This window comes from Arthrobacter sp. SAFR-023, from assembly GCF_051965295.1.
GTDB lineage: Bacteria > Actinomycetota > Actinomycetes > Actinomycetales > Micrococcaceae > Arthrobacter.
The window spans coordinates 111,839-200,587 of the sequence record NZ_JBQCMF010000009.1 but is presented as its reverse complement, the minus strand read 5'-3'; the positions used below and the strand labels follow the sequence as shown (position 1 = coordinate 200,587).

The window sequence follows — 88,749 nt, the reverse complement described above, 5'->3', positions numbered from 1 at the left end:
CGGTTTGCGTTCCACCGGGGTGGCCGCATTGCGCTGCTCGATCCGCAGCATTTTCCGGCCTTCTGGTGCCAGTGTCACAGGAGTGCTCCTTTGGGGGTTGCAACTAGGGCGTCTTCATTGTTGCGCAGTTCCTCGGTGATCCGCGAAACGAGATCGGCGGGAGATATGTCGCGGCCCGTTTCCTGGGCGATGGTGGTCACGCCGGCATCGGTGATTCCGCAGGCGATGATCTGGCCGTAGGGAGCGAGGTCGTTGTTGCAGTTGATGGCGAAGCCGTGCATGGTCACGCCCTGGCTGACCCGGATGCCGATCGCGGCGATCTTGCGGGCAGGACCCTTGGCATCCTCCTCGATCCAGACACCGGCGCGCCCCTTGATCCGGACTGCCGTGATGCCGTAGTCCGCGAGCACGGTGATGATCACGGCTTCCAGACGTTCCACGTAGTCGCGGATGCCGGCCTTGTTCTTCAGCTTGATAATCGGGTATCCGATGAGCTGGCCCGGCCCATGCCAGGTGAGCTTGCCGCCGCGGTCCACCGGAACGACGGGGGTGCCGTCGAAGGGCCGCTCGTGATCCTCGGTCAGCTTTCCGGCCGTGTAGACGGCGGCGTGTTCCAGGAGGAGTACCGTGCTGGGGGCCTTGCCGGCCAGGACATTTTCATGGATTTCGCGCTGGAGGTCCCAGGCGTGGCTGTAATCGACGAAATCCGGGGCAAGACCGAGCTTTGTGAACTCAAGAGTCATGCGTTCCAGCTTAGACCTCAGGCGGTGTCCTGCCCGAGAGTGTGCCCAAGCTCTCATGCCTCCCCGGTCACATTCCGCGCCGTTCCTGCAGACGGCCAAGCGCCCGGGCCTGCCTGTGGATAACTTCTGCAGAAATTGCAGCTTTCCGGTATTCCTTAAGCCATGGACCAGTACAGCTTGGAAAACCACAGCCTGGAAAGTCACAGCCTGGAAAACCACAACGGGAACATGCGCGGCCCCGCGGGAGCGGCACCTGCCGTCCAGGGCTACTCCGTATGCCGCTGGCTGGGCCGTGGCGGCAGTGCTGAAGTGTGGCTGGTTTCGCAGGACGCCACCGGCGTGAAGCTTGCGCTGAAGTGCTTCGGCCGGCCGTCAGGCACTGTTGAATCCGGTGCTGTCGCAGCAGGCGCTCTTGAATCCGGCACCGTTGAATCCGGCGGTGTTGAATCCGCCGCTGCTGGATCCGGCGCTGCTGACTCACGGCCTGCTCTGACGCGGGAGGAGGATGTCCGCCGGGAACTCCTGGTCATGTCCCTGCTTGACCACGAGCACCTGGTCAAGGCCTATGGCGTGGTCACGGTTGATGAACCCGGCAGAACTGATCAACCCGGCCGGACGGATGAACCCGGAGAGGGCAGCTTCGGCCTGCTAATGGATTACGCGGCCGGTGGCTCGCTCCAGCAGCTGGTCACGGCGAGGGGCACCCTGAGTGTGGGCGAGACGGTAACCGTCCTGACGCCGATCGCGCAGGTCTTGGGCTATCTGCACGGAAAGGGCTTCACGCACTCGGACGTCGCACCCGGCAATGTACTCTTCACCGCCCATGGAAAGCCTCTCCTGGCAGACCTCGGGGTGGCCCGGATGGTGGGGGACTCATCGGGCGTTCCGGATCGGCGCACCTACGGCTTTGCTGATCCGGCACCGGTGGACGCGGTCCGGGCCGGACTGCAGCCGGAGCGTGACGTCTATGCAGCCGCCGCTCTGGGCTGGTACTGCCTGACCGGACAGCCTCCTCCGCCATCCGCGGCCAGACCACCCCTATCCCTGCTTGTTCCCGACGTCCCGGCCGAGCTGGCAGCGGCGCTTGAAGCGGGGCTCAGCGATGACCGGCGGCAACGCCCGGCGGCCGCCGACCTTGCCACGGCGGTGTACCGCAGCGCGGCGGCGGCACCTGTGGACCTGTCCCGCTCAGTGGATGGCACGGTCCTACCCGAGTTGCTGACACGCAGGCCTGTCCCGCCATCCGGCGGACGGTTGAGGAAGCGCCTGCTCGCCTGGCGAAGGCGGTTGAAGACCACGGGCTGGGGGAGAGCCCTGGGCCGGCTGTCACCGCGTGGAGCGCCGGCGGGAACGGTCCACGCTCTCTCGCTCCCGCACGCGGCTGTCAGGCATGCCGGAGCCGGGAATGCTGTCAGGCACGCGGCTGTCAGGCATGCCGGAGTCAGGAATGGTGTCAGGCGCGGGGCGCTCCGGCAAGCTGCTGCCAGCCACGCGGCGGGCAGGCACAGGACAGCCACGCACGGCAGCCGCCGCCTGGCAGTAGCTGGCAGCGTGCTCGCTGCGGCAGTGCTCGCCGGCGCCGGCCTTCTGGGGCGGCCCGGAGCGGCGCAGGAGTCGGGCCCGGTGGCGCAGGAGTCGGTGCGGGAAGCGGGCCTCCCGGCGTCCGGTTCCGGATCCCCGCAGGGTGCCGGCCTACTGGGTGATGTCCTGCCCGGTGATGTCCTTCCTGAAGATGCCCTGCCGGATGATGTCCGGCGGCGGCTCACGGCGAAGGATCCGGCGGAAGCGGTGCTCGGCCTGGCGCAGCTGCGTTCCCTGGCTCTGCGGGAGGGCAGGCTGCACTTGCTCGATGACGTGAACGCCCCGAACACCCCGGCGCAGGCTGCCGACAGACGGATCCGCGCAGGGCTGCAGGAAAACGGGACAGTGCTGGCCGGGTTCACCACGAGCGTGTCCGGGGCGCGCCGCCTGCCCGAAAGCACGCCTGCGCGGGCGGTGGTGGCGGTGACGTCGTCGGCCTCGGCCTACGAGGAGCGAACCGCTGAAGGCACTATTGTGGCCACCGGAGCACGGCAGCGGGATATGAGGCTGCGGCTGGTCCTTGTCCCGGTGGAGGGGTGCTGGCGCATCGCGGACATCCTGCCGGGGGACTGAATCACCAACTGAACCGGACAGCTAGTCTTCGCTGGCCACCCACCCGGCGGCCAGCGCCACCGACGGATGGTCCCACGTGAACCCGCTGTCCCGGAGCAGTGTCGGCTCGATCCGCTGGCTCGCGAGCAGGAGTTCGCGGGCCAGTTTGCCCATGACGAGGCGCAGCACAGGAGCCGGCGCGCGCAGCAGCGCAGGTCGGTGAAGCGCCTTTGCGAGCCCGGCCACGAGGGTGTTCACGTCGGCGGCTTCCGGTGCCGCAACGTTCACGGGGCCCGAATTCCCGGATGTAAGGAGGAACCCGAACGCTGAGGTGAGGTCGGGGAGGGTGATCCAGGGCCAGAACTGCCGGCCGTTGCCCAGCGGACCGCCAATGCCTGCCCGCAGCAGGGGCAGCAGGCGTCCCATGGCACCTCCTGACCTGCTCAGCACCACTGCGGTCCGCGGGGTCACAACCCGGACCCCGGACGGGGCCTCGTGGGCTGCCGTTTCCCACTCAACGCAGATGCGCGCCATGATGCCCTGCCCGGCGGGGGAGTTCTCCGTCAGCAGGGAGTGCCCGGCGTCGCCGTAGTAGCCTGCGCCGGACTGGCTGATGAAGGTTCGGGGTGGCGAGTCGAGGCGGCGCATCGCTGAGGTAAGAGTCCGGGTGGGGTCGAGGCGCGACCGGAACAGCTCATCGATCCGATGCGGTGTCCACGGCCGGGCGCCGATGTTCGCGCCGGAAAGATTGATGACGGCGTCGGCTCCCTCAAGGGAGGCCGGGTCGAGGGTTCCCGTGGCGGGATCCCAGCGGATTTCCGACGGGGACGACGGCGGCCGCCTCACCAGCCGGACGACGTCGTGCCCGCCGGAGGTGAGGCGGGAGGAGAGTGCGGTTCCGATGAGCCCTGAGGCGCCGGCCATGACGATGCGCATGATCCATCTCACCATGCCCGGCACGGCAAGGCACCTCCCCGCTGGCTCATGTCACGTTGACTATGATCGAACGATGACCTCTTCGAGTTACCTCCGGTTCCCTCATGTTCACGGCGATCTGGTCACGTTTGTGGCCGAGGACGACGTCTGGATTGCCCCCCTCACCGGCGGCCGCGCCTGGCGTGTGTCCTCGCTCCAGCTGCCGGCCCGCAATCCGCGCTTTACGCCGGACGGAACGAAGCTGGTCTGGACGGTCGTGCAGGGGACGGCCCCCGAGGTTGTCATCGCCGATGTCGACGGCGGGGGGTACCGCCAGCTGACTTTCTTCGGGCACAGCACCACTCGGGTTAAAGGCTTCACCCCCGCGGGGGACATCGTGGTCACCAGCGCGTTCCGCCAGGCCGAGAGCCGCCACACGCACGCTTACCGGCTGTCCACGGACGGCGGCTGGGCCGAGGAGCTCCCGCTGGGACCGGTCGAGTCCGTGGCGTTCGGGCCGGAACTCGGGGACGAAAAGCCGGTGGTGGTGGGCAGCGTGCTGTCCCGCGAACCGGCCTGGTGGAAGCGCTACCGCGGCGGCACCGCCGGCAAGCTCTGGATCGACGGCGACGGAAACGGCGAGTTTGAGCGGCTGCTGCCGGAGCTGGACGGCAATTTGGCCGATCCCATGTGGGTCGACGGACGCATTGCCTTCCTCTCAGACCACGAAGGCTATGGCAACCTGTACTCGGTCCTGCCCGGTGGCGGGGACCTGCGGCGCCACACCGATCACGAGGACTTCTACGTCCGCCACGCCTCCACGGATGGCAAGCGCGTGATCTTCGAATCGGCCGGTGAGCTCTGGTTCCTGCATGACCTTGGGTCCGAGGCCGTCCGGCTGGAAATAACTCTTGGATCGGCGTCCCAGGGCCGCCGTCCCTCGCTCCTCAAGGTCTCCAAGCACCTCGGCGACGTCCGGCCGGACACCGCAGGGGAAGCCAGTGCTGTGGAGGCCCACGGAACCATCCACTGGCTCCGGCACAAGGACGGACCGTCCCGCGTGGTCGAAGCAACCGCCGGCGTGCGCGCCCGCCTGCCCCGTCCGCTGCCCGACGGCCGCATCGCCTACGTGGCGGACCACGACGGCGACGAGGCCCTGTTCATCAGGGAAATCGCCCCGCAGGTCCCGGCGCACGACGCCGCAGTCCATGCGGCCGCAAAGGCCTCAGCGGCGGCCAAGACCGGCGCTGCCCCGGAGAGCGCACCCGCCGGCGATCAGCCGGAAGCTGCGGCACCGGCAGTTCCCCTGCCCAGCCCTGTTTCCGCCGCCGGCGTCGCGGGGCCCCGTGTTACAGCTGCCGGCGCCACCCACCCGGTGGCCGATGACGCGGCGGCCGACCTCGCCCCGGCGGAGGCAGCAGCCGGGGGTGCGGGCGGAACAACTGCCGGCCAGGCAACTGGCACCGTTGCGGCAGCATCAAACCCGCTCACGGTCCGGTTCCCCAGGCCTTCACGCGCCAGCGCCATCGAAGCCAGCCCCGACGGCCGCTGGATTGCGATCGGAACCGCTTTCGGCGACCTGTATATCGCCGACACCAAGGACGGCACGCTGACCGCGGTAACCAGCATCGGCGAGGGCAGCATTGAGGACCTCGCCTGGTCGCCGGACTCCGCCTGGCTCGCCTGGTCTGAACCGGTGACGTCCTTCGGGTCACGCAGCCGCCTGCGCCTGGTCCGCGCCGGGGCCCCGGAGGCCAAGGCCGGGGAAGCAGCCATTGTGGAGGTGACGGACGGGCGCTTCCGCGACGAATCGCCGTCGTTCTCCCCGGACGGCAAGTTCCTGGCCTTCCTTTCCAACCGCAGTTTCGATCCGGTCTATGACGGCCATTCCTTTGACCTTTCCTTCCCCAGCCCGATCAAGCCCTACCTCGTGGCACTCGCAGCGGACACTGCTTCGCCTTTCGGGCCGAGCGTCGCCTTGGCGGATGGCTTCAACGGGCAGGGCGAAGCAGCACAGTCAGGTGCAGCAAAGTCAGATGCAGCAAAGTCAGATGCAGCCAAGTCCGGCGCAGCCGCCGAAGGCGAGACGGCCCCGGCCGCCGTGAAGGTGAACGCCGAAGGCCTCGCCCACCGTGTTATCAGCGTCCCGGTTCCGCAGGGCAACTACTCGGCCCTGACCGCAGCCGACGGAGCGCTGCTGTGGCTCGACAGCGCCCTGGCCGGCGTCACGGGGGAGGGCAGGGCGAGCCTGGAGGACAAGAACGCCGCCCCGAGCCTGATCCGTTTTGACCTGACCAAGCGCAAGAGCACCACCCTCGTGGACTCCCTGGACAGCTACGGCCTGTCCGGCGACGGCAAGAAGGTGGTCCTGGTCCACGACAAGCAGGTCCGGGTGGTGCCGTCCGACGCCAAAGCCGACGAGGACTCCGGCCAGCTGGTCAAGGTGGACCTCACCCGCATCCGCGTCCTGATGGATCCGCTGAGCGTCTGGGGCCAGGCGTTCGACGAGGCATGGCGGCTGCAGCGTGACTTCTTCTGGACCGAGGACATGGCGGGCCAGGACTGGGAATCCATTCACGCCCGCTACCGTCCGCTGGTGGAGCGGCTCGGATCGCATGACGACCTGGTGGACCTGCTGTGGGAGCTGCACGGGGAGCTCGGCACGTCCCATGCCTACGTGCGCCCGGCGGCAGCCACCGAAAACGGCAGCAACGGCCAGGGCCGGCTCGGTGCCGACCTCGCGTTCAACGGCGAGGGCTGGGAAATCGAGCGCATCCTGGCCGGCGAATCGTCGGACCCGCTGGCCACCTCGCCGCTGACCCGGCCGGGCGCCGACGCCAAGGCCGGGGACGTCCTGCTGGCAATCGACGGCGTGCGCCTCACAGAGTCGCTGACCCCGGCCATGCAGCTGGTGGGCGCGGCGGGACGTGCGGTGGAACTGACCATCCGCAACGGCGCTGGCCACGGCCCGGCAGCCGGAGCCCAGCGCCGGATCGCGGTGGTCCCCATCAAGGATGAGGAACGGCTGCGGTACCAGGACTGGGTAAATGCCAACCGCCGCACAGTACGCGAAGCGTCGGACGGCAAGTTCGGCTACCTGCATATCCCGGACATGCTGGCCAACGGCTGGGCGCAGCTCCACCGCGACCTGGACACCGAGACTGCGCTGGATGGCCTGATCGTGGATGTGCGCCGCAACCGCGGCGGGCACACCTCCCAGCTCGTGGCCGAACTGATCGGGCGGAAGGTGACGGGCTGGAGCATGCCCCGCGGCGAAAAGCCCCGGACCTATCCGCACCACGCGCCGCGCGGTCCGGTCATCATCCTGGCCGACGAATTTGCCGGTTCGGACGGCGACATCATCACCCAGGTCTCAAAGCTGCGAGGCATCGGCCCGGTGATCGGCACCCGCACCTGGGGCGGCGTCGTCGGCATCGACAACCGCTTCACGCTGGCCGACGGGACCGGCGTGACCCAGCCCCGCTACGCCACGTGGTTCGGCGGCGGCGTGGGCTGGAGCGTCGAAAACCACGGCGTGGCTCCGGACATCGAGGTGACGTTCCCGCCGCACGCGTATGCTGCCCGCCGGGACCCGCAGCTGGAGTCCGGCATCACGGCGCTGAAGGAGATGGTGCAGGAGCTGCCCACGGACCGGCCGCCGGCCCGCGAGGGCTACCGCCGGCTGCGCCCGGAGCCGCTGCCGGCCCGCCGGCACAGCCAGGCATAGCCAGGCATAGCCGAAAAGCATAAGGGCCCTGTTCCCGACTGGATTTACCAGGGGGAACAGGGCCCTTTCTGATCCTAAATGACCAGGGCTTTAAGATCAGGAGGCCAGCGTGGCGTCCAGGGTGATCTCGATGCCGGTCAGGGCCTGCGATACCGGGCAGCCCTTCTTGGCGGATTCTGCGATGCGCTGGAAGTCCTCCTCGGAGATGCCGGGGATGCGGGCGTTCAGCGTCAGGTGGCTGCCGGTGATGCCGGTGCCGGGCTGGAAGCCGACCTCTGCCTTGGTGTTTACTTCGTCCGGGGTGAAGCCGGCCTGGCTCAGCTCGTGGCTGAACGCCATGGAGAAACACGCGGAGTGTGCCGCGGCAATGAGTTCCTCGGGGCTGGTCTTGCCGCCTGCCGCTTCGGTGCGGGCCTTCCAGGTGACGTCGAACGTGCCGAGGCCCGAGCTGTCCAGCGTGGTGTTGCCTGAACCCTCCGTCAGGCTGCCGGTCCATACAGTGTGCGCGTTGCGTGTTGTAGCCATGTCACTCCTCAACGTTGATTCGATCCGGGGGTCCGGCGCCTGCCAGAGCCCCGCCGCTACCAATCCTATGGATTAGGTGCCCCCCGTGCACGGGTTGTCCGCTGTCAGAGGATTATGACCGTAAGCGCCCAAACGACGACGGCGACGCCCCCACGGGAGGGGGCGTCGCCGTCGTCGTTGGCATGGCAGGGAGGGGTTACCGCCAGAGCGTCGCGATAGCCACGTTCAGCAGAGCCAGCCCGCCGACGCTGTGGGCCAGACCGGTGGAGATCGGCTCGCCCTTCTTGTACTTGCGGCGGCCGATGAAGGCCAGCACGCCGACGACCAGGGCGACGGCGAACTTGATGCCCAGCTTGGCGTAGTTGGCATCCATGTCGAGCACGGGGATCAGGCCCATCATGACGATGCCGGTGAGGAGCTGGAGTGCCGCGCCGTCGAACTGCCGGGGATGGACGGTCGGCTTCTTCATGTTGCCGATCCAGATGCCGACGATCATGGCGGCGCCGACGATGTGCAGGAAGACCATGACGTTATAGACGATGTTCATGGCACCAGTCTAGCCAGATCCTTCTACACGCCGTAGTAGGACACAGCCGCATGCAAAAGCAGCGGCGGCCGCCCGGCATTCCGGTGGTTTCCCACCGGGAGCCGGACGGCCGCCGCCGTCGAAAGGCTGGAGCCTAGAGTCCCAGGTCCGCTTCGAACGCGCCCTCTTCGAGGCGGGCCTTCAGCGTCTGCAGGAAGCGACCGGCGTCCGCACCGTCCACCAGGCGGTGGTCGTAGGTGAGGGACAGGTACATCATGGAGCGGATGGCGATCGAGTCGTCACCGTTCTCGTCCTGGACCACTACGGGGCGCTTGACGATCGCACCGGTGCCCAGGATGCCGACCTGCGGCTGGTTGATGATCGGGGTGTCGAACAGCGCACCGACGGAGCCGATGTTGGTGATGCTGAACGTACCGCCGGACAGTTCGTCCGGGCCGATCTTGCCGTTGCGGGTGCGGTCCGCCACATCGGCGATCTTGCCGGCCAGGCCGGCGAGGTTCAGGCTCCCGGCATCCGAGATGACCGGAACCAGCAGGCCCTTGTCCGTGTCGACGGCGATCGCCAGGTGCTCGGCGTTGTGGTAGGTGATTTCCTGCTTGTCCTCGTCGTACGCAGCGTTGAGCGTGGCGTGCTGCTTGAGGGCCTCGGCCACGGCCTTGGCGATGAAGGGCAGGAAGGTGAGCTTGACGCCGTTCTGGGCCTGGAACGAGTTCTTGGCCTTGAGGCGGAGCTTGGCCACCTTGGTCATGTCCACTTCGTGCACCTGGGTCAGCTGGGTGGAAACATCCAGCGACTCACGCATGCGGCGGGCGATGACCTGGCGGATCCGCGGCGCCTTCTTCACGGTGCCGCGCAGCGAGGACGCTGCGGCCGACGGAGCTGCGGAGGCGGCAGGGGCTGCCTGTGCTGCGGCTGCCGGAGCAGCCTTGGATTCAGCAGCGGCCAGGACGTCCTGCTTGCGGATGCGGCCGCCAACGCCCGTGCCGGAGACGGAAGCGATGTCCACGCCGTGCTGGTTGGCGAGCTTGCGGACCAGGGGTGTGACGTAGCCGGACTCGCCGCCTGCGGCCGGAGCGGCCTGCGGTGCCGGTGCTGCCTGGGGAGCCGGTGCTGCCTGGGGAGCCGGTGCTGCCTGGGGAGCCGGTGCTGCCTGGGGAGCCGGTGCGGGCGCTGCAGCCTGGGCGGGAGCAGGGGCTTCGGCGGGCTTCTCAGCTGCCGGGGCAGGCTGTTCCGCTGCGGGGGCGGCGGGAGCCTCGGCGGGCTTTTCGGGAGCCGCAGCAGGAGCAGCGGCGCCGGATCCGATGACGGCGAGGACGGAGCCAACCTCGGCGGTCTCGTCCTCGTTGACGCGGATTTCCTGCAGCGTGCCGGCTACGGGGGACGGGATCTCGGTGTCCACCTTGTCGGTGGAGACCTCGAGCAGCGGCTCATCAACTGCAACGGTGTCGCCAATGGCCTTCAGCCAGCGGGTGACGGTGCCTTCGGTGACGCTCTCGCCGAGTGCCGGCAGGGTGACCTCGTGGCCTTCGCCGGAGGAGGCGGGTGCTGCTTCCGCGGCAGGTGCTTCCTGGGCGGGTGCTGCAGCGGGTGCCTCTTCGGCGGGTGCTGCGGGTGCTGCTGCAGGTGCCTCTTCGGCGGGGGCTGCTGCGGGCGCCTCTTCGGCAGCGCCCCCGCCCGAGCCGTCACCGATGCGCACCAGCGGGGCGCCAACTTCAGCGGTCTCATCTTCGGCGACGAGGATTTCCTCGATGACGCCGGCGATCGGAGAGGGGATTTCAGTGTCTACTTTGTCGGTGGAAACCTCGAGCAGCGGTTCGTCCACCTCTACCCGGTCACCTACCTGCTTGAGCCAGCGGGTGACAGTTCCTTCGGTGACGCTCTCACCGAGGGCGGGCAAGTTAACGGATTCAGACATGTCGTCCCCGTTCTCCTTTATTGATCTAAAGTGCGGATGAATTGCTGCATTGTTCGGGCCCGGTGCACCCTGCTGTTCGAGCCGGTGCACCAGGCCCTTAGTGTCTTGCGGAACGAATTAGCCGTGGAGGGGCTTGCCGGCCAGCGCCAGGTGCGCCTCGCCCAGGGCTTCGTTCTGGGTCGGGTGGGCGTGGACCAGCTGGGCCACGTCCTCGGGGTACGCTTCCCAGTTCACGATCAGCTGGGCCTCGCCGATCTGCTCGCCCATGCGGGCACCGATCATGTGGACGCCGACGACGGGGCCATCCTTCTGGCGGACCAGCTTGACGATGCCGCTGGTGCCCAGGATGGAGCTCTTGCCGTTTCCGGCCAGGTTGTACTCCTGGGTTTCCACCTGGTCGTCACCGAACTTGGCCTTGGCGGCCTTCTCGGTGTAGCCGACCGTCGCAATTTCCGGCTCGGAGTAGGTGACCTTGGGGATGTTGACGTCTTCGACGATGACGGGCTTGAGGCCGGCAATCTCTTCGGCGACGAAGATGCCCTGCTGGTAGCCGCGGTGGGCGAGCTGGACGCCGGGGACAATGTCGCCGACGGCGTAGATGTTGCCGACGCCGGTGTGCAGGCGCTCGTTGGTGATGACGAAGCCGCGGTCGATGTTCAGGCCGGCCTCTTCGTAGCCGAGGTTGGCCGTGACAGGTCCGCGGCCGACGGCCACGAGCAGGAGGTCGGCTTCGAAGGTCTTGCCGTCCACAAGAGTGACCTTGACGCCGTCGTTGTTCTGTTCGACGCCCTGGAAGAAGACGCCGGTGGAGAACTTGATGCCGCGCTTCTTGAAGGCACGCTCAAAGTTCTTGACAATGGTGGCGTCCTCGTTCGGGACGAGGGAGGGCAGGCCTTCAACGATGGTGACGTCGACGCCGAAGGACTTCCAGACCGAGGCGAACTCGACGCCGATCACGCCGCCGCCCAGGATGATTGCGCTCTTGGGGATGTAGTCCATGGTGAGGGCTTCGTCGGAGGTGATGACCTTGCCGCCGATTTCCAGGCCCGGCAGGGAGCGCGAGTAGGAGCCCGTGGCGAGAACGATGTTCTTGCCCTTGTAGGCCGTGCCGTTCACGACGACGGTGTCGGTGCCCTGCAGCTTGCCTTCACCTTCGATGACGGTGATGCCCTTGGACTTGATCAGGCCCTGCAGGCCCTTGAACTTGCCGGCGATGATGCCGTCTTTGTAGGCGTTGACAGCGGTGATGTCGATGCTGTCCAGGGTGACGTTCACGCCGTACTTGGCGGAGTCGCGGGCGTGGTCTGCCAGTTCGGCCGAGTGCAGCAGCGCCTTGGTGGGGATGCAGCCGTTGTGGAGGCAGGTACCGCCGAGCTTGCCCTTCTCCACGAGGCCAACGGTGAAGCCAAGCTGAACGGCCCGGAGAGCCGTGGCGTACCCGCCGCTGCCACCACCGAGTACCAGGATGTCGAATTCTTGCGCAGTTGCCTGATCGGCCACTTAGACGCTCCCTCGCGTGAACGATGACACGAGAGTACGCATCATCTGGTCTTGGAAATTGCTCTGCCGTGATTATGCCAGCAGGCCATTTCCCTTTCATTTGTGACTACCGTGGTTCACCTTAGCGAACCACTTATCCATGCTCCACCTTGCCGGTGGTTTTGTGGAGCGCTTGTGTCCAGTGTCACGCGGCTGTGTGGCGAGCGGATCACGCTGCCACACAGCCGCGGCGCTCAGGCCTGTGTGGGTTATAGACCTAGGCCAGGAGATCCTCGACGTAGGCCACGAGCGTGCGCACGGTGCAGCCGGTGCCCTGCTTCGGCGTGTAGCCGTAGGGCGCCCCGTTGTTGAACGACGGTCCGGCGATGTCGATGTGCGCCCAGGGGATGGTTTGGCCGCCCTTGTCCTTGCCCACGAACTCGCGCAGGAAAACGGCTGCCGTCATCATGCCGCCGTGGCGCTCACCGATGTTGGCGATGTCCGCCACCTGGGAGTCGAGGCTCGGCCGCAGCTCCTCCGGCAGGGGCATGGGCCACACGAGTTCGCCGGCCCTGTCCGCGGCGGCTTTCAGCGGGCCGGTCACGCTCTCCGCGCCCATGATGCCGGCGGTGCGGTTCCCGAGCGCGATCAGCTGGGCGCCGGTCAGGGTGGCAACATCGATGATGGCGTCCGGGTATTCCTGGCTTGCCGCGACGATGCCGTCGGCCATCACCAGCCGGCCTTCGGCGTCGGTGTTCAGCACTTCCACCGTCTTGCCGCCGAACATGGTCAGCACGTCGGCGGGACGGGAGGCAGCGCCGGAGGGCATGTTCTCGGCAATGCACAGCCAGGCGGTTGCCTTGACGGGCAGCCCCAGGCCCGCGATGGCCAGCACCGTATTAAGAACGACGGCGGCTCCCGCCATGTCGCTCTTCATGTCACCCATGCCGAGGGCCGGCTTGATGGAAATGCCGCCGGTGTCGAAGGTGATGCCCTTGCCGACCAGTGCGATTTTCCGGGTGGCCTTGGCGGGGGAGTACTCCACCTTGACGAGCCGGGGCTGCCGGGCGGAGCCCTTGCCGACGCCCATGATGCCGCCGAAGCCTTCCTTCTCCAGGCGCTTTTCGTCCCAGACCGTGACCTTGACGGGCAGTCCCTTGGAAAGGTCCTTGGCGGCGTCGGCGAACGACTCGGGGTAGAGGTGGCTCGGCGGCTGGTTCACGAGCGAGCGGGTGGCGTTGACGGCCTTGCCCAGCAGGCGGGCACGGTCAAGTGCGGCGTTCAGGTCCTTATCGCCGGCCAGTTCAGTGAAGATGGCGACGTTGGCCACGGGGTCCTTGAGGCCGTCCCTGGACGAACGGAACTCGGTGAAGGAGTACGCGCCCAGCGCGGCACCCTCGGCGATGGCGGCAACATCGGCGATGGTCGCCGTCGGGAAGGCCAGCGTGACGGAGGACAAGCCGGCAAGCTGGCGGACTGCAGAGCCGGCGGCGCGGCGCAGCGCCTCGCCCGAGACCTTTCCTCCGGCGTCGACCTTGCCGACGCCTGCCAGGACCAGGATGCCGGAGCCCGTCTCCGGAAGGCCGGGAAGGCGAACCGCCTGGTCAGGAGCGCCGGTGATGCCGAGGACCTTCAGGGAGTCGGCCAATGCCTCGACGGACTTCGCAGTCAACGGGTTCTCCAGCAGGAACGGGCCGTCCGTGCTCTGTCCGACGCCGATGACCACTGCGTCGCTTGCCGCCTTCTTCACGTCCCTTGCAATGGCACTAAGGTTGACTTCAGTATTCTTGACCACGAGGATCGGTCCTCAATTCTCTGTGATTGTTCGGGCAGGGAGCGCAGGCAAAAAGAGCCAATTCCGATCGTAGTCTCTCGTGCCGCAACTGCGGGAAAGCGCCGGGAGCCGGGCCGGTTGAGAGCCGCGCCACAGCGCGCCGAGGAATGACGCCGCTCTGCCGGGCGTTATGCAGATTAACTCCCTGACCACGAAAGGAACTCACCGTGTTTGAAAGGATTTCCGGCTCGCTGCTGGACCCCGACGCGCTCTATGCCAAGAACATTGGGCTGTTCCATAACCCTGAGCTCCGCGGGCTGAACCTGGTGATGGGCTTCACCGGTTTCGCCGATGCCGGCCACGTGGTCCGGCAGATCACGGACGAATTGCTGGACACGCTCGACTCCGAACGTGTGGCCGTATTCGACGCGGACCAGCTGATGGATTACCGGTCCCGGCGCCCGCATGTGAGCTTTGTCGAGGACCATCTGCAGGACTACCAGCCGCCCACCCTGGCCCTGTACAGGCTGGTTGACGGGCTGGGCAAGCCCTTCCTGTTCCTCGCCGGTTTCGAGCCGGATCTGCAGTGGGAACGCTTTGCCCGCGCCGTGGTGCAGATCGTCGAGGCACTGGACGTCAACCTGGTGACCTGGATCCACTCGATTCCCATGCCCGTGCCCCACACCCGTCCGGTGGGGGTGACAGTGCATGGCAACCGGCCTGAACTCATTGAAGGCATCTCCTCCTGGAAGCCGACCGTTGAAGTGCCGGCCGCCGTCGGGCATGTCCTGGAACTCCGCCTGACCGACGCCGGCCGCAATGTTGCGGGGTACGTCATCCACGTGCCGCACTATCTGGCCGAGGCGGAGTACCCCACCGCTGCTGTGGCCGGGCTGGAATACCTGGGGGCCGCCACCTCGCTGATGCTGCCGACGGACAGGCTGCGCGAGTCCGGCCGTGAAGTGGGCCGGCAGATTGCCGAGCAGATCGAGGCCTCGGAGGAAGTCCAGCAGGTGGTGGCCCGGCTCGAGGCCCGCTACGACGAAAAGGCCGAGGGCACGGTGCGCCGGTCCCTGCTCGCCAACGAGAACGATGAACTGCCCGACGGCGATGCCTTGGGCGCGGCCGTGGAGGCCTACCTCGCCCGGGAGAATCCCGGGACGTAAGCCCCGTCACGGGTAGGCATAAGACTCATCACTGCAGGGCTGAAACCGGGCGAATTAAATAGTATTTTTGATCCCGCTGAGGATAATAAAAGGGTGACTGCACCCCGCGCCTGGCTCATCTGGTCCATTGGCATCTTCTCGTACCTCGTGGCTGTGACGCAGCGTACGTCGTTCGGTGTGGTTGGGCTGGAGGCCACGGAGAGGTTCCATGCCAGTGCCTCGGCCATCTCCTTTTTCACGGTGCTGCAGCTGCTGGTGTACGCCGGACTTCAGATTCCGGTGGGCGTGCTGGTGGACAGGTTCGGCTCCCGCGCCATGATCGCCGGGGGCGCCCTGCTGATGGGTCTCGGCCAGCTGCAGCTGGCGTTTGCGGACAGCGTCCCGGCAGGTGTGCTGGGCCGGGTGCTCGTGGGTGCGGGCGACGCCATGACCTTCATCTCCGTCATCCGGCTGATTCCGCTGTGGTTCGCGCCAGCCCGGGTTCCGCTGCTGACCCAGCTGACCGGCATGTCCGGACAGCTCGGCCAGCTGCTGAGCGTGGTGCCGTTCGCCTTCATCCTGCACGCCGCCGGCTGGACCCCGGCGTTCCTTGCGCTGGCCGGATTCTCCGGTGTCGCCGTCGTGCTGGTGGTCCTGATGCTGCAGGATGTCCCGCCCGGCACGCCCAGGCAGGACGCAGCCAAGGGGCTGCGCGCCACTGGCGTTTCCCTGTCCCGTGCGTGGAAGCAGCCGGGGACGCGGCTGGGAATGTGGAGCCACTTCACGATCCAGTTCAGCGGTACCGTGTTCGCGATGACCTGGGGCTACCCGTTCCTGATTTCGGCGCAGGGGCTCGACGCCGGCACCGTCGCCTCGCTCATGTCCCTCTACGTGGCCGGCGCCATCGGGGCCGGGCCGCTGATCGGACGCTTTGTTGCGCGGCACCCCCTCCGGCGCTCCACCATGGTGCTCCTCCTCGTCGCTGCCACCGCGGCGGCCTGGGCAGCCGTGCTGCTGTATCCCGGCCGCTCACCGCTGTGGCTGCTGGCGGTCCTCGTCGTGGTGCTGGCCATCGGCGGCCCGGGTTCCATGATCGGCTTCGACTTCGCCCGCACCTTTAACCCGGCCCACCGGATCGGGACCGCCACGGGCATTGTCAACGTCGGCGGCTTCTTTGCAGCGCTCATGGCCATCTACCTGATCGGCGCCGTGCTGGACATCCTCAACTCGACGGGCTTTTCCCGCGGGGAGCTCTACGGCCTGGAGCCGTTCCGCATCGCGCTCTGCGTCCACTTCCTGATCCTCGGCGTTGGCTCCGTCGCCATGCTGGTGGTCCGGCGCAAGGTCCGCCGGCAGATGGCGGCGCAGGGCGTGGTGGTGCCTCCGCTGTTGCAGGCAATGGCCCAGCAGCGCAGGGCGCGGATTGCCCGCCGTAAGACTCCTTCCCGCGACTAGGGGTTTCATCCCTGCTGATTCCGTTGTCCACATAGGAAATCTTTCTGTCGCACCGACGGTAACCGCCGTCGGAAGCTGTTTTCATGACAGCACCCGAGCATCTCATTATCAGCGGACCCGAAGACATCCTCGGCTACATCCCGCACAGTCTTGGCTACTGGCCGTCGCAGAGCCTCGTAGCCATGACCATGCAGGGCAAGCGCCTCGGAGCGACACTTCGGGTAGACCTCCCGGAGGGCGGCGGACGCCGCGGCCGGGAGGCATTCGCCAGGACCGTGGCGGAGTACCTTCTGGCAGACAAGGAAGCCGACGGCACGCTGCTGGTCTTCTTTGCCGATGGCGGTTATAGCGACAGCCTCAACGACGACGGCCTTTATGACGACGGCCTTTACGACGACGGTTTTTACGACGACGGCAGGGAAGGTGCGGCGGCATTCTCCTTTCGGCCCCTACTCGCCGATCTGGAATGCGCGCTCGGCCTGGCCGGCATGCCGGTGCGGGATGCCTGGCGCGTCGGCGGCGAGTACTGGCGCAACGTTTACTGCACTGACAGCAGCTGCTGCCCGCCGCCAGGGCGGCCCATCGCCGAGATCCGGGACAGCAGGCTCAATGCCGAAATGGTGTATCTGGGCAGCAGCGTCGGCGCTCCTCCCGGTACTCCTTCACCCGGCGCCGCGGACAGTCCGGCAGCGGATAATGCGGTTGTCATGGCAGCTGAACGTGAATGGACTCTGGCCTTGGCCGGTAAGGGGACTCTTCGGGCGCAGTTCGACGCGGTCCTCGATGCCTGGGCAGCTGCACTGGAAGCCGTTTCGCCTGAGGCCGTTCCCGGGGGAAGCGTCCCCGGGGGATCGGCGCTGCTTGCGGCCCCTTCGCTCTCAGGCCTTCCTGACGGCCTTGAACCTGAACTCGCCGGCTTCCTGCGCGCGTCCCTCCGTGTTCCAGCCTGGCGCGACGCGGTCCTCGTGATGGCCGCCGCAGGGCGCGCCGCAGCGGCCGCAGGTGCGGAAGCCTTTGGGATTTTCTCCGCGGGGGAGCGATTGCCCGTGTCCTACCCGCCGCTGCCTGAACGGCATGTGTCCCCGAGCTGTTCTGAACAAGGGCAGGCGCCAATCAACCCCAACCTCCTGCCGGTCTCCGGCTGCGACGCCGATGCCCTGCCCGGCTATGGCGAAGTCCTGTTGGGCCTGAGTCCACCGGTGCCGGACTGGGACACGCTGAACCGCCTGGAAGGCCTGATGGAGGAGCTCTCGTGCGGCGGGGGTGAGGCGCAGGCCGCGGCGCTAACGGCGGCTGGCTGGATCGAATGGTGCCGCGGGAGGGGCTCCTTCGCGCACGCATCATTGACCCGGGCCCTCGAAGCCAGCCCGGGGTACCGGTTGGCCGAGCTGCTGTCCGAGGTGGTCCGGCGTGGAACGATCTGCGGGTGGGCGGGGCGCCGTGAAGCCGCATGGCAGAGATTCGGATCGGACGCTGCGTAGACCCGGGCCTCCCGTAGCCTGCCGGTGGGGTGTATTACGGCCCGGTCGGCCCCTGGCGCGGAAATCCGTGAGACAATGGAGGCCGAGACCCGGTTGGGTCCGTGAATCAATGCTTGCAGTGGATCCCATTCGGGAACATTGCGGCCGCCCCGGCAGTTCTACTTAGTGGCCCTGTCGGTCGGATGCATCTGATGTGAATCACGGACTTGACAGGGTCATAGTGGTGTTGCCCGAAGGTGACTCCACAGACCGCCGCTAGAAAGGTTTTCTGTGACCCCGTCTTCCGCGAAGAAGGAACCCGCCGCCCTGGCCGTTGAAACTGCCGAGGAGAAGCCGGCGGCATCCAGCGCCAAGCGTGGCGCCACCCGTGCCGCTGGGAAGCCCGAGCCCAAGAAGCGCGGACCCAAGCCCGGAGCCAAGGCTGCGGCCGAAGCTGCCGGAAGCCGCTCAACCGATGACGACGCTGAAGTCGAGGAGGACCTCGACGACGCGCAGCCCGACACCGCTGATCTGGTCGATGAACCCGACGAGGCCGGCAAGGAAGCCGCAGCGCCTACGGGTTCGGGATTCGTTTACTCTGACGCCGATGACGACGACGCACCTGTCCAGCAGGTCATGTCGGCAGGCGCCACCGCCGACCCCGTCAAGGACTACCTGAAGCAGATCGGCAAGGTAGCCCTCCTGAACGCCGAACAGGAAGTTGACCTCGCGCTCCGCATTGAGGCCGGCCTGTTCGCCGAAGAGAAGATCGCCGCCGACGACGGCTCCATGGACCCGAAGTACAAGCGGGAGCTTGAGTTCATCATCCATGACGGCAAGCGCGCCAAGAACCACCTTCTCGAGGCCAACCTCCGCCTCGTGGTGTCACTGGCCAAGCGCTACACCGGTCGCGGCATGCTGTTCCTGGACCTCATCCAGGAAGGCAACCTCGGCCTTATCCGTGCCGTCGAGAAGTTCGACTACACCAAGGGCTTCAAGTTCTCCACCTACGCCACTTGGTGGATCCGCCAGGCCATCACCCGCGCCATGGCGGACCAGGCCCGCACCATCCGTATCCCGGTGCACATGGTGGAAGTCATCAACAAGCTGGCTCGTGTCCAGCGCCAGATGCTGCAGGACCTGGGCCGCGAACCCACGCCCGAAGAGCTGGCGCTCGAGCTCGACATGACCCCCGAGAAGGTCGTCGAGGTCCAGAAGTACGGCCGCGAGCCTATCTCGCTGCACACCCCGCTTGGCGAGGACGGCGACTCCGAGTTCGGCGACCTGATCGAGGACTCCGAAGCCGTGGTACCGGCCGACGCCGTGAGCTTCACCCTGCTGCAGGAGCAGCTGCACTCCGTGCTGGACACCCTGTCCGAGCGCGAAGCCGGTGTTGTTGCCATGCGGTTCGGCCTCACCGATGGCCAGCCGAAGACTTTAGACGAAATCGGCAAGGTCTACGGCGTTACCCGTGAGCGCATCCGTCAGATCGAATCCAAGACCATGTCCAAGCTCCGCCACCCGTCCCGGTCGCAGGTCCTTCGGGACTACCTGGACTAGGAAACGCTGGGCTAGTACACGCGAACAAAGGCCAGGCCTTCCGCCGGAAATCGGCGGCAGGCCTGGCCTTTGTCGTACCCGGGTGTCCCATTGTTGGAACGCGGGACCAGAGACGCGATGAACATGGGCGTACGTCGGCGGTCGTGTTGCGGCACACCAGCCCCCGGTGCGGGTGGGCGCTGGCCCCCGGACCTCGTCTACGATGAGACCGTGCCCGCGGCTTAGCTCTTGCCTGAGTCGCTTATCGGCAGCTCTCGATAAAGTACCCAGTCACCGTAAAGTACCCAGTCACCGTAAAAATTTCCGGTCGCCCGCCAGTTGGCCACCGGTCACCGTCCACCGGTCTCCTGGCCAGCCGGCCGGGGCGGCGCACCCCGACCGTTCCGGCTAACTGCTTCAAGGATCGCTGGACCCATGGTGACTGATTCCATCCGGACAGCTTCCCGATAGTCCGCTTCCAGGTAACCGGGTACCCGGCAGCGGAGGCGCGGTGGAGCGGTAGGTGTGACCCGTGGGTGTGGTGATTTCGTGGTGTGCGTCGGGCCCGGTCTGGGTTGGCTTTCCAGCCGGGGAGTTCTTTGGTGTGGTTGCAGGCTTCGCATAGTCCCGCGCCGTTACTCAACGATGTGGGGCCGTCGTCGTGCCAGGGGATGATGTGGTCGTTGTGGCGGATTGGGGCGTCGCAGTAGGGGGTGCGGCAGGTGTCGTCGCGGAGTTGGATGAAGCGGCGCAGTGGTGCCGGGAACAGACGCCGCCGCGAGTCCATGGCCACCAGGTCACCGGTACCGGGTGCGGTGTAGAGCCGCCGGACCCAGGTCTTCAGCTCCTCAACTCCCTTGGCCTGTTCGGTGGTCACCAGGTTCCGGGCCCAGTCTCCGGGAACGGTGCCGTAGCCGGGAATCCGGGCGGGTTCGCTGTCGCCCTGCAAGAGGGTGCGGCCGGTCATGACGACGTTAAGCTCGATGCCGGCGATGCCTCCGGGCGTGCCGGTGGTCCACTCAACCAGGGTGTCGGCCATGGCCTGGTCGCGGGAGCGCGGATCCCCGCCGGCCCGGAGCGAGTCGGCGTGCCGGGTCAGCGCCGCGAGGACCGCGACGCCCTCGTGGACCGGCAGCAGCGCCGTCAGATACGTCATGCAGTCCGGGGCCGGGCGCAGGCTGACCCTGCGCTCCGAGGCGGCATGGCTTGCCCGTTGGGCCACGGAGCGGGGGTCCCTGCGGATGGCGGCCGCGCGGACAGCGGCGATGACGGTCCGAGTGCCGGCACCAACGAAAGTGCCGGTGTCGGCGGCTATTTCTTCGTCGACGGCAGACCGGTCCGCCGGACTCAGACAGGCGGTCTCTTTCACGACGTGCACGACCCGCTCTTCGTTCAGCTGCCCGGTGTCCAGCGCGGCCAGGGTGTGGGGCATCTGCACTAGGGCTTTGGCTGTGCCGAGGAGCCGGTGCCCGCGGTTTGGGGATTCGCTCCGGGCCAGCGCGATCTGCTCGGCCGCGCCCAGGCCCTGGTCTTTGCCGCGGTCCTTGCCCAGGTCCTCCGGAGCGAGGGGCGCACTGTCAATGGATTCCTGGCGGAGCCGGGCCTCGAAGGTCACAGAAAGCCGTGCCTGTTGCCCGGCGGCCCAGCACTTGACGTTCTCATAAGCTCCGACTTGGTCGATCAGCCCTGCGTTGTCGGCGGTGAGGTCAGCTGCCGGGAGAACCCAGCCCGAGGGTGCAGCGGCGCTCGAGGAAACGCTGTCCCTGAAAACGCCGTCGTCCAAAAAGCTGTCGTCAAGGAGCCCCTCGTCGAAAGGACGGTCGGCATACAGAACCTCCGGAAACGGGTCCTCCGGAAAGGACGCCGGAAACGCGGCGTCGAGATCATCGTCGTATGGCAACCCGTTGTACGGGTCGGCGTGGAGAACCGCGGCGCCAGGGAACGCGGCAGCCAGCAGAGTGCCGGCGCCGGTAACGGCCGCCAGAGCCTGCTCCGATTCCCCAAATCCATTCATAGATACAGTCTGATGAGGGGGACTGACATTCAAGTGCTCCGGGCCGCGGAAGAATAATCGGGCAGCGCCAGGCAAAGAAAAAGCCAGGACCCCCGCGCGGGGGCCCTGGCTTTGAGCTTTGTTGTCTAGTCGACCGGAACCGGTGCCTTTTCGTGCAGCCGGTCCGTCTCATCGTGCCAGTCGGAGCTCAGCGGCCTAAGGGTCGCTTCGACGGCGCGTGAATGGTGGGCGCAGAAGAGCAGCTCACCTCCGGAGGACTCGAGTACAACCCGGACGTATGCCTGCGCTCCGCAACGGTCACACCGGTCAGCTGCGGTTAGCGTGCGGTCGGCAACTGCTGTTGTCATGTCGGCCTCCTTAGTAGATCTGTACATCTATATAACCAGCATTCGCAGCCATTCCATGGCAAGGATGGGTCACTTTCGCTGTCCGCGTATCACGTGTGCGTAACGAACCCCCGCAGTTCGGCCCCGTGTCGGGAGTGGCAGTCAGGCGTTTGGCGGCAGCGGGACTAGGCTAGAGGGAGCTTTTTAACGCCGATCCGGCCTGTTCCTCAAAGGAGTTCACTACCTGTGGCACCGAGTTCTGATTACACCGCCCGCCACCTTTCGGTGCTGGAGGGGCTGGAGGCCGTGCGCAAACGCCCCGGCATGTACATCGGATCCACGGACTCCCGCGGCCTCATGCACTGCCTTTGGGAAATCATTGACAACTCCGTCGACGAGGCGCTGGCCGGCTTCGGCCACGACATCAGAATCATCCTGCACGCGGACAACTCCGTAGAGATCCACGACGACGGCCGCGGCATTCCCGTCGACGTCGAACCAAAGACCGGCCTCACCGGCGTCGAGGTGGTCTTCACCAAACTGCACGCGGGCGGCAAGTTCGGCGGCGGCTCCTACACCGCCTCCGGCGGCCTGCACGGCGTCGGGGCCTCCGTCGTCAACGCGCTCTCCGCACGTCTCGACGCGGAGGTGGACCGCGGCGGCAAGACCTACAGGATGTCGTTCCGTCGGGGGGAGCCCGGCCGCTTCAACGACAACGGCCGGCCCAACCCCACTGCCACCTTCGCTCCGTTCGTCGAAGACTCTGTCCTCGACGTCGTCGGCAAGGCGAAGCGCGGCGTCACCGGAACGCGTATCCGCTACTGGGCGGACACACAGATCTTCACCGCGGACGCCCGGTTCTCCTACGAGGAACTCACCGCCCGGGCCCGTCAAACCTCCTTCCTGGTGCCCGGCCTGAAGATCACCGTCCGGGATGAGCGCAAGCTCCCCGGCACGCCCGGTGAACTGGGAGCGCACGAGGAAGTGTTCCACCACGACGGCGGCATCTCCGAGTTCGTGGAATTCCTCGCCGCAGACTCCGGGGTCACGGACGTCTGGCGCCTGCACGGCGCAGGCAAGTTCAAGGAAACAGTCCCCGTGCTGGATGAGAAGGGCCACAGCAAGATTGCGGAAGTGGAACGCGACTGCGAAGTGGACGTCGCACTGCGCTGGGGGATCGGCTACGACACCACTGTCCGCAGCTTCGTCAACATCATCTCCACGCCGAAGGGCGGCACCCACCAGGCCGGCTTCGAGCAGGCCCTCGTGAAGACCTTTCGGAAGACCGTGGAAGCCAACGCGCGGAAACTGAAGGCCGGCAACGACAAGATCGAGAAAGACGACATCTTCGCCGGGCTCACGGCGGTCCTGACCGTACGCCTCGCCGAGCCGCAGTTCGAGGGCCAGACAAAGGAAATCCTCGGCACCTCTGCGGTCAAGGCCATCGTGTCCCGGGTGGTGGAGAAGGAGATCGCGGCCAAGCTCAACTCCTCCAACCGCAACGACAAGGCCCAGTCGGCGCTGCTGTTGGAAAAGATCGTCAGCGAGATGAAGTCGCGCATCTCCGCCCGCGTGCACAAAGAAACGCAGCGCCGGAAGACCGCGCTCGAGACGTCGTCGATGCCCACCAAGCTGGCTGACTGCCGCACCGACGACGTCGCCCGCTCCGAACTGTTCATCGTGGAGGGCGACTCGGCCCTCGGCACCGCCAAACTGGCGCGCTCCTCCGACTTCCAGGCACTGCTGCCGATCCGCGGCAAGATCCTCAACGTCCAGAAGGCTTCCGTGGGCGACATGCTCTCCAACGCAGAGTGCGCTGCCCTCATCCAGGTGGTCGGGGCCGGCTCCGGGCGCAGCTTCGCGATCGAGGCAGCGCGCTACGGGAAGGTCATCCTGATGACCGACGCCGACGTCGACGGCGCACACATCCGCACGCTGCTGCTCACCCTGTTCTTCCGCTACATGCGGCCCATGGTGGAGGAGGGGCGGGTCTTCGCGGCCGTCCCGCCGCTGCACCGGGTGGAGGTCATCAACGCCGGCCAAAAGGCCAACGAGATGGTCTACACGTATTCCGAGGCTGAACTGCACACCCTGCTGGCGAAGCTCGCTGCCGAGGGCAGGAAGTACAAGGAACCCATCCAGCGCTACAAGGGCCTTGGCGAGATGGACGCCGAGCAGTTGGCGGAGACCACCATGGACCCCCGGCACCGCATGCTCCGCAAGGTGAACATCGAGAACGCCCAACAGGCGGAAGCCACCTTCGACCTCCTGATGGGATCGGATGTCGCGCCGCGCAAGGACTTCATCATCGCTGGCGCGTCCAGCCTGGACCGCGAACGCATCGACGCCTGAGACTCGGCGCCCAGCGCCGGTTCAGCCAGAGGCCGGCTCAGCCAGCGGCAGCTCAGCCGAGCAGGCCGGGAACGATCAGCAGGGCGGTGGGCATCGCCAGCAGCAGCGCGCACACGGCAAGAACGGCTGCGCGGAGGCCGCCGGCCAGCGGCGGCCGGGGTGAGAGAAGGCGGCTGACGCGTGTCGCCGTCGTACTTGCCGGGCCGGCGCCGCCGGCACCATCCGGCAGTTGCAGGCTTGCCGCCGCAAAGCCAGCTGGTTCGACGACGGCGGCCCCCTGGGGTGCCGCCGAACCGCTGGCCACGATGGCTATCGCCTTGATCAGCGTCGCCTTGCTCTCCGTCTTGAGGGCAACGTCGTCCGCGAGCATTTCGATCAGGGAGTTCACGGCTTCCTGGGCGAGGCGTGTGGTGGGCAGCCATGGCAGCGCCTGGCGCCAGGCAGCGAACGCCCACAGCAGCAGGTGGTGGCGCTGGGTCAGGTGCGCGTTTTCATGGATCAGGACGGCACGCAGCTCCGCCGGTTCAAGGGCCGCCATAAGCCCGTCAGAGAGCACCGTCACGGAGCGGGCGCCACCTGGCAGGCAGTAGGCCACCGGGGAATCGTGGTTGATGACCACCGTGCCGGGCCCGTCGTCGGACGGCGATGCCAGGAGGGCCAGCAGCTCGCGGTGGCGCCTGCGCTGGCGCTCAATCTTGTAATAGGTCAGCAGCAGCGTGAAGACGAGGTGCGCTGTCAGTAGCGCCGCCGCGGAAAGCGCGAAGAGATGCCAGAATCCCAGCGCGGTGGTGGGCGCTGCAAACAGCACCATGCCTGCCAGTGCGCGCAGGCCCGCAACGAGGTTGTCGCCGACGGGTTCGAGACCGTACACCAGCATGGCGCCGATCATGGAAAGCCCGCCGGCGAGGCCGATGGCCTGCCACAGCACCATGGCCGTGAAAGGGTCGCGCGCCGGCCAGTGGGCGCGCGAAAGAAGGATAGGTACCGGCCAAGCCAGTACTATCGCCAGGACCGCCAGGAAATATGAGGCCCAGAACATCAGGTGTTAGCTGTGGCCAAGCAGTTTGCGCAGCGTCTCGGCTTCACTTTCCGTCACGGATCCGATGAACCGGGCCAGCACGGCCTCGCGGTCCGGGGCGGATCCCAGCACTTCGTGCATGAGTTCGGCGGTGTGGTCTTCGCGGCTGGACACAGCCTGGTAGCGGTGTGGCCGGGTGCCGCGTTCGCGTTCCACGAGGCCCTTCTTTTCGAGACGCGAGAGGACCGTCAGTACGGTGGTTACCGCCAGGTCCTTGCCCTCGTGCCCAGCTGCTCCGCCATGCGCTGCCGTGCTCTGCGCAAGCAGATCCCGCAGCGTGTTGGCCGTGGCTGCTTCATGGCCCGCCCAGAGCAGGTCCATGACTGCGCGTTCGAGTTCCCCAAGACTTGCCATCTGTACATCCTTTTGACAACGCACTGGCAGGGGCCGGCAGCCCGGCCCGTGCCGTGATTCCAATACTGCAACTTCAAATCTATCGCGTTTGGCCGTTTCTTTCTACATGAGGTAGAAAGATCGGCGCGTCGAGGGCGAGTGCGTTCCTCCGATGTGCATGCAACCGTGTTTACAGTGTTCGCGCCTTGTTCTACACTCTGTAGAAGTTGAAGTTCTACGTTGCGTAGAAAACAACGCTGGAGAGCTAGACCCAACCGTAAGTAGGGACCGCCTTGGACGCCTTGGAAATCGCACGCTGGCAATTCGGAATCACCACCGTCTACCACTTCATGATGGTGCCGCTGACAATCGGCCTGGGCCTGGTGGTCGCAGTGATGCAGACGATCTGGCACCGCACCGGGAATCCGGCCTATCTGCGCATGACCAAGTTCTGGGGGAAGCTCTTCCTCATCAATTTCATCATGGGCGTGGCCACGGGCATCGTCCAGGAGTTCCAATTCGGCATGGCCTGGAGCGAGTACAGCCGGTTCGTGGGCGACGTCTTCGGTGCCCCACTGGCCCTTGAGGCACTCCTCGCCTTCTTCGTCGAGTCGACCTTCTTGGGCCTGTGGATCTTCGGCTGGAAACAGCTCAAGCAGGGCGTCCACCTCGCGTGCCTCTGGATCGCCGTGGTGGGCTCGTTCTTCTCCGCGTACTTCATCATCGTGGCCAACAGCTGGATGCAGCACCCCGTCGGCGTCACGATGATTGACGGCCGCCCGGTCATGACCGACGCCTGGGCCGTCTTCACCAACAACACCGCGCTGGTGGCCGTGCCGCACACGCTCTTCGGTGCCCTTGCCGTGGCCGGCGGATTCCTGCTGGGCATCGCCTGGTACCACCTCTGGCGCCGGCGCCGCGACGGCATCGACACCGTCGGGGCCGACGGCAAGGTCATTGCCGGTGAGGCCGCGATCCCGGGCCGCGACCGCACCGACTACACGGTGTGGATCAAGTCCCTGCGGATCGGCGCCGTGGTCGCCATGATCTCCTTTGCCGGAACTGCCCTCACCGGAGACCTGCAGGGCAAGCTGATGTTCGAGCAGCAGCCCATGAAGATGGCCGCCGCCGAGGCCGCCTGCCACGACGGTACGGGATTCTCCGTCCTGAGCGTCGGCAACGTCGGCTCCCGCAACTGCGATGACATCGTGGCGCTGATCGAGGTGCCGGGCATCCTCTCCTACCTCGCCAAGGGCGACTTCACCACCGAGGTCAAAGGCGTCAACAGCCTGCTGGACCAGTACAAGTCCGACTACGGCACGCACCTTCCTGACAACCCCATCTACGGCGACCGCGCCGGCCAGGAGATCGAGTACGTGCCGGTCATGGAGGTCACCTACTGGGGCTTCCGGGCCATGATCGGGTTCGGCGGCCTGGCTGCCCTCGCCGCCCTGGTGGCACTCTGGCTGACCCGCAAGGGGACCGTTCCCGAGTCGCGCTGGCTGATGCGGCTGGCCGTGTTCGGCATCCTGGCTCCCTTCGGTGCCAACGCGGCGGGCTGGATCTTCACGGAAATGGGCCGCCAGCCCTTCGTGGTGGCCCCCAACCCCGACCTCAACGGCATCGACCAAGTGTTCATGTTCACGGCCGCGGCTGTTTCGCCAGGGGTTTCCGCCGGCGAAATCCTGACGTCCCTCATTGTCCTCACCCTGATCTACGCGGTGCTCCTCGTGGTGGAGGTGAAGCTCCTCGTGAAGTACGTCCGGGGCGGCGTGGCCTCGGCTATGCCCGAACTGGTCCACGCGCCGGTGGACGAGAACGAGGACGCCACACCCGGCGACGGCGGACCGGACAAGCCCGGAACCTCCGACGACGTCCTGGCCTTCGCCTACTAAGACCCGAGCCTATTTAGACCGAGGATACAAAGCATGGAACTGCTGCCAACCATCTGGTTCATTGCCATCGCCGTCCTGTGGACCGGCTACCTTTTCCTGGAGGGGTTCGACCTGGGCGTCGGGATGCTGATGAAGATCTTTGCCCGCAACAACACCGAACGCCGGGTGCTCCTCAACACCATCGGCCCGGTCTGGGACGGAAACGAAGTCTGGCTTCTTACCGCCGCCGGCGCCACCTTCGCGGCCTTCCCATTCTGGTATGCCTCCCTGTTCTCCGCCCTGTATTTGCCGCTGCTGCTGGTCCTGGTCGCGCTGATCTTCCGCGCGGTGGCGTTCGAGTACCGCGGGAAGGTGGACACGGACCGCTGGCGGAACACCTGGGACTGGGCGATCGCCGTCGGGTCCTTCCTGGCCGCCTTCGGCGTTGGCGCCGCGCTGGGCCTGACCACCACCGGACTGCCGCTGGACGCCAACGGCGACCGCGACGGCGGCCCGTTCGCCTGGTTTAGCTGGTACGCCGTGCTGGGAGGCCTCGCGGTGGTCTGCTTCGCCCTGCTGCACGCCCTGGCGTTCCTGGCACTGAAGACCGACGGCGACGTGCGGCACCGCGCCCGGCAGTGGTTTGTGCGGCTGCTTCCTGTCCTGCTCCTTCCGATGGCGGGCTGGGCCATCGGCGTGCAGGTCCTCCGCGGTGAAGCCTGGACGCTGGTTGTCCTCGCGGTGGCCGTGATTGCCGCGGCTGTGGCCTGGGCCCAGGCCCGGAAGGGAAACGAAGGCCGGGCCTTCCTGGCGACGGGTGTGTTCCTGCTGGGCGGCTCCGCTTCCATCTTCGGGGCTGTGTTCCCGGTGGTCCTCCCGTCCACCATCGACCCCGCGTTCAACCTCACCATCGCCAACGCCGCGTCCTCGGACTACACCCTCGGTCTGATGAGCATCGTGGCGTGCGTCGGGCTCCCGCTGGTGATCGCCTACCAGGCGTGGACGTACTGGGTGTTCCGCCGCCGCGTCAGCGCCGCCCACATCCCGGAGGCGCACAGCTTCCTGCCCGCGGTCGCCGCCAAAGCATTCATCAGGAAAGACTGACCCGCAGTGAAACCCCAGTTCCCGTCCGGACCCTCCACCCGCCGTGCCCTGTACGGACTGGGCCTGCTGGCTGCTCTGAAGGCCCTGTCCTTGGTGCTCCTGGGCCAGGCCGTCGCCTCGGTGCTGGCCGGCCTCATGACGCAGGACGCCGCGTGGACTGACCAGCTGGGCTGGGGCGCGGCCGGCGTGGTACTGCGGTCTGTGACGGTCTGGGCCCAGGGCGTCGCCGCACGGCGCGCCGCCCTGGGCGTCAAGGAGGAACTGCGCGCGGAACTCCTGGAGACGGCACTGCGCAACGGCGTCCGGTCCGCCGGCCCTGCCGACGGCGGCCTGGCGGTGCTGGCGACGCGCGGCCTGGACGCCCTGGACAGCTACTACACGCAGTACCTCCCGGCGCTGGTGAACTGCGCGGCCATACCGCTGCTGCTCGGCGCCCGGATCCTGTTCGCCGACTGGGTCAGCGCAGTGGTGATCGTGCTGACGGTGCCCCTGGTCCCCGTGTTCATGGTGCTGATCGGCCGCTACACGGAGGATAGGGTGCGGGATGCGCAGGCCGCCCTGTCACGGCTCAGCGGGCACATGCTCGAACTCGCCAAGGGGCTGCCAGTGCTGGTGGGACTGGGCCGCGCCGCCGCCCAGCGCCGCGCCCTGGAAGACATTTCCGAGGACTACCGGCACCGGACCATGGGGACCCTCAGGACGGCGTTCCTCTCCGCGCTCGCCCTGGAACTGATCGCCACCATCTCCGTTGCCGTGGTGGCGGTGTTCATCGGCGTCCGGCTCGTCCACGGCGACATGGCGCTCGAGGCCGGGCTGCTTGCCCTCATCCTCGCCCCCGACTGCTACCTTCCCCTGCGGGAGCTGGGAACCGCACACCACGCGAGCGACGACGGCCGGGCCGCCCTTGCCGAAACTACGGCGGTGCTGGAAGCACCGGAGCCCCGGCGGCTCGTGCCCGTCCTGGCCCCGGCAGAACCCGGCGCCCTGGAGGCCGCAGGTGCGGCGGGCCCTAGCAGCCTGGCAGTCCGGGACCTCACGGTCAGCTATCCGGGAAGGCAGGGTCCCGCCGTCGGCCCTCTCAGCTTTACGGCGCCGGCCGGAGTGGTCACCGCGCTGGACGGCCCCAGCGGGGCGGGCAAGAGCACGGTGCTGGCCGTTCTCGCGGGTACGGTCGGAACCGGAGGCGGTATCGCAGTCTCCGGAACTGTTGAAGGATTCGCGGCAGGGCATGTGGCCTGGGTGCCGCAGCACCCGGTGCTGGTGGCGGACACCGTCCGCGGTGAAGTCCTGCTGTACCTGACGGCCGGGACTGTTACGGCCGGCACAGCAGCGACCAGTTCAGCAGCGACCAGTTCAGCGGCGACCAGTTCAGCGGCCGCCGCCGAGGAAGCACAGGCCAGGGGAGTGCTCCGCTGCCTGGCGGCCGTCGGTGCGGACCACCTGGCGGACAAGCATCCGGCCGAACTGAGCCCGGGCGAGCTGCGACGCGTGGCCCTGGCCCGCGGCCTGGCCCGCATCGAGGCGGGAGCCACGGTATTGCTTCTGGATGAGCCCACGGCCCACCTCGACCGGGAATTAGCCAACCGCGTCCACGACGCAATCCGTTCGCTGCGCGGCCGGGCCACCGTCATCCTGGTGGCCCACGACCGCCAGACGAGGGAACTCGCAGACCATATCGTGCCGCTGTCCGGCCGAGGAGCGGCGGCGCCTGCTGCCCCGGCCGTTGAAATCCTGGCCAGCGCCCATGGTTCGGCCGGCGCCGGCGTTCCCGGTGCCGGCGTTTCCAGCGCCGCCGTTCCCAGTGATTCGGCCGACGGCGGGGGCGGCGCCCGGGTGGAGGCCGGAACTGCGGCGCCCGGCGTACCTGCGGCCGGGGCACAACCCGGCTCCGGCCACGTGGCCGGGATGCTCGCCCGGCTGCTCGCGCCCGTCCGCGGACGGTTCGCTGCCTCCGGGTTCGTCGGCGCCCTGGCAGCCCTTTTCGCCGTCGCGCTTTCCGGACTGTCAGGATGGCTCATCCTGCGCGCCAGTGAGCAGCCGCCCATCATGTACCTCCTGACCGCCATCGTGGGTGTCCGCTTCTTCGGGATCGGCCGCGCCGTTCTGCGCTACTGCGAGCGGCTCCTCCTGCATGAAGCCGTGTTTGCCTCACTGACGAAACTCCGCGGCGGACTCTGGGCATCCCTCAGCCAGCGCGCACTGTCCCTGCGCCGGCTGCTGCAGGGCGGCAACGTGCTGGGCGCCGTCATCGAGGACGTCGACACCGTTCGGGACCTGCTCCCGCGGGTGGTGCTGCCGCCGGTTACCGCAGTGGCGGTGGCCGCAGCTGCTGCCGGCACGGTGGGCTGGCTGCTTCCCGCGGCGCTGCCGGCAGTACTCGCCGCCGCCCTGGTGAGCCTGGTGGCCGCCCCGGCCGCGGCACTGCTCGCCGACCGGATGTCGGCACAGGCCGAACAGCGGCTGCGCGCCGGGGTCCTGCGGCGGGTGGCCGCGGCACTCGATGCCAAGGCAGAACTGCACGCGAACGGCGCGAAGCGGCCGGTTCTGGACGGCATCCGTGCGCTGGACCGGGACGCTACCGGTGCAGCCCGGCGTTCCGCGTGGGCTGAAGGCCTCGGCCAGGCACTGACCGTGGCCGCGTGCGGCGCAGCCGCCCTGTACAGCGCGGTGCTGGCGGCTCCCCAGGTGCTGTCGGGTTCCCTTCCGGCGACCACTGTTGGCGTCGTCGTCCTTCTGCAGTTGGCGCTCGCCGAACCCTTTGGGGCCATGACGACGGCGGTGCGGCAGTTTCCGGCACTGCGTGCGGTCCTGCGCCGCATCGGAGAGTCGGGCGTGCTGCAGCCGGGAGACCCCGGCGCTGGCAAGGATGCCGCTTATGGCAACAACACCGGGCAGCCTTCCCGGCCCGGCTCCCGGAAATTCGGGCAGCCGGGCGTTGAACTGGATGCATTGTCGGCCGCGTGGCCCGGGGGCGGGACTGTCTTCAGTGGCCTGTCCGCCGTGGCTGAGCCCGGCCGCTGGCTGGCGGTGACTGGCCCGTCCGGTGCCGGCAAGTCCACGCTACTGGCAGTGATGCTGGGCTTTCTCCCTGCCCGGGCAGGCCGCATCGCGGTGACGGGTACCGCGGCGTGGTGCCCGCAGGAGGCGCACCTCTTCGACTCCACGGTCCGCGGGAACCTGCTGCTCGGCAATCCGCGGCAGGAGCCCGGCGCCGGGTCCGCTGCGGAGACCGAACAGGCGATGCGCGAAGCGCTCGCGGCGGTTGGGCTTGCGCCCCTGCTGGCGCGGCTGGAAGACGGACTGGATACCCGCATCGGCCCGGGCGGGGCATTCCTCAGCGGCGGGGAACGGCAGCGTTTGGCGGTCGCGCGCACGCTCATGACACAGGCCGACGTGATCCTCCTGGACGAGCCAACGGCACACCTCGACGCCGAATCCGGCCGGGCGCTCATTGCGGACCTGCGTGCCGGACTTGCGTCGCGCACCGTGGTGCTGGTGACCCACAACCCGGCCGACATCAGCCCCGACGACGCGCTCCTGGACCTTCGCCCCGAACACCGGCTCGCCGCCGCGGCGATGGCGTCAGGCGGGTCCGTTTGACCTTGCGATTGCAACGGCTTCTTCGATTCCCCCGGCCCAGGGCTCGCCGTGTCCCGGCAGCACCAGGGATGCCCCGGTCTGGGCGAGTTGGCTGAGGGTTTCAAGGTTCTGGGCGCTGTTGGCGGTGGCAGCTCCTGCCACGATGCGCGGCCCCTTCCGGCCCGTGTAGGGATCCAGGGTTACCAGGGCGTCACCGCTGAAGAGAAGGTTGCGGTCCCGCAGAAAGAGGCCGCAGTGCCCGCTGGTGTGGCCGGGGGAGAACACCACTTCGGGGGCACCCGGAACGGGAAGAGCGCCGGTGACGGGCATGGGCGTCAGGTTGCTGACACCGTGCACACGCAAAGCGCCAGCCCTGACCATGCTGAAAAGTACCGGCAGGCCCGTAGGGTGCGTGAGGGAAAAGATAAAACGCGATTTCTCGTGCCGGTACCGGTAGGGATGACGGGCGATGTATGAGTCCCCGGTGTGCACCCACACCGGAACCTGATACTCGGCATTGAGGCGGCTGGCCAGTCCGAGGTGGTCGAAATGGGCGTGGGTCAGCACCAGCGCCCTGATATCGCCAAGGTTATGCCCCATTGCCTGGACCGAGCTCCGAAGCGTGTCCCACATGGCAGGCAGACCCGAGTCCACCACTGTGAGCCCGTCCTCGCCCTCAACGACGTAAAAGTTGACGAATGCTTCCGAGATGCGATGCACGCCGGCCGCCACGGTTGTCAGTACCATTCCGGATTCCTCCCTAGCCCACCAGTGCCTGTTTCTGCCGGCTGTTGACCACGGACGTGGCGCCACAGTTCGAGCAGGTGACCCGGTACGAGCGGGACGTCGTGAAAACCGGGATGAAGAACAGCGTGAATTTCGTGGCGCGCTCCTCCAGATGCTGGTGGGCGAACACGCCGCAGTACCGGCAGGACGCTGTACGGCCGGGGAGCAGCTTCTGGACCGTCTTGAACCCGAAGAGTAGAAGCATGCTGTGCCTTTCAGGGAACGCTGGCCGGTGATTCGGTGATTCGGTGATTCGGTGATTGCCCCAGCCTAAGCCTTCCCGTGGCGCAGCGTCAGGAATGCCAGGCAGCGTCAGGCAATGATGGCGCGGCCTCTTCCCGGCGGCTAGCCTGATCCCATGACGCACACCGACGACTCTGGCCTGACAGCGGACGGTTCAGCCGGGCTGCCCGCGGTCGACTTTCCGGCACTGCACTGGCGCAGCGCCGGCCCCGCGGATTTGGACGCGTGGGCTGCGCTGATCGCCCGCACCGCGGCTATCGAGGAGCCGGTGTGGTTTGAACGGCGGGCGGACCTGGAACAGATCATGGAGTCCAAAAACAACCCGGTGGGCACGAACACGGTACTGGGCCTGGACTCCGGCGGCGTCCCCCGGGCCTACGCCCGCCTTACCAAGAACAAGGACGGGGCCAAGGCGCACGGATTCTGTGCCGTGGATCCGCAGTGGCAGCGCCGCGGTGTGGGCTCAGCCCTGCTGTCCTGGCTGGAGGCCCGGACAAGGCAGCGGTTCGCGGAAGATGCCGTTGCGGTCCAGGACAGTCCAGGGCCGGCGCCACGGCTGCGGCTTTTCACCGAGCAGAAGCAGCAGCACCAGTGCGTGCTTCTGCAGGAGTGCGGGTATGAGGTGGTCCGCTACTACAACGAGATGCACCGGCCGCTGTCGGTTCCACTGCCCGAAGCACCCCTGGAGCACGGGCTGGAACTGGTGCCCATGCAGCCCGGGCTGAGCGAAGCCCTGCGCTTGGCGCACAACCAGGTCTTCGCCGATCACTGGGGCAGCGAACCACGGGACGAGGAGTCATGGGGCTTCGTGGTCAACGACCCCCTGGCCCGGCCCGACCTCAGCGCCGTCGTGCTGGAGAGCCGCACGGGTGAGATCGCCGGCTACCAGCTGGCCAGCTATGACCCGGACAACACGGCGGCGCGCGGGTTCAGCGAGGGCTACACGGACCTGCTCGGTGTCCGCCGGGAGTTCCGCGGGCGCGGCATAGCCCAGGCGCTTCTGGCTGACGCCATGCGGCGCTTCGCCGCCGCCGGCCTCGACAAGGCGTCGCTGGACGTGGACTCCGAGAACCCCACCGGTGCCATGGCGCTGTACCGCAAGATGGGCTACGCCCCGGTCAACACCAGCCTCGCGTGGGACAAGGTCCTTTAGCAGGACTGACTCGGGTCAGCCGTCCACGTCCGCAAGGTGATGGACGACGTCGTGCAGGAAATACTGTGCGAGCGTCAGGACGGTGAACTCCGAGCCGTTGCTGCGCAGCCCTGTCCGGCCCCACTGCGACTCCTGCACCCTGGCGAAGGAAGCCGCAACCTGCTGGCCCTCCGTGGTGAGCTCGGCGCTCACCACGGCCGGGTCTGCATTCGCGTAGTCGCCCTCCACAGCGGTCCGGTCCTGGTCCCAATTCTCAAACTGGGCGTCGTCTTCGGTGAGCATCAGGTTGAGGCGGCGGTCGAAGAGGCTGAACACGTCCCTGACGTGGCAGGCGTACTCCAGCACGGACCAGGTGCTGCTGTCCGGGCGCTCGCTGACGTCCGGCCGGCGGAGCACCGCCCGCCAGCGCGGCAGCATGTTTTCGACGCTGCCGGGAACCGTTGACGGCGTGACGGTGGATGCGTCGAAGCCGCACTGGCTGCAGGGGCGGGACAGGACCCAGGTCCAGTCCTTTTCATCCGGGACGATAGGCATGGCAGTAGTCTAGGCGGATTCCGGCCAGGCCATACTCGGACCGATCACATCCACCGCCTGCGAGAGCGGGATGCCCGAACCGTCGCGCCGGCCGTGCTCCTGGGGCAGCGAGCGGGCTACGCCTGCCGACGAAGATGCCTTCGCCGGGCCGTGGCCGGCCCACGCCAGCAGCAGTGTGTCCTCACCCTTCAGGAACCGGTGTGCCCGGACGCCGGCGGTAGCGCGGCCCTTGGCCGGGTATTCGTCAAAGGCCGTCACCTTGGCGGCCCCGGGGGCGGTGCCCGGCAGGGCGCCTTCCGTGCCGGAAATGGTGACGACGACGGCGGCCTCATCGCCGGGGGCGACCGCACCGAAGAACATCACCTGGTCGCCGGGGGCAAGCTTGATGCCCGCCATGCCCCCGGCCGTCCTGCCCTGTGGGCGGACGACGGCGGCGCTGAACCGCAGCAGCTGTGCCTGCCGCGTCAGGAACACCAGGTCGTCGTCGTCGGACCCGGCCGGCGCCACGCCCACCACGGTGTCCTTGTCCCTCAGCGTGATAACTTCCCAGTCCTCGCGGTTCAGGGGGTAATCCGGCTGCACCCGCTTCACGACGCCCTGCGCCGTGCCGATCGCCAGCACCACATCAAGCGGGGCGAACGCCACGAGGGTCTCACCCTTCAGCAGGGTAATGAAGTCCTTGGCCGGAACACCTCCGGCGAGGTTCGGCAGGCCCGAGACCGGCGGCAGGACGGGCATGTCCATCACCTGGATCCGCAGCATGCGCCCCTGGGACGTGATGGCGGCGATCTCGCCCCGGGCGGAGGTCTTGACCACCGAGCGGAACACGTCGTGCTTGGAGCGCGGTCCGGTCTCGGCCAAGCTGTCCTGGTTGGCGGTCCGGGCAATCTGCCCGGAGGCCGTGAGGATAGCCCAGCACGGGTCGTCCGCGATCTCGAGGGCCAGGGGAGCGGGTTTGCCCTTCGCCCCTGCCTTTCCCTCGACGGCGGCGGCGCTGGCCACAGTCGGGGACACGGCCTCGGATTCGAGGAGCACCGTCCGCCGCGGGGTGCCGTACTTCTCCGCGATCTCCGCGAGTTCGCCGGACACCAGTTCCCGCAGCAGCTGATCGGATTCGAGGATGGCCTCCAGTTCGGCGATCTCCTTGCGAAGCTGGTCCTGTTCCTTTTCGAGCTCGATCCGGCTGTACTTGGTCAGCTGGCGGAGGCGGAGCTCGAGGATGTAGTTCGCCTGGATTTCGGAGAGGTCGTAGATGGACATCAGCCGTTCGCGCGCCGCGGAGGCCTCGTCCGAGGACCGGATGATCTGGATGACCTCGTCGATGTCCACGATGGCGATGAGGAGGCCCTCCACCAGGTGGAGGCGGTCCTTCTTTTTGCCGAGCCGGAACACCGTGCGGCGGCGCACCACCGAGATGCGGTGGTCCACGTAGACGGTGAGCAACTGGAGCAGTCCCAGCGTCTGCGGCTGCCCGTCCACCAGGGTGACGTTGTTGATGCCGAAGGAATCCTCCATCGGCGAGTAGCGGTAGAGCTGCTGGAGCACGGCGTTGGGGTTGAAACCGTTCTTCAGCTCGATGACCAGCCGCAGGCCGTGCTTGCGGTCGGTCAGGTCCACGACGTCGCTGATGCCCGCGAGCTTCTTGCTGTTGACCGCGTCCTTGATCTTCTCGATCACCTTTTCCGGGCCCACCATGTACGGCAGTTCGGTGACCACGAGGCCGGTCCGGCGCGCCGAGAGCTGCTCCACCTCCACCTTGGCGCGGGTCTTGAAGGAGCCGCGGCCCGTGGCGTAGGCGTCCCGGATTCCGTCCAGGCCCACGATGCGGCCGCCGGTGGGCAGGTCGGGGCCGGGGACGAAGCGCATGATGTCTTCCAGCGTGGCGTCCGGTTCGGCGATGAGGTGCCGGGCGGCGGCGATGACTTCCACGAGGTTGTGCGGTGCCATGTTCGTGGCCATGCCCACCGCGATGCCGGTGGTGCCGTTCACCAGCAGGTTGGGGAACGCTGCCGGGAGGACCTCCGGCTGGGTGAGCTGGTTGTCGTAGTTGGGGACGAAGTCCACCACGTCCTCGTCGAGGTGGTCCGTCATGGTGAGCGCTGCCGCCGCCAGGCGGGCCTCCGTGTACCGCGGGGCCGCCGGGCCGTCGTCGAGCGAGCCGAAGTTCCCATGGCCGTCGATCAGGGGCAGCCGGAGCGAGAAGTCCTGGGCCATGCGCACCATGGCGTCATAGATGGCGGTGTCGCCGTGCGGGTGGAGCTTGCCCATGACCTCACCCACCACGCGGGCGCTCTTGACGTGGCCGCGGTCAGGACGGAGGCCCATGTCGCTCATCATGTAAAGGATGCGGCGCTGGACGGGTTTGAGGCCGTCCCGGGCGTCGGGCAGGGCCCGGGAGTAGATGACCGAGTACGCGTACTCCAGGAAGGAGCCTTCCATCTCGGAAGTCACGTCGATATCAACGATGTTTTCAGTGTAGTCCTGGACTGTTTCCCCTGCGGGGGTGCGTGTTTGGCGGCGTGCCATGGGGCTGGTGGATCCTTTTTGGGGTGCACTTCGGGAGGTTTAGCTAGGCTAAGCCTATGGTGGATCAGCCCGGGGACGGCGAATATCCGGAATATTGGGAGGCCGATGTCGTTCTGAGGGACGGCGGCACAGCGCATTTGCGCCCCATCCATCCCACCGACGCAGACGCCGTGCAGACCTTCCACACGCGGCAGTCGCAGAACTCCATCTACATGCGCTTCTTCGCCTTCAAGGAGCGGCTCTCCAGCCGCGAGCTCAAGCGCTTCACCGAGGTGGATTACCGGGACCGGGTGGCCTTCGTGATCACCATCGGCGGGGACATCATCGGCATCGGCCGGTACGACCGGCTGGACGACCCCGCGGAGGCCGAAGTGGCCTTCAACATCGCAGATGCGCACCAGGGCCGGGGCATCGGCTCGATCCTGCTGGAGCACCTCGCGGCGGCGGCCCGCGAAAACGGGATCCGCCGGTTCAGCGCCGAGGTCCTGCCCGAGAACCGCAAGATGCTCATGGTCTTCTCCGACGCCGGGTACGACGTCAAACGCCACTTCGACGACGGGGTGGTGAGCCTGGAGTTCAACATCGACCCCACGGACAAATCACGGGCCGTGATGGAAGCCCGGGAACACCGTGCGGAGGCGAGGAGCGTCCAGGACCTGCTGGCGCCGTCGTCGGTGGCGGTGATCGGTGCGAGCCGGCGGTGGGGGACCGTGGGGTACCAGCTCCTGGAACACATCATCGAAGGCGGCTTTACCGGCCCCGTCTACGCCATCAACCCCGAAGCCTTCGAGCTTGCCGGCATGCTGTCCTTCGGCAAGCTCGCCGAGGTGCCCGGTCCGGTGCAGCTGGCGATCGTCGCGGTGCCCTACGAGGAAGTCCCCAAGGTGGTGGATGAATGCGCGGCCGCCGGTGTGAAGGGGGTCCTGGTGGCCTCCGCGGGTTTCACCGAGGACGGGGAGCGGGGCCTTGCCCGGCAGCGTGAGCTGGTGCGGCAGGCGCGGGCCAACGGGATGCGGGTTATTGGGCCGGCCTCGCTCGGCATCGTGAACACCAACTCCGCGGTGTCGCTGAACGCCTCCATGGCGCCGAGCCTGGCCCTCGGCGGCGGCCTGGGGCTGTTCAGCCAGTCCGCAGCGATCGGGGTGGCGCTGTACGCGGCGTCCAGCCGGCGCCGCGCCGGCATCTCAACGTTCCTGTCGGCCGGAAACCGGGCCGATGTGTCCGGCAACGACATGATGCAGTTCTGGGAGGACGACGCCGACACCACCGCCGTGGGCCTCTACCTGGAGTCGATCGGCAACCCGCGCAAGTTCTCCCGCATCGCCCGGCGGCTGGCACGGTCCAAGCCCGTGATTGTGGCCAAGTCAACCTCCATGGGGCTGCAGCTGCCGCCCGGCCATGCCGTGCGAACCACCCAGGCGCCCGCCGATGCGCTGGACTCGATGATGCGCCAGTCCGGCGTGATCCGGGTGGAGACCATCGAACAGCTCATGGACGTGGCGCAGATCGTGTCCGCCCAGCCGCTCCCCAAGGGGGCCGGGGTGGCGGTTTTCAGCAACTCCGGGGCGCTGGGGAAAGTAGTGGCGGACAGCGCCGGGTCCCACGGCCTGGGCGTCGAGGAGCTCGTGACGGAGCTGGATCTGGACGCCGGCATGTCCCGTGCCCTGCCCGCCCTGCGGGACCGGCTCCGGGAAGTCCTGGCCAAAGACGCGGTCCACGCCGCAGTGGTTGCCTTCCTTCCGGCGCGCGGCCTGACCGTGGAGAAGATTGCCGGGGCGCTCGCAGAATCCTCCGCCGAAGCCGGAAAGCCGGTGGTGGCGGCGTTCACCGGCATCCTCGATCCGTCGGTGTACGTGGAAGGCATGGTGGGGGATGGCGCCGGCGCCGCACCGGTGCCGTGCTACTCGAATCCGGGGGCGGCGGTGGCCGCCCTGTCTGCCGTGGTGCGGTACGCCGAATGGGCGGAGCGGGACCAGGGCCTTTTTGTGGATCCTGACGGGTGCGATCCTGACGCCGCGCACGCCGACCTCGAAAACCTGCTGGCCGATGTCCGCGGCGAGCAACTCAAGAAACTCAGTCCGGACGACGCGGCCCGCCTACTGGCGCATTACGGGATCAGGGTCATGCCCTCGGAAGGCTTCGAAACGGACGATGAAGCCGTGGAGGCGGCCGGCAGGCTGGGCTGGCCGGTGGCACTGAAGACCACCGATCCGACGCTGCGCCACCGGCTGGACCTGGGTGGGGTGCGGCTGGATATCCAGGATGCGGACTCCCTCCGGCTGAACATCCTCCAGATGCGCCGGGCGCTGGAGCCCTACGGCTCGGCGTCGCTGGAGGTCCAGACCATGGTGCCGGTGGGCCAGGCCTGTACCCTGCGCGCCATCGAGGACCCGCTGCTGGGGCCCATGGTGTCCTTCGGGCTGGCCGGCGACGCCGTGAACCTGCTGGATGACTGGGCGCACCGGGCCCCGCCGCTGTCTGCCGGGGACCTGCGCGACCTCATCCGCAGCCCGCGCGCGTCCCGGAAGCTGTTCGGTTACCAGGGCCTGCCCGCCGTGGACGTTTCCGCGCTGGAGGATGTGGCGGCCAGGCTGACACGGCTCAAGGACGCGCATCCGGAGATAGCACTTGTGGAGTTCAACCCGGTCCTGGCCACGCCGCAGGGGGCGTTCATCCTTGCCGCAGACGTGCGGATCGGCAACGCTGCGCAGCGTACCGACAGCGCGCGGCGGGCGATGCGCAGCTAGCTGCCTGGTTAGCATGTGCCACACCGATCTGTGAAAATGGGGAAATGAGCTCCCAGCCTCCCACCTCGAAGCCTCAAGCGCCCGACCACAGCCCGCAGGCTTTCCACCACAGCTCACACAACCACAGCGCGCAGGGCCAGAGCCTCGACGGCGCCCTGCAGCAGGCCGGCTTTTACCCGCTGCTGGTAGCCGACGTGGTGGATGACGCCCTGGACGGCCGGGACTGCCTCGCACACCTTGTCCACCTCGAGACCCATTTTGACCGCGCAGAGGTCCGCCGGCACATCACCGTCCTGGTCCTGACCGAGGACATGCTGGTGATCACGCACGTGGACGACCAGCAGCTCGACGAGGCGGGCGAGCAGATCGTGGCACAGATTTCCACGGAGTCCGTGCCGGTGGCGCAGATCCGTTCGGTGGTCCTGAGCTACATGTACGCCCAGCCGCAGAACTACAAGCCTTCGGACCCCGTCCGCGAGGTCACCCTGTCCATCGCCTGGTCCGGCGGCCAGCGACTGGACATGGGTCCGGCGAGCTGCGGCGACCCGCAGTGCGAGGCCGACCACGGCTACAGCGGCACCATCGCCCAGGAGGACATCGTCCTGCGCATCAGCGCCGAGGCGGACGGCCTGCAGGCGGTCCAGGATGCCAAGCTTTTTGCCCGTGCCCTTCGCGCCGTGAACACCGGATCTCCCGCCCCGGTGCGGCATGCGCCGTCTGCCACCCACCCGCGTCCCCGCATGGGCGTTTTTGCGAACCGGCTCAGCCGCGGGCACAAGCGCTGAGATGCGGGGACAGGACAACCCTTCCTCAGGCTCTGCGACACGAACCACGGAATCCGGGCCTGCCGTAAGCGGCCTGCCGGCCGCCCCGGCCTACGGCCGCCGCTCCGTGGCCGAGGTGCTGGGCAGCGCGGCCGCCAGCCTCGGGGTGCCGGGTTTCGAGAACGCGCTGGGCCTCCCGCAGGCCAAGCGCGTGTGCGTGGTCCTTGCCGACGGGCTGGGACGCAGCCTGCTCAAGCAGAAGAGCGCGCACACCCCGTTCCTCCGGGGCGTCCTGCAGCAGGGCCAGGGTGCCGTGCCCGTCTGGCTGGATGCCGCCTTCCCTTCCACCACCGCAGCCTCCCTCGCCAGCCTGGGCACGGGACTCGCCCCCGGCCAGCATGGACTGGTGGGCTATGACGTCCTGGACCCGGACCAGGACAAGGTGGTCAACATGCTGGGCAACTGGGATGCCGGCGTGGACCCGCAGCAGTGGCAGCCGTTCCCCACCGTCTTCGAACGCGCCTCCGAGCACCTTGCCGTCACCACGGTAAGCCTGCCGCAGTTCGGCGGCTCGCCCATGACCCAGGCGGCGCTGCGCGGCGGCACCTTCGTCTCCGGCACCACCTCCCACGCCCGCACCGCGGCGGCGGCCGAGGCCATGGCTGATGCGGACTCCGCCCTCATGTACTTCTACGTGAACGACCTCGACAAGGCCGGGCACCGGTACGGCGCGCAGTCGCCGCAGTGGGAACACCAGCTTGAAGAGCTGGACGCGACGGTCAGGCGGCTGGATGCGACCCTCCCGGCCGGAACCACAGTGCTGGTCACGGCAGACCACGGCATGTTGGACGTCGCGGAGTCACAGCGCCTCGACTACGCCGCCGATCCCGCCCTCGTGGACGGCGTCCGGCACACTGCCGGGGAACCGCGGATGGTGCACCTGTACCTGGAGGACGACGCCGGCGATGCCGCACGCGAGCGTCTCCTGGCGGCCTGGCGGGCCCGCTTCGGCGACAGGATCTGGGCCTTCACCAGGGCGGAAGCCGTGGCTGCAGGGCTCTTCGGAACGGTCCGGCCCGAGGTCACGGGTCGGCTGGGCGATGTGATGGTGGCAGCCAGGGACGCTCTGGCGTTCTACGACACGCGCCGGGTGCGGCCAACGGCCATGGAAGTGGTGGGCCAGCATGGTTCCCTGACCAAGGCCGAACGCGAAGTCCCGCTGCTCAGTTTCCGCGCTTCGGGCAAGACAGCCCCGGCCAGAACAGGTTCCGGCAAGGCAGGCGGCCGCCGGGGATCCCGTGGCTGAGCTCGTCTTTTTCTCCGGAACCATGGACTCCGGCAAGTCCACCCTTGCGCTGCAGATGGACTACAACCACCGCGCCCGCGGCCGAGGCGGGGTGCGGTTCAGCCGCAACGACCGCGCCGGCGACTCCAAAATCTCCAGCCGCCTGGGGCTGCAGACCGAGGCCGTGGAAGTCGTCGATTCCACGGACTTCTGGGACGAGGTGGTGCTCCGGCGCACCCAGGGGATCCGCGTGGACTACCTCATCTGCGACGAGGCACAGTTCTATTCAGCTGCCCAGGTGGAGCAGCTGGCACGCGTGGTGGACGAGATCGAGGTGGACGTCTTTGCCTTCGGCATCACCGCGGACTTCCGGACCCGCCTCTTCCCGGGTTCGCAGCGACTGATTGAACTCGCGGACCGGGTGCAGGTCCTCCAGGTTGAAGCGTTGTGCTGGTGCGGCCGGCGCGCCACCCATAACGCCAGGACGGTCGACGGCGTGATGGTCACCGAAGGTGCCCAGGTGGTGGTCGGCGACGTGGACATGGCGGTCGATGCTGCAGCCGTTGAGGCTGCGGCCGGCGATCCCGGCAGTGATGCTGGCCATGCGCCAGTGGTGGGCTACGAAACGCTGTGCCGGAGGCACTTCATGCGCCGCGTCACCGCTCATGGCGCCAGCATCATTGCGCAGCAGGACCAGCTGCTCCCGTTCGAGGTGGACGCCTGCCTGTGGCACGGTGCTGGTAGCTAGTGGCTACTGGCTAGTCGCCGCGGGTGCCGAAGACGATTTCGTCCCAGCTGGGAACACTGGAGCGCTTCGGCCGGGACGGCTGGCGTTCGGGTTCATCCCGGTCCTGATCGGCGCGGGGAGCTCCCTGGCCAGGCTGTGGCCGTGCCCCGTCCATCCGGCTCCCCTCCATGCGGCGCCTGGCGTTGCCGCGGCCCAGGAGTTCATCCAGTCCCGGGTTGGCAGGCGCCGGACGGCCGGTAACCGGGCCGGTGGCCTGCGCCGCCGGTGATCCAGGCTCGTCAGGCTTGGCCGGACTGTCTTGTCCGGCTGCCGGGTGACCCGGGACGATGGTGATTTCGCGCGTGTGGGTGCTGACGCCGTCGTGCAGCTTCAGCGACTCGTCCTCGGCGTCCTCCTCATGCCGGGGCACCAGGTTGAGGCGGGAGACCATCGATGGCCTGCCGTCACGGCGCCGTGCCAGCGTGAATTCCGCCGCCGGAGCCTCGGCGGCGCCGCCGTCGTCGTTCCCCTCCGGTTCCTGTTCCGCGCCGTCCTGCTGCCCAGCGTCATCGGGATCCACCGAATCTTCTGACTGCCAGGAACCATCGAGTGATGCGGCCTCTGTGCCTGCAGGTTCTTCCTCGGCCCGCGGGTGGGCGGCCGGGACGCCGTTTGCCAGCAGCAGCGCCAGGGCGTCGTCGCTGTCCTCATCCACCCCGAGCCGCTGGCCGCGCCGCGAACGCAGCATGTCCAGCAGGCCGTCCGGGTCTTTCTGCTGCTCGGTGCCAGTTCCAGCGCCGGCCCCCATGCCGGTCCGCGCCGCGGCTTCCGCGTCGGTCTCGAAGTCGAAGGGCCTGTCGGACACGGCTGACAGCCGGCGGGCCGGCACAGGTCCGTCCAGGGGCTCCAGTTCGCTGAGTTGCTGGGCCCAGCGGTTCGCGTTCTGCAAAGATTTGCGGGTGGGATTGAAAGTCCACATGGCGGGGGGTTCTTCGCCGATGCTCGCGTGGCCGCCGGGGGCAGCTTCAAACTTGGCCACCACGGTCCAGGTACCGTCCGGCCGGCGCCATGAATCCCACTCCAGAGTGGAGGACTGGATGCCGTGGGCGGTGAGCCGGTGGGCCACCATGTCGCTGAGCGTGGCGGGGGTGTCGCCGAAAGCCGAACGGTAGACGTCGTGCCCCGGGGCAGGGGAGGCAACTTCCACCTTCTGGGCCTGCTGGGCAATGTACGCGCGTTCGGCCAGGACTGGCCCTTCGTACCGCTCGACCTTTTCCTGCGGCATGCCGCAGGCGGCTGCAACCTCGGCAGCAGTGGAACCGCTGCGGATTTTCGCCTGGATGTCGCGGGGGGACATGGCGACCGGGGCCACGGCGGACGAGCGCGCAGCGGGCCGGCTGGCGGCCAGCCTGAGCGCCTCGTTGATGGGCAGCCGGAACATTGCGCCGCCGGTGCCGCTTAACAGGAGATGCTCCCCGTCGTCGTGGACGCCTACAAGCCGTAGATCCTGCATACAATCCTCCACCCTGGCATTACTATCATTCGAAACTCTGCCACCCCGCACTGTCTTTTCCCGTTAGGGCAGAGGGCGCGCCGCGAAATTCCGGGTGTTTTGGGGGGCTATCGCAACTCTGGCAGGCGTTGGTTCCGGGTGTGGCTTTTCCGCAAGGCAGAGAGGACAATGTGCGCGTGCCGACTGATTATGATGCGCCGCGGAAGTCCGAAGAGGACCTCAGCGAGGACTCGATTGAGGAGCTGAAGACCCGCCGTGTGGAGAAACCGACGGCGGTGGTGGAGGAGGACGAGACCGACCTCGCGGAAGGCTTCGAGCTTCCCGGAGCGGACCTGTCCGGCGAGGAGCTGACGGTGCGCGTGATGCCTGCCCAGGCCGACGAATTTACGTGTGCCTCGTGCTTCCTGGTCCGGCACCGCTCCCAGATCGCGCGCGAAAGGAACGGACTGCTTTACTGCCGTGATTGTGAAGGTTAGGCGCGACTGAGATGGCCAGGGGCCTGTGAGAGCTAGGGGCCTGTGAGCGCTAGCGGCCTTTGAGCGCTGGGGGCCTGTGAGAGCTATGGGCCGGTGAGGGCCGGGCGCCTGTCTACTTCCCGTTGATGGCGGCCGCGAGTTCCTCGGGGCGGCGGGTCGACGTCAGCCAGTACGGCGTGGGGTCCGACGGGTCGGTGATCTCGATCCTGACCACAGGGTCGATCCACCCCCGGATGCACATGTAGGCGAGGCCGTTCAGGCGTGTGCCGCGCTCCGCCGTCGCCTCTTTGCCGCGGTGCGCCGCAGCCCCGCCGATCAGGCTGCGTTCGATGCTGGCCCGGCCCACCTGGACGGTGCGGGTGGTCACAGACACCGACGGCGTGGACAGGACCAGCAATACGGCTTCAATGGCGAACAGAACAGCAGCCGCCGTGAAGCCGGCCACCATGCTGATGGGGGCGAAGACCAGGATGCCGGCCGATGCAATGCCCAAGGCAACAACCCAAATCCAGGCGCCGGGCCACAGCTTCTCGGAGAAAAGCACGGTTTCGTCCGGTGAAGACGGGTTGCGGGAAGGGACGGCGGCGCTTGATTCGGGCATGCCCCCAGCTTAGTGGCCAGTCGTGCGGGCCTTCTGCAGTAGGAGGAGTCAGAGGAGTAGTAGGACTCACGGCGCGATAGAGTGTGGGACTGTGACTGACGAATCAACGGCCATGACATCCCTCGCACAGCAGGCTCCAGCACAGCAGGCTCCAGTGCAGCAGGCCTCCGCGGCTGCAGCGCAGCCCCCTAGGGCGGAATTCGGAGCACCCACGGTGCAGGTGCAGCTGAAAATGCTCGACGACGGCCTGGAAGCGCCGTCGTACGCCCACCCCGGTGACGCCGGGGCGGATCTGCGGGCCCGCGAGGACGTGGTGCTCGAACCGGGCGAACGGCGCCTCGTTCCCACCGGAGTATCGATCGCACTGCCGGATGGCTTTGTAGCCCTCATCCACCCCCGCTCGGGTCTCGCCACCAAGCACGGCCTGACAGTCGTTAACGCACCGGGGACTGTCGACGCCGGGTACCGCGGAGAGATCGCGGTGACGCTGCTCAACACCGACCGGGACCAGGCCATAGAACTGCGGCGCGGCGATAGAATTGCACAGATGGTGATCCAGCGCGTGGAGCACGCGCAGTTCGTCGCCGTGGGGGAGCTGAACGACTCTGTCCGCGGTGCCGGCGGGTTCGGCTCCACGGGCGGGTTTGCCGTTCCGGGCACGTAGCGGCACAACACCGGCTTAGCTGCACACCCGCGATTCGGGGCGCGCGACACGATCACAACTAAGGAGACAACGCATGGTTTTTGGGCGGGGCAAGAAAGCCAAGAAGCAGGAATCGGCAGAACCGGAGGACGTCCAGGATGACGCCACCCCGGATGCGGCCGGCAATGCCGCGGACGACCGCAGGGCCAATGGCCCATTCGACGTCTCCGAGATCAGCAGCCGCGACGGCTATGTGGACCTCGGCGCCCTGCTCATTGCCCCGCGCGACGGACTCCAGCTCCGGCTCGAAGTTGAGGAAGCAACCCAGCGCGTCGTTGCCGTGACCATGGACCTTGAGGGGTCGAGCCTGCAGCTGCAGGCATTTGCCGCGCCCCGGTCCGAAGGGCTCTGGGACGAGATCCGGGAGCAGCTCGGGCAGTCTGTCGGCGGCCAGGGCGGCCAGGTTGAGGAGATCCCGGGAGAGTACGGCGTCGAACTCGTGGCCAAGCTGCCGGCGGGCGCCCCGGACGGCAGCCAAGGTTACCGCGCAGCCCGCTTCATCGGCGTCGACGGCCCCCGCTGGTTCCTTCGCGGCGTTTTCGGCGGCGAGGCCGCGCTGGACCGGGAAGCAGCTGCAGGCCTCGAGGACCTGTTCCGGAAAATCGTCGTCATCAGGGGCGAGAACCCCATGCCGCCCCGCGAACTGTTGCAGCTGCGCCTGCCCAAGGACGCCGCCGGACCCGTGCCCCCTGCAGAGCCGGACTTCGAGCAGCCCGAGCGCGGGCCGGAGATCACCCAGATTGGTTGATGCAGGCGGCCCGCAGGACCAGGCGGTACCCATCCGCGGGCTGCCGGAGCGCGGGCGCGTCCTGTGCCACGGATTTATCGAGTCGGTAACCTACGCGCCCCCGTCGCAGGTGGCAGCCTTCATGGCCATTGTCTCGGACCACGACACCCCGGTCACGGAACGCCGCGGGCGGCTGCGGGTCATCTGGCTGGGCCGCCGCCGCATTCCAGGGATTGATGCGGGGACGGAACTCAAACTCGAAGGCATGCTGACCGTAAAAGAAGGCATGCGCACCATGTTCAACCCCCGCTACGAGATACTGTCCCGCCAGGAGAACCAATGACTTTGCCTGAGAACCCCGATTCGGGGCCGGGCCGCGAAGAGCCCAAGCCCGCGCCCGAGAACCCGGGTTTTGCAGGGCTGGCCGAGGACTACGCGTCCAAGGCAGGGCTGCACCGCACCCACGACGGCCGCATCGACGTGCTCAAGAGCGCCGGCGGGTACCAGGGGATCGCCGAGAGCATCCTGCCCGGCCTGGTCTTCCTGGTCGCCTTCACCGCCAGCAGTGCCCTGACGCCGTCGCTCATTGCTGCGTTGGGCACCGCCGCCGTCTTCACGGTGGTCCGGCTCGTGCAGCGCCGTCCGCTGACCCAGGCACTGGCCGGCGTCGTCGGTGTGGGCATCTCCGCGTGGTTCGCCAACACCACCGGCAAGGCCGAAAACTTTTATCTTCCCGGATTCCTGACCAACGCGGCCTACATCGTGGCGATGGTCATCTCCATCGCCGTCCGCTGGCCGATCGCGGGCCTGCTGTTCGGGTTCATCCGGAACGAAGGCCTGGACTGGCGCAAGGACCCGGCCCGGGTCCGCGCCTACCGGCTGGGCACATGGATCATCGTCGGCGTGCTGCTGCTTCGCCTGGTGGTGCAGGTTCCCCTGTACCTGATGGGTACGGACGGGCTGGCGGCATTGGCCACCACCAGGCTCATCATGGGAGCGCCGCTGTACATCCTCGGTGTGTGGCTCGCCTGGCTCATCACCCGGCCCGCGGCAACGCCTGACGGTCAGCCGTCGAAGCCGTCATCATCCAGCTGATCTGACCGGCCCAGCTGATCCGCGGTTGCCGGGGCCGCTGCTGCGCCGCCCTGCCCCTCGCCTGAACCGTTCCCCTCGCCTGAACCGTTCCCCTCGCCTGAACCGTTCCCCTCACTGGGCGAGTTCCCTTCACCGGAGCCGGGTGAGAGGAGCTCGCGCAACTGGTTTTCGGCCGCGATGGTGGTGACGAAAAACAGCTCGTCGCCGCCGTCAATGACATCGTCCCGGCTGGGCGTGATCGGTGCCTGGTCCCGCAGGATAGCCACCAGCGTGGAGTCCTCGGGCCAGTCGATGTCGCCCACCGTCAGCCCGATGGCGTGGGAGTCATGCGGCACGGTGAACTCGACGAGTGATGACACACCTGTTTGCAGGGTCAGCAGCCGGACGAGGTCGCCGATCTCAACAGCTTCCTCGACCAGGGCCGTCATGAGCTGCGGCGTGTTCACGGCAACGTCCACGCCCCAGGAGTCATTGAACATCCAGTCGTTCTTCGGGTTGTTCACGCGTCCCACGGTTCGTCCGATGCCGAACTCGGTCTTGGCCAGCAGCGAGACGACGAGGTTCACCTTGTCATCGCCCGTGGCGGAAACCACCACGTCCGCGTCTTCGAGCTTGGCGTCCTGCAGGGTGCTGAGCTCACAGGCGTCGCCCACCAGCCAGTGCGCGCCGCGCAGGCCGCTGCGCCCGATCACTTCGGGCTTCAGGTCGATCAGCAGGATCTCGTGTTTGTGGGCCAGCAGCTCACGGGCAATCGAGGAGCCGACGCTTCCGGCCCCGACGATGACGACTTTCACTTAGGACTCCTTGGCGGGGGCTTTGGCGAGGATGTGGGCGACTTCGGACGTGCGGTCCGCCCGCAGCATGGCGTGCACGCTATCGCCGTCCTGGTAAGAAGTGCCCGCGGCGGGCAGCATCCCCTCGCCGAACCTGGTCAGGTACGCGACCCGGACGTCGGCCACCTTTTCGATGGAGGAAACGGGATGGCCCACCCATTCCGGGTGGAGGTCGAGTTCGGCCAGCACGAGGCGGCCGGAGGGGTCGCGGAAGTCTCCGGCGAGGTGCTGTTCGGGAAGGATGCGGCGCAGGACCTGGTCGGCGCTCCAGCGCACCGCGGCCACCGTGGGGATGCCCAGGCGCTGGTAAATTTCGGCGCGGCCGGGATCGTAGATGCGGGCCACGACGTGCGGCACGTGGAATGTCTCGCGCGCCACCCTGGTCGCCAGGATATTGGAGTTGTCGCCGCTGGAGACCGCCGCAAAGGCATAGGCGTCGGCAACGCCTGCCTGCTTCAGCGTGTCGCGGTCAAAGCCGACGCCGGTGACTTTCCTGCCGGTGAAGCCCGAGCGGAGGCGGCGGAAGGCGCGATCGTCCTGGTCGATGATGGCCACCGAATGGCCGGCATCCTCGAGCGTGTGCGCCAAGGTGGCCCCGACGCGTCCACAACCCATGATCACGAAGTGCGCCACGCGTTCTCTCCTCAACTCTCGCCGACTGCTCCGTAAGACTCTACCGCCGGAAACCTGCCATGACATCGCGTGCGAATCAGACTAACTTTGTGTGGTGCTGACAATTCTGAATGCCGCGAAGCGCGTGCTGGTGGGGAGGCCCTTCCGGAACGACAGAATGGCCCACACGCTCCTGCCGAAGAGGATCGCGCTGCCCATCTTCGCCTCGGATGCACTGTCCTCCGTTGCCTACGCTCCCGATGAGATTCTCCTCACGCTGGCTTTGGCCGGCGTGAGCGCCGTGGCCTTCTCCCCGATCGTGGGCCTGGCTGTCATGGTGGTCCTGCTGACCGTGGTGGCGTCCTACCGCCAGAACGTCCATGCGTACCCCTCAGGCGGAGGCGACTACGAGATCGCCAACGAGAACCTGGGCAAGTACGCCGGACTGACCGTGGCGTCAGCGCTGCTCGTGGACTACGTGCTCACGGTTGCCGTGTCCATGTCATCCGCGGCCGCCTACCTCACCACCGCCATCCCGTCACTCCATGGCCAGCAGGCAATAATCGCCACTATCGGCGTGGTGATCCTGGCGCTGGTCAACCTGCGCGGCATCAAGGAAGCCGGCAGCGTCTTCGCGGTGCCGACGTACATCTTCATGGCATCCATCCTGGGCATGACCGCCGTCGGCATCTTCCAGGCCGCTACCGGCCAGCTGGGCCGGGCGCCGTCGGCTGCCTTCGAAATTGTGCCCGCCGCCGGTTTCGACGAGGGCCTCGTCGGACTCGCGGGCGCATTCCTGCTGCTCCGGGCTTTCTCGTCCGGTGCCGCCGCCCTGACAGGTGTGGAAGCCATCAGTAATGGGGTGCCGAACTTCCAGAAGCCCAAGAGCAAGAACGCGGCCACCACGCTGCTGCTGCTCGGGATCATCGCCTCGGCCATGCTGGCAGGAATCATTTACCTGGCCAACGCCACCAAAGTGCACATCGTGCTGGACCCGGCCACCGAATTCCTGCTTAACGGGCAGCCGTTGCCCGAGGGCTACATCCAGAACCCGGCCATCAGCCAGATCGCGCAGACCATCTTCGGTGCCGGCTCCATTCCGTTCTACATCGTGGTCGCGGCTACGGGCGTCATCCTCGTCTTTGCCTCCAACACGGCCTTCAACGGCTTCCCGGTGCTGGGCTCCATCCTCGCCCAGGACGGATACCTGCCGCGGCAGCTGCGTACCCGCGGCGACAGGCTCGCCTTCAGCAACGGCGTGCTTGCCCTGGCGGCCGGCGCCCTGGTCCTGATCCTGTCCTTCAATGCGGACGTCACCAAGCTCATCCAGCTGTACATCGTCGGCGTTTTCATCTCGTTTACGGCTAGCCAGCTGGGCATGGTCCGGCACTGGGGCCGCGAGCTGAAGCTGGCCAAGGACAAGGCCGTCCGGCGCAGGATGATCAAGTCGCGAACCATCAACATGATCGGCTTCGGTATGACAGCGCTGGTGCTGGTGATCGTGCTGATCACCAAGTTCGAACAAGGTGCCTGGATTGCCCTGCTCGCCATGTTCGTCCTGTTCCTCATCATGTGGAGCATCCGCGCCCACTACGACAACGTGGCCAAGGAGCTGGCGGTCGACGAGGATTCGTCGCCGCGGGCGCTGCCCACCCGCGTGCACGCAGTGCTGCTGGTGTCCCACGTGCGCAAGCCCGTGCTCCGCGCCCTTGCTTATGCCCGGGCTTCCCGGCCGTCGCGGCTGGACGCCATCACGGTGGACATCAACGCCGAGGAAACAGCGCACACCCTTGCCGACTGGGAGAAACTGGAGATCCCGGTTCCGCTGACCATCCTGGCCAGCCCCTACCGCGAGACGGTCACGCCGATCATGGACTACATCAAGAACATGCGCCGGGACTCGCCCCGCGACCTGATCGTGGTCTACATCCCCGAGTACGTGGTAGGCAAATGGTGGGAGCAGCTGGTGCACAACCAGACAGCCCTCCGCATCAAGACCCGGCTCCACTTCGAGCCGGGCGTCATGGTTGCCAGCGTCCCCTGGCAGCTCAAATCATCCGAAGAAGCCAAGAGACTGCAGGACATTCAATGAGCCCGGACACCCAGACCACCTCCACCGGACTCGAACTGGTGGTCGACGTCGGCCCCGTCGCCCACGGCGGGCACTGCGTTGCCCGCCATGAGGGCCGCGTGGTCTTCGTCCGCCACGGCATCCCGGGGGAGCGGGTGCGGGTCCGGCTCACCGACGCCGAAGAGAAGGCCAAGTTCTGGCGGGCGGACGTTGTGGAAGTCCTCGATGCCTCGCCGGACCGGGTGCCGCACTTCTGGCGGACCGCCGATTCCGCAAGCTCCTGGGCGCGCGGGCGCCCGCCGGTCGGCGGGGCCGAGCTTGGCCACGTATCGCTGCCGCGCCAGCGGAGCCTCAAGTCCGAGGTGCTGGCCGAACAGCTTAACCGGCTGGCCGGCGTCGAACTCTCCCCGGACGTGGAAGCGGTCGGACAAGCTGCAAAGACAGCCGGCGCCGGAAACACGGACGACGGCGGGGCCGGCCTTGCGTGGCGCACGCGCGCCAGCTTCGGCGTCACCCAGAACGGCCGGCTTGGCATGCACGCCCACCGCTCCGATCAGGTGATCCCCGTACAGGAAATGCCGCTGGCCGTCGACGGCATCAACGCCCTGCGGCTGTGGGATGTGGACCTTCAGGGCATCGAGCGGGTGGAGGTGGCCGCCCCTGCCAACGGCTCGCGGCCGCTCGTGCTGCTCGCCCCCGCCCCCGGGACCCGCGCCAAACGGCTGAACTCCATCCTGGCCCAGCTTCCGGCGGACGTGTCCGTGGCCAGTTACGATCCGCTCAAAAATGAGACCCTGCAGCTCCGCGGCCGGACCTGGGTGCAGGAATCTGCGGCCGGTCACGACTACCGGGTCACGGGTGCAGGGTTCTGGCAGATCCACCGCGACGCGCCGGAAACCCTGGTGGGGGCCGTCACTGGATTCCTGCACGAAGGCGGGTTCCTCGAACCCGGTGCCGCGGTGGCGGACCTTTACGCCGGAGCGGGGCTGTTCACGGCGCCGCTGGCAGACGCGGTGGGGGAGACCGGATCCGTCCTGTCGGTGGAGGGCGCCCCGGGCACCAGCCGGGACGCGCGGAAGAACCTGCACGGTGCACCGCAGGTGGAGATCGTGCAGGGCAAGGTGGAACGGGTGCTCCGCCAGCGGCCCCGCCAGTTCGACGCCCTCATTCTCGACCCGCCGCGCGCCGGTGCAGGCAAGGCCGTGGTCAGCCAGCTGATTGCCTCAAGCCCCCGCGCCATTGCCTATGTGTCCTGCGACCCGTCGTCGTTCGCACGAGACATTGGTTACTTCCAGGCGGGCGGTTGGCAACTGTCCGGGCTGCGGGCCTTCGACCTGTACCCGCATACGCACCACCTGGAGACAGTCGCACTGCTGACTCCCCGCGGCTGATGTGGCTAGGATGGGCCTAGTAGTCCCACGTCGCGCGCCGTATTCCCGGCTGACCCCATGCTCTTGTGTATGACCTTGTACTAGTTAGGACCACCTAACTAGCAAGCGGTCTACCGCGCGACAAAGATGAAACTGTTGCGAGAGGAGTCCTGCGATGAGCACTGTGGACAGCTTCGGTTCAAAAGGCAAACTTAATGTAGCCGGAACCGAATACGAAATTTTCCGGTTGAACTCCGTTGAAGGTGCAGAAAACCTTCCGTTCAGCCTCAAGGTATTGCTTGAAAACCTGTTGAGGACCGAGGACGGCGCGAACATCACCGCCGATCACGTCCGCGCCCTGGCAGGATGGGATCCTAATGCCCAGCCCGACACCGAAATCCAGTTCACGCCTGCCCGCGTGATCATGCAGGACTTCACTGGCGTTCCCTGCGTGGTGGACCTTGCCACCATGCGCGAGGCAGTGAAGGAGCTTGGCGGCGATCCAAAGAGGGTGAACCCGCTTGCTCCGGCCGAGATGGTCATTGACCACTCCGTCCAGATCGATGTCTTCGGTAACTCCGGCGCACTGGAGCGCAACATGGAGATCGAATACCAGCGCAATGGTGAGCGCTACCAGTTCCTGCGCTGGGGCCAGACCGCGTTCGACGACTTCAAGGTTGTCCCGCCGGGAACCGGCATCGTGCACCAGGTCAACATCGAGTACCTGGCCCGCACCATCATGACCCGCGAAGTGGATGGCGCGCTGCGCGCGTACCCCGACACCTGCGTCGGTACCGACTCGCACACCACCATGGTCAACGGCCTGGGTGTGCTGGGCTGGGGCGTCGGCGGCATCGAGGCCGAGGCTGCCATGCTGGGCCAGCCGGTCTCCATGCTGATCCCGCGCGTGGTGGGCTTCAAGCTCAGCGGCAGCATCCCTGCCGGCGCCACCGCCACCGACGTGGTGCTCACCATCACCGAGATGCTGCGCAAGCACGGTGTTGTTGGCAAGTTCGTGGAGTTCTACGGCGAAGGCGTGGCGGCGGTGCCGCTGGCCAACCGCGCCACCATCGGCAACATGAGCCCGGAGTTCGGTTCCACGGCCGCCATGTTCCCGATCGACGACGTCACCCTCGACTACCTGCGCCTCACCGGCCGCTCCGAGGAAAACGTTGCCCTGGTTGAGTCCTACGCGAAGGAACAGGGCCTCTGGCACGATCCTTCCCGAGAGATCAAGTTCTCCGAGTACCTCGAGCTGGACCTCTCCACCGTTGTTCCGTCGATCGCCGGCCCGAAGCGTCCGCAGGACCGCATCGAGCTGACCGAGGCCAAGGACGAGTTCCGCCACGACCTCAAGAACTACGTCACCCACGACGCCGACGCCGGCTCGCTGGATGAGTCGCTGGAGGAATCCTTCCCGGCTTCCGACCCGCCCTCCTTCACCACCGGCGCCACGCACGTGACCGACAGCGACCGCGTTCCGCCGAAGTACTCGGCCGCGCACGGTGCCGAAGGCCGCACCTCCAGCCCTGTCGCCGTAAAGATGGAAGACGGCCGCGAGTTCGACCTGGACCACGGAGCGGTGACCATCGCGTCGATCACCTCGTGCACCAACACGTCCAACCCCTCGGTCATGCTTGCCGCCGCCGTGCTGGCACGCAACGCCGTGAACAAGGGCCTCACCGCCAAGCCGTGGGTCAAGACCTCTGTCGCCCCCGGTTCCAAGGTGGTCACCGACTACTACGAGAAGTCCGGCCTCACCCCGTACCTGGAGAAGCTCGGCTTCTACATCGTGGGCTACGGCTGCGCCACCTGCATCGGCAACTCCGGTCCGCTGGAAGCCGAGATCTCCGAGGCCATCCAGGCCAACGACCTCGCCGTCAGCGCCGTGCTCTCGGGCAACCGCAACTTCGAAGGCCGCATCAACCCGGACGTCAAGATGAACTACCTGGCCTCCCCGCCGCTGGTCATCGCCTACGCCTTGGCCGGTTCCATGGACTTCGACTTCGAAACCGACGCCCTGGGAAAGGACGAAGCAGGCAACGACGTCTTCCTCAAGGACATCTGGCCCAACCCGGTTGAGGTCCAGGAAGTCATCGACTCCTCCATCGACAAGGAGATGTTCGCCAAGGGCTACGAAGGCGTCTTCGAGGGCGACGACCGCTGGAAGGCGCTCGACACCCCTGCCGGTGACACCTTCGCCTGGGACGAGAAGTCCACGTACGTCCGGAAGCCCCCGTACTTCGAGGGCATGAAGGCCCAGCCGGAGCCCGTGCAGGACATCACCGGTGCCCGCGTGCTGCTCAAGCTCGGCGACTCCGTCACCACGGACCACATCTCCCCGGCCGGTTCGTTCAAGTCCGACACCCCCGCCGGCCAGTACCTGCTGGCCAACGGTGTGGAGCGCAAGGACTTCAACTCCTACGGCTCGCGCCGTGGCAACCACGAGGTCATGATCCGCGGCACGTTCGCGAACATCCGCATCAAGAACCAGCTCCTGGACGGCGTGGAGGGCGGCTTCACCCGCGACTTCACCCAGGCTGACGGCCCGCAGGCCTACGTCTACGACGCCGCTCAGAACTACCAGGCAGCCGGCACCCCGCTGGTGGTTCTGGCCGGCAAGGAGTACGGCTCCGGTTCGTCCCGTGACTGGGCAGCCAAGGGCACGGCACTGCTGGGCGTCAAGGCCGTCGTCGCCGAGAGCTACGAGCGCATCCACCGCTCCAACCTCATCGGCATGGGCGTCCTGCCTCTGCAGTTCCCGGCCGGCGAGTCCGCTGCCACGCTGGGCCTGACGGGCACGGAAACCTTCGCTGTGGAGGGCGTCACCGCCCTGAACGAAGGCACCACGCCCAAGACCCTCAAGGTCACCGCCACCGCCGAGGACGGCTCCGCCAAGTCCTTCGACGCAGTGCTCCGCATCGACACCCCGGGTGAAGCGGACTACTACCGCAACGGCGGCATCCTGCAGTACGTTCTGCGCCAGATCTCCGCTAACTAGCGGGATGTAGCCGGGCCAGCCCCGGTAAGCAGCGCGATGAGGCTCCGGCCGGTCAGCAGACCGGCCGGGGCCTCTTGCGTTGGTGAAGGCGCTGCCACACGCGCTGGCCCTGCCCGAGTGTCAGCGCGGAGGCGCTACAGTTAATAGGCATGTCTACCAGCCGAAGGAGGGGCCGTTGGGAATCTTGGAGACCATCCGGAATCCGCAGGACCTGAGCAAGTTGTCCGCGGCGCAGCTGGATCAGCTGGCCGCCGAGGTCAGGGAATTCCTGATCGGCAACGTCTCCCAGACGGGAGGGCACCTTGGTCCCAACCTCGGCGTCGTTGAACTGACCATGGCGGTGCACCGGATCTTCGATTCGCCCCGCGACAGCATTGTCTTCGACACCGGCCATCAGTCATACGTGCACAAGCTCCTCACCGGACGGCACGACTTCAGCACCCTCCGCCAGCAGGGCGGCCTGTCCGGTTACCCGGACCGCGGCGAGTCGGAGCACGACATCGTCGAAAGCTCCCACGCCTCATCCTCGCTGTCCTGGGCCGACGGCATTTCCCGGGCCCGGCAGCTGACCGGTGACGGCGACCGTTACGTCGTCGCCATCGTCGGGGACGGCGCGCTTACCGGCGGCATGGCCTGGGAGGCCATCAACAACATCGCGGCGGACAAAAAACGCCGGGTCGTGATTGTCGTGAACGACAACGGCCGCTCCTACGCCCCGACCGTCGGCGGCTTTGCCGACTACCTGGCGTCCCTGCGCCCCACCATCGACTCCCTTCGCGCGGCCCCCGCCTACGAGGTCGCCCTGGACTGGTGGAAGAAAAAGCTCCAGAACGGCGGCCCCGTCGGCCAGTTCACTTACAAGAGCCTGCATGCCATGAAAAAGGGCATCAAGGACTGGTGGGCGCCGCAGGGCATGTTCGAGGACCTCGGCATGAAGTACATCGGCCCGGTGGACGGCCACAACCTGCAGGCCATGGAACACGCACTGTCCACCGCCAAGAACTACGCCGGCCCGGTCATCGTGCACGCCATGACCGAAAAGGGCCACGGTTACGCGCCGGCCCGCGCGCATGAAGCGGACCAGTTCCACGCCGTCGGGATCATCGACCCCGAGACGGGCGAGCCCGCCCAGGCCGGGGGCGCCAAGTCCTGGACGTCGGTGTTCGCCGATGAAATCGCGGACATCGCCGACGAACGCAAGGACATTGTCGGCATCACCGGCGCCATGCTCATCCCGGTGGGGCTGCACAAATTTGCGGCACGGCACCCGGAACGCGTGTTCGACGTCGGCATCGCGGAGCAGCACGCGCTCACCTCCGCAGCGGGCATGGCTTTCGGCGGGCTGCACCCGGTGGTGGCCGTCTACGCCACCTTCCTCAACCGCGCCTTCGACCAGCTGCTGATGGACGTCGCCCTGCACAAGGCCGGCGTGACAGTTGTCCTGGACCGCGCCGGCGTCACCGGTCCGGACGGCGCAAGCCACCACGGCATGTGGGATATGGCCATGGTCCAGATTGTTCCGGGGCTCCACCTGGCTGCGCCGCGTGACGCCTCGCGGCTGCGCGAAGAGCTCCGCGAGGCCGTCGCCATCGAGGACGCCCCCACTGTCATCCGCTATTCCAAGGGAACGGTCGGGGCCGAGGTCGAGGCCATCGAACGGCTGGCCGACGGCGTGGACGTGCTGTCCCGCCGCCCGGCCGGCTCCACGGAGAACGATGTCCTGATCGTCAGCGTGGGCGCCATGTCCGAGCTGGCCCTGAACGTCGCCAACCGGCTGGGCGCGCAGGGCATCAGCTCCACCGTCGTCGACCCTCGCTGGGTCCTGCCGGTGCGGAAGTCGATCATCGCCCTGGCCGCCAGGCACCGTTTGGTCATCTGCATCGAAGACGGCGTCCGGGCCGGGGGAGTCGGGTCCCGGATTCGCCAGGAGATGCGCGCCGCCGGTGTGGACACTGCGCTGAACGAGGTTGGCCTTCCGGTCGAATTCCTGGACCACGGGACCAGGAGCCAGGTGATGGAGCGCGTGGGCCTCACCGCCCAGCAGATCACCCACGACGTCGTTGCCCAGGTCCTCGGGACCAAGGTTCCGTTCGCCCGTCCGCTGCCCGGCCAGGAACACCCCACCACCGGAAGCCTGCCCAAACTGTGAGGGAGCCCGATTCCCTGCAGCCAGGGGAACTGGTGGTGTCCCGCAACCGCAAATGGGACGGCTCGGCACACTGGGTGGTGCCCGGCAAGTACCTCGGTGAGGACCAGCACGGCTGGTGGATCTTCCAGCCGGCCAACGAGTTCTGCTCCCGGCCCGGCGCGGCCTTCTACACCGCGTCTGATGCCGTGCTTCTGGTGCCGCGGACCGGCGAGTTCGTGGTCACCTTCTACGACGACACCTATCCGGGCGACTTCCGCGTCTACGTCGACCTGGCCACCGGCCACGAGTGGCGCAGGATCCAGCCGGGCGTTACCGAATTCCACGTCATCGACATGGACCTCGACGTGATCCGCTCGGTGAAGCGCGGCGTGTTCGTCGACGACGAGGACGAATTCGCCGAGCACCGGCTCCGCATGGAGTACCCTGAGACGCTGGTGCACGCCATGCAGGCCGAGTGCGACGCCCTGTTCCTTGCCGTCAAGGGCCAGGAGGCTCCGTTTGACGGCACCGACACCAGCTGGTTTATGAGAGGACGGGCATGAGCGGAATTATCCGGGTCTACAAGCGCGACGACGAAGGAGCGCTGCTCTTCCGGGAAGCCTGGTACGACGAGGACTACAGCCAGTTCGTCATGAACCACGGCGCCGTGGGGCACCAGAGCAAGACCCAGGAAACCGACGTGCCGGACGCCGAGGCCGCCGAACGCCTGATGGACGCCTTCGGGGCGGCGTGCGCCGAGGACGGCTACGCCGAGATTCCGGACGAGGAGCAGTACTGGGTTGTGGCGCAGTACGCGCTCAAGACCCGCGAGGGCACCAGCCGCGACCGCTACCTGGAGGAAAAGGCGAAGGACGCGCTTGCCGGGCATCTTGCCTGGCGTGGCCTGGGAATTGTGGACCGCTCGGAATTCAGCGACGCCAAGCTCAACATTTTCTGCCTCTGCCCGGACGTGAACAAGGCCGTAAACGCGATCAAGGTCTGCATCCGTGCCGAGGACCTGGACTTTACCAAGCTGAGCATTGGAGCGGCCCCGTTCAGCGACCCCTCGGCCCTCAAGCTCAAGCATTCACCCAAGCAGGTGGCCGGCTTCACCCTCTAAAAGCAATTCAAGCACGTACCGCAGTCAGCACCAGGAAGGCAGAACGTCATGACAAAGAAGTCAGCCCAGCCGGGACGCACGCCGCTTCCGCGGGGCCTCTCCTCGCCCGACCGCAGAATCCTCGCCCACGCCGGCGTGGAGTCCCTTGAGCAGCTGGCGCAGCTTGGCCGTAGCCGGCTGGCGGCGCTGCCGGGCATCTGTCCGCGGACCCTGGCCCAGCTCCACGATGCACTGGAGGAGCACGGCCTGGAGTTCGCCGCCGCCTGAGGGGTTCCTCGGGAAGCCGGCAGGAAAGGCGGCCCGCGGGAGCTGCCGCCGGGGCCGTTATAGGGTGAGTCCATGACTGAATACCGCCGTCTTGGAAAATCCGGACTGACCGTCTCCGTCGTGGGCCTCGGCTGCAACAACCTTGGCCGGGCAAACACGGTGACCGAATCGCAGGAGGGGACGGACGCCGTCGTACGTGCCGCCCTCGACGCCGGGGTGACGCTCTTCGACGTCGCCGACACCTACGGCCGTGAACCGGGACTCAGCGAAACAATGCTCGGCAAAGCCCTGGGGGCCAGGCGGGACGACGTCGTGGTGGCCACGAAGTTCGGCATGGACATGCGCGGGGCCAACGGGGAGGACTTCGGCGCCCGCGGTTCGCGGCGCTATGTCATCCGCGCCGCGGAGGCCTCCCTGCGCCGGCTGGGCACGGACTACATCGACCTGTACCAGTTCCACACGCCGGATCCCCTGACGCCGATCGAGGAGACCCTCGACGCACTGAACGACCTCGTCACCAGCGGCAAGGTGCGCTACATCGGCCACTCGAACCGCGCCGGCTGGCAGATCGCCGAGGCTGAATACGTGGCCCGCGCCCGCGGCGGCGCCCGGTTTGTCTCCGCGCAGAACCACTACAACCTCCTGGACCGCCGCGCCGAGCAGGAAGTCACTCCTGCTGCCGAGGCCTACGGGCTGGGTGTACTGCCGTACTTCCCGCTGGCCAACGGCCTCCTGACCGGCAAGTACGCGCAGGACCAGGCACCGGAAGGCTCACGCCTCAGCCACACACGGACCAACCTGGTGCACGACGCCGACTGGCAGCAGCTGAAGGCGTTCAGCGCCTTCGCCGCCGCCCGCGACCTGACCGAAGTGCAGGTGGCGTTCTCCTGGCTCGCGGCGCAGCCGTCGGTCAGCAGCGTGATAGCCGGCGCCACGCGTCCGGAGCAGGTCCGGCAGAATGCCGGGGCGGTGGCCTGGGTGCCGGACAGGGCCGAACTCGACGAACTGGATGCCGTCTTCCCGCAGACCCCCAAGGTGGCCCTGTTCTGATGCCGTCCATCCTCATGGATGTAGACACCGGGATCGATGACGCCCTTGCGCTGGTCTACCTGCTGTCCCGGCCGGAGGTCCGGCTCGAGGCCATCACCTGTACCGCGGGAAACGTTGGTGCCCGCCAGGTGGCCCTGAACAACCTCGCCCTGCTGGAACTCTGCGGCCGGGCCGGCATCGAAGTTGCCGTGGGCGCCGAGGTGCCGCTGGAGATTCCGCTGGTCACCACCGAGGAAACGCACGGCCCGCAGGGCATCGGCTATGCCGAGCTACCGCCGCCGAAACAGGCAATCTCACCGCGGCACGCCGTCGACGTCTGGGTGCAGGCAGTCAGGGCACGCCCTGGTGAGATCACCGGGCTCATTACCGGGCCGCTGACGAACTTCGCGCTGGCGCTGAGGGCGGAACCGGACCTGCCCAAACTGCTCAAAGGGCTGGTCATCATGGGCGGCTGCTTCAACTACCAGGGCAACACCACGCCGACGGCGGAGTGGAACGTATCCGTGGACCCGCACGCGGCCGCGGCGGTCTTCGCCGCCTACAGCGGCCTTCCGGAGGGCAGCCTTCCGGTGGTGTGCGCCCTCGAGACCACGGAACGCATCGAGCTGCGGCCCGAGCACCTGCGGCGGCTCGCCGAGGCTGCCGGAGCCGAACCGGAACTCGTGCTGCCCGAACAGCCGGAAGGCCAGCGCAGCGGCTCGGGCAACCCGCTCGTAGCATGCCTCTCAGATGCCATCCGCTTCTACATGGAGTTCCACCGGCTGTACGACCAGGGCTACATAGCGCACATGCACGACGCCTTCGCAGCAGCTGCGGCCATCGGGCGCACGCCGTACGGCACGCGGACGGCCACCGTGCACGTCGAAACGGAGGCGCCCCGCCTCGTGGGGACCACCGTTGCCGACTTCCGGGGCATCTGGAAGGAGCCGGTCAATGCCAGGATCGTCACGTCAAATGATCCCGAACAGTGTTTCGACGAGCTGATCTCCTCCGTGGGCGGGCTGGCCGCGTCAGTGGGGCAGCGGCGACGTCTAACCGGAGCGTAGCTAGCCGGGCCCGCGGGTCGGTAGGATGGTAGCCGCGCCAAGGTGACATAGGCGCCTGTTTCCGCGCACGCGGAACATCACCCGCGGGTGCCGGACCCGCCGTTTTCAGCCTAAGGATCCACCATGTCACAGCAGTCGCTTACGCTTCCTCCCACGGACCGGAAAGCCGTCCGCCGCCGGAGGCTCCTCGAACTGCTCGGCGCCGCTGCCATCGCCGCCACCTTCGTCTTTCTGGTCCTCACCCAGCCGGCCGACATTGCGGGCGGGCTCGGCAGCGTTTCCTCGCTCGTCGCGCTGGGAGGCTTCCTTCTTGGCGCCCTGCTGCTGATCATTGGCGTGCTCCCCACCCTGCCCACATCCACCGTGGTGCTCATTCCGGTGGCCCTTGTCCTGAACATCGTGCTGGGGCAGCTCATGGGCACCAGCGGCCTGCCGTTCTACCTCGATTCCATCGGCACGGTGCTCATCGCCGTCCTGGCCGGACCTGCGGCCGGCGCCGCCACCGGTGCCCTGAGCAGCATCGTGTGGTCGTTCTTCAACCCGACGGTCCTGCCCTTCGCGGCCGGCGCCGCGCTGATCGGCTTCCTGGCCGGCGCGGCCGCCCGGTACGGGCTGTTCCGCCGGTTCTACCTGGCCCCGGTTTCCGGCTTCGTCACCGGCATCGTCGCCGGCGTGGTGTCCGCGCCGATCGCCGCCTTCGTCTTCGGCGGCACCTCAGGGGCCGGCACCGGTGCGATCGTCAGTGCTTTCCGTGCCATGGGCGACACGCTGCTGGCCGCCATCACCAAGCAGGCGCTGATCTCGGATCCCATGGACAAGGCCATCGTCTTCGCCATCGCCGCCATGCTGGTCTACGCCCTGCCGCGGCGCACCACGTTCCAGTTCCCGTTTGTCCGCCGCTTCCGCGTCCTGGCCGGCAAGGAGCCGGCCGCGCGGAATTCCTGAGTACTGCGTATTCCTGACCACTGGGTATTCCTGATCAAGTGGCCGCACGCCTCAACCCGCTGACCACGATGACGGCCGCCGTCGCCGTCCTTGTTATTACGACGGCGGCCTCCAGTTGGGCGGTATCCCTCACCGTTGCAGTCGGCGCAGTGCTGCTTTCCGCTGCCGCGGGCATCGTGCGGCGGGTTCTGCTGGCGGGGGCCACCATCGTTGTGCCCTTCTGGGTTTCGCTGCTGGTGATCCACGGCCTTTTCTTCCCCGAAGGGCGCACGGTGCTGGCCAGCTGGGGCCCGGCCCGGGTCACGGCCGAAGGGCTGTCTTTTGCCCTGGAAATGGGGCTCCGCACCGCAGCCTTCGTCATGGTGCTCATGGTGTTTTCTTTCAGCGTCAGGATCCCGGAGCTGGTTGCCGCCCTGGCTGCCCGCCGTGTTCCGCCGCAGGTCGGGTATGTGCTGGCCTCCACGCTGCTTCTTGCCCCGCTGGTGGCGGCACGCCTGGGCAAGGTCCGGCAGGCGCAGGAGTCACGCGGACTAGTGGTGGGACGGGGGATCGGCGGCCGGGTTGCGGCCATCCGGCTGCAGATGGTTCCGCTGGTGCTGGGCCTGGTCCACGACGCCGGCATCCGGGCCCAGGCACTCGACGCGAGGGGGTTCCGGAGTACGGGTCCCCGGACCAGCTATACGGAGGTCCGCGATTCAGCCGCCCAGGGGACCTTCCGCGTTTTCGCGTTCCTGCTCGCCGTGGTGGCGGTGGGTTGGCGGATCGCTGAATCGCTACCGGCCGGGTCACTGTCAGCCTTCTCTCAGTTCGTCGGTGGCGCGTGATGAGCGCGGACAGGGCTGCCGCAACCACGCTGCTGGCCTCCGTCGCCTCATTTTCGTACCATGGCGATCCCGGCCCCGCGCTTCGCGCGGTGGAGCTGGCCGCCGCGCCCGGCACTCTGACAGCCGTGCTGGGCGGATCCGGCAGCGGCAAATCCACGTTGGGACGGCTCCTGGGTGCCTGGCTGCTCGGCGGCCGGGACGGAACGCTGGCCGGAAGCCTGCAGCTGGAGGTGGCCGGGCATGCGGCAGGCAGCGGTCCGCTGCGCTTTAGCGGAACGCCCGACGACCCCCGGATCGATGCGGGGGCGTGGGCGCGGCACGTCGGCTACGTCCCGCAGGACGCTGCCTCCATGCTGTCGGCCGTCCGCGGAACCGTGGAGGAGGAGCTCGCCTTCAGCCTGGAGAACCGCGGAGTTCCCTGCGCCGAGATGGTGCGCACCGTGGCCGACATAGCCCGCCGGACGGGACTCGAGGGGCTCCTGCAGCGGGATCCCGCAACGCTGTCCGGCGGCGAGCTCCGCCGTTTGGCCGTGGGCTGCGCCGTGGTGGACGGTCCCGGCGTCCTGATCCTCGACGAGCCGCTCGAGTCCCTGGACCAGGCCGGGATCCGGACCGTTGTGGAGCTGGTCCATGCCGAGTTGGCCCGCGGGACCGCCATTGTGGTGCTGAGCCAGCACGCCGACGCGCTGACCCGCGCGGCGGAGCGCTGGCTGGTGCTGCAGGACGGGCAGGAGACGGCAGCGGGACCGCCGGCCCGGATCCTGCAGGGAGGTGAGCTGGCTGAATCCGGCGTCGTGGTTACTTCCATGGAGCAGCATCCGGATCCGACGCCGGCGCCTCCTGCCGCGGAGACGCTTCCCGTGGCGGAGGCTGCTGCCGGCGCCACTGCGGTTAGAACTAAAGCGGCTTTGGAGTTGGCAGGTGTGGCCTTCGGGTTCGTGGGACGCTTCCGCAGCCCGTCTATGGAGGACGGCCTGCTTTTGGAGGACAGCCTGCTTTTGGAGGACGTGGACCTGCAGGTGATGCCCGGGGAAATCGTAGCCATTACCGGGCCCAACGGTGCCGGCAAGTCCACGTTGCTCCGGCTCCTCAACGGCCTGCACCGGCCGCTTCGCGGTGACGTCCGCGTGGCGGACGAGTCCATTGCCGGTGTTTCCACAGGGCTGGTGGCCCGCCGCTTGGGGCTCCTCTTTCAGCACCCGCACGACCAGCTGTTCGAGCGCACCGTGCTGCGGGAAGTGCTGTTCGGCCTGGAACGTCTCTTCGGTTCTGGGGCGCCGGCACGGGCCCGGGCAGCCCTGGCCGCCGTCGGCCTTGGGGACAGCGGAAACTCCCACCCCCATGAGCTGCATGCGTCAGGCCAGCGGCTGCTGGCCCTTGCCACAGTCCTGGCGCGTGAACCGTCGGTGCTCGCGCTTGATGAACCCACGGTGGCCCTGGACGCCCATGGCCTGGAGCGGCTCACGGCCGCCGTGGCAGCGGCAGCCGGCCGCGGCGCCGCCGTCGTGATGGTCACGCACGACCTCAGGTTCGCCGCGACGCACGCCCACCGGCTGCTCAGGCTGGAGGGCGGCCGGCTCCGGCAGTTCTAACCGCGCCTCCAGCCGCCGACGCCATTCAGGGTGGTGGACGGACGCCCCAACGATTGAAGCAGCCCCTGCCAGGAAATGCCAGTCAGGAACGGGATGCCACTCCCGGCGGGAGGAACCGCCGGCCGTTGACGCGCTCAGAGGCTCCCACTCGGTCGAGGTAGGGGGTGATTCCGCCCAAGAACATCGGCCAGCCGGCGCCGAGGATCATGCACAGGTCGATGTCCTGGGGCCCCGCCACCACGCCCTCCTCGAGCATCAGCCCGATCTCCTCGGCCAGCGCGTCCTGGGTCCGGCGCAGAACTTCCTCTGCGGATGACGGAGTGCTGCCGAAGGACATCAGGGCAGAGGTGGCGGGCGGAATCTCCTGTCGGCCGTCCGGTGCCGTGGACCACAGGGATCTGACCTTGTTGTCGACCAGTTTCTGCAGGTTCTGCGAGACCGGGAAGCGGCCGCCGAATGCCGCATGCAGGGATTCCTGTACGTGCTGGGCAACCGGCAACCCCACCATGGCGAGGAGGGTGAACGGCGTCATGGGGAGGCCCATGGGGCGCAGCGCGCCATCCGCAACATCGGCTGGCGTACCCTCGTCGAAGGCGGCTGTGACTTCGCCCATGAGCCGCAGCAGGATGCGGTTGACCACGAATGCGGGGGCGTCCTTGACCAGGACGGCGGTCTTTTTCAGGCCCCTGGCGAGTTCGAAGGCGGTGGCGAGCACGGCGTCATCGGTCTTCGGTGCCCGGACAATTTCGAGCAGCGGCATGACGGCCACGGGATTGAAGAAGTGGAAGCCCACGAGACGTTCGGGATACCGCAGGTCTGCGGCCATGGCTGTCACGGACAGTGATGACGTGTTCGTGGCGAGGATGCACTCCGGTGAGACGATGGCCTCGAGCTCGGCAAACACCTGCTTCTTGACGTTCAGTTCCTCGAACACCGCCTCAATGACGAAGTCGGCGTCCGCGAACGGTGCCTTGGAAACGGACCCTGTCACGAGCGCCTTGGCGTGCGTGGCTGCGCCGGCGCTCAGCCGGCCCTTTGCCACCAGCTTGTCCACTTCTTGGTGGACGTAGCCAACGCCCTTGTCCACCCGCTCCTGGTCGATGTCGGTCAGGACCACGGGCACGCCGAGTTGGCGCGCGAACAGCAGGGCAAGCTGGCTGGCCATGAGGCCGGCGCCCACCACGCCGATCTTCGTGACGGGCCGGGCGAGCTCGCGGCCGGGAGCGCCTGCGGGCCGCTTGGCCCGCTTCTGCACGAGGTCCAGGAAAGCGTAGACGGTGGCACGGAACTCGTCGGTCTGCATGAGGCCGGCAAGCGTTTCGCATTCGAGCGCGGCGGACTCCGCCTGGCTCATGGTGCGGTTCGCCGCCATGATGTTCAGCACCTCGGCGGGTGCCGGGGACGCATTGGATGTCTTGGCTTCGACGTAGGCGCGGCCGGCGGCCACGGCGTCCGCCCAACGGGCGGCAACAGCAGGGTCGGTGGGATCGACAGCGGCGGGTCGTTCCGGTGCTATGTTGGAACCTCCGGTGCCCGAACCTGCGGCGTCGGCGACAACGCGCGCTGCCCAGGCGACGGACTGCTCAAGGAAATCTTCCGCCTCGAACAGCGCATCGGCGATGCCGAGGTTGAAGGCTTCGGGACCGGACAACGTGCGGTTGTTGTTCAGCGGGTTCTCGATCATCACCTTCACCGCGTTCTCGGGCCCGATCAGCCGCGGCAGAAGGTACACGCCGCCCCACCCGGGCACCAGCCCCAGGAAGGCCTCCGGAAGTGCCAGCGCCCCGGCGCCCGTGGACACCGTGCGGTAGGTGGACTGCAGGGCGATCTCAAGTCCGCCGCCGAGGGCGACGCCGTTGATGAAGGCGAAGCTGGGAACGCCGAGGTTGGCCAGTGTGGAGTAGACCTTATGGCCTAGTTGCGCCATCCATAGACCGTGCTCGCGCTCCTGTAGCTTCGTGACCGCTGACAGATCTGCCCCGGCAACGAAGAAGTTCGGCTTGCCCGTCACAGCTACGGCCGCAATCCCGCCCGCGGCCGCCCGCTCGCGCAGCCCTTCGAGGACGGTGCCCAGTTCAACGAGGGCATTGGGGCCAAGTGTCGTGGGCTTCGACGAGCCCAGCCCGTTGTCCAGGGTGATCAGCGCCAGGACGCCCGGGCTGGTGTGGCCCTCTGTGGCCGGGAGCTCGATGTCCTGCACGGAGGAATGAGTGACCGCCTCATCAGGGAAAAGATCGGCAAGCTTTCGGAATTCTGCGGCGCTCATTCTGTGGCTCCTCATTGAGACGGGCTGCGGTCGGTCCCGGGGATTGCTGGAAAGCGGGACCAGCGGGACCGGGCACCGGTGAACCCAACGTTACTCGTGAGTAATATCGGCTGCAAGCGGCGCCGAGCAGTCTATGGGACCACCCCGGACATGCTGGTCCCGGCAGGCTTTTGAGGCGGGTGGCTTATCAGGCTGCCGTGGATGATGACCAGTAGGGCCAAGGATCCGCTGGCAGGGGTGGTTCAGGGCCGTCGAAAGCCAGCGGGCTCTCATTATCGTCAACGTCGTCCGGAGGTTCTGAAGGCTCGGGGCACTGATAGCCGCCCAGTCCTGGGTAGCCGTCGAACCCGAAGGACTCATCGGGCACGTTCGGACGTTCCGGCCAAGCCTCCTGTTCGGAACAGTCCTGCGGTTCCCGCCAATCCTGGGTTTCCTGCCAGCCTTGGTCTGGCGGTGGTTCTGGCCAGCTGGGTGGTTCCCAGTCCTGGTACTCGGCCGGGTAGGACCGTCCCGTGGGTGAGATCCAGCCCGGTGGCGCGTCCCTGGTGGCGCCGACGGGTCTCCACGCTGTGGCGTGTTTCAGTCTGTGGTGTTTCGGGCAGGGCTGGCCGAGGTTGGCGACGCCGGTACCCCCGCCGTCGGACCAGGCCAGAATGTGGTCGGCGTCGTTGTCCAGCGAGTGGTCGTTGCAGTTGGGAAACGTGCATTTGGCGTCGCGGAGTCGCAGCCATTGGCGCATCGGCTTCGTCAGCCGGTAGCTGGTGCGTCCGATCTCCAGCGGCGCCCCGTCCCGCGGATCAACAAGCACCCGCAGGAATGACGTCGCGCCGTCGGCAACGAGGCGGCGGGCCATCGACGGCGGGATAGGGCCATACCCGTCCAGGTTGGCGGGTTCATCGGACAGGCCGAGTAGCGAAAACACCGGAACCGTGACCAGCACCTGCGCCGCCGGCGATGGCACATCACCAACCGAGAATCCCGCAGCCGGCATATCGCCCGCCCGGTCGCCAAAAGTTGGCACCTCACCGGCCTGCGCCGAGTCGGCGGGCAGGGGCGCTGTGGGCAGGGCTCCTGCGGGCCGGATATCTGTCGCCAGTGAATCGGTCGGCAGGAGATCTGCGGGAAGAAAACCTGCGGGCGGGCCGTCCAACGCGCCGTCAACTGGACGGACTGCTGTGAGCAGCCACGTGGCGAAGGCGTCGACGCGGAGCTGGGTCAGGGTCCGGGTTTCGGTCGGGCCCTGCATTGCGCGGGCGGCGGCGGTGGCCCCGTTCCAGATCCCCGCGGCCTGGTCCGCGGGCAGATAGGCCGAGAACCAGGCCATGCCGTCCCGGTCCGGGACGTACTCCAGCCGCCGGTCCTTCACACTCTTGGTGTGGCGGGTTTCGATGCTGACCGGGTGGTGCCGTTCCCGCCAATACCGGGCCTTTGCCCGGAACCTCGCCGGCGTCAGCTCCCCGGCCGGGCAACCCCGCGCATACCCGGGCACGTCCGGGTCCAGGAAATGCGCCTCAAACGCCGCAGCAGCCACCGGATCCAAGCCCTCGGTCTCATCGCACATGATCCGCGCGTGCTGCCACGAAATACTCCCCGACCCAACGCGGCCAACGTGAACGGCCGGTCATTGCTCAGCATGGCCGACTCAACCAGCAACCGCTCCGCCGCGCCCTCGCTCACGGTCAGGGCGCCCGCCACCTCAGCAGTCACGGACATCCGCCGGACAGTGCGGTCCTGCACGGACGCGCCAGGCGGAGTCATGGCTTCCTCCGCCGCGGAAAAGCCGGCGGCCAGGTCCACCTTCACGGCCGCCAGTCGCGCCTCCATCCTGGCTACCCCTGATAGCCCGTCCAGGCACACTTCCGCCTGATCCCGCACTGGATCCGCCTCATCGGGCAGCGGCGCCCGACCCGTTTCAGCCGCCTGACGGAGCTCAGCAGCCAGTGCAAGGGCGGAGGCGCCGATGGCCTCCAGCGTCTCTGCAACTGCCGCGTTATCCATACCCACAGCATGACAGGGGCCTGTGACAATTTTAGGGTGGAAAGTGCACCGCACGCGGACCGGGCCGAAAAGTTTTTTAAAACCACCCCAGAACCAAAACCCCGCCCATCACACCACTGGATGGCGCCCCGGATCTGAGGCGGAATAAATGAAGCGGGCGGAGCGACCCCGTTGTCGCACCTGCGGGTGCTGACCAGAACATGCCGCTTGCCGGCCATTGGTGGCGTTCCGCCCGCGCACCACCGCGCTGTCCCGCCCTGCTACCGGATTGCTCAAGCAGCGACCTACGCGGAGGCTTCCTTTGGCTCCCTGGCTTCCTTCGGCGGAAGCGGTTGCGGGTTGAGGAATGCCCTGGTGATCAGCGGCGCCACCAGGCGGACCTGCCACTGCCGGGCACCCAGCCCGCGCAGTTCTTCGGCGATGGCGGCCTCGGTGATGTCCTCCGGCGGCCGCCACGCGACGCGACGAAGGTAGTCCGGAGTCAGCAGGTTTTCGAGCGGGAGCTTGAGTTCGTCCGCCTTCTCCTGCAGCAGTGGCCTGGCGGTCTGCAGCCTCTCCGCCGCGGGAAGGTCGCGGTCGGCCCAGACCCGCGGCGGCGGCGGGGCGTTGGTGGGCAGGTGGAGCGGGGGGAGGTCTTCGAGCGCCCGGGCCGCAGCGATGCACCGCAGCCAGCGGGGCGCTTCCCGCTGGGCAGCCCTGCCGTGGAATCCCTTGGTGCCGAGCAGCTGCGGTACCGTCGTCGGCATCGCCTTGGCTGCGGCGACGAGGGCAGAGTCGGGGATGAGGCGTCCCGGGGCGACATCGCGCTTTTGGGCCAGGGCGTCGCGTTCCAGCCACAGTTCCCGAACCGCGGCCAGCTGGCGGCGGTCCCTGATCTGGTGGAGTCCCGACGTCTTGCGCCAGGGGTCAACCCTGGGTGCTGCGAGCCCGGCGGACAGGATCGCGGCGAACTCCTGTTCGGCGTATTCGAGTTTTCCGTCCGCTTCGAGCAGTTCGATAAGTTCCTCGCGCAGTTCCGTCAGGACTTCGACGTCGAGCGCGGCGTACCGGAGCCACGGCTCTGGCAGGGGCCGGGTGGACCAGTCGGCTGCCGAGTGTTCCTTGGCGAGTCCGAAACCGAGCAGCTGCTCGATCACGGCAGCGAGGCCAACGCGGGGAAGGCCTGCCAGGCGCGCTGCAAGTTCAGTGTCGAAAAGCTTGTCCGGCCACATGCCCAGCTCGGACAGGCAGGGCAGGTCCTGGCTGGCGGCGTGCAGGATCCATTCGACGCCCCGCAGGGCATCGTTGATGATGCGCAGGTCCCCGAATGGCTCGGGGTCGATCAGCCATGTTCCGGAACCTTCCCGGCGGATCTGGACGAGGAACGCCCGCTGCCCATAGCGGAAGCCCGAGGCCCGTTCTGCATCGACACCGGCCGGGCCCGTGCCCGCGGCTATCGCGGCGGCGCAGCGTTCCAGCCCCGCCTGGGTTTCGATGACCAGGGGGACGCCGTCGCGGGGCGAATCGAGATCGATGACAACGGGGACCAGGCTGTCGAAGCCTTCCACCGTTATATGGGGTGTGTTTTCAGCAGCCGGAGCGCCAGCTGTGGTGTTATCCGAATTTTGAGCGGTCATGATGTCCCTAGTTTACCGGCAGCAGGCCCAAGGGACGTTCGGTCGGCCCGCGCCGCCGTCGAAAGCGACGGCGGCGCGGGGCAAATGCCTTAACGCTCATGCCGAGCGCAGGCAAAGGGGGTCAGGTGAAGGGCGGCCAGACGCAGAGGATCAGACGCAGAGGCCCAGAGGGAGAGCCTCAGACGCAGAGGCTCAGGTGAAGAGGCCTTCCCCGATGAAGCCGCCCTGCTTGACGCCAGGCGGCACGGCGAAGAGACCGGAACCAGTGTGTTTGAGGTATTCCAGGGCCAGGACGTCCTCCTTGGCCATGGTCATCTGCATGGGCACGTAGTGCGTCCGCGGGTCCTTGACGAAGGCAATGAAGAACAGCCCGGCGTCGAGGTGGCCCAGTCCGTCCGAGCCGTCCGTGTAGTTGTACCCCCGGCGGAGCATCCGTACGCCGTCGTTCTGGTCTGCGTGGGCCAGCCGGACGTGGGACTCCATGCCAATGAGCGGTTCGCCGTCGTTACCTTTGATGGCAAAGTCGGGGGCGGTGAACTCCTTGCCGCCCGACAGCGGTGCACCTTCTCCTTTGGTCCGGCCAATAAGGCCTTCCTGTTCGCGGAGCGAGGTGCGGTCCCAGATCTCGATGTGCATCCGGATGCGCCGCGCCACCAGGTAGCTGCCGCCCTCCATCCAGGCTTCGCCTGTACGGGACCCTGCGCCGGCCCACACATGCTCGTCGAGCAAGGCGGTGTCCTCGGCCTTGAGGTTGTTGGTCCCGTCCTTGAAACCGAAGAGGTTGCGGGGCGTCTGCTGCGCCCGCGACGTCGACGAGGTGCGGCCGAATCCCAGCTGGGACCAGCGGACACGGACCTTGCCGAAGCCGATGCGCGCCAGATTCCGGATGGCGTGCACGGCCACCTGGGGGTCGTCGGCGCATGCCTGCACCACGATGTCGCCGCCCGTACGGCCCGGCTCCAGGGCGTCGCCGGGGAAGTGTGGCAGATCGATGAGGGCGTCGGGCCGCTTTCCGTCCAGGCCGAAGCGGGCCTTGCCGTCCTTCTCGAACAGGGAAGGGCCAAAGCCAAACGTGAGGGTGAGCCGGCCGGCGTCGAGGTCCAGGGCTTCCCCGGTGTCCTCGGGCGGCGCGTCATACGGGCCATCGACGGCGCCAGTGGCTCCGGTGGTCTGGCCGGAGGCCATGGCATCCGCGGCAGCCGTCCAGTCCTTGAGGAGTTCGACGAGCGCCGCACGGTCATCGGTGGTGACGTCGAAGGCCGCCATGTGCAGGCGGTCCTGCGCAGCCGTGGTGATCCCCGCCTGCCGGTCGCCGAAGAAGGGGATGACGGAATCGTTGGCGGCCGGGGACGCTGCAACGGCCGCCAGGGTGTCGTGGCCGAGCAGGCCGGCGGCGATGCCCGCCACCGCTCCCGCGCCGCCCACGCCCGCCAGTCCCAAAAGTCCGCGGCGGGACATGCGGCGGTTTTCGCCGTGGGAGGTCTCCGACGGCGACGCTTCGGAACCGTTGGGTTGGGGCGTGGCAGGCGGCTGCCGGTCGCCGCCGAAGGGGCAGCCGCTCACAGCACCACTGCCGCAGTGAGCTTGGACAGCGGCTCGCCGAGAGCGTCCACCAGGGAGCTGAGCTGCTGGACCTCGTCCTTGCCCAGCTCGTTGTAGTAGGCGAAGCCGTCGCCCTTGGCGTGCTTCTTCAACTCAGCCTGCAGGGCACTGAACTTGGCGTCGAGGTCCTTGGCCAAGGCAGCGTCCTTCTGCTGCAGGACCGGCTTGAGGTTTTCAAACGCGATCCGCGCGCCGTCCACGTTGGCCTGGAAGTCCCAGAGATCGGTGTGCGACCAGATCTCTTCCTCCCCGGTGACCTTGCCGCGCGCCACCTCATCCAGCAGTTCCTTGGCGCCGTTGCCGAGCTTGTCCGCGCTGAGCTCCACGGTTCGGGTGCGCGTGCTGAGTTCGGCCGTGTCGGCCACCAGCTGCTTGGCGAGTGCGCCACGTTCAGCCGCGGTCAGCGCCGTATATCCGGCTGGCTGGAACAGGTCCTTCTCGGCACGGTGCCAGCCGGTCCACTTCTGCCCCGGTTCGAGGTCCGCCTCACGGGCGTCGAGCTTGGGATCGAGGTCTCCGAAGGATTCGGCCACGGGCTCGATCCGTTCCCAGTGCATGCGGGTGGCAGCGTAAAGGCTCTTGGCTTTGGCGGCGTCGCCCGCCGCGTACGCGGTGGCGAATTCCTTGGTTCCGGCCACCAGTTGCTCGGTCTGGTTGTTGACGTAGGCCGCGTACTGGCTGACTCCGGTGTCCACGAGCTTCTGGAGGTCGGCATCCACGGTGGCCTGCTTGCCGGAGTCCTTGACGGTGAAGTCGGCACGGATGCCGTCACCCTTCATCCCCGGCTTGCAGGCGGTGATGTATTTGCCCGCGGGCGCGGTGAGCACCAGGTTACGGGTGATTCCCGGGCCGATGTTCTCCACTTCGGCGACGATCCGCGAGCCGTCTTCTGCGAGCACGTAGAACTCGGTGACCTCGGCGCCGTCGTTCTTCACGGCGAAGGTGAGGTTTCCGCTCGGGGCTTCCGCAGCGGAGACCTTGCACTCGGCATCGGTACTGGTCACCTGGATGGGCCCGTCGGTGGTGCCGGACGCGTTGGCACCGGCGTTGTCGGTGCAGGATGAGAGGGCCAGCGGGAGGATTGCGGTGGCTGCCACGACGGCGAGGCGGGCACCGGCAGTCCGGCGGGTTTGGGGCGAAGAGAAGCCGGGCATGTGAATTCCTTGGGGTGTTGGGGATGCAGCGGGGTGTTGGGGATGCAGCAGGGTGTTGAGTATGCAGCGCGATGTTGGGTGCAGTGTTTGGTTGGCGGCAGGCGCTGCCGGTCAGGAGGCGACGGCGGCAGTTGCGGCAGGGGCTTCCGCACGCCGTAGCGGCGGGCGGAAGTTGGCGCGGAGGTAGAAGAACATGACTGGGATGGTGTACAGGACCCAGGCGGCCGCTTCCAGCCAGGTGGTGGCGGGAGAGAAGTTCAGGGTCCCCTTCAGCAGGGTGCCGTACCAGGACGACGGCGGGACGGCGGCTGAGACGTCGAAGGCGAGGCTGTGCAGCCCGGGCAGGATGCCTGCCTCTTGCAGGTCGTGGACGCCATAGGCGAGGACGCCGCCGGCGATGACCACCAGGGCGACGCCGGTCCAGGTGAAGAAGCGGTACAGGTTGACCTTCAGGACGCCGCGGTGCAGGAGGTAACCGAGCCCGGCAGCGACGGCGAGGCCCACGAGGGCGCCGAACAGAGGGGTTCCGGATTCCCCGCTGGCCTGGGCTGCGGCCCACAAAAACAGCGCCGTCTCCAGGCCCTCCCGCCCGACCGCCAAAGCCGCCACAAGCACCAGGCCCCAGGCGGCGCCGTCGGCCACGCCGTCGACGCGGGAGCGCAGTTCGCTGCCGAGCGTGCGGGCGGTGCGGGCCATCCAAAAGACCATCCAGGTGACCAGTCCGACGGCAATGATGGACAGGCCGCCGCCGATCGCTTCCTGGGCTTCGAAGGTCAGGCCGCGCGGGCCGAAGGTCAGCAGGGCACCGAATCCAACGGACACAGCGACGGCGATTCCCACGCCCGCCCACAGCCGGGGAAGCAGCGCACGCCGGCCACTCTTGGTGAGGTAGGCCATCAGCAGGACGACAATGAGTGTCGCCTCGAGGCCCTCCCGGAGCCCGATGAGGAAGTTGGCTGTCATGAAAGCACCTTCTGCCGGAGGAGCCCGTCTTAGGCTCACCTAAGCACGGGACTTTACACGGCCGGGGCCATTAGGCAAAAGAATCGTGCCGTAATTGCCGTGAAAATTACTCCACCGGTTTGGGCAGCCTTTTTTGCTGGCGGAAGCCTAGTTGCGGCGCCTGCGGGGGAGCGCGGAAACGCCCTCGGGCAGCGGCGGGAGGCCGGCGAAGGTGCACACCATGTCCGACCACGCCTCGAGGTGCGCCTGGACGTCGGCGCCGGCCGGAGTCCATGAGGCGCGAAGTTCAATGTCGATCGAGGCGGGCCGGTCCGCCAGCGTTCCGAAGCTTTCGGACAGCACGCGCGTGGCGGTGCCGCCGGCCGCGCGGTAGGGGGCGTGGTGGGTTTCGAGGGCTTCCACGAGCCATGTCCAGGCCACGGAGCCCAGCATTTCATCGTTGCCCATCTCGGCGTCGAGCTGGGCCCGGATGTAGGTGACGATCCGGAATTCGCCGTCCCACACCGCGGAGCCGTCGGGGTCGTGCAGCAGGATGAAGCGCCCGGTGGCGAGCTCCTCGCCGTCGTCGTCGGCATCATCACCGGCGGAGGCTCCGGCGGCGGCCGACCGGGACAGTGCCATGGCCGCCGGCCCGTGGACCGGTGAACGGTCCTGGTGGCCGCCCGACCTGCCGCCGCTGGGAATGACGACCTCGGCGCCGAGGGCCACGGCAAAGGGCGCCAGCCGGGCGGGCGCCGGGATCTCGTCGAGGCGCAGTTCGCTGCGGCAGCGTGCTTTGCGGAGCGTTCCCAGCGCATACAGAAAATTCGCGGGAACCTGGGCAAGTGCGTTCACAATCGCAGGGTACGCAATGGAAACCGCCAATTCCGGCAGGCTCGCCGCCTGCTCACGCAATCCCGAGCATGTTACTGCGCTGCCGCCGGTGAGGACCCGTGCCGGGCGAGTTCGTCCCTGATGGCTGCCACGAAGGCATCGACGTCCTCCTCGCTGGTGTCGAAGGAACACATCCACCGGACCTCGCGGGTGGCTTCATTCCAGTCGTAGAAGCGGAAGGACTCCCGTAGCCTGTCCGCCACGCCTGCGGGCAATACCGCAAAGACGCCGTTGGACTCCGTTTTCTGCGTGGGTTCCACGCCGTCAATGTCATCCACCGCGGCGCGCAGCCTCGCGGCCATGGCGTTTGCGTGGCGCGCCGAACGCAGCCACAGGTCACCTTCGAGCAGGGCGATGAACTGCGCGGACATGAACCGCATCTTGGAGGCCAGCTGCATGTTCATCTTGCGCAGGAAGAGCAGTCCCTGGGCGGCATCCGGGTTCAATGCCACCACCACCTCGCCGAACAGCAGCCCGTTCTTGGTTCCGCCGAACGACAGGATGTCCACGCCGGCGTCGCGCGTGAAAGCCCGCAGCGGAACGCCCAGATGCGCGGCGGCGTTGGCCAGCCGCGCACCGTCCATGTGCAGCTTCATGCCCTTGGCGTGGACGTGCTCCGCGATGGCCCGGACTTCATCCACCGTGTAGCAGGTGCCCAGTTCGGTGGTCTGGGTGATGGAGACGGCCAGCGGCTGGGCGCGGTGCTCGTCGCCCCAGCCCCACGCTTCGCGGTCGATGAGCTCCGGCGTCAGCTTGCCGTCCGGGGTGTGCACCTGGAGCAGCTTCATGCCGCCCACACGCTCCGGGGCGCCGTTCTCATCCATGTTGATGTGTGCCGTGGACGCGCAGACCACCGCACCCCACCTCGGGAGGAGGGACTGCAGGGACAGCACGTTGGCGCCCGTGCCGTTGAAAACCGGGAAGCATTCGATACCCGGCCCGAAATGCTCCTCCATCAGCTCCTGCAGGCGGGCCGTGTAGGCGTCTTCGCCGTAGGAGACCTGGTGTCCCTCGTTGGCGGCGGCCAGCGCTGCCAGCACTTCGGGGTGCACCCCTGAGTAGTTGTCCGAGGCAAAGCCGCGCACGGACGCGTCGTGCAGCCTGGACATGGTGTCGCTGCCGGCAGTTTCAACCGTTGTTGTCATCTCTTTGGTCACGCTTTCAGTCTAGGTAGTTGCGGCGTTCTGCGTAGTCGCAGCGCCGGCGGGCACCGGGGCCAGCAGCAGCCGCTGCCCGTTCAGCTCCGTGGCGGGCAGGCTAAAAAGTTCGACGGCGGCGGCGGCCAGCTGCTCGACGTCGGTGTAGCCGGAAAACTTCCGTCCGGGCTCACTGCTTCGCATGCCGGCGTCCACCAGTGCCTTCACCACGAAAACGACGGCGGCACTGTGCTGGGTGCCGTCAGCTGGGCCGTCCTGGCCCTGGGCGCCGTGAGCAGCGTCTTCGTGCCCTTGGGCGTCCTGGCGGAAGCCCTCGGCCACTGCCATGGTCCACGCTTCAGCGGCGGCCTTGGCCGCGACGTAGCTGGCGACGCCGGCGGCGGGGCTGCGCACCGCCGTCGAGGACACCATGGCGAAACGCCCGCAGGGCGAGTCCGCGAGGTCGTCGTAGAAGACCCGGGTGACGTTCCGGAGCGTCGTGACGGCGCTGCGTTCCAGGAAATCCCAGTCCTCATCGGTTTGGCTGGTGATGCCCTGCGCGCCGCGCCAGCCGCCCACCAGGTGGATGACGCCGTCGACCTTTCCGGCAGTGCGGGTGAGCTCTTGCTTCAGTTCCCGCACTGCGGCGAGGTCGGCAAGGTCGCACACCAGCGGCGTGGCGCCCCCGGCGGCTTTTGCGGCCTCCTCGATGCGGGCCTTGTCCGATCCGACGGTGAACACGGTGAAGCCAGCCTCCAGCAGCGCACGGGCGGCCGCTATCCCCGAAGGTCCGCTGCCGCCTGTGACAAGCACGCGCAGTGGCCTGCCTGTGCTCACCCTGTCGTTAGTCATGCCGCAGCCGCGGCGGGGCCATCAGCCGGAAGGGCAGAATCCGAGGAGCCCGTAATGCCCGCAGTGGATTCGATGACGGGGCGCATCTTCTTTTCCAGGGCTTCATAGAACATGGACAGCGGAAACTCGTCGTCCAGGACCTGGTCGGTGAGGCCCCGCGGCGGCCCGTCGAGGGGGAGGGCGCCTGGCCCCTTGGCCCAGACGGAGGCCGGGTTCGGCGTGACTGTCCCGGAGATCAGCTCATAGGCCGCCAGCCAGTGGGCGGTCTTGGGCCGGTCGATGGAGCGCCAGTAGAGCTCCTCGATCCGGGCACCCAGCTCCACCACGACGCCGGCAACGTGTTCCCAGTCGATGGTCAGCCGGCTGTCGGTCCAGTGGAGGACGCGGTGCTGGTGCAGCCATGCGAAGAGCAGCTGGCCGCCGAGCCCGTCATAGTTGCGGACACGGCTACCGGTGATGGCGAACCGGAAGATCCGGTCGAAAATGACGGCGTACTGTACGAGTTTGGCGTGCCGGCGTGCTTCCGGATCCGCTGCTTCGTCCTTTTCGATCTTCACGGATTCGCGGAAGGCCGTCAGGTCGCAGCGCAGCTCCTCGAGGGAGTACAGGAAGAACGGCATCCGCTGTTTGATCATGAAGGGATCGAATGGCAGGTCCCCGCGCATGTGCGTGCGGTCATGGATCAGGTCCCACATGACGAAGGTCTTTTCGGTGAGTTCCTGGTCCTCGAGGAGTTCCGCGGCTCCCGCCGGCAGCTCCAGCGAAGTGATGTCGGCCGCGGCCCGGAGGACGCGGCGGAAGCGTGCTGCTTCCCGGTCCGCGAAAATGGCACCCCAGGTGAACCGGGGCGTCGCGCGCACTCCCACCGTTTCGGGGAACAGCACAGCGGAGTTGGTGTCGTACCCGGGGGTGAAGTCGATGAACCGGATGGGCACGAACAGGCGGTTCGAGTAGTCCCCCTGTTCCAGCCCTGCAATGAAGTCGGGCCACACGACGTCGATGAGGACGGCCTCCACGAGCCGGCTGCTGCTGCCGTTCTGCGTGTACATGGGGAAGAGCACCAGGTGCTGCAGGCCGTTCTCGCGGCCCGCCTGCGGCTGGAACGCGAGCAGGGAGTCCAGGAAGTCCGGGACGCCGAACCCTTCCCCGGCCCAGCGGTCAAAGTCCCGGCACAGCAGGTCCAGGTAGAGGGCGTCGTGGGGGAACGCCGGTGCCAGCGCCTCGATGGCGCTGACAAGGGCGTCGACGTGGCCCTGCGCTGCAGCATGGCTGGCCTGGTCGGGGATGGAGCCGTCCTGTACCTGCAGCTCCCGCAGGGCAATGGCCGCGGCCTTGAGGCGCTGCCATTCCGGGTGTTCCGCGGTGATTCGGGCTGGTGCTGTGTGTACGGTTACGGTCATCGCTGGCCTCGCCTTTCGGGTTATCTGAGCTTCTACGGCGAGCGTAGCAAGCGGACAGGGTTCCTAATCGATCAAAGGCGTGAGCATAAGAAACTGTAGGGCTCGGGGCTGTCGAAATAACCGCAAGGCGCAGCGCCCGGCAGTCTCAGGCCTGGGCGTCGCCGTCGGCCGGAACCAGCTTCAGTGAGATGGAGTTGATGCAGTAACGCTGGTCGGTTGGGGTCCCGTAACCCTCGCCCTCGAAGACGTGCCCGAGGTGCGAGTCGCAGTTGGCGCACCGCACCTCGATGCGCTCCATGCCCAGGGTCCGGTCGTGGATGTACCGCACCCGCTCTTCGGCCAGGGGCGCCCAGAAGGACGGCCAGCCGCAGTGCGAATCGAACTTCTCCTTGCTGGTGAAGAGCTCGGTCCCGCACGCGCGGCAGTTGTAGGCGCCGGCGGTGTGGGTGTCCCAGTACTCACCGGTGTAAGGGCGTTCCGTGCCGGCCTGGCGCAGCACGTGGTATTCCTCCGGCGTCAGTTCGCGGCGCCAATCGTCGTCGGACCGGCCGGCAGCAGGAGTAGCGGCGGTGTTGGTGAGGTCGGATTTCTCAGGAGTGCTCATAACCGGACCAACGCTCAGGAGTCCCCGATAAATCCCGAGCCTGCATACAGATGCAGCACCGGGAGGCCCAGCTTGTCCTGTGCCCGGTTGGCCCAGTCGGTGTGGAAGGTGTCCGAGACGGCATGCGGCCTGGTGACGACCACGGCCTGGGCGGCACCAAGCTCCTTAACCTTGGCCACGAGGCCGTTGACGGCCCCGCCGGCCACTACCTCGCCTGCAACGCCGCCGCCGATGCCTTCCAGGGCCCTGACCGAGGTGGCCAGCGTGGCGTCTGCCGCGGCCCGTTCTTCCGCGGGGTCCGGGGCATGGGCCGTCAGCTCGCGGAAAGCCTTGGCAATGTCCAGCATCGAAAGGTTCTCGAGGAAATCCACCAGCAGATGCCGTTCCGTATTGGCCGGGACCAGTACCACCAGGGGCGCGTCACCCCCGTCCACCAGGCGTTCGATGTTCACGCGGTCGTCCGCACCCAGCGGCTCTTCAGTCAGAATGACGATTGGATCGCTCATGGCATCAGCCTAGTCCCGCCCGCCAGTGCCCGCATGTATTTGGCCCGCATGCATTTCGCCAGCATCCGCGGGCCACGAATGTGCCGGACGGGGCCGGATCGGTCAAGATGGGAGGCATGGATTCCGCGCAGGCTGCTTTGACTATCCCAGCTACTACCCAGGGCAACGCGATGACCCTGAGAGCGAAGTGGACCCTCGGGGGAGTCATTGCGGGCGGCACCGCCGCTGCCCTGCTTGGCGCAGGATCATCTGCCCTGGCGCTCTACTTCGCCCGCCGCGTCCTGACCCCCACCCGCGTCCGGGCGGCGGACCAGGAAGTCCTGGCGGTCATCCGGGAGGGCAGGGAACTGCAGGTCATCCTCGCGGCCACGCCGGAGACAACCCATGACGGAACGTACAGCCTCTTCTTCGACGCCGGTGCCGGGCATGCCCGCATCGGCAGGATACTGTCCTATTCCCCCGCCGAGCGCACCGTGCTGCGCGAGGTGGAGGCGGTCTATAGCGGCAACCTGGAAACTGCAGGGCGCGCCTGGTGGGGAGGTGCCACATACCAGCATCCCTCCGACGTCGGCCTGGCGTCCGAAGACGTCGACATCGAGGTTGAGGGCGGAAGCGCCCCGGGCTGGCTGATCCCGGGTGATGCCGGCGCCGAAACCTGGGCCGTCATGGTCCATGGGCGCGGGGCAACCCGGCAGGAGTGCCTCCGTGGAGCGCGGGTGGTCCACGAACTCGGACTGCCCAATCTCCTGGTTTCCTACCGGAACGACGGCCTGGCGCCGGCGGCCTTCGATGGCCGGTACGGGCTGGGTTCCACGGAGTGGCGGGACATCGACGCCGCCATCGCCTTCGCCCTTGCCCGCGGTGCCCGGGACGTGGTGCTTTTCGGCTGGTCCATGGGCGGGGCCATCTGCCTGCAGACGGCGGACCTCTCGGAGCACCGGCATGTCATCCGGGCCATGGTGCTGGATGCGCCGGTCATCGACTGGGTCAACGTGCTGGCCCACCACGCGGAGCTGAACCGGATCCCGTCGGCCGTTGGCCGGTACGGCCAGCTGATGATGGGGCACAAGGTGGGCCGGAGGCTCACCGGGCTCGCTGCGCCCGTGGACCTGAAATCAATGGACTGGGTGTCGCGTGCCGTTGAACTCAGGACGCCGACGCTCATCATCCACAGCGTGGACGACGAATACGTTCCCTACCAGCCCTCGGCACTGCTCGCGGAAAAGAACCCGGAAATGGTCACATTCGAGCCGTTCGAGGGGGCGCGGCATGCCAAGGAGTGGAATGCCGATCCGGTCCGCTGGGAAGGATTGGTCCGGGCATGGCTGCGGCAGCAACTGGCGCCCCGCCGCAATCCCGGCCAGCCGGAACCGGTTCAGCCTGACCCCGCTTAGCCTGCCTGGGAGCCCGTTCCGATCGCGGCGGTGACGGCCTTGGTGAGGCGGACAAGCTCGCGGGGATCCAGTTCGATGTCCAGTCCGCGCCGGCCGCCGGACACCAGGATCGTGTCCAGGGTGAGGGCGGTTTCGTCGATGACCGTGGGGGAGGGCTGCCGCTGTCCGAGGGGCGAAATTCCGCCCAGGACGTAGCCCGTGCGTCGTTCAGCCGCGGCCGGGTCCGCCATGGCGGCCTTCTTGCTGCCCAGCGCCGCAGCTATCGCTTTGAGGTCCAGGCTTCCGCTGACAGGAACGACGCCGACCGCCAGTTTGCCGTCGACCTCCACCATGAGCGTCTTGAAGACCCTTGCCGGATCTATCCCCAGGACCTCGGCTGCCTCCATGCCGTAACTGGCCGCGGCCGGATCGTGGCTGTACGGGTGCAGGTTAAAGGAAACGCCTGCCGCAGCCAGTACCGCTGTGGCAGGCGTTCCCTGTGACGTGTTCTTGCGCGCCATCCGGGTCCGGTTCCTAGGCGTGGAGCCGGGCCGCGGCGGCCACCTTGCGCTTGATGCGCCCGAGCATCGCGGTCATGCCGCGCATGCGCAGCGGCGTGATGGCGCGGGTCAGGCCAAGCAGTTCCGGCATATCATCCGGAACAGCCAGGATCTCCTCGGCGGTCAGGCCGTCCAGTCCCTCATGCAGCACTCCGGCGAAACCACGGGTGGTGGGGGCCTCCGGCGGAGCCTTGAAGAACAGCCGGAAGGCGGGGGACCCGCCGTCGTTCTTTTCCGTCTCAATGGTGAGGAAAAGCGGCGACTGGCATTCCACCACCTGCTCCAGGAGTTCGGGGTGGCTGTTCAGGCGCTCCGGAAGCTCCGGCAGGCCGCGGGAAAACTCCAGCAGGAGCTGCAGCCGCTCGGGCTCGCTCAGCGCCTGGAAGTCATCGACAATCTCCGCCAGGGCGGTGGGAAGTGCTTGAATACTCATCACTTCCAGCTTACGCAGGTTGTCCCCGTCCGCCGCTTTTTTACGGACGATTTACCTCGCGGCAACTGCCGGCACCGAGCCGCGTTCCGCGCCCTTGGCGATCGGCACGCGCACGGCGTTGCCCCATTCGGTCCAGGAGCCGTCGTAGTTACGGACGGTTTCGAAGCCGAGGAGGAACTTCAGCGCAAACCAGGTGTGGCTGGAGCGTTCGCCAATGCGGCAGTACGCCACGACGTCGTCGCCCTCGGTGAGCCCGGCCTCACCAAGGTACAGCGCCTCAAGCTCGGCGCGGCTGCGGTAGGTGCCGTCCTCTGCTGCTGCCCGTGCCCACGGAATCGACGCCGCGGTGGGAATGTGGCCGCCGCGCAGCGCGCCTTCCTCGGGATAGGCGGGCATGTGGGTGCGCTGGCCCGTGTATTCCTCAGGGGAGCGGACATCGATCAGCGGCTTGCCCAGGTGGGCCAGGACGTCTTCCTTGAAGGCGCGGATGGGAGCGTCGTTGCGCTCCACTACGGGGTAGTCGGCTACGGCCGGCGAGGGGATGTCGGTGGTCAGCGCGCGGCCCTCGGCGATCCACTTGTCGCGGCCGCCGTCGAGCAGCCGGACGTCCTCGTGGCCGAACAGGCTGAAGACCCAGAGGGCGTAGGCTGCCCACCAGTTGGACTTGTCGCCGTAGATGACAACGGTGGCGTCACGGGAGATGCCCTTTGCGGCGGCGAGGGCGGCAAACGCCTGGCCTTCCACGTAGTCACGGGTCACTTCGTCGTTCAGGTCGGTGTGCCAGTCGATCTTGACCGCGCCGGGAATGTGGCCGGTTTCGTAGAGCAGGACGTCTTCGTCGGACTCCACCACGACGAGCTTGCCGTCGTTAAGGGCGCCGGCGTCGATGGCCGCGGCCAGCCACTCGGTGGAAACGAGCCGCTCCGGGTGCGCGTAGGCGGCGAACTTCTCGTTCTGTTCAACGGGGTAGGACATGCGTATGGCCTTTCACTGAAACGGTCAGGTCAGACCGCCGGGGACGGCGGGTCACTGCTCCAACACTAGCCATGGGCAGGTACGAATGCCGCTGTGTGTTAACAGGACGAAATGTGTGTGCTTGCTCACGGCATCGCCGGTAGCAAGGCGTTGCCCGCGGGGTGGACGGCCAATGCCGGTATTCTTGCTGGGGACAAATCACCAGCAGAATGGACCACCTTGGTACAGATCGAAAAGCTCGCCACCCGGACGCCGGCGGTGTCGGTGGATGAGCTCCTCAAAGGTTTCTACCCATCGCCCAGGTTCGGGCAGGTGTCCTTTGCAAGTTACCGGCCCGATCCGAAGCAGCCGAGCCAGGCGGCAGCAGTGAACGCGCTGCACGCATTTGCCGGAGGCGTGGGCGCCGGGGACGGCGGGGGACTGTTCAAGAAGCTCTTTGGCAAGAAGGACACGACCCGTGCCGGCATCTACCTCGACGGCGGCTTCGGCGTCGGGAAAACCCACCTGCTGGCATCACTCTGGCACGCTGCCCCCGGGCCCAAGGCCTTCGGTACCTTCGTGGAGTACACCAATCTGGTGGGTGCCCTGTCCTTCCGGAAGACCGTCGACGCACTGAGCTCTTACAAGCTCGTCTGCATTGACGAGTTTGAACTGGACGATCCGGGCGACACCGTCCTGATGTCCCGCCTCATGCGGGAACTGGCCGACGCCGGCGTGAAGCTCGCGGCCACCTCCAACACCCTGCCGGGCTCGCTGGGCGACGGCCGCTTTGCTGCCGTTGATTTCCAGCGTGAGATCCAGGTCCTGGCGGACCAGTTCGACGTCATCAGGGTCGACGGCGAGGACTTCCGCCACCGCGGCCTGCCGGCCGCGCCGGCACCGCTGCGGAACAGCGAACTTCACGCCCACATGAAGGCGGAGTTCGACGGCAAGACTGTAGCCGAGGATGACTTCGGCACCCTGATCTCACACCTCGCGGGTGTCCATCCGAGCCGCTACCGCAAGCTGCTTGACGGGGTGGACGGCGTCGTCTGGCGGGACGTGGAAACCATCACCGAACAGGCAGTGGCGCTGAGGTTTGTGGTGCTCGCCGACCGCCTTTACGACAAGGACGTTCCGATCCTTGCCAGCGGCGTGCCGTTCGACAAGCTGTTCACCGAAGAAATGATGAACGGTGGCTATATGAAGAAGTACTTCCGGGCGGTCTCGCGGCTTACGGCGCTGGCCCGGGAGGGCCAGAACCACGAGCCCTCGTAGAAACGGGCTCTGCTAGACGGGCAGGGTTGGACAGGCAGGTCTTCTTTCGGGAACGCGAAAGGTGCCGGCGCCGCCTCTCGGCGGGACCGGCACCTTTTTGACGTTTAGGGGCGAAGCGCGGTAAGTCGTGGCTACGGAGCCTTCTCAGCCGGCGGCACGTTGTCCGCCGGTCCCTGGGTAGGCCTCTCATTGGCTTTGTCAACGAGAGTGGAAGCGCCAGTCTGGACCTTATCTACCTGGCTGGTGTATTTGCCGCCCGTCTTGGAGTCGACAAAATCACCTGCTTTGGTGATGCCGTCCTTGATGGACTGCTCGTTGCCGCGGATCAGACCCTGAGCTTTGCCCTTTAGATCGTCAAGTAAACCCACGAGCACCTCCCTTCAATCGCGGAGCCAGTTCGCTCCTCCGCATTCGATCCTAGCGTCGAAGGCCGTGCCTGCCAAGGAGTTCTTGACAAAAGTTGTCAAGCAGTATGAGGGCAAGAAAAAAGCAGCTCCGGAGAGCTGCTCTGTTTCGTGGGCGATACTGGGATCGAACCAGTGACCTCTTCCGTGTCAGGGAAGCGCGCTACCGCTGCGCCAATCGCCCGGAGCCGGTACAACCGGCGGTATTCCTGGGTTCGGATCCTGAGGATCAAGAGAGCGGACGACGAGATTCGAACTCGCGACATCCACCTTGGCAAGGTGGTGCTCTACCAGCTGAGCTACGTCCGCATTTTTGAAGTTCAGCCAAATGGCCGAGCGTTCAACTACAAGCAAGTCTCCTTGCTCTGGTGGGCGATACTGGGATCGAACCAGTGACCTCTTCCGTGTCAGGGAAGCGCGCTACCGCTGCGCCAATCGCCCATTGCATCCGGAATACCGGAAACCATGGTTTTCACCGAGGTGGGTACGGGATTCGAACCCGTGTATACGGCTTTGCAGGCCGCTGCCTCGCCTCTCGGCCAACCCACCGTGTAAGCGTCGATTCCTGGAAGCAACTTCCGGGAACCAGTGCCGTGACAGTGTCCTGCGAGCGGACGACGAGATTCGAACTCGCGACATCCACCTTGGCAAGGTGGTGCTCTACCAGCTGAGCTACGTCCGCATTTCGGAGCCGTGATTCCTTGCCGTATTCGGCAGTTCGTCGCGTTCCAACGAGTAAGAACTCTATAGGAGGTTCCGGGAAACTCCAAATCGGGGACCGGCGGCATGGCCGGGCAAGCCCTACTTCCTTGAATTCTAGGGAAATTCTTGAATTACAGGGGTGTAGTTTCCGCTGCCTGGACTGGCTGGTTCCGTCATGAGCGCCGGCCTTGGGCGCTCCTTGTTCGCCGTGCTCTACTGACCCTTTTCAGGGGTAAACACGCCGATTTCCTTTAACCCGCGATCGTCCGCTAGCATTCAAATGCATCGGGGCGATTGGCGCAGTGGTAGCGCGCTTCGTTCACACCGAAGAGGTCACTGGTTCGAACCCAGTATCGCCCACCGATGGAAAGTCCGTTCAGCCCAGGAGATAGAACTGGGAGGGGCGGGCTTTTCTGTTTCCGCATCAATGTCTGACCCCCGTGAAAGAGTCTCACCATGACCGCTCCACTCCTCGCCCACGCCACGGAATATGGCCGCATGTACGCCCGCTCCACCACGGAGCAGTTCACGGTGCCCTCCATAACCACCGTCATCGGACAGCAGCCCCACGGACTGGACGGCTGGTTCGGCTACATGGGTGCCAGCAGCCTGGCCAAGGATCCCTCGCTGCCGGAGATCCTGGGGAGCCCCGCAAGGGTGCGGCAGGCGGTGAACCGTGCGGCGAAGGCCGCCGAAACGTACCGGGACGAGGCCGCGCAGCGCGGCGACCGCGTGCACAACTACTGCGAGCAGGTGGCGCTGCGCGCCCTCGGCAGGCCGCACCTGATGAAGGAAGCCCGAGACGCGCTGGCCTCCAATGGTGAGGAAGCCTATGCCGCCCGCTTCGATGAATGGTGGGAGTTGTTCCGGGTGGAGCCGATCGCCCCGGAGATCACTGTGTGGAACAAGACGGTGGGATATGCAGGAACACTGGACCTCGTCGCCAGGATCAACGGACGGACCTGCCTCATCGACTACAAGACCAAAGGCACAACGCGTGACGGGCAGGTCAAGCCCTTGGACGACAAGGTGGTCATGCAGCTTGTTGCCGGCATGAAGGCGGAGGAAAGCCTGGTGGATCCCGTGGCAGGGGAGTGGGAACCGTGGCAGCACGGCGATAACCCCGTCCTGCTCGCCGTCGCCATCGGTGAAACCGAGGTGCGGCCCGTCCGCGCAAATCCGGAGGTCCTGAAGCACCACTGGTGGAAGTTCTGTGCCCTGCGGCGGGTGTGGGAAATGTCCGCGGACACCGTCAGCGCCGGACCCGCGCTGTTGCCGCTGGCACCGCCGGTGTTTTCCTGACAGCCACTAAACTGGACTGGATCCGTTTACCCGTTCACCGTGAGGAAATGACTGCACATGGCAATTCTGAATATCCGTATCATCGGCGATCCCGTGCTTCGCACGGTTGCCGACCCTGTCACGGATTTCGGGCCGGAGCTGGCCAGGCTCGTTGCCGACATGACCGAAACGATGGAGGACGTGGAGGGTGCAGGCCTTGCCGCGCCACAGATCGGCGTCAGCCTCAGGGTCTTCACCTACCGGATCGGCGGCGTTGAAGGCCACGTCATCAACCCGGTGCTGGAAAACAGCGAGGATTTCCAGGCGGACGAGGTGGAGGGGTGCCTCTCCATCCCCGGCCTGGGCTTCCCGGTCCGCCGCTACCGCAGCACCCGCGTAACCGGCGTCGACATCAACGGCAACCCCATCTCAGTGGAGGCGGAGGGAATGCTGGCCCGCTGCTTCCAGCACGAAACCGACCACCTGGACGGCATCCTCTTTACTGACCGGCTCGAAGGCGAGGACCGCAAGGCCGCCCTGCGCTCCATCCGCAACGCCAACTACGACTCCATCACCGAAAAGACCACAGCCAAACGCGCCAAGACCGTCGGTTCCAGTTTCGGCGGCGGCAGCTTCGGGGCGGCAGCGTCCGGATCCGGCAGCTTCGGCGCTGCCGGATGAGGGTCCTCTTCGCCGGAACACCGTCCGTAGCTGTCCCCTCGCTGGATGCACTGGTGGCCGCCGGCTTCGAAATCGTCGCGGTGCTGACCCGGCCGGACGCGCCAGTGGGACGCAAGCGTGTGCTCACGCCGTCGCCCGTTGCTGCCCGGGCGGCCGAGCTCGGCATCGACGTCATCCATGCGTCGCGGGTGGACGCTGCCGTCACCGAACGGATCGCTGAAGCCCGTCCCGACGTTGCGGCGATCGTCGCCTACGGCGGGCTTGTGCCCCGGGCGGCCCTGGACATTCCGCAGCATGGCTGGATCAACCTGCACTTCTCACTGCTGCCGGCCTGGCGCGGAGCGGCTCCCGTGCAGCGGGCCGTCATCGCAGGCGACGACATCACCGGTGCCGTGACGTTCCAGCTCGAGGAGGGGCTCGACACCGGCCCTGTCATCGGCACGCTGACCGAAGCGGTCGGTCCGGAGGACACCTCCGGGGCGTTGCTTGAACGGCTGTCCCACAGCGGCGCCGTCCTGCTCGCCCAGACGCTGTCCGCCGTCGGGTCCGGTGCGGCGTCTCCCCGTCCCCAGCAGGGCGAAGTGACCCTCGCGCCCAAGCTTGCCCTCGACGACGGCCGCATCGAATGGTCGGAGCCGGCCCTGTCCGTGGGCCGCCGCGCCCGCGGCGTGACGCCCGAACCGGGAGCCTGGACCACCCTTGATGGCCAGCGGCTGAAGCTTGAGCCAGTGCGGCTCCGGCCCGACGTCACGGATGTTCGGCCGGGACAACTGGCTTTGGCCGGCAAGAGCGTGCTGGTGGGCACGGGTTCGCATGCTGTCGAACTCACCAAGGTGCAGCCTGCCGGCAAGAAAATGATGGCCGCAGCCGACTGGGCACGCGGCCAGGCCTCCCTCGAAAGCGTGGTATTCCAATGAGTGACTCCGGCAGAAGCGGGTCCGGGCAGGGCCGATCCGGCCGCGGCGGCCAGCGCGGTTCAGGCACCGGCGGTTCAGGCGCTGGCAGTTCAGGCGCCGGCGGTTCAGGTACTGGCGGTTCTGACCAGCGCCGGGGCGGCGGAGGATCCAGCCGGCGCAACGCGCAGGGCAGGGAGCGGAACCGCGGCCCGCAGCGCAGCTTCACCGAGAACGCCCCGTCGCAGCGCACCCGCAGGGCGGATCCTGCCAGGCTGGTGGCCTTTGAAGTGCTGCGCGCGGTTGCGGCCGACGACGCCTATGCCAACCTCGTGCTGCCGGCACGCATCCGGCAACATGGCCTCGACCGGCGCGACGCCGGCTTCGCCACGGAACTGAGCTACGGTGCGCTGCGGAACCAGGGCACGTACGACGCCATTCTGGCCCGCTGCGTGGACAGGTCC

At 67.2% G+C, this 88,749-nt stretch carries 73 protein-coding genes, 6 tRNA genes and 1 pseudogene (1 of these 80 running past the window's edge); 40 read left to right on the top strand and 40 right to left on the bottom strand.

The window, feature by feature from the left end; translation table 11 throughout:
* Positions 1 to 74: 74 nt before the first annotated feature.
* Entirely contained in the window at positions 75 to 743 is a 669-nt protein-coding gene (gene lipB, locus ACTHQX_RS11870) for a lipoyl(octanoyl) transferase LipB (RefSeq protein ID WP_440157570.1), read from the bottom strand.
* A gap of 162 nt (positions 744 to 905) precedes the next feature.
* Here lipB and ACTHQX_RS11865 point away from each other — a divergent pair, with 162 nt between their 5' ends.
* The gene (locus ACTHQX_RS11865; protein WP_440157572.1) at positions 906 to 2,897 is read left to right on the top strand and encodes a serine/threonine protein kinase; all 1,992 of its coding nucleotides are present in this window, start codon (positions 906 to 908) and stop codon (positions 2,895 to 2,897) included.
* A 21-nt stretch (positions 2,898 to 2,918) separates the two neighbouring features.
* On the opposite strand, the gene ACTHQX_RS11860 is transcribed toward ACTHQX_RS11865, so the two are convergent.
* Entirely contained in the window at positions 2,919 to 3,812 is an 894-nt protein-coding gene (locus ACTHQX_RS11860) for a TIGR01777 family oxidoreductase (protein WP_440157673.1), read from the bottom strand.
* A 73-nt stretch (positions 3,813 to 3,885) separates the two neighbouring features.
* Here ACTHQX_RS11860 and ACTHQX_RS11855 point away from each other — a divergent pair, with 73 nt between their 5' ends.
* On the top strand, positions 3,886 to 7,518 hold the full coding sequence (locus ACTHQX_RS11855; protein WP_440157574.1) for a S41 family peptidase: 3,633 nt from the start codon (positions 3,886 to 3,888) through the stop codon (positions 7,516 to 7,518).
* Between the two features lie 96 nt (positions 7,519 to 7,614).
* Here ACTHQX_RS11855 and ACTHQX_RS11850 read toward each other — a convergent pair whose 3' ends face one another.
* The 5 genes from ACTHQX_RS11850 to ACTHQX_RS11830 all read right to left on the bottom strand — a co-directional run bounded on the left by ACTHQX_RS11850 (position 7,615) and on the right by ACTHQX_RS11830 (position 13,779).
* Positions 7,615 to 8,043, bottom strand: a complete 429-nt coding sequence (locus ACTHQX_RS11850) for an OsmC family protein (protein ID WP_111903455.1) — start codon at positions 8,041 to 8,043, stop codon at positions 7,615 to 7,617.
* A gap of 196 nt (positions 8,044 to 8,239) precedes the next feature.
* Entirely contained in the window at positions 8,240 to 8,590 is a 351-nt protein-coding gene (locus ACTHQX_RS11845) for a hypothetical protein (RefSeq protein ID WP_440157577.1), read from the bottom strand.
* Positions 8,591 to 8,723: 133 nt separating this feature from the next.
* Positions 8,724 to 10,505, bottom strand: a complete 1,782-nt coding sequence (gene sucB / locus ACTHQX_RS11840) for a 2-oxoglutarate dehydrogenase, E2 component, dihydrolipoamide succinyltransferase (RefSeq protein WP_440157579.1) — start codon at positions 10,503 to 10,505, stop codon at positions 8,724 to 8,726.
* 117 nt (positions 10,506 to 10,622) lie between these two features.
* Positions 10,623 to 12,005: a dihydrolipoyl dehydrogenase gene (gene lpdA, locus ACTHQX_RS11835; RefSeq protein WP_236808012.1), complete on the bottom strand. Its 1,383-nt coding sequence runs from the start codon at positions 12,003 to 12,005 to the stop codon at positions 10,623 to 10,625.
* A gap of 256 nt (positions 12,006 to 12,261) precedes the next feature.
* Positions 12,262 to 13,779: a leucyl aminopeptidase gene (locus ACTHQX_RS11830; RefSeq protein ID WP_440157581.1), complete on the bottom strand. Its 1,518-nt coding sequence runs from the start codon at positions 13,777 to 13,779 to the stop codon at positions 12,262 to 12,264.
* A 206-nt stretch (positions 13,780 to 13,985) separates the two neighbouring features.
* Here ACTHQX_RS11830 and ACTHQX_RS11825 point away from each other — a divergent pair, with 206 nt between their 5' ends.
* From ACTHQX_RS11825 to ACTHQX_RS11810, 4 genes are all read left to right on the top strand, one after another.
* Positions 13,986 to 14,924 carry a proteasome assembly chaperone family protein gene (locus ACTHQX_RS11825; protein WP_440157583.1) on the top strand — a complete coding sequence of 313 codons (939 nt, stop codon included), beginning with the start codon at positions 13,986 to 13,988 and terminating at the stop codon, positions 14,922 to 14,924.
* A 93-nt stretch (positions 14,925 to 15,017) separates the two neighbouring features.
* Positions 15,018 to 16,358 carry an MFS transporter gene (locus tag ACTHQX_RS11820; protein WP_440157585.1) on the top strand — a complete coding sequence of 447 codons (1,341 nt, stop codon included), beginning with the start codon at positions 15,018 to 15,020 and terminating at the stop codon, positions 16,356 to 16,358.
* An 83-nt stretch (positions 16,359 to 16,441) separates the two neighbouring features.
* On the top strand, positions 16,442 to 17,839 hold the full coding sequence (locus ACTHQX_RS11815; RefSeq protein ID WP_440157587.1) for a DUF4192 family protein: 1,398 nt from the start codon (positions 16,442 to 16,444) through the stop codon (positions 17,837 to 17,839).
* Between the two features lie 270 nt (positions 17,840 to 18,109).
* Positions 18,110 to 19,378, top strand: coding sequence for an RNA polymerase sigma factor (locus ACTHQX_RS11810; RefSeq protein ID WP_236808018.1), 1,269 nt, complete (start codon positions 18,110 to 18,112; stop codon positions 19,376 to 19,378).
* Between the two features lie 396 nt (positions 19,379 to 19,774).
* Here the strand turns inward: ACTHQX_RS11810 and ACTHQX_RS11805 are convergent.
* Positions 19,775 to 21,371 (bottom strand): annotated as a pseudogene (locus tag ACTHQX_RS11805) (HNH endonuclease).
* 125 nt (positions 21,372 to 21,496) lie between these two features.
* Positions 21,497 to 21,718, bottom strand: a complete 222-nt coding sequence (locus ACTHQX_RS11800) for a DUF7455 domain-containing protein (protein ID WP_111903465.1) — start codon at positions 21,716 to 21,718, stop codon at positions 21,497 to 21,499.
* Between the two features lie 225 nt (positions 21,719 to 21,943).
* Between ACTHQX_RS11800 and ACTHQX_RS11795 the strand changes: the two genes are divergently transcribed.
* Positions 21,944 to 24,049 (top strand): DNA gyrase/topoisomerase IV subunit B, encoded by a 2,106-nt coding sequence (locus ACTHQX_RS11795; RefSeq protein WP_440157589.1) that lies wholly within the window; start codon positions 21,944 to 21,946, stop codon positions 24,047 to 24,049.
* A gap of 52 nt (positions 24,050 to 24,101) precedes the next feature.
* Here ACTHQX_RS11795 and ACTHQX_RS11790 read toward each other — a convergent pair whose 3' ends face one another.
* Both ACTHQX_RS11790 and ACTHQX_RS11785 read right to left on the bottom strand, forming a co-directional pair.
* Positions 24,102 to 25,088 (bottom strand): M56 family metallopeptidase, encoded by a 987-nt coding sequence (locus tag ACTHQX_RS11790; RefSeq protein WP_440157591.1) that lies wholly within the window; start codon positions 25,086 to 25,088, stop codon positions 24,102 to 24,104.
* Positions 25,089 to 25,094: 6 nt separating this feature from the next.
* Entirely contained in the window at positions 25,095 to 25,481 is a 387-nt protein-coding gene (locus ACTHQX_RS11785) for a BlaI/MecI/CopY family transcriptional regulator (RefSeq protein WP_190603345.1), read from the bottom strand.
* Between the two features lie 272 nt (positions 25,482 to 25,753).
* Between ACTHQX_RS11785 and ACTHQX_RS11780 the strand changes: the two genes are divergently transcribed.
* The 3 genes from ACTHQX_RS11780 to cydD are packed head-to-tail and all read left to right on the top strand — an operon-like array spanning position 25,754 to position 32,038.
* Positions 25,754 to 27,355 carry a cytochrome ubiquinol oxidase subunit I gene (locus ACTHQX_RS11780; protein WP_440157593.1) on the top strand — a complete coding sequence of 534 codons (1,602 nt, stop codon included), beginning with the start codon at positions 25,754 to 25,756 and terminating at the stop codon, positions 27,353 to 27,355.
* Between the two features lie 33 nt (positions 27,356 to 27,388).
* Positions 27,389 to 28,438, top strand: coding sequence for a cytochrome d ubiquinol oxidase subunit II (cydB, locus tag ACTHQX_RS11775; protein WP_440157595.1), 1,050 nt, complete (start codon positions 27,389 to 27,391; stop codon positions 28,436 to 28,438).
* 6 nt (positions 28,439 to 28,444) lie between these two features.
* Positions 28,445 to 32,038: a thiol reductant ABC exporter subunit CydD gene (gene cydD / locus ACTHQX_RS11770; protein WP_440157597.1), complete on the top strand. Its 3,594-nt coding sequence runs from the start codon at positions 28,445 to 28,447 to the stop codon at positions 32,036 to 32,038.
* Here the strand turns inward: cydD and ACTHQX_RS11765 are convergent.
* Together ACTHQX_RS11765 and ACTHQX_RS11760 are read right to left on the bottom strand one after the other, a co-directional pair.
* Positions 32,021 to 32,764 carry an MBL fold metallo-hydrolase gene (locus tag ACTHQX_RS11765; RefSeq protein ID WP_440157599.1) on the bottom strand — a complete coding sequence of 248 codons (744 nt, stop codon included), beginning with the start codon at positions 32,762 to 32,764 and terminating at the stop codon, positions 32,021 to 32,023. The two genes, cydD and ACTHQX_RS11765, sit on opposite strands and share 18 nt — an antisense overlap.
* Positions 32,765 to 32,777: 13 nt before the next feature.
* Entirely contained in the window at positions 32,778 to 33,008 is a 231-nt protein-coding gene (locus tag ACTHQX_RS11760; protein ID WP_236808026.1) for a zinc-ribbon domain-containing protein, read from the bottom strand.
* Positions 33,009 to 33,161: 153 nt separating this feature from the next.
* On the opposite strand from ACTHQX_RS11760, the gene ACTHQX_RS11755 reads away from it, so the two are divergent.
* Complete coding sequence (locus ACTHQX_RS11755; RefSeq protein WP_440157601.1) at positions 33,162 to 34,199, top strand: GNAT family N-acetyltransferase; 1,038 nt, start codon at positions 33,162 to 33,164, stop codon at positions 34,197 to 34,199.
* 15 nt (positions 34,200 to 34,214) lie between these two features.
* Here ACTHQX_RS11755 and ACTHQX_RS11750 read toward each other — a convergent pair whose 3' ends face one another.
* Together ACTHQX_RS11750 and ACTHQX_RS11745 are read right to left on the bottom strand one after the other, a co-directional pair.
* Entirely contained in the window at positions 34,215 to 34,733 is a 519-nt protein-coding gene (locus tag ACTHQX_RS11750) for a DinB family protein (protein ID WP_440157603.1), read from the bottom strand.
* A gap of 9 nt (positions 34,734 to 34,742) precedes the next feature.
* Positions 34,743 to 37,259: a DNA gyrase/topoisomerase IV subunit A gene (locus ACTHQX_RS11745; RefSeq protein WP_440157605.1), complete on the bottom strand. Its 2,517-nt coding sequence runs from the start codon at positions 37,257 to 37,259 to the stop codon at positions 34,743 to 34,745.
* Positions 37,260 to 37,315: 56 nt separating this feature from the next.
* On the opposite strand from ACTHQX_RS11745, the gene ACTHQX_RS11740 reads away from it, so the two are divergent.
* Genes ACTHQX_RS11740 through ACTHQX_RS11725 form a run of 4 tightly spaced genes read left to right on the top strand, consistent with a single transcriptional unit; the run spans position 37,316 to position 42,803 of the window.
* Entirely contained in the window at positions 37,316 to 40,006 is a 2,691-nt protein-coding gene (locus tag ACTHQX_RS11740; RefSeq protein WP_440157607.1) for a bifunctional acetate--CoA ligase family protein/GNAT family N-acetyltransferase, read from the top strand.
* Between the two features lie 44 nt (positions 40,007 to 40,050).
* Complete coding sequence (locus tag ACTHQX_RS11735) at positions 40,051 to 40,791, top strand: DUF5998 family protein (protein ID WP_440157609.1); 741 nt, start codon at positions 40,051 to 40,053, stop codon at positions 40,789 to 40,791.
* 1 nt (position 40,792) lies between these two features.
* Complete coding sequence (locus tag ACTHQX_RS11730) at positions 40,793 to 42,076, top strand: alkaline phosphatase family protein (RefSeq protein WP_440157611.1); 1,284 nt, start codon at positions 40,793 to 40,795, stop codon at positions 42,074 to 42,076.
* Positions 42,069 to 42,803 (top strand): thymidine kinase, encoded by a 735-nt coding sequence (locus tag ACTHQX_RS11725; RefSeq protein WP_236808033.1) that lies wholly within the window; start codon positions 42,069 to 42,071, stop codon positions 42,801 to 42,803. Before ACTHQX_RS11730 ends, ACTHQX_RS11725 begins: the two co-directional genes overlap by 8 nt.
* A 10-nt stretch (positions 42,804 to 42,813) precedes the next feature.
* On the opposite strand, the gene sepH is transcribed toward ACTHQX_RS11725, so the two are convergent.
* The gene (gene sepH, locus ACTHQX_RS11720; RefSeq protein ID WP_440157613.1) at positions 42,814 to 44,295 is read right to left on the bottom strand and encodes a septation protein SepH; all 1,482 of its coding nucleotides are present in this window, start codon (positions 44,293 to 44,295) and stop codon (positions 42,814 to 42,816) included.
* 176 nt (positions 44,296 to 44,471) lie between these two features.
* Here sepH and ACTHQX_RS11715 point away from each other — a divergent pair, with 176 nt between their 5' ends.
* Positions 44,472 to 44,771: a DUF4193 domain-containing protein gene (locus ACTHQX_RS11715; RefSeq protein WP_440157615.1), complete on the top strand. Its 300-nt coding sequence runs from the start codon at positions 44,472 to 44,474 to the stop codon at positions 44,769 to 44,771.
* Between the two features lie 112 nt (positions 44,772 to 44,883).
* On the opposite strand, the gene ACTHQX_RS11710 is transcribed toward ACTHQX_RS11715, so the two are convergent.
* Positions 44,884 to 45,372: a DUF3093 domain-containing protein gene (locus ACTHQX_RS11710; protein ID WP_440157617.1), complete on the bottom strand. Its 489-nt coding sequence runs from the start codon at positions 45,370 to 45,372 to the stop codon at positions 44,884 to 44,886.
* Positions 45,373 to 45,463: 91 nt separating this feature from the next.
* Between ACTHQX_RS11710 and dut the strand changes: the two genes are divergently transcribed.
* The 4 genes from dut to ACTHQX_RS11690 all read left to right on the top strand — a co-directional run bounded on the left by dut (position 45,464) and on the right by ACTHQX_RS11690 (position 47,897).
* Positions 45,464 to 46,036, top strand: coding sequence for a dUTP diphosphatase (gene dut / locus ACTHQX_RS11705; protein WP_440157619.1), 573 nt, complete (start codon positions 45,464 to 45,466; stop codon positions 46,034 to 46,036).
* A 73-nt stretch (positions 46,037 to 46,109) separates the two neighbouring features.
* Entirely contained in the window at positions 46,110 to 46,823 is a 714-nt protein-coding gene (locus ACTHQX_RS11700) for a DUF3710 domain-containing protein (protein ID WP_236808038.1), read from the top strand.
* Positions 46,816 to 47,145, top strand: coding sequence for a hypothetical protein (locus tag ACTHQX_RS11695; RefSeq protein WP_440157621.1), 330 nt, complete (start codon positions 46,816 to 46,818; stop codon positions 47,143 to 47,145). Before ACTHQX_RS11700 ends, ACTHQX_RS11695 begins: the two co-directional genes overlap by 8 nt.
* Entirely contained in the window at positions 47,142 to 47,897 is a 756-nt protein-coding gene (locus ACTHQX_RS11690; RefSeq protein WP_440157623.1) for a DUF3159 domain-containing protein, read from the top strand. The genes ACTHQX_RS11695 and ACTHQX_RS11690 overlap by 4 nt, the downstream gene beginning before the upstream one ends.
* Here the strand turns inward: ACTHQX_RS11690 and ACTHQX_RS11685 are convergent.
* On the bottom strand, positions 47,867 to 48,691 hold the full coding sequence (locus ACTHQX_RS11685) for a potassium channel family protein (RefSeq protein WP_440157625.1): 825 nt from the start codon (positions 48,689 to 48,691) through the stop codon (positions 47,867 to 47,869). The two genes, ACTHQX_RS11690 and ACTHQX_RS11685, sit on opposite strands and share 31 nt — an antisense overlap.
* On the bottom strand, positions 48,692 to 49,363 hold the full coding sequence (locus ACTHQX_RS11680) for a potassium channel family protein (protein WP_111903489.1): 672 nt from the start codon (positions 49,361 to 49,363) through the stop codon (positions 48,692 to 48,694).
* Between the two features lie 94 nt (positions 49,364 to 49,457).
* Between ACTHQX_RS11680 and ACTHQX_RS11675 the strand changes: the two genes are divergently transcribed.
* The 12 genes from ACTHQX_RS11675 to ACTHQX_RS11620 all read left to right on the top strand — a co-directional run bounded on the left by ACTHQX_RS11675 (position 49,458) and on the right by ACTHQX_RS11620 (position 64,756).
* On the top strand, positions 49,458 to 51,434 hold the full coding sequence (locus tag ACTHQX_RS11675) for an APC family permease (RefSeq protein WP_236808042.1): 1,977 nt from the start codon (positions 49,458 to 49,460) through the stop codon (positions 51,432 to 51,434).
* Complete coding sequence (locus ACTHQX_RS11670) at positions 51,431 to 52,804, top strand: class I SAM-dependent RNA methyltransferase (RefSeq protein ID WP_440157628.1); 1,374 nt, start codon at positions 51,431 to 51,433, stop codon at positions 52,802 to 52,804. Before ACTHQX_RS11675 ends, ACTHQX_RS11670 begins: the two co-directional genes overlap by 4 nt.
* 154 nt (positions 52,805 to 52,958) lie before the next feature.
* Positions 52,959 to 55,784, top strand: coding sequence for an aconitate hydratase (locus tag ACTHQX_RS11665; RefSeq protein ID WP_440157630.1), 2,826 nt, complete (start codon positions 52,959 to 52,961; stop codon positions 55,782 to 55,784).
* A 175-nt stretch (positions 55,785 to 55,959) separates the two neighbouring features.
* A complete protein-coding gene (gene dxs / locus ACTHQX_RS11660) occupies positions 55,960 to 57,933 on the top strand; it encodes a 1-deoxy-D-xylulose-5-phosphate synthase (protein ID WP_440157632.1) in 1,974 nt (657 codons plus the stop codon).
* Positions 57,930 to 58,475 (top strand): DUF402 domain-containing protein, encoded by a 546-nt coding sequence (locus tag ACTHQX_RS11655; RefSeq protein WP_440157634.1) that lies wholly within the window; start codon positions 57,930 to 57,932, stop codon positions 58,473 to 58,475. The genes dxs and ACTHQX_RS11655 overlap by 4 nt, the downstream gene beginning before the upstream one ends.
* A complete protein-coding gene (locus ACTHQX_RS11650) occupies positions 58,472 to 59,032 on the top strand; it encodes a hypothetical protein (protein ID WP_440157635.1) in 561 nt (186 codons plus the stop codon). Before ACTHQX_RS11655 ends, ACTHQX_RS11650 begins: the two co-directional genes overlap by 4 nt.
* A gap of 48 nt (positions 59,033 to 59,080) precedes the next feature.
* Positions 59,081 to 59,299 (top strand): hypothetical protein, encoded by a 219-nt coding sequence (locus ACTHQX_RS11645; protein WP_236808048.1) that lies wholly within the window; start codon positions 59,081 to 59,083, stop codon positions 59,297 to 59,299.
* 72 nt (positions 59,300 to 59,371) lie between these two features.
* Positions 59,372 to 60,349: an aldo/keto reductase gene (locus ACTHQX_RS11640; protein ID WP_440157636.1), complete on the top strand. Its 978-nt coding sequence runs from the start codon at positions 59,372 to 59,374 to the stop codon at positions 60,347 to 60,349.
* On the top strand, positions 60,349 to 61,395 hold the full coding sequence (locus tag ACTHQX_RS11635) for a nucleoside hydrolase (RefSeq protein WP_440157637.1): 1,047 nt from the start codon (positions 60,349 to 60,351) through the stop codon (positions 61,393 to 61,395). Before ACTHQX_RS11640 ends, ACTHQX_RS11635 begins: the two co-directional genes overlap by 1 nt.
* A 123-nt stretch (positions 61,396 to 61,518) precedes the next feature.
* Positions 61,519 to 62,340 carry an ECF transporter S component gene (locus ACTHQX_RS11630; RefSeq protein ID WP_440157638.1) on the top strand — a complete coding sequence of 274 codons (822 nt, stop codon included), beginning with the start codon at positions 61,519 to 61,521 and terminating at the stop codon, positions 62,338 to 62,340.
* 38 nt (positions 62,341 to 62,378) lie between these two features.
* Entirely contained in the window at positions 62,379 to 63,164 is a 786-nt protein-coding gene (locus tag ACTHQX_RS11625) for an energy-coupling factor transporter transmembrane component T family protein (protein ID WP_440157639.1), read from the top strand.
* Positions 63,164 to 64,756, top strand: a complete 1,593-nt coding sequence (locus tag ACTHQX_RS11620; RefSeq protein WP_440157640.1) for an ATP-binding cassette domain-containing protein — start codon at positions 63,164 to 63,166, stop codon at positions 64,754 to 64,756. Before ACTHQX_RS11625 ends, ACTHQX_RS11620 begins: the two co-directional genes overlap by 1 nt.
* An 82-nt stretch (positions 64,757 to 64,838) precedes the next feature.
* Here ACTHQX_RS11620 and ACTHQX_RS11615 read toward each other — a convergent pair whose 3' ends face one another.
* Positions 64,839 to 67,022, bottom strand: a complete 2,184-nt coding sequence (locus tag ACTHQX_RS11615; RefSeq protein ID WP_440157641.1) for a 3-hydroxyacyl-CoA dehydrogenase NAD-binding domain-containing protein — start codon at positions 67,020 to 67,022, stop codon at positions 64,839 to 64,841.
* 187 nt (positions 67,023 to 67,209) lie between these two features.
* Positions 67,210 to 68,583, bottom strand: a complete 1,374-nt coding sequence (locus tag ACTHQX_RS11610; RefSeq protein ID WP_440157642.1) for an HNH endonuclease signature motif containing protein — start codon at positions 68,581 to 68,583, stop codon at positions 67,210 to 67,212.
* Between the two features lie 9 nt (positions 68,584 to 68,592).
* On the opposite strand from ACTHQX_RS11610, the gene ACTHQX_RS11605 reads away from it, so the two are divergent.
* A complete protein-coding gene (locus ACTHQX_RS11605) occupies positions 68,593 to 68,889 on the top strand; it encodes a hypothetical protein (protein ID WP_440174584.1) in 297 nt (98 codons plus the stop codon).
* 415 nt (positions 68,890 to 69,304) lie between these two features.
* Here ACTHQX_RS11605 and ACTHQX_RS11600 read toward each other — a convergent pair whose 3' ends face one another.
* The 10 genes from ACTHQX_RS11600 to ACTHQX_RS11555 form a co-directional block, all read right to left on the bottom strand.
* The gene (locus ACTHQX_RS11600; RefSeq protein ID WP_440157644.1) at positions 69,305 to 70,636 is read right to left on the bottom strand and encodes an HRDC domain-containing protein; all 1,332 of its coding nucleotides are present in this window, start codon (positions 70,634 to 70,636) and stop codon (positions 69,305 to 69,307) included.
* A gap of 192 nt (positions 70,637 to 70,828) precedes the next feature.
* On the bottom strand, positions 70,829 to 72,199 hold the full coding sequence (gene efeB, locus ACTHQX_RS11595) for an iron uptake transporter deferrochelatase/peroxidase subunit (protein WP_440157645.1): 1,371 nt from the start codon (positions 72,197 to 72,199) through the stop codon (positions 70,829 to 70,831).
* Entirely contained in the window at positions 72,196 to 73,392 is a 1,197-nt protein-coding gene (gene efeO / locus ACTHQX_RS11590; RefSeq protein WP_440157646.1) for an iron uptake system protein EfeO, read from the bottom strand. Before efeO ends, efeB begins: the two co-directional genes overlap by 4 nt.
* 111 nt (positions 73,393 to 73,503) lie before the next feature.
* The gene (gene efeU / locus ACTHQX_RS11585) at positions 73,504 to 74,355 is read right to left on the bottom strand and encodes an iron uptake transporter permease EfeU (protein ID WP_440157647.1); all 852 of its coding nucleotides are present in this window, start codon (positions 74,353 to 74,355) and stop codon (positions 73,504 to 73,506) included.
* Positions 74,356 to 74,502: 147 nt separating this feature from the next.
* A complete protein-coding gene (locus ACTHQX_RS11580) occupies positions 74,503 to 75,192 on the bottom strand; it encodes a DUF3000 domain-containing protein (RefSeq protein ID WP_440157674.1) in 690 nt (229 codons plus the stop codon).
* A gap of 68 nt (positions 75,193 to 75,260) precedes the next feature.
* Positions 75,261 to 76,373: a threonine aldolase family protein gene (locus ACTHQX_RS11575; RefSeq protein ID WP_440157675.1), complete on the bottom strand. Its 1,113-nt coding sequence runs from the start codon at positions 76,371 to 76,373 to the stop codon at positions 75,261 to 75,263.
* Between the two features lie 21 nt (positions 76,374 to 76,394).
* Positions 76,395 to 77,216 (bottom strand): SDR family NAD(P)-dependent oxidoreductase, encoded by an 822-nt coding sequence (locus ACTHQX_RS11570; RefSeq protein WP_440157648.1) that lies wholly within the window; start codon positions 77,214 to 77,216, stop codon positions 76,395 to 76,397.
* Positions 77,213 to 78,616 (bottom strand): DUF6421 family protein, encoded by a 1,404-nt coding sequence (locus ACTHQX_RS11565; RefSeq protein WP_440157649.1) that lies wholly within the window; start codon positions 78,614 to 78,616, stop codon positions 77,213 to 77,215. Before ACTHQX_RS11565 ends, ACTHQX_RS11570 begins: the two co-directional genes overlap by 4 nt.
* 145 nt (positions 78,617 to 78,761) lie before the next feature.
* On the bottom strand, positions 78,762 to 79,220 hold the full coding sequence (gene msrB, locus ACTHQX_RS11560; protein WP_236808061.1) for a peptide-methionine (R)-S-oxide reductase MsrB: 459 nt from the start codon (positions 79,218 to 79,220) through the stop codon (positions 78,762 to 78,764).
* 14 nt (positions 79,221 to 79,234) lie between these two features.
* Positions 79,235 to 79,726, bottom strand: coding sequence for a hypothetical protein (locus ACTHQX_RS11555; RefSeq protein ID WP_236808062.1), 492 nt, complete (start codon positions 79,724 to 79,726; stop codon positions 79,235 to 79,237).
* 116 nt (positions 79,727 to 79,842) lie between these two features.
* On the opposite strand from ACTHQX_RS11555, the gene ACTHQX_RS11550 reads away from it, so the two are divergent.
* Positions 79,843 to 81,120 (top strand): alpha/beta hydrolase family protein, encoded by a 1,278-nt coding sequence (locus ACTHQX_RS11550; protein ID WP_440157650.1) that lies wholly within the window; start codon positions 79,843 to 79,845, stop codon positions 81,118 to 81,120.
* On the opposite strand, the gene ybaK is transcribed toward ACTHQX_RS11550, so the two are convergent.
* From ybaK to ACTHQX_RS11535, 3 genes are read right to left on the bottom strand one after another with little or no spacing between them, the layout of a single operon-like run.
* Positions 81,117 to 81,620, bottom strand: coding sequence for a Cys-tRNA(Pro) deacylase (gene ybaK, locus ACTHQX_RS11545; RefSeq protein WP_440157651.1), 504 nt, complete (start codon positions 81,618 to 81,620; stop codon positions 81,117 to 81,119). The genes ACTHQX_RS11550 and ybaK overlap by 4 nt on opposite strands.
* 13 nt (positions 81,621 to 81,633) lie before the next feature.
* On the bottom strand, positions 81,634 to 82,092 hold the full coding sequence (locus ACTHQX_RS11540; protein ID WP_440157652.1) for a SufE family protein: 459 nt from the start codon (positions 82,090 to 82,092) through the stop codon (positions 81,634 to 81,636).
* Between the two features lie 51 nt (positions 82,093 to 82,143).
* On the bottom strand, positions 82,144 to 83,067 hold the full coding sequence (locus ACTHQX_RS11535; RefSeq protein WP_440157653.1) for a sulfurtransferase: 924 nt from the start codon (positions 83,065 to 83,067) through the stop codon (positions 82,144 to 82,146).
* 219 nt (positions 83,068 to 83,286) lie between these two features.
* Here ACTHQX_RS11535 and zapE point away from each other — a divergent pair, with 219 nt between their 5' ends.
* Positions 83,287 to 84,324, top strand: a complete 1,038-nt coding sequence (gene zapE / locus ACTHQX_RS11530; protein ID WP_440157654.1) for a cell division protein ZapE — start codon at positions 83,287 to 83,289, stop codon at positions 84,322 to 84,324.
* A gap of 131 nt (positions 84,325 to 84,455) precedes the next feature.
* Here zapE and ACTHQX_RS11525 read toward each other — a convergent pair whose 3' ends face one another.
* The 6 genes from ACTHQX_RS11525 to ACTHQX_RS11500 all read right to left on the bottom strand — a co-directional run bounded on the left by ACTHQX_RS11525 (position 84,456) and on the right by ACTHQX_RS11500 (position 85,410).
* Positions 84,456 to 84,692, bottom strand: a complete 237-nt coding sequence (locus tag ACTHQX_RS11525; RefSeq protein ID WP_111903627.1) for an antitoxin — start codon at positions 84,690 to 84,692, stop codon at positions 84,456 to 84,458.
* A gap of 148 nt (positions 84,693 to 84,840) precedes the next feature.
* Positions 84,841 to 84,912: transfer RNA gene (locus ACTHQX_RS11520), tRNA-Val, on the bottom strand.
* Between the two features lie 52 nt (positions 84,913 to 84,964).
* A tRNA-Gly gene (locus ACTHQX_RS11515) sits at positions 84,965 to 85,037 on the bottom strand.
* A gap of 57 nt (positions 85,038 to 85,094) precedes the next feature.
* Positions 85,095 to 85,169, bottom strand: a tRNA-Val gene (locus ACTHQX_RS11510).
* 37 nt (positions 85,170 to 85,206) lie between these two features.
* A tRNA-Cys gene (locus ACTHQX_RS11505) sits at positions 85,207 to 85,277 on the bottom strand.
* 60 nt (positions 85,278 to 85,337) lie between these two features.
* Positions 85,338 to 85,410, bottom strand: a tRNA-Gly gene (locus ACTHQX_RS11500).
* Between the two features lie 308 nt (positions 85,411 to 85,718).
* On the opposite strand from ACTHQX_RS11500, the gene ACTHQX_RS11495 reads away from it, so the two are divergent.
* From ACTHQX_RS11495 to ACTHQX_RS11475, 5 genes are all read left to right on the top strand, one after another.
* Positions 85,719 to 85,790: transfer RNA gene (locus ACTHQX_RS11495), tRNA-Val, on the top strand.
* Between the two features lie 96 nt (positions 85,791 to 85,886).
* A complete protein-coding gene (locus ACTHQX_RS11490; RefSeq protein ID WP_236808068.1) occupies positions 85,887 to 86,732 on the top strand; it encodes a PD-(D/E)XK nuclease family protein in 846 nt (281 codons plus the stop codon).
* A gap of 57 nt (positions 86,733 to 86,789) precedes the next feature.
* The gene (def, locus tag ACTHQX_RS11485; RefSeq protein ID WP_236808069.1) at positions 86,790 to 87,392 is read left to right on the top strand and encodes a peptide deformylase; all 603 of its coding nucleotides are present in this window, start codon (positions 86,790 to 86,792) and stop codon (positions 87,390 to 87,392) included.
* On the top strand, positions 87,389 to 88,309 hold the full coding sequence (fmt, locus tag ACTHQX_RS11480) for a methionyl-tRNA formyltransferase (protein WP_236808070.1): 921 nt from the start codon (positions 87,389 to 87,391) through the stop codon (positions 88,307 to 88,309). The genes def and fmt overlap by 4 nt, the downstream gene beginning before the upstream one ends.
* Positions 88,306 to 88,749, top strand: partial view of an RsmB/NOP family class I SAM-dependent RNA methyltransferase gene (locus ACTHQX_RS11475; protein WP_440157655.1) — the start only. 1,257 nt of this gene lie beyond the right edge of the window; only the first 444 of its 1,701 coding nucleotides appear in the window; the start codon lies at positions 88,306 to 88,308; its stop codon lies off the right edge, out of view. The genes fmt and ACTHQX_RS11475 overlap by 4 nt, the downstream gene beginning before the upstream one ends.

Bases quoted from the DNA above. Each gene is read 5' to 3' on its own strand.
- lipB (WP_440157570.1), bottom strand. From the start codon at position 743: ATGACTCTTGAGTTCACAAAGCTCGGTCTTGCCCCGGATTTCGTCGAT.
- ACTHQX_RS11865 (WP_440157572.1), top strand. From the start codon at position 906: ATGGACCAGTACAGCTTGGAAAACCACAGCCTGGAAAGTCACAGCCTG.
- ACTHQX_RS11860 (WP_440157673.1), bottom strand. From the start codon at position 3,812: ATGCGCATCGTCATGGCCGGCGCCTCAGGGCTCATCGGAACCGCACTC.
- ACTHQX_RS11855 (WP_440157574.1), top strand. From the start codon at position 3,886: ATGACCTCTTCGAGTTACCTCCGGTTCCCTCATGTTCACGGCGATCTG.
- ACTHQX_RS11850 (WP_111903455.1), bottom strand. From the start codon at position 8,043: ATGGCTACAACACGCAACGCGCACACTGTATGGACCGGCAGCCTGACG.
- ACTHQX_RS11845 (WP_440157577.1), bottom strand. From the start codon at position 8,590: ATGAACATCGTCTATAACGTCATGGTCTTCCTGCACATCGTCGGCGCC.
- sucB (WP_440157579.1), bottom strand. From the start codon at position 10,505: ATGTCTGAATCCGTTAACTTGCCCGCCCTCGGTGAGAGCGTCACCGAA.
- ACTHQX_RS11815 (WP_440157587.1), top strand. From the start codon at position 16,442: ATGACAGCACCCGAGCATCTCATTATCAGCGGACCCGAAGACATCCTC.
- ACTHQX_RS11800 (WP_111903465.1), bottom strand. From the start codon at position 21,718: ATGACAACAGCAGTTGCCGACCGCACGCTAACCGCAGCTGACCGGTGT.
- ACTHQX_RS11790 (WP_440157591.1), bottom strand. From the start codon at position 25,088: ATGTTCTGGGCCTCATATTTCCTGGCGGTCCTGGCGATAGTACTGGCT.
- ACTHQX_RS11785 (WP_190603345.1), bottom strand. From the start codon at position 25,481: ATGGCAAGTCTTGGGGAACTCGAACGCGCAGTCATGGACCTGCTCTGG.
- cydB (WP_440157595.1), top strand. From the start codon at position 27,389: ATGGAACTGCTGCCAACCATCTGGTTCATTGCCATCGCCGTCCTGTGG.
- ACTHQX_RS11765 (WP_440157599.1), bottom strand. From the start codon at position 32,764: ATGGTACTGACAACCGTGGCGGCCGGCGTGCATCGCATCTCGGAAGCA.
- ACTHQX_RS11760 (WP_236808026.1), bottom strand. From the start codon at position 33,008: ATGCTTCTACTCTTCGGGTTCAAGACGGTCCAGAAGCTGCTCCCCGGC.
- ACTHQX_RS11755 (WP_440157601.1), top strand. From the start codon at position 33,162: ATGACGCACACCGACGACTCTGGCCTGACAGCGGACGGTTCAGCCGGG.
- ACTHQX_RS11750 (WP_440157603.1), bottom strand. From the start codon at position 34,733: ATGCCTATCGTCCCGGATGAAAAGGACTGGACCTGGGTCCTGTCCCGC.
- ACTHQX_RS11745 (WP_440157605.1), bottom strand. From the start codon at position 37,259: ATGGCACGCCGCCAAACACGCACCCCCGCAGGGGAAACAGTCCAGGAC.
- ACTHQX_RS11740 (WP_440157607.1), top strand. From the start codon at position 37,316: ATGGTGGATCAGCCCGGGGACGGCGAATATCCGGAATATTGGGAGGCC.
- ACTHQX_RS11735 (WP_440157609.1), top strand. From the start codon at position 40,051: ATGAGCTCCCAGCCTCCCACCTCGAAGCCTCAAGCGCCCGACCACAGC.
- ACTHQX_RS11730 (WP_440157611.1), top strand. From the start codon at position 40,793: ATGCGGGGACAGGACAACCCTTCCTCAGGCTCTGCGACACGAACCACG.
- sepH (WP_440157613.1), bottom strand. From the start codon at position 44,295: ATGCAGGATCTACGGCTTGTAGGCGTCCACGACGACGGGGAGCATCTC.
- ACTHQX_RS11710 (WP_440157617.1), bottom strand. From the start codon at position 45,372: ATGCCCGAATCAAGCGCCGCCGTCCCTTCCCGCAACCCGTCTTCACCG.
- ACTHQX_RS11700 (WP_236808038.1), top strand. From the start codon at position 46,110: ATGGTTTTTGGGCGGGGCAAGAAAGCCAAGAAGCAGGAATCGGCAGAA.
- ACTHQX_RS11690 (WP_440157623.1), top strand. From the start codon at position 47,142: ATGACTTTGCCTGAGAACCCCGATTCGGGGCCGGGCCGCGAAGAGCCC.
- ACTHQX_RS11670 (WP_440157628.1), top strand. From the start codon at position 51,431: ATGAGCCCGGACACCCAGACCACCTCCACCGGACTCGAACTGGTGGTC.
- ACTHQX_RS11665 (WP_440157630.1), top strand. From the start codon at position 52,959: ATGAGCACTGTGGACAGCTTCGGTTCAAAAGGCAAACTTAATGTAGCC.
- ACTHQX_RS11650 (WP_440157635.1), top strand. From the start codon at position 58,472: ATGAGCGGAATTATCCGGGTCTACAAGCGCGACGACGAAGGAGCGCTG.
- ACTHQX_RS11645 (WP_236808048.1), top strand. From the start codon at position 59,081: ATGACAAAGAAGTCAGCCCAGCCGGGACGCACGCCGCTTCCGCGGGGC.
- ACTHQX_RS11640 (WP_440157636.1), top strand. From the start codon at position 59,372: ATGACTGAATACCGCCGTCTTGGAAAATCCGGACTGACCGTCTCCGTC.
- ACTHQX_RS11635 (WP_440157637.1), top strand. From the start codon at position 60,349: ATGCCGTCCATCCTCATGGATGTAGACACCGGGATCGATGACGCCCTT.
- ACTHQX_RS11630 (WP_440157638.1), top strand. From the start codon at position 61,519: ATGTCACAGCAGTCGCTTACGCTTCCTCCCACGGACCGGAAAGCCGTC.
- ACTHQX_RS11620 (WP_440157640.1), top strand. From the start codon at position 63,164: ATGAGCGCGGACAGGGCTGCCGCAACCACGCTGCTGGCCTCCGTCGCC.
- ACTHQX_RS11615 (WP_440157641.1), bottom strand. From the start codon at position 67,022: ATGAGCGCCGCAGAATTCCGAAAGCTTGCCGATCTTTTCCCTGATGAG.
- ACTHQX_RS11610 (WP_440157642.1), bottom strand. From the start codon at position 68,583: ATGTGCGATGAGACCGAGGGCTTGGATCCGGTGGCTGCTGCGGCGTTT.
- ACTHQX_RS11600 (WP_440157644.1), bottom strand. From the start codon at position 70,636: ATGACCGCTCAAAATTCGGATAACACCACAGCTGGCGCTCCGGCTGCT.
- efeO (WP_440157646.1), bottom strand. From the start codon at position 73,392: ATGCCCGGCTTCTCTTCGCCCCAAACCCGCCGGACTGCCGGTGCCCGC.
- efeU (WP_440157647.1), bottom strand. From the start codon at position 74,355: ATGACAGCCAACTTCCTCATCGGGCTCCGGGAGGGCCTCGAGGCGACA.
- ACTHQX_RS11575 (WP_440157675.1), bottom strand. From the start codon at position 76,373: ATGACAACAACGGTTGAAACTGCCGGCAGCGACACCATGTCCAGGCTG.
- ACTHQX_RS11570 (WP_440157648.1), bottom strand. From the start codon at position 77,216: ATGACTAACGACAGGGTGAGCACAGGCAGGCCACTGCGCGTGCTTGTC.
- ACTHQX_RS11565 (WP_440157649.1), bottom strand. From the start codon at position 78,616: ATGACCGTAACCGTACACACAGCACCAGCCCGAATCACCGCGGAACAC.
- msrB (WP_236808061.1), bottom strand. From the start codon at position 79,220: ATGAGCACTCCTGAGAAATCCGACCTCACCAACACCGCCGCTACTCCT.
- ACTHQX_RS11555 (WP_236808062.1), bottom strand. From the start codon at position 79,726: ATGAGCGATCCAATCGTCATTCTGACTGAAGAGCCGCTGGGTGCGGAC.
- ACTHQX_RS11550 (WP_440157650.1), top strand. From the start codon at position 79,843: ATGGATTCCGCGCAGGCTGCTTTGACTATCCCAGCTACTACCCAGGGC.
- ybaK (WP_440157651.1), bottom strand. From the start codon at position 81,620: ATGGCGCGCAAGAACACGTCACAGGGAACGCCTGCCACAGCGGTACTG.
- ACTHQX_RS11540 (WP_440157652.1), bottom strand. From the start codon at position 82,092: ATGAGTATTCAAGCACTTCCCACCGCCCTGGCGGAGATTGTCGATGAC.
- ACTHQX_RS11535 (WP_440157653.1), bottom strand. From the start codon at position 83,067: ATGTCCTACCCCGTTGAACAGAACGAGAAGTTCGCCGCCTACGCGCAC.
- ACTHQX_RS11490 (WP_236808068.1), top strand. From the start codon at position 85,887: ATGACCGCTCCACTCCTCGCCCACGCCACGGAATATGGCCGCATGTAC.
- def (WP_236808069.1), top strand. From the start codon at position 86,790: ATGGCAATTCTGAATATCCGTATCATCGGCGATCCCGTGCTTCGCACG.
- fmt (WP_236808070.1), top strand. From the start codon at position 87,389: ATGAGGGTCCTCTTCGCCGGAACACCGTCCGTAGCTGTCCCCTCGCTG.